Origin of the sequence: Flavobacterium resistens (assembly GCF_900182645.1) — a bacterium.
Taxonomy (GTDB): domain Bacteria; phylum Bacteroidota; class Bacteroidia; order Flavobacteriales; family Flavobacteriaceae; genus Flavobacterium; species Flavobacterium resistens.
Genome location: NZ_FXTA01000003.1, coordinates 1 through 115,343 on the forward strand (window position 1 = coordinate 1; position 115,343 = coordinate 115,343).

Genomic DNA, 115,343 nt, shown 5'->3' on the forward strand with positions numbered 1-115,343 from the left:
GGAGCGCCAGGCGTACCTGCTGGCCCAGGAGCTCCTACTCCAGAACCTACTCCTACTTCTCCGTCTTTTCCATCTACTCCATCTCTTCCGTCTCTTCCGTTAATTGGAGTCCAACTTCCATCAGGGTTCTGAACATATACAATTTTTGTTTCAGTATCCGTATAAATCTTGATGTCTTTTCCGGGAGCGCCAGGCGTACCTGCTGGCCCAGGAGCTCCTACTCCAGAACCTACTCCTACTTCTCCGTCTTTTCCATCTACTCCATCTCTTCCGTCTCTTCCGTTAATTGGAGTCCAACTTCCATCAGGGTTCTGAACATATACAATTCCTGTTTCCGTATCCGTATAAATCTTAATGTCTTTTCCAGGAGCGCCAGGCGTACCTGCTGGCCCAGGAGCTCCTACTCCAGAACCAACTCCTACTTCTCCGTCTCTTCCATCTACTCCGTCTCTTCCGTCTCTTCCGTCTCTTCCGTTAATTGGAGTCCAACTTCCGTCAGGATTCTGAACATATACAATTTTCGTTTCAGTATCCGTATAAATGTTGATGTCTTTTCCAGGAGCGCCAGGCGTACCTGCTTGCCCAGGAGCTCCTGCTCCAGAACCTATCCCTACTTTTCCGTCTTTTCCATCTACTCCATCTCTTCCGTTTCTTCCATTAATTGGAGTCCAACTTCCGTCAGGATTCTGAACATATACAATTCCTGTTTCCGTATCCGTATAAATGTTGATGTCTTTTCCAGGAGCGCCAGGCGTACCTGCTTGCCCAGGAGCTCCTGCTCCAGAACCTATCCCTACTTTTCCGTCTTTTCCATCTGCTCCAGTTAAACCTTGAATACCTTGATCTCCCTGGTCACCTTTTAAACCTTTAATATCCAAAACCGTCAAAGCGCCTCTTTCATCAATATAAGTAATAGTACCAGCCACTTTATCCTGTGAGATGGATGTCAAAGTCTCTTCAAACGGATCTTCATTTTTCCTTCCCAAATCTTCTCCTGTTGCGAGACGAACCCATCTATCCACATACCAGTAGTAGTAACCAGGATGCACTCCATCTGTACCTTCAGTAGTAGCAGTATTAAAAACAAATAAGCTGTTTACGTTTCCAGCAGTTATCGTTGTTTTATCAACGATACTTTTTAATGCAACTCTGGGAAATAAGACCCCTCTATCAGTTGCTGTAATCTCCAATTGAGTTGAAGGATTAGGTGTTTTATTCCCTATTCCTACTTGCGCATTTGCGGTAAGACCTAAGCCCGCAGAAAAAAGAAAATAAAGTAATTTTTGATTCCTGTTTTTCATGTTTTAAATTTTGATTATACTATATATCTGAAGCATAAAAACTCAACATACACCATTCTTCAACTATATCTAATCGATTTACAATTAATGGATTATGAATTAAATTTTCAATTTCACTTCAAGAACTACTTTTGATTTAACGAGGCAAAATTAGGTCAATCGTACCTGTCGGCTATTTCCAACTAAGACCAAAAAACATACAAAAAAGCCTTTTCTCTCATTCGTCATTTTTTCCTCAAAATCGATTACATTATCTTAAACCAACAAATTGAATATTAATTCAATAGGAGATACTTAACTATTACTATTACCTATAATAATTACACCTATATATGTGATTCATATAATAAGTAAAGGGAGAAAGAACTTCAACTGCATAGATTAACTAATGCAGACAAACCAACTACACTAATTATAACAAGAGTCTATAAATACAATTTGACTTATCACTATGTTTTTTCGTCTCATTTTGAACAATTTGTGTTTTTAATAGCATTTATCTTTGCGATCGAATTAAAGTCAAAACAAATAATACATCTCTAAAAATTAAGCACTTAAAAAAACATTGCTTAGAAAAGATTATGAAAAAAGTCATTCAACAAAATAGCGCCGACCTAGAATGGATTTATTCTCTAGCTTCGCAACTTGGTGGAAAAGTTGAAGGGAATTATATAGTTGTTCCCGAAGAAATTCGCACAGGAAATAACTATTTTCTGAATTGTGGAGAAGGAATCGTGTCATTATATTCAGATGTAACCTACAATAAAGATTTTTGCATAACCCAAAAAAATCTTAAAAATGACTTTGTAGGACTTTATTTTAACCTATCACAATCTGAAACAAAACTATCATTTGGAGCAAATTCAAATATGATGGGATCTTGGTTCTATAATTTATCTCTGATTGACAGCTCATTAGAATTTCAATATAATATACAGAAAGGAAGCAAGGTTTTTATTTTTTGCATATTCATAAAAAAAGAAATAATAAAATCATTCTTAAAGAAGAATATTTTATTTAGAAAAAAATTGGATTTGTTGATGGATCCTACGCAAAATACTTTCATTCATATGGATAGAATGAGTGATGAAAGTTTTCATATTCTTATGAATCTTCAAAAACAAAAAGTAGATGATCCTCTTTTTAATCTTCATATGATTGGAACCACTAATCTATTGATGTCGAAATATTTAAAAAAAATAGCAAAAAATATTATTATCAGTCAAGTCAATGAAGTTGACCTATTAAATATTATTGAATCTCAACGTTATTTAATCGAAAATCTTGAAAAAAGCTTTCCAGGTATAAAATTTCTTGCCTACAAAGCACACATGTCTGATTCTAAATACAAACTATTATTCAAAAAGATTACGGGTTCGCCTCCAAATGTTTTTTATTTAAATAATAAACTATTTAAAGCAAAAGAACTAATTGACGAAAAACAGCTAACCATAGGAGAAATCTGCAAACAACTGAATTTTGGAAGCGCAACGTACTTCGCCGCAAAATTTAAATTGAAATTTGGAATTCTACCAAAAACGTATTCACAACAATTATAATATTATGCTAGAAATAAAACATCATTATTCCCATAAAACGGAATGGTTTTCAGACGCATCAAAACAAATTGGAGCTACTTTATTAAACAGTAAAATATCTGTATTTCCTCAAAATATAGCACAGGGATCATCGTATTACTTGCCAATTATAGATGGAATATCAGCTGTATTGTTTGACGCAAAATTTAAAAAAGATGTAGTTATCAATAGACATGAATCAGATGATGATTTGTACATCTTGCACTTTGATCTGAGCAACACAATCAATCCTTTGAATTTAATAAATTCAAAAAAAGAATCCATAAATTCAAAATTTAAATCTGGATTTTCTGTCCTACACACTTCATTAGGAAGCACTTTTAGGCCAAAAAAAAACCAACGTGTATATGTTCTTCGCATACTAATCGAACAAAAAAAACTGATAAATTATATATCTGAAAAGAATAATTCTTTGAAAAATATTGAGAAGAAAATTTTATTTTACAATACTCTTAATGCTAATAATAAAGTATTGATTAATTCTCTTAAAGAAAAATCTATGTTCGATGTTGGTTTTGATTTATATTTTAAAGGAATATCATTAAAAATATTAGCAAATTTCATAGACACTTATTCTCATCCCGTTAAGGATGAAATTCGCAAAATCGAGCAAGAAGCTATACAGCATGCAAATGATTACATGCTAAATAATTTATACGAAAATTTCCCTGGAATTTTATTTTTATCCAGGCTTGCCAAAATGTCTAAAACAAGATATAAAACTTGTTTCAATAAAACCTATAAAGATAGTCCGTATAATTTTTTTAACAAGCAAAAAATGATCCTTAGTAAGCAATTACTTAGTGGTGGAAATTTTTCTTCTACAAATGAAATTTCTAAAATATTGAACTTTTCAAAGCACAGTTATTTTATAAGTAAGTATAAAAATTACTTTGGAAGAGATCCTTTGATTGATTTAAAAAGAAAAAATATAATTAATAATCTATAAATAATCTTTCGATGTTAAGATGATTTTATTGCTACTAGATAGCAATACATAAAATTTGCTTATTAAATAAAATAAAAATTAAACATGAATTACAACAATAAATCCAGTCAATATTTTAGCAATGTTAGAGTTGAAATGCTAAAATATTTACCTAAAGATTCTTCTAGAATATTAGAAGTTGGATGTGGTAGAGGTTGCTTTGGAGCATCACTTAAAAAGGAGAATAATAGAGAAGTTTGGGGATTAGAATTAATGCCTGAAGAAGGTAAAGAAGCTAAAAAAGTATTAGATCGCGTATTAATTGGTAAATGTGAAGACCTCCTCAATGACCTTCCTGATAATTATTTTGACGCAATTTATTTCAACGACGTACTTGAGCATTTATTTGATCCATATTCTTTATTAAAAGAAATTAAAAGGAAACTTACTGATAAAGGTGTAGTAATTAGCTCAATTCCAAATATTCGATATCATAATGAATTTAGATCATTTTTATTTAAGAAAGATTGGAAATACGAACAGAAAGGGGTTTTAGACTTTACTCACATGAGGTTTTTTACTGGAAAAAGTATTCAGAAAATGTACAAAGATGCCGGATATGTAGTCAACACACATGAAGGCATAAATAAAACAAAATCATTAAAACCTTATTTCTTAAATATTTTATTTCTTTTTACTCAATTAGATATTTTTTATGTCCAATATGCCACTGTTGCTTCAAAAGCACAATTATAAAATTCGATTATTAAAACGGTTTTATTAGAGAAAGGAATTTTTGTTTCAAAAAAAAAACGCCAAACGGATCATAATAGTTTATCCTTCTTGGGGCAAACAGAAAATAAACAAGTGCAAAACACACAGAAATGGCAATTAAATTATTTTTATGGAAATTACCCCAACAATAGATCTTACTTACTTTACAAAACTGCTTTAATAATACAAAAAAAGCAAAAATGTCAGTCATCGGTTATACTAAAAATTTCTAATATACCTTTAGAAGACATTCTGCTGTTGAGTATTTAATAATCAAAGAATTTCAAAATAAACATCTTATTACGCGATAGATTCTATTGTCCTTTTTTTATTCAAATAAGATAATGAAATATAAAGTATGAAATTAATTCATTAAAGCAACAGTAACCAAACAGAATACTGATCAGTTAATACTATCCAAATATTTTACATTAGAAAGAATAATGCCTTATAAAAATTATGAAACTCTGTATGAAGAAAAGGCGCATTGGGAAGGCTTTTTTTTATAATTTGTGTTTTATTTCCTGGTTTGCTTTTAAGATGTGTTTTTAATTCTTTAACAATCTCAATTCTTGTTTTTGTGTCATCCATCAAGATTAAGCTATTTATTTCTTCCAAAAAAGACAAACTCCCATACAGCTGTCTATTAAACAAACAAACTAAAATACTACTGACTTTTATATCTAATTTTAAATACTCTATCATTTCAAATTTATCGTAAACAACAAATATAGAACGATCAAAATCTCTTGATTTGTTTTCGTCTTGAAGCAAAAAAGGACTTTCAAAAAAATCAAATTCATCCTTAAAACTTCTCTTAAACATCTTTAAAAAAGATCCTTTATTATCACGAACTAAAACACTTTCCTTTTTCATTTTTTCAAACTCTAAAATCGTTTCCTCACCTTTTTCTCTATCATTAAAATATTTTATTTAACTAAAAATAAATTTAATAAAATACAGTACAAAGATATTGAACATTAAAAGTGAAAAATACCGCGATAAGTCATAAAAAAAGCAAAATAAGACACATCTTTAACCACATAAATAACTAACAATTAACTATTTACAGACAACTCTTCTTTATAATCAGATCAATTGTTATAGCACTAGACAAAATAGCTATTTTTTCATTTTCATGTGAACAATTCGTCTTGATATTAACATTATATTTATCTGATGTTTTAAAGAGTCTTTTTATTGCTGTTGCCCATTTTTTATCAATTGTACCAATTTGACTCTTTGAAGAATCAATGACAATAAAACTCCTTTTTTTCCTGTCGCCAATTATCTCAGCAATCACTTCGTCAGTTGCATTTAAAATTTTAAAAGAGTACTTAAAAAAACTAATCTTCTTTTTAATTCTTCCTATTTTTTTTCCAGAAGAATCGCTGATTATAGTTTTTGATATTAAAGATATTCCCTTACGAGATATTGAAGCTTCTAGCTGTCCATTTGTACTCCTAATTTCGAGCATAAAAGGCAACATTGCTCTTCCCAATACAAATTTTAATATTTTTTTTCTAAACGTTTGTTTCAATTTAATCGAACCGACACCTTCTTTTTTGCTGTTAAATATTTGGTAGCGGTTATGATAACTTTTTTTTTCTTGAATAAAATAATTGCTTGCTTCAAAAAAATCTGAATTCATATCTATTTTTTTGTAACTGACTTAGTATATCTGTTGCAATAAAAAAGCTAATATTTTTTTCAAAGATATATTTGGAAATTTTTGATTTGATGAAGCGTTTAATTTCATTCTGAGATATAAGTTCACCGAAACTGCAAAATAACATCGACAAAAAATAATTTGGTACTATTTCAACAAATAAAATCTTCAAAATAAATCTTGGTTGCTAATACAAAAAGTCAAAATTTAAAATTCATCACACTTTAATAACTTTTGTTACATTACTTTCTACAAAAGCAATTAATTCCCTCATATCTCGATTTTGATTATACTTATTGGAGATTGAAATAATATAATTATTTTTTTCTTTAACATACAAAAAGAAAAAATCCTTTGTCAAAATCGCCTTATCAATGTGACTCCATTTATGAGTAAATTCCCCTAGAGGAGAATAAACATATATCAAAGAATTAGTAAAATTAAATTTGTATTTACTTATAAAATTGTCGAATTTTAAAAGTCTTTTAGTAAGATCAAAAAAGACTTTTCCAATTGTATCTACAAATGAATACTGAAACACAAGGAATAATATAATTAAAATCAAATTCCTTGTGATCAATATTATCAGATCTGTATTATTGTCTAAGTAAAAAAGATTTAAAAAAATAAAAAAAATAAAAAGCACAGTAAAAGAAAACCGTACCCTTTCTTGAAACAAACTTTTGAGATACATTTTATTCAACTTCCGGATCTCAACAATATTCAATTTAAATTCAACAGAAAAACTAGCTATATTCATAATTATTTATATCCTACTATTTATTAGCCAATCAGTTTTATCATAATTGATATAAACTAAATAAAAAAAAACTTTGCATTAAAAGAGAAAATTTCTTGTTATTACTTTACTTGCAAAGTCTGGAAACTAAATACGTAGATTTAAACATGCAAATTTCTTCTGAAAACAGATTTTTTTTCGCCAATAAAAGTTTTAAAATTGACAAATTAGGGCATAAATAAAAATTACAGAACACATCATCTAAATCACTACTGGAGTTGCCTTGAATTTTGCCACAAAAAGCTAAGACGATTTTTCAAAAATATTTATGCAAGATTTGAGTTAGATAATTAATTCCAATGAAGATTGGAATTAATTATCTAACTCAAAATATTTTTTAAAAAAGGGTGTACTATTTTGTTGCAACCAATTCCATTATCTTATCATAAATCGCCGTATTTTGATACACTCCCATGAACTTATTAGCTCCAGGTCCATAAGCAAAAACAAGAACAGGAATAGACGTATGATCATTTGTACTGAAGCTTCCATGTACATATCCTTTTTCGATACTTCCATCAATAAGAGATAATCCGCCAGTTTCGTGATCGGCAGTTACAATTAAAAGTGTTTCTGGATTTTTGTCTACAAATTCCATTGCCTGTCCAACCAACTTATCAAAATCCAGCATTTCGCGAACCACATATTCTACGTTATTCTGATGTCCACCGTAATCAATCTGCGCTCCTTCCGCCATGATGAAAAACGGATTTTTTGTTTTCGAAAAAGTGTTGGTTGCTTTCGCTAAAGACTTGGTCAAAAAGTCTCCTCTTCCATTTTTTATAGAAACCACTGCTGCATCTTCCAAAACAACAAATCTGTTATTTTTGATGGTATCTAAACTGGAGAATTTATCTGAAAATGTATATCCTTTTTCGATCAATACTTTAGACAAATCTTTACCATCTTTTCTAGAGATAAATTCTTTTTGTCCGCCTCCAATCAAAATATCCGAGGGGTTTGCCAGGAAATCATTTGCAATAGGTTCGCTTAAACTTCTTTCTGGCTGATGTGCATAAAATGCTGCTGGAGTTGCATCTGTAATATTTCCCGCAGAAATAATAGCGGTTTTATAATTTTTAGCAGCCAACTGTTTTGTGATCAATTCCAAAGGTTTTCCATTTTCATCTACGCTGATAAAACGATTTTTGGTTTTGTGTCCCGTTGCCATTGCCGTTGCTCCCGCTGCCGAATCCGTAATGTAACTGTCCGAAGCTTTTGTAATAGAAAATCCTTGAGTTGGAATATTAAAAAGACTCAACTGACCTTTATTAGCTGTATATCCAGAATAAATCTGCGTTAATCCCATTCCGTCTCCAATTAAGAGAATTACATTTTTTGGACGTTTATTTTTGAAGGCATTTTTTGGAACGTAAGCCTGATGAAATTCTGTATTCTGGAAAAATGTGGTTTTGATATTGTTGATAAATTGTGTCAACTCTGTTACTTTATCTGTTCCGATAAAATCGACTTTCAAGTTCATCAAAGTCATATACGTATTCACATTATCTTGCGTTGCCCAAAATCTTACTTTTTTATTTTGATCGTGAACTTTCTTAATAATCGCTTGAATTTTTTCAGCATCTGGCTGCGTCAGAACGCCTTTTCCATTCCAAACCGTGATTTCTTTTAAATCTTCACTGATCATTTCAACTTTTGCCAATTGATCTGCTGTATAATTTTCATTCAGCCTTCCATCAAAATAAATGAAATCTGGATATTCTTTCCAAAGAGACGGCAAAGGTCTGTTTCCAGAAATCACCACTTTTATGTTTTTGTTCGAAATAATATCTGGATAAGTTTTTAACTGCTGTGTGATTGTTTTTAAAGTTGAATCAGCATCCGACTTGATATCGATCATTAATATCAAAGGTTTATTACTCGGATATGCTTTTCCACCAAGACTTTTTAATTTAGAAGAAAGCGGTTCCAAATACATACTTTTTAATGTATTCTGAGAACTGATTTCTTTAGAAGTATGCGCGACAAACAATTCGTTATTTACTAAAAAAACATCGGCTTCGATAACGCCTGTTTCATTTGAATAAGCGCCATAAAAAGGCAATTTACTTTCGTAATCGTTGTGCGAATGAATGTTGGAAGAAGTGTATTCCTGTGCTTGCGCGAAAAGGAAAAACTGAAGGCAAAAAAGGGTGATTATTTTTTTCATCGAAAATAAATTAAATAGCAAAAAGCTGTAGGTAACTTCTTGATATGTTTTGAAACAAAAAAAGGTTTTAATATTTTTTTACAACTGCAGTCTCCTGACAAAGACTGCAGCGCAAAAAACTAAAAAAACACAATGAAATTATTGATTACCAACCTTGGTTTTGAGTCAAGGCACCTTTACTCACTGCAATTTCGTCTGGTGGTATTGGCCAAACATGGTGTATTGCAGGATTAAAATTACGAGCAGGATAAATTACACTTCCATCATAATGATGTAATGGTTTTGCATAAGTATCTTTTGCATCTCCCCAACGCACCAAATCGAAATGACGATCTGTCCATTCTCCTGCTAATTCGCATCTTCTTTCTCTTTTTAAATCAGTTAATGTTGCTCCAGAAAGATCCGTAAGACCTGCGCGACGACGGATCATATTGATTTCTGTATCTGCATTTTGACCTTTCATTAATTTCGCTTCCGCTAACATCAAAATCACATCTGCATAACGCAAAAGCGGAACGTTTAAAGCTGTTGAAGGTTTATCTCCATTTGCATTTACATAACGAATATCAACTCCGCCAGATGTAGTTTTAGGATAACTGAATGGCTCCATATATTTCTTAAACTGATAACCTGTTCTGTTACTTGAACTTACAACATATTTTCCTTCATTAAAAGTTACTGTTTCTCCAAAATAAACAAACTTGTCTCCTTTTTGTAAAATTGTAGCGCTTCTTCTCTTATCATTCGCAGCGTAAGTATCAAACAATTCTTTTGTAGGATAGAAATTTCCCCAGCCGTTGTAAACTCCCCAGCCTTTATCTTCCAAACAAACTCCAGGGAAAATAGATCCTAAAGAAGTATTTTGTGCACTTGAAGTTACTGACCAAATATATTCTGTAGACCAGTTATTGCTGATTTTAAACACATCTTCAAAATTGTCCAACAGTTTGTGTTTACCGCTTGCAACAATCATATTAGCATATTTTATAGCATTATCCCAATCTTTTGCATACAAATACGTACGAACCAAATATCCCCAAGCTGCAGTTTTATGAGCGCGCCCATAATTGTCTGGAGACAACTCATTGAAATAAGGCAGTAAATCGGCTGCTTTGATTAAATCAGCTGCGATGTAAGCATAATTTTCTGCCACATTTTTAGCACGAGGAACATAAACGTTTGTTGGGTTTGCTCTGTCCTGAATTGGAATTCCAGCACGATCATCCCCATAACGATAAGCCAATTCTAAATGCATTACCGCATGATTAAAATAAGCTTCTCCTAGCATTCCGCTTTTTGTTTTTTCATCCAAAGAAATATTCGGAATGTTACGAATTACATCATTACAACGTTTCATGATTTCGTAGTGAATTCTCCAAATATCTTTTGTATCCGATTCAGCTCCATCTACAATAAAATTCTTAATACGCTCTGCATTTTGTCTTGGTTTTGTTCCAATATCGTCGCTGGCATTATTTAACCAAAAGAAACCACGACCATACATATTATCATCAGAATACAAAGCGTATATTGCATTCACTCCTGCCTTTGCATCTGCTGGAGTTTTCCAAAAATTTCCGCTTGAAGGAGCTCCCTGCGGTACAACATCAAGTTCACTTTCACAAGCCGAAGTGCCAATTAAAAGTACAAAACTCAATAATAAAAGACTTATTTTTTTCATTTCAATTGTTTTTTATTTTTTAAAAAGTTGCATTAACACCTGTCATGTAAATACGTGAAAGCGGATATTTTCCTAAATCCATTCCGAAACTTCTAAGACCAACTTCAGGATCCATTCCAGAATATTTTGTGATTGTAAATAAGTTTTGTCCCGAAATAAAGAATCTCAATTTCGCTTTTCCGTTCAACCAGCTTTCATTTACTGTATAACCAATCGAAACATTTTTCAATCTTAAGAAAGAAGCATCTTCAATATACAAATCAGAAATACGTCCGAAATTATTATTATTGTCTGTTGACGAAAGAACTGGCACGTTTGTATTCGTATTAGTTGGTGACCATGCATCTTTAGATTCAGCAAGTAAATTATAACCTGGAAAAGAAGCATTTAAACCTGTATATTTCACTGCATTGAAAACACTATTTCCTGCCGCTCCCGTAAAGAAGATATTCATATCAAATCCTTTGTATCTGAAATTACCATTTAAGCTGTAAGTTGTTTTTGGAAACGGACTTCCTAATACTACTCTATCGCTGTTGTTAATAACGCCGTCTCCATTTTCATCTTTAAATTTAATATCTCCAGCAACTGCATTTGGCTGATACATAACACCATTTGAGTTTACATACGCTTTTGCTTCAGCATTACTCTGAAATAATCCGTCAGTTGCATATCCGTAGAAAGCACCAACTGGGCTTCCAACTTGATAAATATTTGCTAAAGGTAAACTACGAACTCGGCTTAAACCTAGCGGTTCCAATGAACTTAAATCGTCTTTAATAGAAACAATTCTATTACTTAAGAATCCTGCGTTTCCTGTAATATCAAATTTAAAATCTCCACGTGTTTTTTGGTACGTTAAACTCACCTCGATACCTTTATTTTCAACATCGCCAGAATTCACAATTCTTCCTTGTGGGGTTCCAGAAACACCTGGCAATTGGTCACGAACCAACATATCTTTGTTCTTTTTAACATAAGCATCAACAGATCCTACTAAACTATTGTTCAGCATTGTAAAATCTAAACCAATATTGGTCTGCTCAGAGCTTTCCCATTTTAAGTTAGGGTTTGATAATTCGCTTTCTGCATAGCCGTAATTGATTGATGGTGTAGCTCCAATTAAAGCTTGAGTTTGTGACAAAGGCACACTAAATTGATATGGTCCAAGGTTTCCTAAGTTTCCAATTTGCCCCCAGCTTGCACGTAATTTTAGACTGTTTACAATTGGCTCCAAACCTTTCATAAAACTTTCTTCAGAAATTAACCAACCTGCAGAAACAGAAGGATATACTTTCCAACGATTTTCTTCTAATAATTTTGAAGTTCCATCTCGACGAATGATTCCTGATAATAAATATTTTTGATTGAAATCGTAATTAATTCTTCCTACATAAGAAGAAATAATCTCATCTGATTTTCCTGCTCCTGTTTGCTGAATTAATTTTGCATTCAGCAAATAACGTTGTGACGGATCTTCGTTATCAAAACCAGTTCCTTCAACTGTATAAAAATCTCTTTTAGTTTCTTGGAAAGTATATCCAGCTAAAGCTTTCAAATTGTGTTTTCCAAATGATTTTTCGTAAGAAATAGTCTGCTCGCTCAATAAATCGGTAACTGTCATATTTTTCAATGTCAATCTATTGAAATCGAATATTTTTCCAGGTTCCGTAACTTTTACAGTAAAATCTGTTGCGTTATCCTGAATTCTGGTGTAACCCCAGTTAGATTTTACTTTTAATCCTTCAACAATTTCCCACTCTGCATACGGATTGATCAAAATGGTAGAAATTGGATTTTTATTATCTAATCTTTTCAAATATGCCACCGGATTGATTACGTCTCCGTAAGAACCAATATATTTCTCAGGAACACCACCAAATTGTCCAGAACCATCTTCTCTATAAATCGTTGCATTTGGTGGATACAAAATTGCTGCTTGAATTGCTCCTGTGTACGAACTTGAAGTATTAGCCGTTTGACCATTTGTTAAAGAGTATGATAAATTTTCTCCAATAGTAAAATTATCAGCCAGTTTAAAAGATGAATTTGCCCTAACAGTGTAACGTTCTCCGTAAGTATTCAATAAAATACCTTCATTTTTTCTATAACTTCCAGAAAGGAAGAAATTTGTTTTTTCTGTTTTTCCGTTTACAGAAAGAGATAAATCCTGAATTTCTCCTGTATGGAAAATTTCGTCCATCCAGTTTGTTTTTGTCGTTCTTGCTGTTGGTTCAAAAGCAGGGTCAAATGCCGGAATTCTTGGTAAACCTGCATTATCTCTTGCTAGATTCATAGCATCAGCATATTCTGCAGCATTTAGAACCTCTAGTTTTTTTGCTACATTTTGAAAACCACCTTGATAATTTACATTTACATTAATTTTATCAGAAATTCCCTTTTTAGATGTAATTAAAATTACACCTCCAGAAGCCCTCGCGCCATAAATTGCTGCAGAAGCCGCATCTTTCAAAACGCTGATCGAAGCAATATCATTTGGATTTAAAGTATTTAAAGATCCGCTATAAATAATTCCATCTAAAACAATTAAAGGTGTTTCAGCATTTAAAGATCCAATACCACGAATATTGATTGTTGGTGAAGAAGTTGGATCACCACCATCATTAATAACTGTAACTCCCGCAACAGTTCCTTGTAATAATTCGGCAGCATTGTTGTACGTTCTGCTCGCTGTTTCTTTCATCGAAACCGAACCTACAGCTCCTAAAACTTCATTTTTTTTCACACTTCCGTAACCCATTACGACTACTTCTTGAAGTTGTTTTACATCGGCTGCTAATTTTACAGTAATATTTTGTGAGCTAGTTACTTTTATTTCTTGATTTAAATATCCAACATAAGAAAAAACAAGCGTCGCTTCCGAAGCATTGATTTCCATTTTGAATGTTCCGTCAAAATCTGTTGCAGCTGTCGCATTAGAACCCTTATCTTTAATTCCAACACCTGGCAACGGCATATTATCGTCTCCGCCATAAACAGTTCCTGAAATAATAAGTTTGTTTTGGTCTGCTACTTTTTGATTTTTCTTAATTACGATATTATTGCTCAAAATTTCATATCGAAGTGTAGCGCCACAGATTTTATCTAACGCCTGTTCTAGCGTTACATTATTGAGTTTTAAACTTAATTTCTGATTTGCATTGACTTGGCTGCTTTCGTACATAAAATGTACATCAACCTGATTTTCAATTTTTTGAAATATATTTTTTATACTTTCATTTTCAACTTTCAAAGTTACTCTTTGATTAATGTCAACATTCTCGGCATTTACTGTCACCGCCGCAAAAAACAAAGCCATAAACAGGAATAATTTCATTCCTATTGTCCTTATGCTCTGGCACTTTACGGCAGACCGCATTTGTTTTTCATTCATAATTTTTAGATTTAGTTTAATTGTTTTGTTTATTGAGTTTCTACGTAGTTTATTTTTGAATTATTCTATTTTATAAATTCCTGAATCCATTTTATAATTGGCATTGATGATATTACAAACCAGTCCAATTACCTGATCGGCAGGCATTTCTTTAAAATATCCACTTATTTTTAAAGCATTTAAATTTTTGTTTTTGATTTCAATTGCAACATTATAATTGCGATTTATTGTGGCAACAACTTCTGTCAGCGGTGTTTCTTCAAAAACCATAATATTTTTTCGCCACAACGAGATTGTGTTTACCGGAATATCCTTAAAAGCCTGAAGTTTATTATCGTGTGATTTAAAAACCACTTTTTGTCCTGGCGTTACATATACATTTTCCTCAGTAACAGTCGATTTCACGTTTACTCTTCCCGTCATTACCGAAACTTCTTGCGTTCTTTGGTCTGGATAAGCCTGAACATTAAAACTGGTTCCGAGTACTTTTGTATCCATTTTATTGGTATGAATTATAAAAGGATGCTTTTTGTCTTTGGCTACATCAAAAAAAGCTTCTCCGCTTAAGTACACTTCTCTAGTGCCTCCTTTAAATGCTGTAGGATATTTTAGCACACTTCCTGCATTTAGCCAGATTTGTGTTCCGTCGCTTAATTTTATTTGAGCGTGTTCACCTAATTTTACTGCAAATTGTTTGCTTTCAACAGGATTTGATGTTTGATAAAAAAACACCGATAATCCGATTAAGAAAATTAAAGATGCGGCAACAGCCCAGTTTTTATATTGAAAAGAAATAACTTTACCCGTATTTTTGATTTGTCTTAATTCTTTTTTTAACTGCGAACGATCGGACTGAATCACTTCCATATTATCAAAAAAATCATCTGTACGATCATACCATTTATTCCACATTTCTTGTCCTTTCGGAGAATACTTTCCGTCTAAGAAATTTTTTATTTCGTTGTTTTCGTTATTTGAATTTTGAGGCATTATAATTTCTTTATGTCTTTAATAGTATGTCTTGGAAATTGAATTTTGAGGTAGGCGCAGAAGGTTACGCTTCTGTTAAGAAAAAAGTGGATTCTTAATCTGAATTTTACTTTTAGTTGAATTCGCCTAAATAGGTACGCATGAATTTTAGCGCATACGTAATATGGTATTTTACCGTTTCGATGGAAACATTCAGTTCCTCAGCAATTTCTTTATTGGTGTAATGTTTCACACGACTTAGAATAAAAACTTCTTTTGATTTTTTAGGAAGCAACATTGCCGCTTCATCAACAGCTTTTCGCAATTCATCATAATAAATAGCATCTTCTGTTGCGTTTTGACTTGTATAAGCCACTACGTTTTTATCTAAAACTTCCTGAATATACTGACCCGTAACTTCGTGAGATTTTATATAATCCAAAGTCATGTAACGAACTGAAGTATAGATATAAGCAGCAAAACTTTTCTGGATTACAATGATCTTGCGTCGTTCCCAAATAGAGGTAAAAACTTCCTGCACAATTTCTTCTGAGATTGCGATTGATTTCATTCTCAAATAAACAAATCGAACAAGTACATCGCGGTATCTAAAATAAAGTTCATCAAAAGCTTTATCCTTGCCCGATTTTAATAATTCGACAAGTTCTTCGTCTGTAAGCTTCTTATACATGATACATTATTTTGGTATGAATAATCAAAAGAAAAGCGCTGGCAGAAACACTTTTTCTGATTTGGTTCTGATAATGTTCGTGTTCTTTAAAAAATGACATATACAAAGTATTGAGTTCTTCTTATATGTCTCCAAAATTAAAACTTGGGGTAGGTCGATTAGGTTACGTTTACATTAATAAAACTATCGCAAAATGAAACATATTATTAACATTTGAAGTCAAAGGTTAGCTGTAAGTAAGTCTTTGGTTTACTTCTTTAACTGAAGGTATTTAATAGATAATCCGCAGCACCAACAACCACTACAAAAAGAAAACAAACAACTGTAAATCAAATAAATACATTTTAAAACAAGTATAAATACTTGCTTCAATATTTAACTTTTGTTTTATTTTTACATCAATAAAATCCTATTCAAAATAGGAAAACATTAAATCAAATTAAAAAGATTTAAAATCGGTAGTTTAATTTCATGGTCAAATCAGTACTTATCAAAAATTGTAACTTTTTAGAATTGGTTTGATATTACACATCTCAAAAATTATTCAAGTTCTGAAGTATTATTAATATTAAAATGAAGTATTATGGCAAATCAACCAATTTCGGGCTATCAGGTAACCGGTACAAATGACATGGCTCTTTTTACGTTAAAAGTTCACCGTGGAGACGGTATGGCACTATTAGGAATGAATTGGAAAAATGGAAAGCCAACTCTTGATTTTGTTGGCTTCTCAATTGAATATATGGAACCAGGCGGTACTAAGTTTTATCCATTAAGAAATAGAATCAGTTTTCCAGATGCAGATAAATCAGATCCTAATGTAAGATATACATTGCACAGTCCGTTGCAAGTCTTTCGTTGGGTACATTTTCCACGTAATCCCGAAATTAAAGGTTTATTTACTTATATAGTTAAGCCCGTATTTATGAATAAAAACAAAGAATTAAGTTATGGTGAATCACAACAGTGTTCTATTGCACTTGCACGAGAAACTTATCCCGATGCACTAAATGTGACATTTACTCGAGGATTTATTTCTTCTCAAGCTTTTGTAGATCGCTATGAGGAAAAAGGAGATATTAAAACTTTACTTCCTGCCAAATCCACAGAGGGACTTGATTTTAAACCTACGCATCCCCTAACTAAAGAGGCTTTGAAATGGATGGGATTTGAAGCATACGATGCCATTTTAAAAGTTTTGGATGATGCTATAAAAGATAAAACTGCAAAAGTTTCGGTAATTGCTTATGACCTGAACCAACCAGAAATTGTGACACGCTTAAAAAAATTAAAAAAGCGTCTGAGAATAATTATTGATAATTCAAAAGATCATGGAGAAGAAGGTTCAGCTGAAAATGAAGCCGAAGAAATGCTAAAAATTACTGCCGGAGATGATCAGGTAATCCGACAGAAAATGGGAAGTTTGCAACATAACAAAACGATAGTTGTTGATGGTACTGAATTTAAAAAAGTAGTTTGCGGATCAACAAATTTATCATGGCGTGGTATTTTTGTTCAAAACAATAATGCCATTATCCTTTCAGGAGATAAACCTGTAGAACTATTTAATGAAGCATTTGAAAATTTCTGGTCTGTTGGTAAAAGCAATGACGTTTCAATGTTCAACCAAACAAAATCTCCTACTTGGCAGTCACTGGACCTGCCTAATATTGATGCTCAAGTAACCTTTTCGCCTCATAGTACTCAAAATGCAGTTCTTCAATCGATCGGTGAGGATGTTGCAACTACTAAATCAAGTCTTTTATATTCAATGGCTTTTCTAGCACAAACAGGAGGGGCTATCAAAGAGGCGCTAACAAAAATTACCGAAGACAAGGAAATATTTGTTTATGGAATTGCAGATAAGCCAGTTGGCGGAATCACTTTGAAAAGCACAGACGGAAATCCACAACCCGTCTCCCCGGCAGTAATAAGTGAAAATATTCCTGAACCTTTCAAAAAAGAACCCGTAGGCGGAAGCGGTATACGCATGCATCATAAATTTTTGGTACTGGATTTTAATACCGATGATGCAAGAGTTTATATGGGGTCTTATAATTTTTCTGGCGTTGCAGATTCAAAAAATGGAGAAAATTTATTATTGATTAAAGACAGAAAAGTAGCAACATCATATATGATTGAAGCACTTAGGATTTTTGATCACTATGAATTCAGGCTTGCAAGATCAAAAGCCGATGCCAAAAACGAAAAGTTAGAACTAAAATTTCCTCCAAAAGACAATAGACTCAAACCATGGTGGGATAAATTTTACTCAGATAAAAGACACTCTAAAGATCGTGAACTATTTTCATAAAACACTTTCTTCATATCAGCTAATTGTTCATTCACTTGCACAGTGAAGTTGTCTCCAATTTTGCCAGAAAAGCTACAAAATTATACGTTTAAATACATAAATAAAATCTGTTATAATTCAAATAGCTAAAAGTTGTTTCATTTTATAATCTGCAACCATTTTTTAAGGTTAAAAAAAGTAAAATTTTCTTTTATCCTCATAATTTTAAAATCGGAATAAAGAATCTCATGTGAAATAAACTCCCAGTATTATGAAAAATCTAACCGCTTTTTTAATCGTCATGCTTTTAGCAGTTACAGCCTGCAAAAAAGATCAGCCAAAAGACAATCAAAACATTGCTGACTCATCGGCATCTTCTGATTCTATAACCGCCATAGCAAAAGAGGCGTGGATCTACGGATATCCAATATTTTATAATTACAAAGCCATTTACGCCAGTGCATTAAACAAAGAAGACAGAGCATATGTTGGTTTTAATAAATTTAAAAGCTTTGCAACGAGTGCTACTCCTGCAGATACTTTGGTAATAACAATAAATAATGATACTCCGTATTCTATGGCTGCTCTTGATGTTTCTAATGAGCCTGTAGTTCTCGAGGTTCCAAAAATTGAAAACGACCGATATTACGTAATGCAGCTCGTAGATTTGTATACATTCAATTACGAATATATCGGAACACGCGTAACTGGAAATAATCCGGGAAAATATCTACTTGCAGGACCAGATTGGAAGGGCGAAACGCCAAAAGGAATTGACAAAGTATTACATTCAGAAACCAATTTAATATTTATAGTCGGTAGAACTCAGCTTCATGATCCGTCCGATGTTTCTAATCTGAAAAGAATTCAAGGACAATACCAACTAATTCCATTACACGAATACACGAAACAGCCCGCTCCGCAGCTTAAAAAATACAACCTGCCACTTCCCTCATGGAAAGAAAGCGATTACGGCTCCTTGGAATTTATCAATGTATTAAATTCATTATTACAATACGCAAGCGAAGACAGTAGCGAAAAAGAACTTAGGGCTCGTTTTACGAAAATCGGAATTGTACCGGGAACTTCTTTTGATAGTTCTAAATATTCGCCGGAAACTATTAAAGCAATAGAAAAAGGAATTGCGGAAGGAAAACAGGAACTAGAAATTACTTTAAATAATCTTAAAGAATTTGGAAACCTTTTTGGTACAAGAGCAGAACTAAAAAACAACTACTTAAATCGTGCCGTTGCAGCCGCAGCCGGAATTTACGGAAATACGAAAGAAGAAGCTGTTTATACCGGAGCAAGTAATGATAAAACCAATCAGCCACTTTCAGGGGACAAAAATTATATTTTAAAATTTAGCAAAAAAGAGCTTCCGGAAGCAAAATACTTTTGGAGTATAACCATGTATAATCTTCCGAAACGTTTTCTGGTTCCAAATCCGATTAAAAGATATTCGATTGGAAATAAAACTAAAGGTTTGAAATATGAATCTAACGGAGATCTGATTATTTACCTTCAAAGCACATCTCCTGGAAAGGATAAAGAAAGCAACTGGCTTCCAACTCCTAAAAATGAAAAATTTATGTTTGTTACGAGAATTTACGGTCCTCAACCTGACGTTATAAACAATGTTTGGAAAATGCCTTTACCTGAAATTGTGAAATAATTACTTAAAAATAAAAACACTTTCGCAAAAAAAAATCCTAATCGTTTGATTGGGATTTTTTTTATGATCGGTCAAACCGAAAAATATTTTTATATAACTTTCTGCTAAACATTAAATTAGAAACAAGTTAAAAACGATTTTTAAGCTTTAATCAATCCAAAATTTTACAACGATTCAAAAAAATCAAAAGCTCTTTTCTCGGCATAAGAATACATTGAATCACGAAGCGGAAAAGCGCAATGTCCTCCATATTTTGGAGTTTCCAGATAAACATATCGGCTGTTTTTTGCAATAGCTCTCGGGTAACATCTTTCTCCTAAAAACGGGTCATCAAGCGAATTAATTATCAAAACCGGAGTTGTAATATTTTCAAGGGAAAATTCAGGAGATACACGCTGATAATAATCATCCTTGCTCTTAAAACCATGCAAAGGTGCTGTAAAATACTGGTCAACTTCATCAAAAGAAGAAATTTTATCAATCTGATCGCTGTTTATAAAATCTGGAAACTGCGCTGCTTTGTATTTCAACTTTTTTTTGATATCAATTGTGAAATTCTTTAAGTAGACTCTGTTAAAACCTTGTTTAAGTACCTCAGCGCTTGTTGCAATGTGCGTTGGTACAGAAATCGAAACTGCGGCCTTTATACGTTGATCAATTTTTGTCCAGCCAAAATAATTCAGCAACTGAACACCTCCCATCGAATAACCAATCAGATAAACCTCTTCAAATCCTTTTTTCAAAACAAACTGCACTACCTCATCAAGATCGTCAACAGCGCCGTGATGATAAAGCCTCGGCAAACGATTCATTTCGCCTCCGCAAGTGCGATTATTCCACGCAAAAACTGAAAAACCTTTTTCTTCAAAATAAGATGCACAGCTATTATTATAAGTTCTTCTAGAATCCCCTTCTAGTCCATGACATAAAATAACAGCCTTTTTTGAATCATTTATAATAAAATCAATATTTATAAAATCGCCGTCATTTAATTCAAGTTTTTCTCTGGTATAGCCAGGAACTTCAAATTTTTTGAACAAAGCGGCATAAATAGTAGAAACATGCCTGTTGCGATGAATAATAGCAGGAGAATCATATTCTGATTGTTCAATTATTGGCATGATTAAAAAAGTTTTTAAGTTGGTTCTTACAAATTTAAGAAATCAATCAATATGTAAATTAATACTGTCTTTTTTATTTCACGAATTCAAAAAAATTATTGGAAAGTATTAAACTCAGATGAAGTTTATTTTTTTTCAAAATACAGATAATTAGTAGTATTGCTGACGTCGCGCAATCTTACCTGAGAATTATTAAACTCAAACAATTTCCAGTTATTGTTTAGTTTACTTAACAAATCCGAGCTAAAAGTTAGTTTTAATTCTCTAACATTATTTTGAACACTACTATCCCACTGACCCGTTTCTGAAGTTGAACCTTTTGTTGCAACTACCGATTTATCACTTTTGAAAACAAACGAATAACCGCTATAAGAAGACGTTTTCTCCGAATCACTGAAAAAATAAGGAATTCCCCATGAACCTTTTGTTATAGCGCCAACAAAATCAAGCGTTATAATATTATTTTCAGGGCAGTAATCAATTGCATATTTTATGGCATTTTCAAAATCTGCATTATTTGAAATTGTTTTAGTCTGATTGTTGTAATCCACTATAGAAATTGGATATTTTAACGAAATATACTGGCTGGCGTTCAAATTTTTGATGAAATTAAAAAAGGCCTGATCGCTTATAATCGTTGTCGAACTTGCAGCTTGATTCGCACTGTTATAAATATTGATTGTGATAGGATAATTAATATTTAATCCATTTATTTTTGATAAAAGGTCCGGATATTGATTCCAATAATCGATTAAGGAATTAAAATCGGCTTCGTTTGGAATATTTTTTTCGATGTAATTATAATACACCATCGTTACCGGAAAATTTATTTTTACAATGTCTGAATCAGAATTGCTTGCATTAATATTATCGATAACTTTTTGATAATCTGCAGCACTGTTTATAGCAATTTGTGCGTTATTCACTGTAACCGTGTAAGGAGGTTTTATAGTACAGTAAGTCGATCCGTCAATTACATTATCCTTAACGGTTTGCACCATTGCAACTCTTTGCAGATAGGAAGTCAGAGGCGAAGAATTTGTTATTGTTCCCTGTGTATTATTACCCTGTTCATCCATTTCACTTTGGCAAGACAATAAGAACAAAAAAACAACTAGAGATAAATATTTTTTTAGCGGAAACATACTTATATTTTTACAAAGGTAATAAAATTTAAAAAACTGTTTTTCAATAAATTCGCCATTAAAGCTTTTAATTTTTCTTTTAAAAAGTGTAATCATTACACGAAAATAACATTTTATGTCTCTATAAAACAATCAGCTTTACTTTTACCCTACTTAAACTAAAAACAAATACTTTTGTACGGTATCAAATCGAAAATTTAAATGCCAACTAAAAACGAATCAAATACTTGCGACGAAATTATTTTTTCGTCTTTTTTTAAAAGCCACATTAAAGCGCTTAGAAATTTTCTTTTTTACAAATTTGGCAATCTAAATCAGGCAGAAGATGTCGCACAGGAAGCGTTTGTAAAACTTTGGCAAAACTGTGCATCTGTACCGCTCGAAAAAGCAAAATCTTACATTTATACGATTGCAAATAATAGCAGTCTCAATGAAATTGCACATCAGAAAGTGGTTTTGAAATATGAAAAAAACTTTACTGGTTTAGATAAAACCAATGAAAACCCAGAATATATTTTAGAAGAAAAGCAATTTCAGTCAAAACTTCTGAAAGCAATTGAAAACTTAAACGAAAAACAACGTGTCGCTTTTTTGATGCATCGAATTGATGGAAAAAAATACAGTGAAATTGCGCTAGAATTAAACATTAGCGTAAAGGCTGTCGAAAAACGAATTCATCTGGCGTTATTAAGTTTGCGTAAAGAAATTGATTTATAAAAGTAGGGTAAATTTAGTTCCAATTGTTTTAATTATACAATACAAGAAAATGAAAAAAAATCGCTTATTAGCAAAATGGCTCAACAATGATTTGTCTCAGGACGAATTAGCTGCATTTGAAGCAAGTCCCGATTTTGAAAAATACCAGAAAATTAAACAGTATACAGATCATCTAGCAATGGATGATTTGGATGAAAACGCTATGTTGTCCAATATTCTGAAACAGAAAAAAGCGACTCCAAAAGTGGTTCCGTTGTACAAAAAGTGGGCTTTCCGAGCGGCGGCTATATTTGTTTTGGCGCTTGGTGTAACGTTGGCGTTTAATTTTTTGACACCTCAGACACAAACAGCAGGTTTTGGCGAGAAAACTACTTTTTCATTGCCTGATAATTCTACAGTAGTACTAAATTCAGGTTCTGAAATAAATTATAAAAAATTAAATTGGAGCAGTCACAGAACTCTTGATCTAAAAGGAGAAGCTTATTTTAGAGTCGCAAAAGGACGCCGATTTGAAGTACATACCAATTTAGGGAAAGTAACTGTTCTCGGAACTCAATTTAACGTTAAAGCCAGAAAAAACAGATTTGATGTCGTGTGTTATGAAGGTCGCGTAAAAGTAAATTATGCAAACACTCAAATTATTTTAACTCATGGTCAAAGTGTTAGTTTTGAAAATAAAAACCAAACGAACACAATTGTAAATGTATCGAAACCTGAATGGATGGATAATCAAATAAGTTTTTATAAAGAAGACATTCGAAGCCTTCTAGATGAAGTTGAAAGACAATATAACATTACAGTGGAATTAAATTCTAAAGATACAACCTCTTTATTTACAGGGAAATTACCTTCCAAAGATTTAAATGTAGCTTTGCATATTATTAGTACAACATATCATTTAGAGGCCAAAAAAGTCTCAGAAAATAAAATAATTTTTGACGAAAAATAAATGTTGCTCCCCAAACAATTTCATTTTTTGTTTTTCCTTTTTTTTCTGGCCCTCAATCTTTTTGCTCAGGGCCAAGGGCAAGTCATGCCTTTTAAAAAGATCATATCTGAAATTGAAAAGCAGCATCAGGTTAGTTTCAATTACACCGAAGATAATATTTCTGGACTTGAATTAATTCCGCCCAAAAAAACACTTTCGCTTGCACAAAAACTAGAATATCTTTCTAAAAAAACGAATTTATCTTTTGAAAATATTGGAAACCAATTCATTAATATTTATAAAAAAAGTGATGAACCTCAAATCATTTGTGGATATGTTTTTTCTAATGCCGATAAAAAACCAATAGAAAACGCCAATATTAATTTAGACGATAAAACGCAAACCAGAACGGATTCAAAAGGTTATTTTGAATTTAAAAAAGAAAATCAAAATACGTTTCTCATCACGCATATTGGATTTGTATCCAAAAAAAATACAATCGGAAATACCGATTCTGAAAATTGTCTTCAACTATTTTTGGAACCTGAAATCACGGAACTTCACGAAATTAAAACCAATGCTATTTTGGCTTCGGGAATTTCTAAAAATGTCGATGGATCGTTTGAGATTAAACCCAAAAAATTTGGAATTTTACCCGGACTTATTGAACCCGATGCTTTGCAAACCATGCAGCAAATTCCGGGTGTTAATAGTATCGACGAAAGCGTATCGAGCATCAACGTTCGCGGCGGTACGCATGATCAGAATTTGTTTTTATGGAACGGAATTCGGATGTACCAAACGGGACATTTTTTTGGTTTAATATCGGTTTTCAATCCCAATTTAGCGCATACGATTTCAATTTATAAAAACGGAAGTTCTGCTTTTTACGGAGAAAGTGTATCCAGTGTTGTAGCAATGTCTTCGACGCCGGAAACCGCTGAAAAAAATTCTTTCAGCGCAGGAATCAATATGATTAATGCCGATATTTATGCGAAATATAATCTTTCGAAAAAAAGTTATATTGAAATTTCAGCCCGAAAATCCATTACTGATTTTGTTGAAACGCCCACTTACAAAGAGTATTTTAATAAAGTATTTCAGAATACCACAATCACTGATTTCTCAAACAATCAAAACGTTGATTATCAAAGCGACAAGAAATTTGGCTTTTATGATGCGACGCTAAAATATGTTCAAAAAATAGGAAACAAAGATCAAATCGTACTTGATTTAATTACGATTAAAGATAATCTGGAAGTTTTTCAAAGTGCGACGGTATATGATATTTTCAGATCAGAAAACAACATATTGCGTCAACAGAATTATGGCGGGAATTTGGCCTGGAAAAGAAATTGGAACAGCTTTAATACCACTAAAATCAATGTTTATAATTCGGCTTATGAACTTTTAGCCAATCAGACTACAACTTTTGAAAATCAAATTGTGATTCAGGAGAATACGGTTAATAATAACGGAGTTAACTTAGAAAACAATCATATTCTGAACTCTAAATTTAGTTTAAATGATGGTTATCAGTTTAACGAAATAGGCATCACTAATTTGGAGGATGTAACCAATCCTGATTTCTATCGTAAAGTTAAAGATGTTTTGAGAACACATGCTTTAATTTTGGAAGGAAAATACAATGACACCATTTCGAGAGTTTATTTTAAAGCCGGAACGCGAGTTAATTATATCGAAAAATTTAAAAAATTCATTCCCGAGCCTAGAATTCAGTTTGGTTATGGAATCAATAAAAGTCTGAATTTAGAATTGCTGGGCGAAATGAAAAGTCAAAATTCCCAACAAATTATTGACTTGCAAAAAGATTATTTCGGAATTGAAAAAAGACGATGGATTATCTCAAACGACTCCACAATTCCTATTCAGAAAAGCAGACAACTATCATTAAACTTATCTTATGAAAAAAAAGGCTGGCTGCTTGATATTGAAAATTTTTATAAAAAAGTAACCGGAATTACAACCTCGAGCCAAGGTTTTCAGAATCAATTGGAATTTGTAAAAACAACCGGAGATTATGAAATCTGGGGAACAGAAATGCTTGTTCAGAAAAAAATGAATCATTTTTTGACCTGGTTGAGTTATACTTACAATCATAATAATTATCATTTTGTTAATTATGAATATCCCGTTTTTCCTAACAACTTTGAGGTAATGCATACAGCAACATGGGCGGGGATTTATGAGAAAAACAATTTCAAAATTGCTTTAGGAACAAAATGGACTTCGGGCCGGCCAAAAACTTCTCCAGACAATTCTCAAATTGATCTTTCTAATCCTACATTGGTATACAATAAACCTAATAACACCAATTTGCACACTTTTGCGCAAGTGAATTTTTCTTCGACTTATAAGTGGGAAGATGCTAATGGAATTCAGTATAAATTGGGCGTTTCCATCTTGAATATCCTTAACCGAAAAAATGAAATCAGCGAATATTATAGAATAAGTTCGCTAACAAATTCTATTGAAGAAGTGGAAACATTTTCACTGCAACGAACTCCTAATGTGAGTTTTAGAGTTTCATTTTAATCTTAATCCTACAAGGTTAAAAAAAAATCTTAGACTTTTTTTACTTTTTTTTTGCAAAATATCAATTCTTAAGGTAGGGTATTCTATCGCAAGACTGTTTTACTATTGAATTTATCAAAATAGTAAAAAATGAAACCCTTCAAAAACCTGAAATTATATCCTCTTGACAGTTCGTAATCCTAAAATTACGGAATAAAATGTCCTTTAAAATCAAGCAAAAAACCTTGATACAAAATCATTAAACCAAAATACTTTACTAATCTGTAAAGTCCTTTTTCAATTTAACATAACTTAAATCAAAATCAATATGAAATTAAGACAGATTAAATTCGCCGCAATCACTCTTGCAATCACATCAATTTTTATAAGCTGCAGCAGCGACAATGGTGGTGACACTACTCCCACTCCTCCTGAAGTTCCTGTTACAAAAACAGAAATAAACCTTTCTACAAGTGCTACTTTAGGCTCTTATCTTTCAGACAAAAACGGAAGATCTTTATATTTTTTCGCAACAGATGCAAACGGGCAATCTTCATGTACAGGCGGATGTGAAGCTTTTTGGCCAGTTTTTTTTGTTGATAATTTAACCACAGACAAATTAGGAACCGGATTAACATTAGCAGATTTCGCTTCGATTACTACTACTTCTGGCAAAAAACAATTGACTTATAAAGGTTGGCCTTTGTACTACTATGCACCAATGTCTGCCGGAGATGGATATGGTGGCGCAGGTGTCAACACGCCAGAAGCTGCAGGAAAAACTTCAGGAGACGGAGTTGATGGTACTTGGTTTATTGCAAAACCAGATTATTCTATCATGATTGTGAGAAGTCAACTTGTCGGACATGATGGGAAAAATTACAAATCAGATTATACCGTTGGAGTTGGTACAACTACCTATTTTACTGATGCTAAAGGATTGACATTGTATACATTCAAAAATGACAATTTCAAGAAAAACAATTTCACAAAAGAAGATTTTTCAAACAATGCGGTTTGGCCAATTTATGAAACAGATAAAATTGTTATTCCGTCTACACTTGATAAATCTAAATTCAGTTCGATAACCGTTTTTGGAAAAGTGCAATTGACTTATAATGGCTGGCCTTTGTATTACTTCGGGCAAGATGCCGGCGTAAGAGGCGCTAACAAAGGAATTAGTTTTCCAAGTCCTGGAATTTGGCCAGTTCCGGTAAAAGATATTCCGCTTACTATATAAACTGATAAAATAGAAGAAAACATTATTAAGGCTGAAATCAAAATAAGTCCTAATAATGTTTTCTAAATATCATCAAATTGAAAAGAGAAATGAATAAAAAAACCAAAATAATTATTTCCATACTATTCGCAATTGTCCTAATCATTTTTCTCTCTTATAACTATTTAATGCACAGCGGAGCTCGAAATTTAGCAACTGAAAAAACAGATTTCACAGTTAGTTCTACTGCCATCACAGCCGAATTTATTTCAGATTTAGAAGCTGCAAACAAAAAATATCTTGAAAATGCCGTTGCTATAAAAGGAAAAATAACAGCTCTGAATGGAAAAGAAGTAATTCTGGACGGTACTATTATCTGCAGTTTTAAAGATCAGGATTTATCTATTAAAAAAGATCAAATAGTGACTGTAAAAGGGAGAATTGTCGGATATGATGATTTGATGGGCGAAGTAAAACTAGATCAATGTTTTATAATCAAAAACTAATTAAATGAAGGTAAAATTATTTTTATCCGTAGCATTTTTTCTTTCAATCATTTGTCATGTATCGGCACAGGATGATTTGTTAAAGGAACTGGATACTATAAAATCAAAAGAAAAACAGACAGAAACTTTAGGTTTCAAAGGATTGCAGATTTGTAATATGCAATCAACAAAATTAACCGCCAAAGGTGAATGGTATGTATTGATTTCCCATCGATTTGGTGATTTGACTGAAGGGTTTGAGAATTTCTTTGGATTAGATGATGCATATACCAAATTGGGAGCAATTTACGGTGTAACCAACTGGCTTTCTGTTGGAGCTTCAAGACAAACTAATAATAAAATTTATGAATTGACATTAAAATACAGATTGAAAACGCAGGAAGTTGATGGCTTTCCGGTGACTATTGTGGGCTATAATACGATGGATATCAATACCAATTTAAGTACAGATCAATATCCGAATTTACAATTTAATAATCGATTGGCTTATACTACACAATTGTTGGTTTCAAGACAATTTTCAGATAAGATTTCACTTGAAATAAATCCAATTTATATTCATAAAAATCTATACGATGAAACTACGGAAAGAAAGGATCAATTTGCGGTTGGACTTGGCGGAAGATATAAATTCACAAAAAGATTAAGCATGAATCTTGAATATGCTCCCCGAATTAATGCTCCCGAAAGTGAGGTATATCACAACTTGCTTTCAGTAGGATTAGATATTGATACAGGTGGGCACATTTTTCAAATGGTATTCTCAAATTGCCAGACTATGAACGACGTTTATGCATTTTCTAATGCTACAGGAAAATGGAATGGCGGAGGTATTTACTTCGGATTTAATCTATACAGGGTTTTTTAAAAATTAATACGAAATTCTATGAAAAAAATAAAAATTTGCCTGACCCTATTATCCAGTATTTTCATTGTCTCTTGTGAGTCTAACACCTATAGCGAATTAGCTCCGCCTACCGGCAATCCAACTTATGTAGCAAACATAGAGCATATTATGGAACATAACTGTATCAGCTGTCATTCCGGAACATCGCAATATCCAAATCTGGAAACGTATGATGGAGTCAAAAATGCCTGTACCAATGCGAATTTAATCTGCAGAATTGAATCTGAATCTTGTGGAGCACGAATGCCATTAGGAGGAAGTTTACCTCAAACAGATATTGACATGATAAAACTTTGGGCAGCAAACGGATTTGTAAAAGAATAAATTAAAACGATGAAAAAAACAGCATTTTTAATTCTATTATTTTTTGTGGGAAACATCATTTTCTCCCAAAAAATGATAACCCGAACCGGACAAATAAAATTTGAAGCTTCTGCACCTTCTTTCGAGCCTGTTGCAGCTGTAAATAATTCGGTTTCAGCAATTTTTGATAAATCTACTGGTGAATTTGCTGTACTGGCTTTGGTAAAAGCTTTCAAATTTGAAATTCCGCTTATGGAAGAACATTTTAATGAAAATTATATGGAATCTTCCGTTTATCCAAAAGCCACATTTAAAGGAAAAATCATAGATTTTGATGCTTCTAAATTAAGCGCTTCAAAAAAATATGATGCAGAAGGTGATCTGACTATACATGGCGTTACAAAGAAGATTAAAACTAAAGTCAGTTTAGCCTTGAAAGATGGAAAATTATATCTCTCCAACAATTTTACAGTAAAAGCCCAAGATTATAATATCAAAATACCAAGTGTTGTAAAAAGCAAAGTTTCGGAAGATGTAAATATTGCCCTGAATTTTATTCTCGATGGAAAATAATCTTTTTTAAACTCTAAAATTATACAATTATGAAATCTCTATTTAATTTTTCGGCGCTCTTATTGTTGCTATTTATTGGAGTTTCTTGCTCTAGTAATGACGATAATTCTAGTCCGTCGCCTATTATTGTAACATTCAATGCAACTTTGAGTGGAGCAAGTGAAGTTCCTGCAAATGCTTCAACAGCAACAGGAACAGCAACTTTGAGTTATAATAAAACCACAAAAATCTTTACAGTTACTGTGACGTATTCTGGCTTAACGCCAACTATGGGACATATACATATGGGCGCCGCAGGTACTAATGGCCCTGTAATATTTCCGTTCTCTAGTTTGGCATCACCTATTAGTTATACTAGTACTGCTTTGACTGCAGCTCAAGAAACGGATCTTATGGCTAATAATTATTATGTCAATCTACATTCTGAAGCTTTTTCAGGAGGCGAAATAAGAGGACAGCTCGTTACTGCTAATCCAGCTGGAAGCCCTGCCGGTGGCGGAGGTGGTGGCGGTGGCTACTAACTTCTCCTTTCTTAATTTTTGTTAATTACCAGAGCCTTACTGTTGAATTAGTAAGGCTTTGGTATTTTTAAGAGTCTTTTTATTTCTTCTTTTTACACAAAAGATACTATTTCATCTCATACTCTTGAAAATCCTTATCCTCGGAAATTTCACTTAAAAAATAACTTAATTCTTTCAAATCAATTTGCTTTGGAAAGATATACTTATTGATAACAATTGTGGGAGTAAATATTATATTGTTTTCCGAATTCGAATTGAATTGAGCGTTTAAGATTTCGTTTATTTTTATCTCGTTTAATGGTGATATTGGAGTTGCACATAATTTCTTTTCATCTTTATTTTCAAACCAATTGTGCAATTCTTTCATAAAAAATTCTTGCCCGTTTTCAAGATAAAAAGCCACTAATTGCTGATGTATTATTTTTGATTTTTTATAACTATAATCATTATTGTTAAAATTAAAACGAATATCTAAACCTACTTTATCGAAATTTTTTTGCAGTATTTCCTCTAAAATAAAATAGCTTTCTTTACAAAAATTACTAAACGGATTAATGACCATTATTATTTTTAATGACGCATCTATATTTCCCAACTGTATAGTTGATGATTGAGGTAGATTATTTTCCAGAATATTAAAGCTTAATAAAGTTTCTTTAAAAGCCTGATAATTATGGGTATTTTTATTTTCCTTTGATTGTTTGTCCCTTATTTTGATCAGTATTTTTTTTAAAACATTTCCTGTTTCTAATTCTGGATTTTCAATTAAAATTACAACACCACTCCATTGAGATTCTAATTCTTTCTTTGAAATTTTAACTTTACTCTTGCCATTATAACAAATATAATTTTCATTTTTCACTTCAATAATACAATATCGTCTTTCATAGTTTTCATCTCGCAGTATAGCCATGAATCGATTTGGCAATGAATCTATTCTTGACGAATCAATATGAAAGGCTCCATTGTTGACATTAAAAAAACTTAAAGTATCTGTAATTGATAATAAAGATGGATATGCTGGATGTACTTGAATTTGCAGATCAAATTCGTTTAGATCAATATAAAATCCTTCTTTTTCTAAATATTCATATATATTATAGAATTCTTTATTCATATTATACTTAGAGTGTTAATTGTTTGTTCTTAGAAATAAATTCTTAAAAATGGCCCATTTTTCTTTTTTTTGCACTTCTTTCTCTGTAAAATAATTTTTTATAAATGTGTCATCAGGTTTATTTGTTATATATAAGCCATTTTCATCCCGATGTATTATTTCTTTTATTTTGGTAGTATATTCAAGTCGTTTTGCATATTGCCTTTTTTCAATATCTCCATGCCAAATATGATATAAATCACCTTCAACAAATCCAATTTTCCCCTCTGTTACTTCATGAAAATCAACACTCCATAAAGCTTGTTGGGAAACATCATCACTACTGCTTTCATTCGAATTGGGTATTAATCCAGCCGCGGCATGAGCAATTATGTAGTCTGCTCCGCCAATTAAAGCCTTATCAAATAATGGCACAGCATCTAGAATCTCCCTTCTTGCTCCCCAGGCGAACCCTACATGACCATGCTTATTAAAATTTGTATTTTTCCAAAGTTCCGTTGTTGCAAAATTTGCACTAAAACTTCTCCAAACATTTTTATTCATAGCATTTGGCGAGTAAGATTCCCTTATTTTATCCATAGAAAAAGAAGGTTTTATTTCGTCTTTTTCCAGAAAAACGGCGTATTCAAATGGCTGTATTACTGTATTGGTTTCCAATTGTTTTACTCCATCTACTATCCAATTTTCATTGGTAAAAACTACATCGGCATCAAGCCAAAAAATATATTTATATTTAGGAGGTAAATCGGCAATAATTTTATTTAATAATGACTCTTTATGCCAAAGCAAATTCTCCGTATATACTCTTTTTATATTGTCATTTTCTTCAAGCTGGGGTTTCGAATTACCAATTACACATTCGATAATCGAATGATCCAAATGTTTTATACTTTCATAGAATATACGGAAAGCTTTATTTCGATAAGGAGAATTCTGAGGATTGAAAAAACATGAAATAATAATTGCCTCAGGATGCATTTTGTACTTATTTTTAAAAACGGATTTTTTTTTAAGTGAATTGAACATACTTTAAATTTTAATTACACAATTATTTATTTCACATAGAAAAGCTATATGAAACCTTTACCTTGAATGGTAAATTTTTGTTTTACTTATATAATATTTATCTGGTATTCTTTTTGCAATTTTCATTGGGTTATTTTCTTTTTTAAACAAAATCAAATGGTACAATATACCTTCAAATTGATTTTTAAAATAAATTCTTCCATTATCAAAAGTTATTCGTCCTGTTAATCCTTCAATCAGAAGAAAATCAAAATGAGCCTTAATCTCTTTCATCTGATCAGCTTTTTGAATTAGATGTGTAAAACTTTCAACTTCTAGGTCAAGGTCAAATATTGATGCGCCTTCCGTTAATTCATGCCAGGCAAAACTGCATTCATCAAAACAATAGTGCTTTGAATCAGAAAATACCTTTTTATAATCTTTGCTTCGCATAAAAAAAGTATTCATCACATTGTTATTTCTGTATAAAGCAAAACATCCAGTTACATAATCATGTCGAAGACTTATAAAATCAAATTCCTCAAGCATTTCTTTTGTAATAAAATCACGCACGTTTCCATAAATGATATCCAAATCACTTTGTCCCCAAAAGTCATAATCTTTTATAATTTCTGGAAATAGAAATCCATATGCCGGTTTAAAATCACAAAGTTTATATGGGTAATCAATATTTACAGTGAAACCTAATTTTTCAGAGGCTGCATCTTTTATATCTTCAAGTTTTCTGTTTATAATAATTAGGTTTTTGGGTTTATATGGAATTTCATCAAGATTATCCGTAATGATATAAAAATCAATTGTTGGATTAAATGAACAAGAATGCACATAATATGGAAAATACCATGGATATTCACCATACCAACATGTAAGCACTGCAATAGATTTGAGTTTATTCATATTTCAATGTGTTATTATATATCATTGTGTCTGTTCCGAAGGCATCTTTTTCTCCATAAAAGCTGATCTGTTAAAAATATTCCGGAATTGATACAACAATCTTTCAGTCAATCGTAAATCTTCTGTTATAATTTCAGCGCTTCCTTCCATTTCTTGTGTGAAAGGAAGTTTTTTATGATAAGAGGTTTCTAAACCATTTGGTAATGCTACGTCTATTAAAATATTTCCATCTTTATCAGGAATTAGAGAAATATTTTTTACTTCTGCCTTAATTATGCCAAATTCATTATTAGGATAATTAACCAATCGTATATTGATTTTTTGTCCAACTTTTATTTTACCCGAATTCAAAGCCGGAGATTTTGCTTTTCCTATAATATCATTTTTTGCATCTGGAATAATTGAAAACACATTGTCGCCAACATTAATTGTTTGATTTTCATTCCAAACTTGTAAAAAAGTAATTACACCACTTATTGAAGATTTTAAGGTATATGCTAGTTCCCAATCTTTTATCACTTTTTTGAGCTGATAAAAAGACTGTGCCATACTTCGTCCTAAATTCACCTCTTCTTTAGTACTAGTGATTTCTGTAACCAAACCTAATTTTGTGTTATTAATATTGGCTGATTTTAATTGCGAAATGGTTGATAGAAGTCCTTTATAACTTTTTTGAGCTTGTAAATAACCCAGTTTTTTAGACTCCATTTCTTGCGCAGAAATAATACCCTTATTGAATAAGGTTTCAAAACGACTTATTTCATTTTTTTGGAGTTGAAGTTCGCTCTCATTAATTTCTTTTTGGTCCTGCAAAATTTCGAGTCTTTCCTTAATTTGCATTTTTTCAGAAATCTGTGCTTGGCTCTCGACTTCAAAAGGTTTCAAATTTTTATTTAATTTTTCCTCTTCATAATCTTTTTGAAAAAGTCCAAAAGCGCTTTCAATTTCTCCAAGCTGTAAATTCTTTAATAAAGCAAATGGAAATGCCTTACCTGAATCGTTGATGTTGTAATTGTCAACTATACTTTTTAGTAAAAAAACATCTTTGTAGTTAGCTGTATTTTCAATAACGGCAAGCGTGGTATTTTTTGAAATAATAGCTTTGTCTTTTACAAGAATAGCCTCAATTCTTCCCGTCGATCTCGAGACAATTTTTTCTGGTGGAAAATTAGTCGTAATTACGATTTTAGTATTTACTATGTCTGGATATTTTACAACCCAGGAAACTAGAAACAACATCATTATGATCACAAAAATGAAGACCGTTCCCCATCGTATCATCCAATGTGGCACTCGTCGCAGAATTTCCTGGACTTCTTCACTTCGAAGTTCAAAATCGGTTGACTTTATTTTTACATTTTTTGTCATTTTTTATTTTCTTAAAAGAAGGCTTAATTCCCTAATTGCAATTGATTGTGTACTAATTCAAAATAACTTCCTTTTCGCTTTACCAATTCAGTATGGTTTCCAATCTCAACAATTTTTCCTTTGCCCAAAACAACAATTTGATCTGCATTCATTACTGTACTTAAACGATGAGCGATGACAACAACCGTTTTATCTTTAAAAAAAACATCCAGTTTTCTCATGATTTCTTTCTCATTATTGGCATCCAAAGCAGAAGTAGCTTCGTCAAACAACAACATTTCAGGATTTTTATAAACCGCTCTGGCAATTAATAGTCGTTGTTTTTGACCGGTACTCATTCCAACACCTTCTGAGCCTATTTTAGTATTAAATCCTAAAGGCAGTCCTGAAATATATTCTTGAATATTTGCAACATCTGTCGCATATACTAAGCGCTCTTTATCAATTTTATCTACTCCTATTGCAACATTATTTGCAATGGTATCATTAAAAATAAATCCTTCCTGCATGACAGCACCAACATTATCTCGCCAGGATTTTTGATAAATATCTTTCAGTTGTGTATTGCCTACTTTTATTTCACCTGCAGAAGGTTCGTAAAATTTAAGCAAGAGTTTCATTAAAGTAGTTTTGCCGCTTCCGCTTACACCTACAATTGCTGTCACTTTGTGTGCCGGTATTGTTAAATTCAAATTATCAATCACTGAATCATCCGAGCCTGGATAGCGATACGAAAGACCCTTAATCTCAATTGCACAATCTTTTGGAATTTCATGTGTTTGAAAGGGTTCTTGTTGCGTTTCATCTTCTTTATTATAAATTTCCGATAATCGTGTCAATGATATTTTAGCATCCTGCAACTCGCGGACAAAATTAATAAGTTGAGAAATGGGTCCATTTAAGCTTCCTGCGATAGAATTTATTGCCATCATCATACCAAGAGTAATTTGGCCATCTATGACTAATTTTGCAGATATAAAAGAAATAAATATATTTTTTAATTGATCTATAACCGAAGAACCAATTGATTGAGTTTGTTCCAGAATCAATCCTTTTATGGAGACTTTAAACAACCGAGCTTGTATATATTCCCACCCCCATCTTTTTTGCTTTTCGGCATTATGCAATTTAATTTCCTGCATTCCATTAATCAACTCCATTACTTTGCTTTGTTCTTTGCTTACTTCAGAAAAACGTGTGTAATCTAAAACTTCACGCTGCTTTAAAAACATAGCAATCCAGCCAAAATACAATAGACTTCCGGCAAAAAACACAAAGAAAATTTGAAGATTATAATACGCCAAAACCCCGCCCATGATAAACATATTGATAAACGAAAAAAGCACATTCAGAGATGAAGTGGTTAAGATTCGTTCTATACGGCGATGATCATTAATTCGCTGCATAATATCTCCTGTCATTCGAACATCAAAAAATGCAATCGGAAGATTCATCAATTTAATGAAGAAATCAGAAATTAAAGAAATATTAATTCGAGTGGAAAGATGCAACATTATCCAGCTCCTAATTAATTCTAAACCTGTTTTCCCAATAAAAAGAAACAATTGAGCAAACAGAACGAGATAAACAAATTGAATATTTTGATTCTGAATCCCAATATCCACAATACTTTGTGTAAGAAAAGGAAAAATGAGTTGCAATAAACTCCCAGCTAGTAATCCGATACTTAATTGAAACAAAAATGATTTATATCGCAGTACATATTGTAATAATAAGCCAAATCCTAAGCCTTTCTTTTCTTCAATTTCAAATTCTGAGTTGAAAAAATTTGGAGTTGGCTCCATTAACAAAGCAATACCTTCATTCGTATTTACATCTGCATTATTTCCAATCCAAAATCTAATAAATTCTTTCTCACCGTAATCAATCAAGCCAAAAGCAGGGTCAGAGATATAATACCTGCCTTTTTTTATTTTGTATAATACTACATAATGCGCTTTATTCCAGAACAAAATACAAGGCAAAGAAAGTTCATCTATCCTTCCTAAATTAAGTTTTATTCCCAAAGTCCTAAAACCGATTTTCTCTGCAGCATCACTCAACAGCATCATATTACTTCCCTGACGAGTAGTTTCGCTAAAATCGCGCAATTGTTGGATATTAAAATTCTTACCGTAAAATTTGGATATGATTTTTATACAAGTGGGACCACAATCCTTAGAATCAGATTGTTTATAATTGGGAAATTTTTTCAACTTTTGAATTTGTAAATTAATGTTTACGTAACAATATGCGGTACTTTTTCCTTACTTCAGGTATTGCGTTTTTTATTTTTCAGAAGTTATACAGTTTCAATGATAGCCTTCTCTTCTATTTGATTTTCTACAAAAAAATCGTCTTCTAGAATTTCATTTATGAAAAATTCAAGGTCTTCTTTTTTATATGCTTTTGGATATTGGTATCCATTTATAAAAATGACAGGTGTAAAGTTTAAACTCTTATTATTATTGCACCATTGATTTTGTTGTTCGTATATCAGGTCAATCTTATCATCTTTAAAAGACTGTTCATATTTCTTTAACCAATCATTCAAATTTTTAGTTTCAAACCAATGATTTAATGCTTGAAGAAAAGCATCATTTCCATTTTCTAAATAAATAGACATTAGATATCTAAAAAAATCTTTACTTTTTTCTTCTAAAAGATGAAAATCCACATTGAAAATTATTTTTATTTTTAGATTCTCTTCGTTTTTAATTAAAATTTTATCCAAAATTTTATGAGCATTTTTACAATGCCCACAAAAAGGACTTGTAATAATGGTTATTTCCGTATTGCTAGCATGGTTTCCTAAAATTACTGGACTGTTTGGCAGATTCACTCTATTTTTTGACAACAATGAATTTTTAAAAATCTCATAATTACGTATAAATCGATTACCTGTTATCTGAAATTCTTTTAGTTCTTTTCGCTGGTTTAATAGATTTTTAAGCGTAGACCATCCTAAAGCGACAATTACAAATACAAAACCATAAACAATTAAAGGATATATCTGTAAATCAAATGAAGTTTGATATAAAAATAATATACAGGTCAATTCCAAAAGAATGATACTAATAATGACTAAACAAATAGGACACCATTTTTTCTCGACAAATTTTTGATAATAAATTGACGTAAATAATAAAGGTACAGCGCAAAGCAGTAGGCCTTTTTGAATACTGAAATAAGCATCTATTTTTGCCATAAAAAGAAACGTCAACATTCCTAAAAATTGCGAGGCAAAAAATACAATACTCAAATCACTAAAATTAATACTTTCAAAAATCTTCCATTTAGTAGATCCTACAACTGATTCACAACTTGCAGAAGATGTTATGTTGCAAAAACTATTGACTAATTCACTTTTAGCACCAAATAAATCTTTTAGTACAGCGATCGAAAACAAAACACCAAGAGTAGGAAATATAAAGAAGAATTTAGTTTGTAAAGTAAATTGAAATTGCGCAACTATAAGAAAAAACAATCCTATACTTAAAAAGGGTAGTATCCAATTTATTTTGCTTTTATTAGATTCAATCAGATTATCTGTTTTAGATTTTTCTACTAATAACACTGTGTTCTTCCATCTTGCCTCTAACTCTTGGTTAGAAATCGCAATCTTCCCTTTATTTAGTAAATATCCATCTCCTTTTTTTTCAACAAAGTGAAACTGTGGCCGGCTATTCTTTATATCTAACATTGCCCAAAAACAATCCGGTAATAATCCAATTTCAGATTTATCTACATTAAAGGCACCATTATCAATATTAAAAAAATCCAAAGTGTCTATGATTGACACTAAAGTTGGGTAATCAGGATGCGACTGGATTTGAAATTGAAATTCATCTTTATCAATATTAATCTGCTCTCTTTCTAAATACTGGAAGAGATTATTGAAATTTTCTTGCATTTTTTTAGGTTTTTATTTTAGGTAATCTTCTACTTGTTTAATTGGTTTATCATTTTTCATACTTACCTCATATCCTTCTATTTAAAAAGTTTGAGAGTTGAAGTTTATCACCCGGTATTTTATAATTTCACTTAAACATTCTTTTTAAAGAATATTTTCTCTCTGTAGTTTTCTGTTTTCTAAAACTTCTCTGTTCTCTTTTTTCAGTTTTTTTTTAGATGACTTTACTGCAACTGCGTTTCCAATAGTTTCTTTAAAATACTGAACTCATCATCATCGTTTGATTGTTCATTATGATAAACCAACTTTCCAGTATCATCAATTAAAAAATACTGTGGGACATAATTTATATCTAAAAGATCTTGAATTCGATTTCCTTTAATGTAATTGGGAGAATCTAAAGTTTGTAACCAGGGCATTTCATATTTTTTCACAGAATTTAACCAACCATCAATATTTTGATCTAATGAAATCGAAATTAGCTGCAGCCCTTTGGATTCATATTTTTCGTTCAGCAATTTGAACGTAGGGATTTTTTTTATACACGGAACACAACCGCTTCCCCAAAAACAAAGAAGTACATATTTTTTATTCTTGGAAAATGATGATAATTCAAAATGTTGTTCTTTGTCTGTTGAAAAAGAGAAATTGGGTAAAATATGATCTACTGTAAGTGACAATTTTTTATTAATGTATTCATTAACTGATTTCCCTAAATCAGTTTGTTTCACATCGTTATCCAATTTATCATAAATAGTTTTGAGATTTTCAACCTTAATTGAATGAAAACCATGTATGATTTCCTTATTAAACATATATAATGAAACATAAGAATTAGGAAACGCTTCAATAAATTTTATTTTTTGAGCTAATAATTTTTTCCGCAAATCTGAAACAATTGTCCATAAGGAATCTTGCATGGTTGTTTTCAGATGTTTTTGTTTTGCATCGTAATAAACATTAAAGGCAGCTTTCGCACTATCTTTGCTTGGCTTTGTTAAACGTTCATACTCTTTTTGCTCTTTAACAAAAGGAACATTGACAAAATGAAAATTATTTAAGCCATCGTTTTTATTTAATTTCACGATGTCAATTTTCATGTCCTGCGCACCAATAAATAAAAAAAAAGTTCCTAGATATTTATTATCTTTCTTCACACTTAAATTAACTGGTTCGTAACCATGCTTAATTTCTCCAGATAAATAAAACCTGCCTTTTTTTTCTTTTGTGCTTACAGGAGTAAAAGAAGAATTATCAGACGAAAGCATAATTTCTGCCTCTTTATATTGAAGAGGAATGGTTCCTGAAATCGAAAATTTATGCTGCGCAACTAATGGCAGATAAAAAAACATCATTAAAATAATTGTTTTTACTTTCATACTTATAAAATTAATAACCAAGGAGCAGGAAGGCTCCTTGGAGTTAAAATTTAGCCCTTTATACAAGCGTCATGACCTGCATCATGTCCACAACAACATGCATCTTCTCCCTCTCTAGTTAGATCTATAGAACATGTATAAGTGTTACTACCTTCTGTATAACATACTGTAGAAGGTCCCCAACAAGTTGTAGAACTACCATAAGTACCACTACCTGCCATAATAGAGCGCATTTCATTTCTCGAAAGTTTGCCTTGCAAAGCTGTTAGGCTAATTTTTTGTGTCTTCATAAATTAAATTTTAATGTTAATTAATGTTTGAAAATAGGTTCATTCTTTGCCTTTTGAATTACGTGCACTTAATTCAGAGACAAAAAAGTCTTAACAAATCTGATGGATATGTAGAAAATTTCCTATGTTGAACACAGCATAATTTATGCTAAAAATCACATTAACATGAAAAATCCCTAATATTTACTAACATCAAAAGCAAAAGCAAACTTCATTTGATGGGTTTTTGTAGTGTTTTTAAGATAGGAGTTTAAGGAAATTCCTTTTAATACTAGAATATTAGCCACAATTTCATTTTTAAACATACCAAATTAGTATGTATAAACTAAATGATCAAAGTCAAAAAAAGATGTTATTTAATCTATACCTAAAAAATTATTTGAAAAATGAATTTTTAATTATTATTCTGACATTAAATTATTGATCTGCATTTTTAGAGATTTATTCTCTTGTTCGAGCTTTTCAATATATTTTTTCATAATAAGAAGTGTAAATTCAAAATGCTCTAAATATTCATGATTCAAATGCTCTAAATTTTGTTTTGATTCATTTTTTACTATATATATTCCGTCATGGGGTTCGTATATGGCTTCAAGATTGGTATCTAAAATTTTTGCAAGTTCATTCCACTCATTTTTCGTGATTTTCGTGATTCCTGATTCTCTTCGGCTGTACTGCGATTGTGTAATTCCTAAAAGATAAGCTACTTCTTCCTGGGTTTTATTTTTTTCGATTCGTTTATTTATGAGTTTTTGTTTTATCATATAATAAATTGGCTACTTGGATAATTGATTAGACAAAAAAAACGAGTTAACTATATAAATTAACTCGTTTCTCATTTTAGCTTTATTTGGGGGCTTCAAGCTATTTTTTCATTTTATATCTCAAATTTTACTTTGAGAAAAAAATTAAATTTTACTTTCATCATCAACTGCATCCTGCCATTTATCCCATACTTTGACAGCTTCATTGTAGCCATCATAACCATAGTTTTGACTTAACTGTCCTTTGATATTAGGCTCAATAGCAATTTTATATGGAATTGGCCAGTAATTATTACGTTTGTCCATAGTATAAAACTTTACACCTGGTTTAAGCGAAATACCATTTGGGTATTTGTTATAAAGCGTGTAATGAACGATACGTTGGTACCAATAACTACCTCCCGTTTTATCTGTTCCTGATTGTTTATCCCAAGTTGCTTTATTATAGGTATTACCCCATTCGTCAGGTTTTCCACTAAGAGCTAAACAGTGCGAAATACGTTTTAACTCCACATTTCTCCATTCTTCCATATAAAGCTCTCTTCCTCTTTCTGCACAAATATCACCAATAGTTACAGTCGTATACATTTGTGTTGCTTTTGCTCTTGCTCTTACAACATTCACGTCCTGAGCAGCTCCAGTTGCATTACCTTGGTAAAAACGAGCTTCAGCACGCAATAAATAAGTTTCAGCTAAACGATAGATGTACAAATGCGCACTTGCTCCTGCAGTAGCTCCCTGAAAATCATTTGCTGCTGGATTAGCTTCCGCTACAACATCATGATAAAAGATTTTATAATGAGGGAAATCATACCAATCACGAATAGAATCTGTTGCTAACAATTTACCAGCTGCATCTTTCATTCTGAAATTTTGTCCAGCCCATACTGCACTTCCTCCTGCTCCAGGAGCATATTTAAGGTCTTCCATATTCACCCAGTTACCAACTGTACTGTTATGTCTAAGATCCACTTTATCCTCAACACCATTTACAACCCACATAGGATGTTGTGAATAGTAAGAACCACTGATAGTACCAATACCACGTCCTATTGCTCTTTGATAATCGTATTTTGCATTATAATTCGTTTTATCAGTTAAAGGAAAACGAGGCGCTGCTGTTTTACCATCAGGTGTGATTAAGTTAGCATCATTCCAGTTTGGTCCAAAAATTCTCATTGAAGCAAATGCTAAAAATGATTGTGCTCCTCCGTTTGGTGCAACTAATATCGCTTCAGTGTTAGCCGAAATTACTTTGTTCTCTGGTCTGTGTAAATCCCAAATTACATTTCTTGTAATTGGCCATGCAGTAGGATTTCCTCCTGGATCAAAAATTCCTAAATTGTTTTGTACCAAAGAGTAACCTGATTGATTAATTAAAATATTAGCTTGTGCTTCAGCATCAGCAAATCTTCCAGATGCCAAATAACACTTAATTAGCAATTGACGGCAAGCACCTTTACTAACCATACCTACATATCCTATTTTTGATTGCTCTGGTACCCATTGTACAGCTTTTTCCATATCAGCCGTAATCATTTCAATGATGGCTTCTTTTTTAGTAGAGTAATAACTCTGCTTTGGAACTGACAAGATTTTAGTAATCAATGGAATATCTCCAAATTCATACACTAAATTAAGATAACGGTAAGCTCTGTGAAAATAAGCCTGCCCGATATATTTATTTTTAACCTCTTCAGATAAACTTTTCACACCTCCAATATAGGACAAAACAGTATTAGCATTCTTGATACCTGTATAAGCTTCAGTCCAAAGAAATCCAAGATAAAGTGATTCACCACTTGGATCTCTTCTGAAATCTCCAGTAGGAACTATAGTCGCAGCATAATCAGCAATATTACTTCCTGTATCTGTTTTTCCATATTGTGCCATATCAGAGAAAAGATACTCCGAGCCAATAGGCACACTTACACCAGAAAAGCCATAGTGGATATAATTGTTACGCAACTGTTTATCACACTGTGCTAATGTAGCCTGCAAACCAGCTTCTGTAGTAAACGTAGTTTCTGGGTCATAAAACGAAAGCGGATCAGAATCGAGAAAATCTTTCGAACAAGAACTAGCCATTACTGCTAATAGAGCAAAAGGCACTAGTCTTGTTATTTTATTTTTAATATATTTTTTCATTGTTGAATAATTTTTAAAGTTGGAAATTAAAACCTAAATTAAACTGTCTTGTAGCCAATCCTCCTGTTTCTGGATCTCCAAAATATTTCCATTCTTTAGAAGCAGACCATGTTGCTACGTTTTGAACTGAAGCATAAATTTTAATATTTTTAATATGCACGCGATCCAAAAGATCTCTAGGAAGTGAATAAGCTAATGAAATGTTATCCAAACGAATAAAGCTTCTATCATACAATCTTCCTGGGGCAACCGGAGTTCCTGCAGGACCTTTAGCATCAAGACGAGCCCACTCATTTGTTGGATTGTCAAGTGTCCAATAAGGATTTACATATGGATTGAAGTTGAATTTATACAAACTACTATCATTGAAAGTGTTCATATAAATTGAACTAAGTGATTTCCCTCCGTTATATGAATACATGCTGATTCCTAAATCCCAGTTTTTGTAAATTTTAAAATCATTACGCAATGTCCATTGTACTGGAGGATTTGTATTCCCTAAAAACTGTTTGTCTTTTTCATTATAAACCGCTTTTTTGTAAGCAACACCATCTGCATCTACTGCATCTATGTCATCTGATGTATTGCTGTTTTCCACTTTTGGATCTCCAGGACGTTGTCCATATCTTTGAGCTTCTTTCCACTCATCTTTTTGCCAAATACCAGTTACTTTATAATCCCAAATTTGAGAAATTGGTCTGCCTATGAACCATCCATTATTTGAATCATCACCTTCTTTTTTCCCAATAACATTTCCACTGGCATCTTTAATGTCTACCATATTCCCATATAATGAGATAATTTTATTTTCGTTATAAGAGATTCCAAATGTAGTACGCCATTCAAAGTTTGGTGTTTTCATATTAAGTGTGTTGACACTTAATTCAAAACCTTTATTTTGAACCTCTCCAAGGTTAGTTGCAATTGAGGAGAATCCAGTGAAACCAGGCAACGATTGACTCATAATCATGTCATGAGTAGCCGTTTTGTAAAGGTCTAATGTAGCCGTAATGCGATCATGTAAGAAACCTAAATCAAGTCCAATATTTGTTGATGTAGTTTTTTCCCATTGCAAGTTTGGATTTGCCATACGATCAAGTGATAAATACTTCAACTCAAGCGCTTTTCCTGAAGCATCTAAATACCCCATTGTTCCATTGTTTACTAAGTTTGCCAAAGAAATGTACGGATCTGCAAGCGATCTGTTACCATTTTTACCCCAAGACAAACGTAATTTACCAGTGCTCATTGCATCCCATTTAAACCAATTTTCATTCTTGAAGGTCCATGCAACACCAAAAGAAGGGAAAACTGCATACGGATCTGAAGCTCCAAATGCTGAATATCCATCACGACGAACAGTCGCCGTAAACATATAACGATTATCAAACGAATAGAAAAGTCTTGCCATCAACGCATCTGCCGTTTCATGCGTGTCATTTGATCTAAGCGCGCTATTTGCCATTGTTGCTGTACTAACATTGTGAAAACCTAAAGCATCTGAAGGCTGAATATTATAAGCATCCATTCCTTCTGACCAAAAACGACGTTCCTCAGCTTCCTGAACGAAAGTTGCAATAATGTGGTGCTTTTCAGCAATCGTATAATCCCATGCTAATGTATTGTTCAGGTTATAATCAAACCTCATTTCATTATTTCTAACTGCCCCATTGGTAGCTGCAGGAAAATTTGGATTTTGTGCTGATCTGAAATCACGTCTGTGAAAAAACTGATAACGAGGAGCAATATTAAATGAATATGTAATCCCTAAAGGCAATGTAACTTTTGTATTGAAAACAGAATTCAATGTTACATATCCTCTCTCCTGATCAATAAATTGACGTTCGTAATAAAAGTTATAATTCTGACCTGAAACGTTTTTCCCCATTGGCTGTCTTTCATAATTGCCATTTGCATCAATAAAAGTTCCATAAGGACTTGTTCTCATCATATTATTATCACCAGAAGCTGTTCCTAAATTAGGTGTTATATCTCCATCTGTACGATCTTGAAAATTAACGTTTGCACTAAAATCAAGCCAATCTGTAATTTTAGCATCAACTTTCATATTAGAACGAGCTGATTTATAATCATTTCCTACAATCGCTCCTTCAGAAGTTAAATAACCAAAAGACATGTAATAGTTAACCTTATCACTTGCTCCAGAAACACTTAAGTTGTTATCATGATTTATCCCTGTTCTAAAAGAACTATCACTCCAATCGTGTGTTTTATCAGCTAAGAAATTTGCCATCAATGAAGGATCAAAATTCAATCCTAAACGTGTACCCCATACCTCTTTGCTGCTTTTTCCTGCTGTTTGAGTAGCTGGCTGATACGCTAACCATTGCGCTTCAGTAATACCCCATTTCGCTAAATCATTAGGGTTTGAAAAATAACCAGGTTTACCATTAGCAACTGTTCCAGCTATAAATGCTTCATATTGCTTAGTTATTGTGTTTACACCATAAGTTTGGGCAGTTTCCCAATCTTCACGATATTTTAAGTATCCTTCTGGAGAATACACACCACGATAGGCACTCTTGTTGCTAATTGTTGTGTTTGTAGTAAAACTAACAATAGGCTTACCCGTTTTCCCTTTTTTAGTTGAAATAAGAATAACCCCTGCTGCCGCTCTTGATCCATATACAGATGCCGCCGAAGCATCTTTTAAAATATCAAGCTGCTGAATATCATCAGGATTGATTTCTGAAAGTTCACCATAAAACTGCATTCCATCTAAAATAATAAGTGGCGAATTATGAGGACCTCCAACTTTGTCATTATTATTACTACCTGTATATACAGAAGTCTGCCCACGAATCTGGATACTTCCTCCTCCTTTTGCAGAAGGGTCGTAACCAACTCTTACACCCGGAGTACCTCTTAAGATATCCTGAACTGTTTGAGGATTTTGGTTTGCCAATTTATCAGGCGTTACCTGAACAATTGCTCCCGTTAAATCCTTTTTCTTCATTTTACCGTAACCGACTACAACAACCTCATCTAATGAAGTAGTTGCTTTTTTCATTTTTACAGTAATTAAAGCTTCGCCTTTTACACTAACTTCTGCAGTTACATAGCCTAAATAAGACACAAGGATTACTGCATTGTCGTTATCTACTTTTAAAGTAAATTTTCCATCAAAATCTGTTGAAGTACCATTTTTACTTCCTTTTTCTAAAACTGAAACTCCCGGCATCGGCATACCGCTTTCATCTACTACTAGTCCCTTAATGTTTTTTTGTGGAACAACATCGTGAGACTCCATTGTACTTTTAGAACTAATAGCGTAGCCATGAACTTGTGACAAAGAAAATAAGACGCAAAACATCATCATCTTCTTTTTCAAATTAAATCCTGATCCACCATTAGGACTTTTTTTAATCCTAGTAAAATTTGTCATTTTTGGTTTGTAATTTGTTGGTTAATTAATTAGTTAGTTTTCTAAAATCTTCTGAGCTTCGGTCAAAACCGATTAATGATTTTACTGGGACAAATTTGATTAATTAATGGTTTTCAGAGGGAGCAATAAAATCCGTTTTTGGGTATAATAATGTCTCACGTATACATTTTACCCATGTTTTGTAGCTAAAAAATGACGTTACTATAAAAAATGTCTGGAAAAATTACAGAACACATAAATAATTAAGAATCCATTATGAAATCCAAATCCAGAAAGCATTTAAATAAAAAGCAGCAATATGATATTGCTGCTTTCTTTTTTTAATCGATTCAAATTATTTATCCGCCGGATTCCTAATTTCATCAAAAGTGTTTAAACATTTTAAACAATAAATATTACGTTTTTATTCAATCCTTATTTGTTTAAAGTTTCTATTTTAGTTTTAAACAAAAAAAATCCAAATCCCAATTTAAATTGGAATTTGGATTTTTAAATATTTGGAATTCTATTTTTTTAGTCCAAAATAAAACTAACACTTACATTCGCTGTAATTTCAATTTCACCGATTGCTAAAGTTTCGTTAGAAGCTCCCATAGCATCTGCTGATTCTTTCATTCGCATAGCAGCGTACATTGGCTGTGGATGATAAACTTGAGAATTATCAGAAATAACAAAAGCTTTTCCAACTTTTTGACCTAAAACAGAAACATAATCGTCTGCTTTTGCTTTTGCATCTTTCATTGCAAGTTTTCTAGCTTCAGCTTGTAATTGAGCTTCTTTAGAAGATTCAAAAGTTACTCTGTCAATTCGGTTAATTCCTTGCTGAACCAAACCTTCCATCAATTCATCATATTTAGACAAATCTTTTACGATGATTTCTACAGTTTGTGTCGCATTATAACTCGTTTTTTTCTTTTCGTAATCATACTGCGGGTTCAAAGCGACTTGTTTTGTTTTGAAATCAGCTGTTGGGATATTCATCTTTTTAATGAATTTTAAAACAGCGTCCATTTTTTCGTCATTTTGTTTTTTGACGTCTTTAGCATTATTCCCTTTTGTTTCAACCGTAGCCGAAATACAAACCTGATCAGGTGCTACTTTTACTTTTCCTTCCCCGTTAACATTAATAAGAGGTATTTGTTTGGTTTCCTGGCCGTAAGACATAGTCATAAACATGATTGTTAAAAATAATACTAGTTTTTTCATTTTTGTTATATTTTAAATTATTGATAAGGACATTTCAAAAGTTATGCCAGCCTTACAATTTTCCTAATTTAGCCATCCCAAAAAGTATAATAATTGGAATTGCCAATAGAATTGTCATTAAAGTATGATCAACAATTAAAGAAGGATCTTTAATCAAAGTAATCAAATACCCGCCTATAGCACCTCCAAAGTGTGCTGTATGTCCAATATTGTCATTTTTGGCTTTCATTCCATAAATAGAATACAATAAATATAAAATTCCGAATAAATATGCCGGTATCGGAATTATGCCATAAATTCCTAATGTCATATCGGGCTGCAATAAAATAGCCGAATACAAAACTCCTGTCACAGCGCCGGAAGCACCAACTGCACGATAACTATAATCGTTTTTATGAAAAAGCATGGTAAGCAGATTTCCAAAAATCAAACTTCCAAAATAAATCAAAACAAAAGAAAAATCACTTAACAAGCTTGAAACAACAGGCGCAAAACACCAAAGTGTAAACATATTAAAAGCCAAGTGCATAAAATCAACATGCAAAAATCCCGAAGAAAGCATTCTTATCTGTTCTCCAGAACGAATACTTCCAACATGAAATTCATATTTTCTGAAAAAAGCATAATCGTTAAAACCTTTATAACTAAAAAGAACATTGGCAACTATAATTCCAATCAAAATAGCATTCATAAAACATATTTATTGTGAATGGTAAATATAGTCATTCTTGAACACAAGTCCGTCACTAACCAAAATATAGGCATCTATTCATTTTTACTTTATATTTGTAAAAAAAAATTACATGCAATTTCTTGTTTATATTTTAGCCTATCCTTTACTTTGGCTTATCTCTATACTCCCATTTCGGTTATTTTACTGGTTTTCAGATTTCGTTTATTTTCTGGTTTATCATGTTATTGGCTATCGCCGAAAAGTAGTTCGTGAAAATTTGGCTTTGGCTTTACCACATTTAAATGACGCTGAAAGAAAAGTTATTGAGAAAAAATTCTACAGTCATATGTGTGATATGTTTTTAGAAATGATCAAAACCATGAGTATTTCTCCGGAAGAAATGGAAAGAAGATTTAAAGTAACAAATCTTGACTTGGTATTGGATTATGCTAAAAAAGGAAAAAGCGTGATTCTGGTTGCTTCTCATTATGCAAGTTATGAATGGCTTATGACAATCAATCCAAAAATTGGTTTTCAGGGTGTTGCTGTTTATAAAAAACTAGCTAATCCCTATTTTGATAAATTAGTTCGAAAAATTCGCTCTAAATACAAAACCGAAATGATCGAAACCCGAAAAGCAATTCCGACAATGGCACAAAACCAGCGCGACGGAACTTTGAGCATGTACGGTTTAGCAAGTGATCAATCTCCTAAATTAGATCGAATTTTCCACTCGATGGAATTTATGGGAGTTGAAGTTCCTGTACATACAGGAGCCGAAATGCTAGCTAAAAAATATAATCTGAGCGTCATTTTTGCCAATGTTAAAAAAACAGGAAGAGGTTATTATGAAGCTACATTTATTCCTATTGCTGATAACCCAAAAGATTTTCCCGATTTTGAAATTACAGAAATGTATTTGAAAGAAGTCGAAAAACAAATTCTTGCAAAACCAGAATATTATTTATGGACACACAAACGATGGAAACATCGGGTTGATTCCTAATTTTATAAAAAACAGAGTCCAAAAAGAAGAAATACTTTTTGGACTTTTTTGTTTATGAAAGTCAGGCGGCAATAAAAACTATGTTTTAAAGCACTCAAACAGATTTTTGATGTGTTTTTGTAATGATTTTTGTTGAATTAAAACAGAGGCAAATTTAGACAAACGATATACATTTGAGGCTGACTAAAACTATCCAAAAACCATTGCAAAATTAATACCCATGATCAAAAAATTACTTTTTACGTTTTTAATAATTTGTTTTTCGAAACCCGTTTTTGCTCAAAGTCCAAAACGAGGTATAGCTTACGGACAAAACACTGCTGCTGATTTAATGGCTCTAAAACCCGGAGTCTCATGGTGGTACAACTGGGGAAGAATCCCTGAAAATGATACCAATACCAATTACGCTTCTATTGGCGTTGAGTATGTTCCTATGGCTTGGGGAAAATTAAATGATAACGAAGTACAGACTTTTATTGACAATATTAAACCCGGAGCAAAATATTTGTTGGCTTTTAATGAACCTAATTTTACTGATGGTGCACGTTTAACACCTCAGGAAGCGGTAAATGCATGGGCGAATGTCGAAAAAATTGCTGCTGCCAAAAACTTAGAAATCGTCAGCGCATCTCCTGCTTATAATGGACCAAACAATTATGGAGGATTCAGCGATCCGGTTGCATGGCACGACCAATTTTTTCTTTTATGTCCAACTTGCAAAGTCGATTATATTGCTTTTCATACTTATGATAATACAGCAGGTTCGGTTATTGGAGTTACAGGAAATCTTAAAAAATACAATCGCCCAGTTTGGGTAACTGAATTTGCAAACAGAGTTATTCAAAGTGAAGCCGATAAAATCAGTTTCATGAAAACTATTGTAAGCAGTTTTGAAAATGATCCAGATATTTACAGATATTCTTGGTTTACAGGTCGAGTTCCTGCCGATTGGACTGATATGCTAGAAGGACAATTGTTAAGCCCAACAAGTGGCGTTTTAAAGCCAATTGGAACAGCTTACGTCAACGAAAGTTATACTTCTAAAAAAATGAATGTTCCTGGAAAAATTACTGCAAACAAACATTATCGCAGAAAAGGAACTGGTTTACAAGCCACAACAGATTCTGATACAGGACAAAATGTATGTTTTATAAATGAAGGAGACTGGAATGAATTTTTATTAAATGTGGCTGATGCTGGAACTTACAATCTAAATTTTAGAGTAGCCGCGCCTGCTATAAACGGAAAATTTGATATTTTGGTAAACAATGTCACAGTAAAAACCGATGAAACATTTCCTGCAACGGGAGGATATCAAACTTATACAGATAAAATCGTAAGTGGTGTTACACTTCCTAAAGGAGAAGTTTATCTGAAAATTAAATTCAAATCAAACGATATGAATTTTAATTATATTGATGTTACTGCCGGAAATCTAGGAGTGAATGATCCAATTGCTGAAAAAGATTCTTTTACAATTTATCCAAATCCGGTTAGAAATCAATCTACGCTTCATATAAAATCATCTTCAACTGAACCTTTGACTTTGAAAATAGTTGATATGAGTGGGAAAGTTTGTTTCGAATCTAAAGATTATTTTACCAATGAAGATATTAAAATTGGCGAAAAACTTGCTACTGGAGTTTATATCGTAAATGCTTCTTATGGAAAAATCCAGAAATCAGTAAAAATTATCAAAAACTAAATATATCTAACCAAAAAGAAAAGCCTCTTTTGAAATTTCAAAAGAGGCTTTTTGTATTTAAAATGATAAAATTATAATCCTGCGATTACTTTAATTTCATCAATAATTCTAAGTGCTAATTTATCTGCTGATTCTTGCGTTCCTGATTCAGTATAAATACGAATAATTGGTTCTGTATTTGATTTTCTTAGGTGAACCCATTCTTCGGCAAAATCTATTTTTACACCATCAATTGTCGAAATATCTTCGTTTTTGTATTTGTCTGTCATTGCAGCTAAAATTGCGTCAACATCAATTTGTGGTGTCAATTCAATTTTATTTTTGCTCATATAATATTCAGGATAAGAAGCTCTCAATGCAGAAACTGATATTTTTTTGTTTGCTAAATGCGTTAAAAACAAAGCAACTCCAACCAAACTGTCTCTTCCGTAATGCAATTCAGGATAAATGATACCACCGTTTCCTTCTCCGCCAATAATTGCATTATTTTTTTTCATCAATTCCACAACATTCACCTCTCCTACTGCACTCGCTTCATAACCTCCATTATAAGATTTAGTAACATCTCTTAAAGCACGTGAAGATGACATATTCGAAACTGTATTTCCTGGAGTTTTGCTCAAAACATAATCTGCGCAAGCAACAAGCGTATATTCTTCACCAAACATTTCACCGTCTTCGCTGATGAAAGCCAAACGATCAACATCTGGATCAACTACAATTCCAAGATGCGCTTTTTCTTTAACTACCAATTCTGAAATATCAGTCAAATGTTCTTTTAATGGCTCAGGATTGTGTGGAAAATGCCCGTTTGGTTCGCAATATAATTTTACAACTTCAACACCCATTTGTTCCAAAAGTTTTGGAATAACGATTCCGCCTGATGAATTTACACCATCAACTACCACTTTAAATTTAGCCGCTTTTACGGCTTCAGCATCAACTAATGGAAGATTTAGAACTTCATCAATATGAATATCCATATAAGCGTCATTAACTGTAATTTCTCCCAAACTGTCAACGTCAGAAAAATCAAAAGCTTCAGCTTCGGCAATTTCAAGAATTTTTGCTCCATCAGCACCGCTTAAAAACTCCCCTTTTTCATTCAATAATTTTAAGGCATTCCATTGTTTTGGATTATGAGATGCTGTCAAAATAATTCCGCCATCTGCTTTTTCCAAAGGAACAGCAACCTCTACAGTTGGTGTTGTCGAAAGTCCGAGATCAATAACATCAATTCCTAAACCTATTAAAGTATTCACTACAAGATTGTGAATCATTGGCCCTGAAATTCTGGCATCACGACCAATTACAACTGTTAATTTTTCTTTTGAAGTATTATTTTTCAGAAATGTTCCGTATGCCGATGCAAATTTCACCGCATCAACAGGAGTCAGGTTATCACCAACTTTTCCTCCTATCGTTCCACGAATTCCGGATATCGATTTTATTAAAGTCATTTTTTTGAGTTAAGGTTATTTTATTACAAATATAAAAAAGTTACTAATGTTCTAAGATACTAAGCTGCTAAGATTTTAAAAAAAGATGCTACGGTTCTAAGATACTAAGTTGCTAAGTTGCCGTGATTTTAAATAATTATCAAATTTAAAAATTGCAAAAGACTTCAATAAATCGATATTAAAAACTTTTCATACATTTACTAAAATAACATAGTTCCTTAGTATCTTAGAGCCTTAGCATCTTAAAAACACATTTGCTAAAAAACTTAATTACTTAGTATCTTAGAACCTTAGTATCTTAAAAAAATGAATTTCCTAGCCCACATATATCTTTCAGGCGATAATGATTTGATCAAAATTGGTAATTTTATGGCCGATGGCATTCGCGGAAAACAATTTGAGCATTTCCCAAAAGATGTTCAAAAAGGAATTCTTTTGCATAGATTTATAGATACTTATACTGATTCTCATGATATTTTTAGACAAAGCACCAAGCGTTTACATGAAAAATACCATCATTACGCAGGCGTAATTGTGGATATTGTCTATGATCATTTTTTAGCCAAAAACTGGACAAAATATTCGGATGAAAATCTGGAAAGTTTTATAAACCGATTTTATAAATCCTTAGATGAAAATTATTCGATTTTAACCGAAAAAACACAAGGTTTGATGCCTTATATGATCGAAAGAAACTGGCTTTTAAGTTATAGAACAGTAGAAGGAATTCACCAAATCCTCACACAAATGGATCGAAGATCGAAAAACATGTCAAAAATGCAATATGCCAGCGAAGAACTAAAAGAGTTTTATACCGAATTTGAAGAGGAATTCACGCTGTTTTTTGAAGATCTTCGTTTGCATGCCAATCAAAAATTAATCTCCTTATAAATTCAAACCGATAGATTATAGTTTCAGTTATGAAAAAAATTTCGTTTTTATTCTTTTTTATATCGTTGTACAGTTTTGCACAGCAAGCTGTCCATCCAACAGGTTTAACCGCTTCAAAAGCAATGGTTGTTTCGGCTCGCGAAGAAGCTTCAAAAATTGGTGTTGAAATAATGAAAAAAGGCGGCAATGCGTTTGATGCAATGGCTGCTACAGAATTAGCATTGGCTGTTGCGTACCCATATGCAGGAAATCTTGGCGGAGGCGGATTTATGGTTTACAGAAAAGCAAACGGTGAAGTTGGAAGTCTTGATTATCGAGAAAAAGCACCGCTCGCTGCCTCAAAAAATATGTTTTTGGATAAAGACGGAAATGTCATAAAAGGAAAAAGTACCGAAACAGCTTTGGCAATTGGAGTTCCTGGAACAATCGCAGGAGTTTTTGCAGTTCACAAAAAATTAGGTTCGCTGCCAATGTCGGAAATTTTAAAACCTGTAATTGCCCTTGCCGAAAAAGGAGTTGTAGTAACATTAAAACAACAAAAACAACTTGAATCCTACCATGACGCCATTGTAAAAGCTAATGGTCCAAATACACTTATGGCTGGAAATTTCAAAGAAAAAGACACCATAAAGTATCCTGCACTTGCCAATACCTTAAAACGAATTCTGAAAAATGGAAAAGATGAATTTTATAAAGGCAAAACAGCACAAATTTTAGTTGATTATTTAAAGAAAAAAGGCGGAATTATTACGCTTAAAGATTTGGCACTTTATGAAGCAAAATGGAGAAAACCGCTTCAATTTGACTATAAAGATTTAAAAATAACTTCGATGGCACCGCCAAGCAGCGGCGGAATCTGTCTTGCACAAATCCTGAAAATGGTTTCACCGTTTTATCTTTCAAAAATGGGTCATAATTCTGAGAAGTCTATACAAGTTATTGTAGAAGCTGAAAGAAGAGCATATGCTGACAGAAGCCAGTTTTTAGGCGATCCTGATTTTGTAAAAATTCCAATAAACGGACTTTTATCAGACAGTTACCTAAAAGAACGAATGTCAAATTTCAATTCCGAAAAAGCCACTTTATCATCGGATATTAAAGAAGGAAAAATCACGTATAGCGAAAGCACAGAAACAACGCATTACTCGATTGTAGATCAATTTGGAAATGCTGTTGCAGCCACAACCACAATCAACGACGGATTTGGTTCAAAATATTATTGCGATGAACTGGGCTTTTTCCTAAACAATGAAATGGACGATTTTAGTGCAAAACCAGGATCTCCAAATATGTTTGGATTAGTTGGAAACGAAGCCAACAGCATTGCGCCACAAAAAAGAATGCTGAGCTCCATGACACCAACTATTGTAGAAAAAAATGGAAAACTTTATATGGTGGTAGGTTCTCCAGGCGGATCAACCATTATTACCTCTGTATTGCAAACTATTTTAAATGTTTACGAATATAATTTGAGCATGCAGGAAGCTGTAAATGCACCACGTTTTCATCATCAATGGTTGCCGGATTTAATTACTTTCGAACCTAAAACTTTCAGTGACAAAACATTAGAAAGTTTAAAAGCAAAAGGATATTTGATCAACGAAAAAACGACGCCCGTAATTGGTAAAGTGGATGCAATTTTAGTTTTGCCAGACAATACTCTTGAAGGAGGTGCCGATTTTCGCGGTGATGACAAAGCTGCAGGATTTTAAATCAAAAAGATTTACATCAAAAAATTATACAAAATTGAATGTTTAGAGCTAAATTTGTATCCCCTGGTAACTTTGTAATAAAATTATGATAAAACGACTTTTTCGAAAACTAGAAAGCATTATTGCATTAGCTCAATCCTTGTTGACGCCAAAGCAATTTATTTTTTTATCGAGTGTGTTAGTCGGTATTTCATGCGCTTTTGCTGTAATTGTTTTGAAAACTTTTGCGCATAGCGTTTTTTCATTTGCAACTTATATCAACGGGACTTTAAAATTAAGTTTCATCAACAGTATACTTCCAATAATTGGAATTTTATTGACTGTTCTTGTTATTAAAAAAGTTTTAAACGGAACAATCCAAAAAGGAACTTCGCAGATATTATATGCAGTTGCAAAAAAAGCAAGTATAATCCCGAAAAAACAAATGTATGCGCAGATTGTTACAAGCTCTTTGACTGTTGGTTTAGGAGGTTCTGCCGGATTAGAAAGCCCAATTGTAATTACAGGAGCCGCTTTTGGATCAAATTATGCCCAAAATTATAAATTAGCTTATAAAGACCGAACTTTATTAATTGGATGCGGTGTTGCTGCCGGAATTGCTGCTGCTTTTAATGCTCCAATTGCGGGAGTTCTTTTCGCAATTGAAGTTTTATTAGTCGATGTGAGTATTTCTGCCTTTACGCCAATTATGATTTCTGCGGCAACGGGTGCTTTGGTTTCTGCAATTGTTTTAGATGAAACTATTTTACTGTCGTTCAAAAAACAAGAAACTTTTAATTATCATAATATTCCTTTTTATGTGATATTAGGAATTTTGACCGGTTTAGCTGCCATATATTATTCAAGAAATTTTCAGCGTGTTGAGCATTATTTTGGCAAAATGCAGATTGATCCTTATAAAAAAGCTTTGATAGGTTCATCGCTTTTGGCTTTGCTGATTTTCGTTTTTCCAACATTATTTGGTGAAGGATACGAAAGCATTAAAACCTTATCTGAAAGTGATCCTGGGCAATTATTAGACAATACTTTATTTGCTAATTTTAGAAACAATCAATGGGTATTGCTTTTGTTTATAGGCTGTACCATGATGGTAAAAGTCTTTGCTTCCGGGCTTACAATTGGTAGCGGTGGTAACGGAGGAAATTTTGCTCCTTCTCTATTTCTTGGTTCTTATTTGGGTTATTTTTTCTCAAAATTGATAAGTTTAACCGGTTTATCGCATTTGCCAATCAGTAATTTTACTATGGTTGGAATGGCTGGAATTTTGAGCGGATTATTTCATGCGCCATTGACCGCAATTTTCCTTATTGCCGAAATCACCGGAGGTTACGGACTTATGATTCCGCTTATGATCGTTTCATCAATTAGTTTTGCGATTTCTAAACGTTTTGAGAAATATTCGCTTGACGTAAAAAATCTGGCAAAAAAAGGTCATGCCTTTACCAGCAACAAAGATTCTAATATTCTATCGACTTTAGATATTGATACTATTATTCAATGTGACTATCTTACCGTTCATCCTGATGAAAATTTAAGCAAGCTCGTTGATCTTATTTCGCATTCTAATCAAGTCGTATTTCCGGTTGTCAACAACGAAAAAGATTTGGTCGGAATTGTACATTTTAATGACATCCGAGAAATCATTTTTAATGCTTACCGGGTAAAATACACACAAATAAAAGATGTTATGAAAACTCCTGCTGCAACCATCTCATCTTATGACAGCATGGAAATCGTAATGACAAAGTTCGAAAATTCAAAATCGGCTTTTCTACCTGTGCTTCGAAATGAAAAGTATTATGGTATCATTTCAAAATCAATTGCACTTGAAGCTTACAGAATGAAACTGCGATCGATGACGATTGAATAAATGATCAAAATACTTTAATCGAGCTACTTATTTTGTTACTATTTGTAACATAAACTTTTGCTATCGAGCACAAAAAGAACAAATCAAAGTGGTAACTTTGCGTTTTGCTCAAAATTATGCTAGATAAAGACAATACTATTGAAGTTCTTGGTGCAAGAGTTCATAATCTTAAAAATATCGATATATCTATTCCGCGTGAAAAACTGGTTGTAATTACTGGTTTATCTGGTTCGGGAAAATCTTCTTTGGCATTTGATACGATTTATGCTGAAGGGCAACGCCGTTATGTTGAAACTTTTTCGGCATACGCCAGGCAATTCCTTGGAGGTTTAGAACGTCCGGATGTAGATAAAATCGACGGACTTTCTCCTGTAATTGCAATTGAACAAAAAACGACAAGTAAAAGTCCGCGTTCTACCGTTGGAACAATTACTGAAATTTACGATTTCCTTAGACTTTTATTTGCGCGTGGTGCTGATGCTTATAGCTACAATACCGGCGAAAAAATGGTTTCGTATTCTGATGAACAAATTAAAGATTTGATTATTCAGGATTATAACGGAAAACGAATTAACATTCTGGCGCCAGTTATTAAAGCCCGAAAAGGACATTATGCTGAATTATTCCAACAAATCACCAAACAAGGATTTCTAAAAGTTCGTGTAAACGGAGAAGTTCAGGATTTGATTTCAGGAATGAAATTAGACCGTTACAAAACGCATGATATCGAGATTGTTGTAGACAGAATGGTTATTGAAGACAATCCAGATACTCAAAAAAGATTATCGGAAAGCATCAATACAGCCATGCATCATGGTGAAAATGTTTTAATGATTTTAGATCAGGATTCAAATGAAGTACGTTATTTCAGTAGAAACTTGATGTGTCCTACAACGGGTATTTCATATCAAAATCCGGAACCGAATTTATTTTCTTTCAACTCACCAAAAGGTGCGTGTCCCCATTGTAACGGATTGGGAACTGTGCATGAAATCAACGTTAAAAAGATTATTCCGAATCCGAAATTATCCATAAAAAGTGGAGGTTTTGCTCCGCTTGGCGAATACAAATCTTCTTGGATTTTCAAACAATTAGAAACCATTGGAGAAAAATTCGGGTTTAAAATTACGGATCCGATTGAGAAAATTCCGGAAGAAGCCATGACCATGATTTTGTATGGTGGAAAAGACAAATTTGCTATCAATTCAAAAGATCTTGGAGTAACTAGAGAATATAAAATCGATTTTGAAGGAATTTCTAATTTCATCAAAAATCAATACGACGAAAGCGCCACAACCAGCATAAAACGTTGGGCAAAAGATTTCATGGACGAAATTGACTGTCCGGTTTGCGAAGGTTCTCGTTTGAAAAAAGAAGCTTTATTTTTTAGAGTAAATGAAAAAAATATCACCGAATTGTGTGATATGGATATTTCAGATTTAACAGCCTGGTTTTTGGATCTAAATAGTCATTTAACTGACAAACAGCTTTTAATTGCTTCTGAAGTTGTAAAAGAAATCAAAGACCGTTTGAACTTCCTGATGAATGTCGGTTTGAATTATTTGGCTTTAAGCCGAAGTTCAAAATCGCTTTCTGGTGGAGAGGCGCAGCGTATTCGTCTGGCAACACAAATTGGTTCTCAATTGGTTGGTGTTTTATATATTTTGGATGAGCCAAGTATTGGTTTGCACCAAAGAGATAACGAAAAATTGATCAAGTCTTTAGAACAATTACGCGATATAGGAAACTCTGTAATTGTTGTTGAACACGATAAAGACATGATCGAAACGGCCGATTATGTAATTGATATTGGTCCTAAAGCAGGAAAATATGGCGGAGAAATTATCAGTATTGGAACTCCAGCAGAAACTTTAAAATCAGATACTATTACTGCTCAATATTTGAATGGTAAAATGAAACTCGAAATTCCGAAAAAACGTCGCGAAGGAAACGGAAAGTTTTTAAAATTAACTGGAGCAACAGGAAATAATCTAAAAAATGTTTCGATCGAAATACCTTTGGGACAATTAACTTGTGTTACAGGAGTTTCGGGAAGCGGAAAATCAACTTTGATTAATGAAACGCTGTATCCGATTCTGAATGCTTATTATTTTAATGGCGTAAAAAAACCGCAACCTTATAAAAAAATTGAAGGCTTAGAACATATTGACAAAGTAATTGATATCGACCAAAGTCCGATTGGAAGAACACCACGTTCGAATCCGGCAACTTATACTGAAGTTTTCACTGAAATCAGAAACCTGTTTACAATGACTTCTGAAAGTATGATTCGTGGCTATAAAGCCGGGCGTTTTAGTTTCAACGTAAAAGGAGGACGCTGTGAAACCTGCGAAGGTTCTGGTGTACGAACGATCGAAATGAACTTTTTGCCAGATGTTTATGTAGAATGTGAAACTTGTCAGGGAAAACGTTTCAATAGAGAAACTTTGGAAATCAGATATAAAGGAAAATCTATTTCGGATGTTTTGGATATGACAGTGGATGAAGCAGTTCCTTTCTTTGAAAACATTCCTAAGATTTACAGAAAAGTAAAAACAATTCAGGATGTTGGATTAGGTTATATTACGCTTGGTCAACAAAGCACAACACTTTCTGGTGGTGAAGCACAACGTATTAAATTGGCAGGAGAATTATCCAAAAAAGATACTGGAAACACATTTTACATTCTTGACGAACCAACAACGGGATTGCATTTTGAGGACATTCGCGTTTTAATGGATGTTATCAATAAATTGGTTGATAAAGGAAATACAATTCTTGTTATCGAACATAATATGGATGTTATCAAACTTGCCGATTACATAATTGACATTGGCCCTGAAGGTGGAAAAGGCGGCGGGCAATTGATTGCAAAAGGAACTCCGGAAGAAGTGGCGAATAACAAAAAGAGTTATACGGCTAAGTTTTTAAAGAAAGAGTTAGAATAAATACATCTTTGTCAAAGTTTAAAACTTTGACAAAGATTCTTTCCATTGTTAAATTTTAATACTAATAATTTTATATTTTAGTATTAAAAATCAAACAATGAAGTCAGTTTTATTATTCGTTGCAATAGTAACATTCTCATTCAGCAATTACGCACAGACAAAGAAAGATAGCCTAAGTAAAGCTGTTCGTGAACGGGTTAAAAATGTTTTAGAATCACAATCTGACAATCCTTATTTTACTAGAGAAGAAAGTGATGCGGAATATCAAAACGAAAACGACACTTTTCAGACTTTAGCGAAACCAAGTGAAAATAGTGATCTAGCAAACTTTTTTAAAATATATCTTGAAAAGAAGCTTCTCAAAAAAATTGATTTCTCTGAAGTTAAATGGTCTTATTTGTATAAAAATATTTCGCGTAGCGAATACAATTACACTATTCGGCTGACTTTTGAAATAAGCAAAACTGGCAAAGCCTCAGGCTTTAAAATTTATACTGGAGATAAAGATTTAGACAGAAAAGTTGTTGAGATTTTCAAGAAATATCCGCTGGAAAAACTTGCTCTCACAGAAGCTGATAAACATGGAAGAATAAGCATTCAACTATTTGCAAAGGCAAAGGAAAACAAAAACACCATAATAAAAGCCAGCACATATGCCGTAGTCGATCAGCTTCCAACAGTAAAAGGTTGTGAAAATCTTCAAACAAACTGGCAAATAAACAACTGTCTTTATGAAAGATTATATGATTATATTTTGCAGAATATTTCTCTAAAGACAATCAACAAGCAAGAACTTCGCGGCGAGATTCTTTTTAGGCCACGTTTCACAATCGATTCAAAAGGAAAAATTGTTCATGTAAATTCGATCGCTCCAAACAGCGTTATTAAAAACGAAATTGATCGCTTGATTACATCATTTGACCAAGTTCTTGTTCCGGGAACCAGAAATAATATTCCAAAAAAAACGTATTGCGACGCTTATAGAACAATAACAATTGAGAATTTGAATTGAAAACAACAATTAGCAAATCCTCTTAACTTTTACTTTTAAGTGCTGTCACTTTTTAAATTAATGTATTTTTAATTATCTGATAATGAATCAAAAAATAAAAAATCCTTATTTTACAAGACGGCATTCAGATTTTAAACTTCTCTTTTTGTAACAATTCTAATAAAAAGTGTTAATTTAGCATCCGCCTTTTTTCAAAAATTTGAGCTTTAAATAAAAATGTTTCGATTAAACCAATTGTTCAATTGAAACCGATTGCCCTAGCCCTGATGGAAGCGGCATCCTTTTTCTGGCTTCTTTAGCCAGGAAAAGATATAGCGGACAGCAGGATCAGCTCCTTCTCCTTTAACTGCGCTTGGGATTACAGCTAAAAGAATCGGCATAAATAAAAATATAAATTATAAAATACCTAAAATGAGATTAGAAGATTTTGATAATGATGAAGATAAAGTAATCCAAGACAGTTTAAAACAAAAAACTTGGAATGAAATAAGAACCAATGACAGCTGGGCGATTTTTAAAATCATGTCCGAATTTGTGAATGGTTATGAAAGCATGGGACGAATTGGACCTTGCGTTTCGATTTTTGGATCGGCGAGAACAAAACCGGACGAAAAATACTATCAATTGGCTGAAAAAATTGCTTTTAAAATTAGTAAAGCTGGTTATGGCGTAATTACGGGAGGAGGCCCAGGAATTATGGAAGCCGGAAATAAAGGTGCGCATTTAGGAGGCGGAACTTCAGTTGGTTTAAACATCGAACTGCCTTTTGAACAACATTTCAATCCTTATATCGATCACGATAAAAACCTGAATTTCGATTATTTCTTTGTGAGAAAAGTTATGTTCGTTAAATATTCGCAAGGTTTTGTGGTTATGCCTGGAGGTTTTGGAACTTTGGATGAAATGTTTGAAGCGATTACTTTGATTCAGACAAAGAAAATTGGAAAATTCCCAATTATACTTGTTGGAGTTGAATTCTGGTCAGGATTAATTGATTGGGTAAAAACGGTTTTAGTAGAAAAAATGCATACCGTAAGCCCAGAAGATTTGAACTTATTTAAAATTGTTGATACTGAAGATGAAGTTGTTGATGTTTTAGATAAATTCTACAAGAAATACGATTTGAGTCCGAATTTCTAATTTTTCACGACATAAGTCATATAAGCTATTTGTCTGATACTTAGCAGTATCAACTTCATTTACTTATAATATGATTAAATTTTAAGAGCTGTTTTTTAAAACAGCTTTTTTTATGCTATTTTTACAAAAAACCGAAACATCTTTATGCTCGTTACTTAATATATATCAATAATTTTTTTGCGCCACTATTTGAAATCATTTTTTAAAATTATCATCCTGTTTTTTGTTTTATTGAGTTCGATAAAACAATATGCACAACATCAATCTAAGATGGAAGTGGCGGTTAACCTCGACCTTAAAACGCTTAATGTCAGACAGGATATTACGTATTACAATACTTCTAACGATTCATTGATTTCGATTGTTTTGAATGATTGGAACAATGCCTTTTCGGATAAAAATACACCGCTTGCGAGACGATTTTCAGATGAATTTTATAGAGGTTTTCATCTAGCAAAACCTGAAGAAAGAGGAAATACAACTATTTTGAATCTTACTGATTCTGATAATATGGCGCTCGAATGGGAAAGAACAGATAAAAACCCTGATTTTATTGTTATAAAACTAAACCGAAAACTGCGTCCGGGTGAAAAAATGGATTTGCATTTGACGTATATTGCAAAAATTCCGAGTGCAAAATTCACGCATTATGGTTTTGATCAAAATGGCGGAATGAATTTAAAAAACTGGTTTTTAACTCCTGCCCGATTTGAAAATCATCGTTTTGTAAAAAACAACAATTTCAATCTTGATGATATTGCCAATTCAGTTGTTGATTATCAGCTTGAAATAAAACTTCCTGCAAAATATTCTATTAGTACAGATTTAGATTCGGTTTCAAAAGACGAATCAAATCCTTCGTTTACAAGTTATCTTTTTTCAGGAACTAACAGAACCGATTTTAATGTTATTATTGAAAAACAAAATAATTTCAGAAGTTATACAACTGGTAATTTAGAAGTAGTTTCGGATTTAAAAACAAAAAAACTGAACGAAATTCAAAGAGCGATAGTCATTAACAGAGTGGCTTCTTTTGCAAATCAATTTATTGGAAAATACCCACATTCAAAAATCACTGTTTCACAGGCAGATTATGATCGAAATCCGTTTTATGGATTGAATCAGCTTCCTTCCTTTATTAGTCCGTTTTCAGATGAATTTATATTTGAAATTACGTTTCTGAAAACCTATCTGAACAATTATCTAAAAAACAGTCTCCGATTAGATCCAAGACAAGATAATTGGGTTTATGACGGAATTCAGATTTATGCGATGATGAAGTACATGGAAGAAAACCATTTAGATCAAAAAATGCTGGGAAGGCTTTCGGACATGAAACTCTTTAAAAGTTATAACATTACCAATCTGACTTTCAACGAGCAATACAGCTATTATTATATGCTGATGGCGCGAAAAAATTTAGATCAGCCACTTGGTGATCCAAAAAATACGCTTATTAAATTCAACGAGCAAATAGCAAGTAAATATCGCGCTGGTTTAAGTTTGAGTTATTTAGATGATTATTTAAACCATAATATTGTTCCAGAAAGTGTTCAGGAATTTTATACGCTGAATAAATCACAACAAACGAATCGATATGATTTAGAAACAATACTGAACAAAAAAAGCAATAAAAATATTGAGTGGTTTTTTAGAACTATTATTGAATCACGTGATATTATTGATTATAAATTCACTGATGTTTCAAGAACAAAAGACAGCGTTCAATTTTCAATAAAAAATGTTACAGGCGTTTATGCACCAATTCCAGTTTATGGAATGAAGAAAAACGAAATAGCTTTTAAGGAATGGATTGAACCCAAAAACAATGATTCTGTTTATCATTTTGAGCGAAAAAATGCCGACAAATTAGTACTGAATTACGACAACGAAGTTCCGGAATACAATCAGCGTAATAACTGGAAATCCTTAAAAAGCATTGCGATTACCAATCGTCCAATCAAATTTAATTTTGCTAAAGATTTAGAAGATCCTTATTACAATCAAATTTTATATATCCCGACCTTGACCTATAACTATTATGATGGATTTACGCCGGGAATTCGTTTTCATAATAAAACAATATTAGACAAACCCTTTAATTTTGACATAAATCCCGCTTATTCTATTAAAGCAGGGACAATATCAGGCTCTTCTGCATTTTCATGGAATCAATATTATAGAAACAGCACACTTTATAATGTTAGATATTCTATCAGTCAGAATTACTTTCATTATGCGCCCGATGCAGCTTATTTTAGACTAAACCCAATGGTGCAATTGCGCATTCGTGAAGAAAACTTTAGAGACAATCGAAAACAGCTGATTATGTTTCGTCAGGTAATTGTAAATCGTGAAGCAAGTCAATATATTACTGATAATTCAAAACCAAACTATTCTATTTTTAATGCGAGATATTCGAACATAAAAACAGAATTGGTCAATCATTTCAGTTATATGAATGATATTCAGTTTTCTGGAGATTTCGGCAAACTTTCAGGCGAAGTTGAATACCGAAGATTATTTGAAAACAATCATAAATTAAATTTACGATTATACGCAGGAATGTTCCTTTATAATACAACAAATTCAGATTATTTCAGTTTTGGTTTAGACAGACCGACTGATTATTTATTTGATTATAATCTTTTTGGACGATCAGAATCTACGGGATTTTTCAGTCAGCAATATGTAATTGCCGAAGGTGGATTTAAGTCACAATTAGAGCCATCATATGCAAATCAATGGATGACAACTATGAATGCCAGTTATGCCATCTGGAACTGGGTTGAAGTTTATGGAGATGTTGGTTTCCTGAAAAATAAACATCAAAAAGAGTTCTTTGCATACGACAGTGGTATTCGTTTAAATTTGGTTCCAGATTATTTTGAACTCTATTTTCCGGTTTATTCAAATAATGGATGGGAAATTGCACAAAGTAATTACAACGAAAAAATACGATTTGTAATCACTTTTTCTCCAAAAACATTACTCAATCTTTTCACTAGAAAATGGTTCTAATCGAATAAATTTTAAACAAAAAGTTGTATTATTATTATATAAATTGATTTTTCACTGAAAATTACATAAATAAAATACGTAGTTTTTTGATTTTAAATACAAATAATTAAATTATATTTATTTTAAAGAATTATGATTATTGATTGTTTTTAAGTAATTTCGCAGTCTAAACATGACCATTAAAGATTATGATAAAAGAAAAAAGCAATACTACTTTGACATTTGAAGATTTCAAAACTGAGGTATTGAACGACTACAGAATTGCCGTAACTAGCCGTGAATGTAGTCTTTTAGGTCGTAAAGAAGTATTAACAGGAAAAGCCAAATTTGGAATATTTGGAGACGGAAAAGAAGTACCGCAGCTTGCAATGGCAAAAGCTTTCAAAAACGGTGATTTTCGTTCAGGATATTACCGCGATCAGACTTTTATGATGGCGATTGGCGAATTGACTCCAAAACAATTTTTCGCTGGTTTATACGGTCACACCGATTTGGATTTTGATCCAATGTCTGCCGGAAGACAAATGGGCGGACACTTTGTAACGCACAGTTTAAACGAAGACGGTTCGTGGAAAGACTTAACTAAACAAAAAAATTCAAGTTCAGATATATCGCCTACAGCAGGACAAATGCCAAGATTATTGGGATTAGCACAGGCTTCAAAAATTTACAGAAATGTTGACGGAATTACCATCAAGGATAAATTTACTGTAAACGGAAATGAAGTTGCATGGGGAACTATTGGTAACGCAAGTACATCTGAAGGATTGTTTTTTGAAACCATAAATGCTGCCGGAGTTTTACAAGTTCCGATGGTAATGAGTGTTTGGGATGATGAATACGGAATTTCGGTTCATGCCAGACATCAAACTACAAAAGAAAATATCTCAGAAATCCTTAAAGGATATCAACGTGATGAAGATTCTAAGGGTTACGATATTTTTAGAGTTAAAGGCTGGGATTATGCTGAATTAGTTTCAACATATGAAAGAGCCGGACAAATTGCACGTGAAGAACATATTCCGGTTTTAATTCACGTAAATGAATTGACACAACCTCAAGGTCACTCTACATCTGGTTCGCACGAACGTTATAAAAACGGAGAAAGATTGGCTTGGGAAAGAGATTTTGACTGTATTCGTCAAATGCGTTTATGGATGATTGCGATTAATATTGCATCGCCAGAAGAACTTGAAGTGATTGATTTTCAATTGAAAAAAGAAGTTCTTGAAGCTAAAAAAGAAGCTTGGAATTCCTTCATTAATCCAATTATTGAAGAACAAAAGAATCTTTTGGCTTTGTTGGAACAAATTGCAGAAGCAAGTATCAACCACAAAGACAGAATCAGAAAATATATTTCGGAATTAAGTGCGATTAAAGCGCCACTTAAAAAAGAATTACTGGTTTATGCGAGAAAGATTCTTCGTTTTATTGAAATTCCAAATAGTAAAGTGATCTTAAGAGAATGGATTACTAGATTCTTGAATGAAACTCAGGAAAAATTCAGCAGTAACTTACATTCTGAATCAGATAAAAATGTTTTCTCAGTTCAAAAAGTACTTCCTGAATATGGAGAAAATGCGAAAGCTGATATTGACGGAAGAATGCTTTTACGCGACAACTTTGACGCTTTGTTTGCTAAATATCCAGAAACTTTAATTTTTGGTGAAGATGTTGGAAACATCGGAGACGTAAACCAAGGTTTAGAAGGAATGCAGGAAAAATACGGAGAACTTCGTGTTGCCGATGTTGGAATTCGTGAAGCAACGATTATCGGTCAGGGAATCGGAATGGCTTTGAGAGGTTTGCGCCCAATTGCTGAAATTCAATATCTAGATTATTTATTATATGCCATCCAAATCATGAGTGATGATTTGGCTACATTACAATACAGAACTGTCGGAAAACAAAAAGCACCATTAATCATCAGAACGCGCGGACACCGTTTAGAAGGTATCTGGCACTCTGGTTCTCCAATGGGAATGATTATCAATGCGATTCGCGGTATTCACGTTTTGGTTCCAAGAGACATGACACAAGCTGCAGGTTTTTACAACACACTCTTAGAATGTGATGAACCGGCTTTAGTAATTGAATGTCTAAACGGTTACCGTTTAAAAGAAAAAGCGCCATTGAATTTTGGTGAATTTAAAACGCCAATTGGAGTAATTGAAACTATGAAAGAAGGTTCAGATATTACTTTAGTTTCTTACGGATCAACTTTAAGATTAGTTCAGCAAGCAGCAGCAGAATTATTAGATTTAGGAATTGACTGTGAAGTTATCGATATTCAATCTTTACTTCCATTTGATATCAATAAGGATATTGTAAAAAGTATAGCAAAAACGAATCGTCTTTTAGTAATTGATGAAGATGTTCCTGGAGGAGCTTCAGCATTCATTTTACAGCAAATTTTAGAAGAACAAGACGCTTACAAATATCTTGACAGCAAACCACAAACTCTTGCTGCAAAAGCCCACAGACCAGCATACGGAACTGATGGCGATTATTTCTCAAAACCTTCTGCCGAAGATATTTTCGAGAAAGTGTACAACATGATGAATGAAGTTAATCCTTCTAAATTTCCTAGTTTATACTAAGGATTTAGAATATTTTAGATAAAAGAAAAGCTCCAATAATTTTGGAGCTTTTTTATTTTATAGACCAAGTAACCCTAACGTTTGTCATTCCGAGGAATGACAAGATTCTGGGTAATGTTATTCAAATTAATTAAATATCTTTAAGCATCATTCTCGCCTTCTCTAAATCCTCAGCCGTATCAATTCCAATTCCAACATGAGTAGTTTCGACCATTTTAATACGTTTTCCAAATTCTAAATAACGAAGTTGCTCTAACTTTTCAGAAGCTTCTAAAGATTTCATTGGAAGGCTGTAAAAATCCAATAAAGCCTGTTTTCTAAAAGCATAAATTCCGATGTGTTGAAAATATCTCACCCCAACATTTTTCTCTCTCGGATACGGAATTACAGAACGAGAAAAGTACAAAGCAAACTGTGATTGATCAACGACTACTTTTACATTATTAGGGTTATTGATTTCGTCTTCGTTTGTGATTTCACGCATTAATGAAGCAAGATCAACTTTTTTATCTGGATCATTTTTAAAAACAGATAAAACCTGCGCTAAAGGCTCTGCTTCTGTAAAAGGCTCGTCTCCCTGAACATTTACCACAATATCAACATCAAGATTAGCAATTGCTTCGGCGATTCTATCACTTCCTGATTCGTGTTCTTTGATGCTCATAATTGCTTTTCCACCGTTGGAAACTATTTCGTCAAAAATCAAATCCGAATCGGTTACAACAAAAACATCAGCAAATAATTTTGTAGAAACTGCTGCTTCGTAGGTTCTTAGAATTACTGTTTTTCCACCTAAATCCTGCATTAGTTTTGCAGGAAAACGTGTTGAAGCATATCTGGCTGGAATTACCGCTATTATTTTCATTCTTATATTTTACTGAGTTTAAAAAACTCAAAATTTAGTAATTTAATTTTCACTGGTTTTAAGTGTTTGCAAATATGCAAAAATTACTTTTAAATTTTCTGTTTTTCTATTTCTTAAAAGGATGAAAATCATGTTCAAGAATATTAAACCAAAACTGTAACATGAAGATAAGTTGCGGGAATTAATGTAGAATTTTCGTCATTACTTTGGTTTTGGCTATTAACTAATCCTTCAAGTTTAGCATACAAATCCGAAGTTTTCCCATTTTGTTCAGCAGCTTCAAAAGCATTCATAGTTGGACCATAATAATTCTTCAATCGATCTAGCCACTCCGAAGGTGGGAATGCTGCTTTAAATGTAAAGGTCTCTCTCTCAAAAGAAATATTTTCTTTAGGAACACCCGCATTTGTAAATCTTTCGATTACGTTATCCTCAATACCCCAAAGCATCGGGCTTACAAAACCTTCAGGAGGCGGTGGTGTAAATTCAGAGCTAATCTTCAAGATTTGTGCAACCAACGTTGGATCTCCCGGTATCCAATTACCCATAATAATTTTACCTCCAGGTCGTGTAACACGAACCATTTCTTTAGCAACATCAAAAGGTTTTGGAGCAAACATTGCCCCAAAAATACTCATCGTAACATCGTAAGATTGATTTTTCAATTCATTCAAATCGGTTGCGTCACCTTCTTTAAATTCAATATTAACCAATCCTTCCTTTTTTGCTCGAAGATTGCCAGCTTCAACTAAATTTCTTGCTATGTCAACACCTAAAACATTGGCTCCTAATTTTGCCGAAGGTATTGCGGTAGTACCATCTCCACAGCCGAGATCTAAAACGTTAGTATTTTCTTTAATTCCAATTTTAGCAACCAATTCCGCACCACTTTCTCTCATAGATTCTGCAACGCGCGTAAAATCGCCTTTTTCCCATAATGCTTTGTTTGGATTCATCTTAATTTCATCAGTGATTATAGTGCTGATTCCGCACTTTTACTTAATTTGTAAACATCTTCTATCCTTTTTTTAATTATCACCAGTTAATCACAAAAGGCATTTAAAAAACTACTCAAAAAGAAGACACAAATCAAACAACCAACTGATAAACAATTACTTATGTAAAAATAAACAAATTTAGACAAAACATTTTACTATCTCATCAAATTTATTTTTTAAACAAATTGTGTAGATTATAACTTTAGACCATTATTGCATAAATGTAAAACGATTAGAAAACTTTGAGGTGTTCTTCTGCTATTTCCATGTAAAAACAACTATACTATACACAAAGAGCTTTCTAAAATATTTTTATAACATTTTCATTAAAGCATTGCTATTTAATTTCTTAGAATCTTTTTATTTTTATGTAAAAAACATGAAAAGAACCTTTACTTCTATCCTGCTCTATTTCTTTTTAATTTTTACTACCAATACTTTTTCCCAGAATAAATCCATCAATGCATTTACAAATCGAATTTTTGATGAAAAAGGTTATCGCCCATTGGGTGATTTAAAATGGAAATTTAAAACAGATGGCAAAATCTTTTCCTCGCCAATTGTTAAAAACGGAGCAATTTATATAGGAAGTGAAGACGGTTTTTTATACTGCATCAATGAAAAATCAGGAAAAATAAACTGGAAATTTAAAACCAATGGCGCAGTTCATAGTTCGGCTAGCATCGATAATAATATTGTTTATTTTGGAAGTTTCGACGGGTATTATTATGCCGTAAATGCAACAACCGGCAAAGCAATCTGGAAGTTTAAAACCAAAGGCGAACATTGGTACCAAGAAATTGGAATGTGGGGAATGAAGCCAAGCGAGATGCTAATGGACGATTTATGGGATTTTTATTTGTCATCGCCCGTTATTTATAAAGACAAAAATACTGCTTTAGTCATTTTTGGAAGTAGTGATGGAAATATGTACGCTGTCGACTCAAAAAACGGTACTTTAAAATGGAATTTCAAAACCAATGAACCAATTCACAGTACACCAGTTATTGCAAAAGACAAATTATATTTTGGAGGTTGGGACGGAATTTTCTACGCTTTAGACTGCAAAACCGGAAAAGAGAAATGGCATTTTTCAACTGAAGTTAAAACTGGATTTAAAGGTATCCAAGCTTCTGCTGTTGTTGCAGATGGATTAGTTTATTTTGGCGCCAGAGACCCTTTTTTGTTTGCGCTTGATACAGAAACCGGAAAATTAGTATGGAAATACAATGCAGAGAATTCCTGGATTTTGAGCTCGGCTATTGTTCAGGATAATACACTTTACGTTGGAACTTCTGACACTTATGCTTTATTAGCCCTTGATTCAAAAACAGGTCAGGAAAAATACAGATTTAAAGGAAACGGCTATATTTATTCTTCACCAGCAATATCAGGAAACACGGCTTATTTTGGAGATTTTAGCGGTAATTTTTTCGCTTTAAACTTGCTTTCAAACGGAAAAGAATCAGCTTTTGTAAGTACTGAAAATAGAAAAAAATATGCTCCTGAAATTCTAAATAATAATCATCTTGATTTTACATACGTTTCCAAACAAGCCGATTTATCTGTTTATGCCGAAAACCAAAAAGTAATGGATGAATTTTACAAATTAGGACCAATTGTTTCGTCGCCATTTATAAGCAACAATACGATTTATTTTGGAAGCACTGATGGTTATTTATATGCCTATAATTTAAAAAAAGAATAAAACTTTACATTATTTTTACTGAGGTCATACTCAAAGAACCTGCTAATAATTTATCGTTAAAAAGTTCCAATTCATCAGTTTTATCTTTTAGACCTAAAGTATACAAAAGCGGTAAATAATGATCCGGAGTTGGAATTGCAACTTGAACTGCTTTATTCATTTTTTCAAAATCAATCAGCGGCTGAAAATTCCCATCTAATAAATAATTATTTACAGTTTCTCTGGCTTCAATTGCCCAGTCGTAACCGTAATTGTCTTTGTCAAAATTCCTGAAATCGACCAAACGAAGATTATGGACAATATTCCCGCTTCCGATTATCAAAACGCCTTTGTAACGCAAGGCTTGTAATTTCTGCGCCAATTCAAAATGGTATTGCCCTGATTTTGTATAATCAATACTCAACTGAATCACCGGAACATCGGCATTTGGATATAAATGTTTAATAACACTCCACGCGCCATGATCCAAGCCCCAATGTTCGTCTAATTCGACCTGAACTGGATCTAATATTTTTTTAGTTTCAACTGCTAATTCCGGGCTTCCTTTTGCCGGATATTGCACGTCAAAAAGCGCTTGCGGAAAACCCCCAAAATCATGAATGGTTCTTGGCATTTCCATAGAAGTAACTTTTGTTCCTTTGGTAAACCAATGCGCCGAAACACATAAAATTGCATTTGGCTGCGGTAAAGTTTTGGCCAAATTTCGAAAACCAGCTACAAATTGATTTTCTTCAATGGCATTCATTGGACTTCCATGTCCTAAAAAAAGAACCGGCATTTTATCTGTATTCGAAAACATTGATGAAATCGAATGTAAATCGTTTAGTGTTGTCATTGTTTAGATTTTTTCCGCCACGACCCGAGCAAAAGCAAACAGGCGAAGCAATTCACGAATTTTATTTTAAGCATTCCGATTAATTTAATTCGTGAATTCGTGGCTAATAAAACTATTCCTCAAAACTCTCGTCTTTAAATCCTATCAAATATAACTTATTTTTGGCACGTGTCATAGCGGTATAAAGCCATCTGATATAATCACGATCAATTCCGTCCGGTAAGTATGGCTGTTCAATAAAAACCGTATTCCATTGTCCTCCCTGCGATTTGTGACACGTGATTGCGTAGGAGAATTTCACCTGAAGACCATTGAAATATTCGTTTTCTTTTACTTTTTGAAATCTCTTGTATTTTGTTGGTTCGTCTTCGTAATCTTTCATTACTTCTTCGTACAAACGATTTGATTCTTCATACGTTAACGACGGAGATTCGCTTTTTATGGTATCTAAAATCAAAACCGTTTCAAAAGGTTTCTGATCCGGATAATCGACCATTCTGATTTTTACTTTCGCAAAAGTAAATCCGTATAATTCTTTGATTCCGAACATCTCCAGAACTTCAATAATATCGCCATTGGCAATAAATCCGGCTTCATCTGTTTCTTTCAGCCAGAAATAATTGTTTTTGACAACCATCAAAAAATCGCCAACCGAAAGTTCACTTTCCTTAAATAAAATTCGGCTTCTGATTTGCTCGTTATACTGGTTTGCTCTTTTATTCGAACGAACAATAAAAGCCGTGTCTTCAATACTATAATTGCTGTAAGCCGAATTTATAGCATCCTGAATGTCGTATCCATCTGTCAATCGAACAATATCTTTGAACTTTTTTACATTGAATTTAAATTCTGTAATAAAACTTTCTTTCAGCAACTCACGCAGTTCTGTCGCATTAAATAAAATTCCAGAATTTTCTTCCTGACGCATAACTTCATCTAACTCGATATGCTCAATTTCTTTATCGTAATGAACACCTAATGTCTGAATATCAAGTGCCGGAGAAATATCTAAATTCACGGGAGGAAGCTGAGCCGTATCTCCTAAAAGAATCATTTTGCAATTGCTTCCCGAATATACATAATTGATTAAATCATCCAGAAGTGATCCGCTGTCAAGCGTGCTGTCTGAAATCATCGAAGCTTCATCGACTATAAAAATGGTATTTTTATGTTTATTGACTTGTTTTGTAAAAGCCACTCCTCCGCCCGATGATTTTTTAGGAAAATATATTTTTTTATGAATCGTAAATGCTGCTGTATTGGAGTAATTCGAAATCACTTTTGCTGCACGTCCTGTTGGCGCAAGCAAAACAAATTTTTTATTAATCTCTCCAAGATTATTTACAATCGTTGAAATCACCGTTGTTTTTCCGGTTCCGGCATATCCTTTCAGTACAAAAATCGTATCGTTTTTAGGTTCAGTTAAAAAAATTGCGATTTTCTGAAAAAAAATATCTTGTTTGTATGTGGGTGCAAAAGGAAATCTTTTTTGTAAAACGCTGTAAAACAATGTTGAATTCATAGGGTAAAATTGGAATACAAAGTTCGTCTTTTTTAATGGCAATTACAATCTAAATAGCGAATCGAAAAATTCAATATCAATATCAAAATTTAAAAACAAGGTCTGAAATTTAAAATCCACCGACATCACTTAAACACCTCATAATAAACACAATAATAATACTTTGCTAACTTTATTGTAACATTAATTTTTGAAATTGCATTTTTATTTTGTCATTTTCATTAAAATTGAAATTGACATTGTTATTTATTTTATTTGTAAGTTTGTGGTCGCTTAAATTCTTTCTTGATTCAAAAACAGGTAACGATTTGTAAATCAGATATGTCATTACAAAATATTAACATTACTTCCAAAAATTACAAAAAACTTTCTATTCAGGTTTCTCTGACTGGATTTTCATTTTGTTGTTTTGACACTTTAAATAATATCATTACAACCTATAAAGAAATAAAGTTTGATACGTCAGGCAAAACCAGTAAAATTGAAGATCTGTTTAGCGAGGCTTTCAAAAATAATTCTGAATTAAAGGACATTTACGACGAAGTAATGGTGATTCATACCAATAACCTTTCGACTTTTGTTCCTGAAGCTTTGTTTGATGAGGAATATCTTGGAAGTTATCTACAATACAATACAAAAGTTTTTGAAACAGACTTTTTTACGTTTGATCAAATTTCAAATTATCAAATGAATTCAGTTTATATTCCGTATGTGAATATCAATAATTTTTTGATTGATAATGTTGGATCATTTGATTACAAACATGCCAATAGTATTTTGGTCGAAAAAATTCTGGACAATTCAAGAAACAATGACGAAAAGAAAATGGTGGTCAATTTTAATCCTGGTCATTTTGAAGTTATTGTGGTTCAAAACCAGAAACTTCTTTTTTTCAATTCATTTGAATATCAAACCCCTGAAGATTTTCTATATTACCTACTATTTACTGCCGAACAATCGAATTTAAATCCGGAAATTTTTCCTCTCGAATTATTAGGCACGATAGACCAAAACGATCCGTTTTATGCCATCGCGTATAAATACATTCGTAATATATCCTTTCTGGATGTAAGCACGTTACAGCAAAAAAACAGCTTCTCTTTAAAAGAAAATCAAAAACATTATATTTTATTCCAATCATGAGAATTATTTCAGGAAAACACAAAGGGCGTCGAATTTCTCCACCAAAAAACCTTCCTGTAAGACCAACAACTGATATGAGCAAAGAAGCATTATTCAATGTTTTGAACAATCATTTTAGTTTTGACAGCTTAAAGGTTTTAGATCTATTTTCAGGAACTGGAAATATCAGTTATGAATTCGCGTCACGCGGAAGTGCACCAATTACCTCTGTCGATGGTGATTTTGGATGTGTAAAATTCATCAAACAGGTTTCGTCAGAATATGACTTTGATATTGCTGCAACAAAAAGTGATGTTTTTAAATTTTTGGAAAGCTGCAAAACTTCTTATGATATTGTTTTTGCCGATCCTCCTTACGGACTCGATCAGGCAACTTTTGAAAAAATTGTACTAACTGTTTTTGAAAGAGATTTGCTTCATGAAGACGGAATGATGATCATTGAGCATTCAAAATATACGAAGCTTGATCATTTGAGTAATTTTTCTTTTCAGAAAAGTTATGGCGGTTCTTTTTTCAGTTTCTTCGAATTAAACTCAACCGACGATGATGAAGAACTTCCGGGTGATTCTCCAATAAAAATTACTGAAGAAGACGAAGGATAATTTTCGTTTTTAGCATAAAAAAATCCCTTGAAATTTCAAGGGATTTTTGTTTTATTTCAGCTTTTAAACTTTCTTCTTTTTCAAATTAATATAATAGTTAATACCTAAACCGATCGTCCATTTTGTATCTACCCGATTGGCATTCGGACTTAATTTATTTAATGGTTTTCCGAGATCGACATTCTGAAGATCTAAAATAAGACTCATTGAATCTGAATATTCATCAGAAAAACTAAAAGTATAGCCAATTCCAATACCAAAAGACTGACTCCATTCTTTTGCAATTTCCATTTTGCTGGAAGTAAAATTGCCGTTCGTATAATTATATGAATTTTTATGTGCTTCAATAGTCGAAATGGAATATTTAGGAAGAATTTCAAAATAAGAAACCAATTCATTTCCCAAAATAATTTTTGGACAAAAACTAAAATTAACCGCAGATACCGACCTTCTAATTTCAGCAATCATGACATTATTTGCATCAAGCTTACTGCTAGATTCCAGACTTCCTAACAAACCGCTAATTTCGATTTCAGGTTTTATGTATTTACTCACATTAAATTCAGCTCCAGATCTCAAACTTAAAAAGCCTGAATTTTCAAAATCAGAATGCAGATAAATTCCAGCACCAACAAAAGGCTTAACAATCTGAGCGTTAGCAAAAACAAAACTCAATAAAAACAAAACAGTCAATATTCTTTTTTTCATATTCTTTATTAGATTTCTATTCTTTTAATTACGATCTAAAGAACGTTACTTTTTTTTAAAATAGGTAAGAATAAGCTTAAAAATATTTTTAGTTTTTATCGGACTCTATTTTCGTTTTCATCAATATTTTTTTCTTTGAACTGGCTTTCTTTTATTTTTCCGAAAGAATATTTAATTGCAATCGAAACTTCATGAGCATCAACCACATATCTTGCTTTTGAACTAATATTGTTGATCGTAAATTCTTCTTTTTCAATTACATTTTTAAAGACATTATTCCAGCTCAAAGTACAATTCCATTTTTTAAAAAACTTCTTTGACAGCGCCATATCAAAAACAAATCTAGGATTTCGTTCAAAAACACCTTTATATTGCGTTGTAGCACCCCACCAACCAATCATTATATTATAATCTTTTGGAAGCTTGAATTCATTATTAGAATAGAAATACAAATAAGGTTTTGAAGATAAAAATACCGCCGATGCATCTTCAATTTTTTCCAGAATAAAAATCACGGAGTTATTCATTGTCCAAAATTTATAAGTAAAAGGCACTTCAAAATCAAGGTTTAATCCCCATTCTTTATCAAAGTTCACATCTTTAAAAGTCATGATATTTTGTTCATTGTCGAAAAAGAAACTATTGTAAACCGGATTTTTATTTTGATAATAACTCAGTTTTACCGATTTATCATGATATTGAAAAGAAGTCGAAATTTCATTAATAATAGTTGGGTCAAGAAAAACATTTCTCGAATACAAAAAATACGGATTAATGTATGTTGCACCTTGACTTAATGAAGAATAATTAGGTCTCGAAATGCTTTTTGCGTAATTAATACTAAGACTTTTTGTACTATCAATTGCATAAGTAAGCTGTGCTTTTGGGAAAAAGTTGGTGTAATTTTTATCAATTAAAGGCAATAAATCGGTTTTAAATTTTCCATTTACGTTTGTGTTTTCAACTCTGAATCCAACTGAGAAATTGACTTTTTTAACCTTTCCAGTAAACTGGCTATAAGCTGCCAAATTCTGTTCTTTAAAATCGTAATGACTTATTTCGTTTTCGTTTGTTTTGTAGTCATAAATATCAATATCTGATTTTGACTTTGCCGATGAGTAGAGTCCGCCAACTTCCAATTTCATTTCGTTTTTGAACTTTTTCTCCAAATCAATTCTTCCTGAAAAGACATTTACTTTAAATTTCTGATTTCTGTTTTGCGCCAATTCAAATTCTGTTTCATTAAAGTTATTTTGCACCTGACTCCATGATGTCTGATTAAAATCAGAATATTGAAATCCGCTAAAAAACTGTGTATCAATAGCTTTTATTTTCTCAGAATAATTCAAAAATGAGTTTACAAAATTCTTTTGCCCATCATTATCACTATACGTTACAACATTATTTACTTCATCTTTATTTTTATTATTCGTGATTGTATTAATCGGAAAAGAATCACTTTGCAGTTTGCTGCTTACATTAAACGAAAAATAATCTTCATCGTTTATTTTAAAAAAGAAACCGCCTCCAAAAACAAATTGCTTTCTTTTTGTATTGGCCGAAACATCATATACAGAAGCAATATTTGCATTTGGAATTTGATAATCAATACTATGATTCTCCCACGGATTCAAGCGGTTGTAATTAAAATTAGCTTTCCACTCAATCTTATTTTTTTTGAAACTGGAGTTAAATCCTAAGTAGTTATTGAAGTTCTTTTTAAAAGAAGCCGTTTCAGAAATTTCAGTTCTAAAACTGTCTTTTTTGCTAAATTTTCTGGTAATTAAAATCACGGCGCGGCCTTCAGCTTCATATTTTGAAGATGGATTTTGAATGATTTCTATGGTTTTAATATCGGCGACAGCCAAAACATTCAGATCATTCATAGTTACTTTTTGATTGTCGATGTAAATCAGCGGACTTCCTTTACCAACAACCGTTATTTTTTCCCGATCTGAACTCACTTGCACCGCTGGCAATTTTGCGAGCAAATCAACCGGATTCGGAATTGCATTGTAAATTGAATTCGCAACATCAACTTTTATATTTCCGTTTGAGTTGGTAAACGTTTTTTTATTTCTACTGATGACGACTTCTTTCAAATGATTTGAAATTGAGTCTTTTGAATTTTCATTTTGAGCATTCGCAAATAATGTAAGAAGAAAAAGAAAAATAATCAAAAAGATTTTTACAGGCACATAAATAAAATTCATCTTAAAAAATATTGGTTTGTAATCCTGCAAAAATGATTTGAAAAAATAATTCCGAAAGTTAATTGAAGGTTAATGCGCGGTTAATCTCTTTTTTGTTGCTCAAAAGCATTATTTTTGGAACAGATTTAAGATTGGTATGAAACAAAGAATCAATTTATTAATAGCTTTTTCTGTCGTCGCATTTATTGTTTTGACGACTGTCCAATGTTATTTGGTAAAAACTACTTACGATTATAAAGTGGCGCAGTTTCATACTCAGATTAAGAATGAAATTGCTCAAATCACTAATAATTACAGTGATATTGATTCGGTATTGGTTTCTAAAAAAGAAGCACTTTACAAAAGTTTATCTGAAAATTATATTGTTGGAAAAAACAGCAAATCAGTTGTTAAAACCGGAATTTTAGAAAATGAATATAAAGATGCTTTAACGCAAAAAATTCAACGAAAATTTGAACGGGATTTGCCTAATTTCAAAATTGATTTTGCGATTGTTCTCAACAAATTTATTCTCTACAAAAACGCCAAAAAAGCCGATACAATTTTCTCTGAAAAACCTTTTATTGAAAATAAATTATACGGAAATCTGGCTTCTCTGAATCATGCTTTTTTGGTTCGAAGTTATGTTGGAACTACAAACGGAAGCTTTGAAAATCAGAATTATCAATTATTGACAGAAGATTCAATGTACGTTTCGGTAATTGATTGGGAAATGATTATTTTAAGACGAATGACCTTTATTTTGATTTTGTCTTTGTTTTCGATTGCTACGATTATCAGTCTTTTTGTGATTGCGATTAAAGCTTTGATTAAGCAGAAAAAAGTCAGCGATGTCAAAACGGATTTTATCAATAATATTACACACGAACTTAAAACGCCATTGGCAACTTTAGGAATCTCTACAAAGATTTTAGAACAAAAAAGCATTCGTGACAACGACGAAAATTTCAATTCAATTGTAAATACAATTTCGCGTCAAAACAATCGACTTCAAAATTTGATTGATCAGGTTATGGCAAATTCATTGGCAGAAAATGAAATTGAACTGAAAAAAGAAAAAATTGAAACCGAAGACTTTCTGCTTTCGATTGTAAACGATTTTAAAATTACATTTCCGAAAATCAATCTTAAAACAGATTTTCAAACACAGAAAACTGTTTTAATTTTAGATAAATTTCATTTAACAACTGCGTTTCTAAATGTCTTGGAAAATGCTGTAAAATATGGTTCCAAAACCATTACCGTTAAAACGAGAATAGTCGAAAAACAATTATCAATTATTTTTGAAGATGATGGAATTGGCATTGCCAAAAACAAACAATCACTGCTTTTTGAGAAATTTTATCGCGTAGAACAAGGAAACCTTCACAATACAAAAGGTTTAGGTTTAGGACTTTATTATGTTGATCAAATCGTAAAAGCGCATCAGGGAACTGTTAGTGTGATTAGTGATTTAGGGAAAGGAGCTCAGTTTACTATTTTATTAAAAGTTTAATTACCTTATTTTGAAAAAATTACTTTTGGCCGAAGACGATTTTGATTTTGCTGCGATTTTAAAACAATATTTAGAATTGCATCAGTTTGAAGTAATCTGGGCAGAAAATGGCGAAATAGCTTTAGATTATTTTAAAAACCAAACTTTTGATATTTGCGTTCTTGATGTGATGATGCCCAAACTGGACGGATTTTCATTGGCAGAAAAAATAGTCGCCATCAATCCCGAAATTCCATTTATTTTTCTAACTGCGAGAAAATTAAAAGAAGACAAAATCATTGGATTAAAACTTGGAGCAGATGATTATATCGCAAAACCTTTTGAAGTCGACGAACTAGTTCTCCGTCTGCAAAATATATTAAAGAGAATTGAGCAAAAAAGAAGTCTGGAAGGAAATAATATTATTGAAATCGGTTCTTATATTTTTGATAACGAACGTTTAACACTCAATAATAAAAATCACGTTCAACAACTCACAGAGAAAGAAGCTTCTCTTATAGAATACCTGTATCTAAATCATAATCAGTTATTAAAAAGAGACCAAATTTTAATGTCAGTCTGGAAAAAAGATGATTATTTCTCGGGGCGAAGCATGGATGTTTTCATCAGCCGATTAAGAAAATATTTTAATTCTGATCCAAAAATCAAAATTGAAAGTGTTCGAAATATTGGATTGGAATTTAAAATAGAAAAACCTTGACGAATCAAGGTTTTTCTATTTTATGATTAAAATTATTTTCCGATTACCCAGCCTAAACTAAAGTTTGCAATTGGTGTAAATTCAGTATCATATTGGTCGATATTTACTCCAGCTCCAATATGTAAATCAATATTTAATTTTCCTTTATAAGTACGCTGGATTCCCCAAACTGGGCCAATTGTAAAAGAAGGAACTTCTTCATCAAACCATTTATTTGTCGAAATTGATTGAAAATCATAATGAGCATTCAAAGCAATAAAATTTCCCGAATTATATGCGGTTCTTTTTCCTTTGGTTACTCTTTTTTCTAAATTATAATAATGACGTAATTGTTCCGTAATTCTTGGCGTAAAATACCAAGTAGATTCATCGTACCAGCCATTATGACGATAACCCGTTACTAAACTTGCCTCAGAATATAAAGTGTTTTTTGCAGAAAAACCATGCTCATATACAAAACCTGGCAATAGTATTACATTGATTTTAAATTGATTTTTTGCAACTGAAACTGGTACATCATCTTGTGCATGAACATTAGATGCGGCAAAAAGCAACATAAAAAAGTAAATTTTTTTCATATTATGGTTTATCGATTAGTGGGCGTAAAAATAGTATTTAATCAATACGAAGCCATCAAAAACAAAAAGTATTTCTTACAAAAACAACCCTTGAAATCATATAATTTCCATAAGTAATTGTATAACAACATTTAACAAATACAAGAATAAATTTGTTATATAACTTTAAAACTAATAATCATGAACCTAAAAAGATTATTCGGCGGATTATTGACAATCCTCGGAATTATAGGACTTATCTATACAGCAATGATTTTTGCAGATACAACTGGAGGAACCAGAGATATAAAATCTCTAATTATTTATGGCATATTGGGAATAGTGTTTTTCACGTCCGGCATAAGTTTGGTGCGAACTACTAAAGATGAAGCTTAAATTTTAAGGGCAAAGGGACAAAGTTACAAAGGGGCAAAGTTTTAAATTCTTTGCGACTTTGTAACTTTATCAAAAAAATTATTGTTCAGAAACAGGATTCAAATTCAATTCTGTAAAATCTCTTTCGGTTTTTGAAATGATGATTGTTGCAACTGTATTTCCAATTAAGTTTGTAATAGCTCTGGCTTCGCTCATAAATTTATCTACGCCTAATAAAAAAGCCAAACCTTCAACCGGAATTTTATGAAGTGCTGTTAATGTCGACGCTAAAACTATAAAACCGCTTCCGGTTACGCCCGCAGCTCCTTTTGACGTAATCATCAAAATTCCTATTACGGTCAGGATTTCGAAAAAACTCAAATGCACATCATACAGCTGCGCCAAAAATATCACCGACATCGAAAGATAAATTGAAGTTCCATCAAGATTAAAAGAATAACCTGTCGGAATCACCAATCCCACGACCGATTTACTACAGCCCATTTTTTCCAGTTTTACCATAATACTTGGCAAAGCTGCTTCAGAAGATGAAGTTCCAAGAACTAGTAGAAGTTCTTCTTTTATATATTTTAAAATGGAAAGAATACTAATTTTATAATATCTCAGAATACTTCCTAAAACCAAAAAAACAAACAGCGCCATTGTCAGATAAACGCAAAGCATCAATTTTCCAAGCGGAATCAAAGTTGCTAAACCAAACTTGCCAATCGTATATGCCATTCCGCCAAAAGCGCCAATTGGAGCCAGATACATAACATATTTTAAACCTGTAAAAACAACATTCGAAATTCGTTCTAAAACTAAAATCGTTTGTTCTCTTTTTTGATAAAAATTTAAAGCGATTCCGCAGACAATTGCAGCGACTAAAACCTGCAAAGTGAAATTAGAAAAGAAGAACTGTAACCACGAAAAATGCTCTGCTGAACTATTTGTATATTGGCTTGCATCGCCAATTTGCAATCCCGATTTGTCGATTTTCCCCGGCTTAAACAAATACGCCACTGTAACGCCAATTGCTAAAGCAACAGTCGAAACGACTTCAAAATAACCTAAAGCTTTTACGCCAATTCGGCCGACTTTCTTTAAATTTCCCATTCCGGAAATTCCTAAAACAATCGTCAGGAAAATAATTGGTCCAATAAAAAGTTTGATAAGATCAATAAATCCTTTTCCAACTTTTTCCATTTTAATTCCATTTTCAGGCGAAAAATGTCCGAGCAAAATTCCGGCAATAATCGCAATCAAAACCCAGAAAGTAAGGTTGGTAATTATAGTCTTAAAAAGACTTTTTTTATTTTTTGAAGAAGTATTTGGGGTAGAAATATTCATGAAAATTAGTTAGAAAGTTTCACAAATATATAAAAAAAGCAGACCTATAAGCCGGATTCTGTTTTTGTCTCGTTTTGCAACAAGACAATACCTTATCATTTATCTAGATCCCGAATTGCTTCGGGACTCAAGCTACCTACCCTTCAACAACGGACGAGAAGCCCTTAAATGCTGATATACTTGGTATTTCACCGCATAGAGTTTACCTGGTTTCACTACAGCATTACCTGTACATACTTTCTGTTGCACTTGTCCTTGCCTCATTTCTAAGACCGACGGGTGTTACCCGCTATGCTTCTCTGTGGTGTCCGGACTTTCCTCCCCTCCGATAAAATCGGAGCGACGATAAGGCGGTCTGCGGTGCAAAAGTAACACTTTATGAGTGAAGAATAATGTTTTTAAATTTTCCATTTTATGAATTATATCATAACTTTTTAATTTTAAAATAGTTATCTTTAAAATTCCATAATTTTTAAATTCAGTTATCATGAAAAGAATGTATCATTACGCAACTGTTTCAAAGGCTTTAGATCAATTGAATGAGAAAGGATTTACGTGCGATTTTAATCGAAATGCTGACATGATTAAAAAGAATCCTGAGAAATTTGAAATTGTTCATGTGTATCGATACGAGGGTGAATCAGACCCGGGCGATGAGGCAGTTGTATACGGAATTAAATCGACTACAGGCAAAAAAGGAGTGTATGTTGCTGGCTTTTCAGCCGATTCAGATCAGGAAACAGCACAGTTTTTATTCAATTTAAGTATTAGGGGAAGGTAGTTTTTAATTTAGTTTTCAGTCTCAGTTTTTTAATCTGAGACTGAAAACTAAAAAACATTAATCCAAATAATCCGGCGGAAACATTTCTTGTCCGTATTTTACAAAAATGGAGTTTATTTTTTCTTTCTTTTCAATTTCAGAATCTGAAGAATTAGTTTCCATATAACTTGCAATTTCTTCAAACAAATCATCTAAACCAGCGGGAGTAACTGTACATAATAATTTTGCAGATTCGTTGCTCAGGTTTTTAAAACCATGTACAATTCCACTTTTTGGAATATTGACAAAAGCATTTTTCTTCGCAACATAAATCCCTAATTCCGATTTAAAAGTAACCTCGCCTTCCAACACAAAAAAAGTTTCTGTAAAATCAGCATGTGCGTGCGGATTTGGTCCAGCACCAGGAGGAACCGACATTTCGATTACAGCATATTCACCATTCGTTTCTTTTCCTGAAATGACAATACGGTAACTTCCTCCGGCAATTTTTAGTTTATGTCCTTGTGTTTCGTCTACGGTTATTATTGGATTTTTCATTTCGTTTTTTATTAATTTTCTCTTTTTACTTTATTTCTATAAAAGATAAAAATTATCTATTCGTGCTGTGTCACGTCATTATATTGCCAAAGCACGTTTATAATTTTCCATTCGCCATTTTCCTTCACAATGTGCATATAATCAATCCATGCATCAGCAAATAATTTAACCGATGCTGTTTTAGCAGAAACATCTAATAACTTAATTTCTTTTCTTGGATTCTTTGGAAACTTATCGCCTTTCACATTATAAGTTTCTGCCAGAATAACCATGTTTTCAGCAAAAAACTCTGAGATATAATCCTTTTGAGCGACTTTATTTCTAAAAACGGATCTTTTCACCATTCTAGGATGTAAAGCACTTTCCATCAATTTAGGATTCGGATTATGTTGCGCTTCGATATATGCCAAAGCTACACGCTTAATATCTAATGAATCCTGCGCAGTTTGAGCCTGGATTTTAAAAGAATAAAATATAATTGCAATTAGTATTAAAAGTCTCTTCATATAAAAATGCGTTTAGAATTTATTTACAAAACCTCTAGCTTCCAAGTTTTCCATAACGCTGTTGCTCAGAAAAATACAGGATTATTTTCTTTCCATTTTTTTCATAAGGATAGAATAATTCATAAGAACCATTATGAGAACTATAACGTAATTCATTACTTCCTTTCTCGAAAACAGATTTCAGATACTCTCTTTCTTCTTTAGTAGTTTGATAAATATATCGTTGTTTTTGTGGGTGAATTGTATCTTTCAAATTCCCTTCATAATAATCAGTAAAGCCTAAATAAACTTGAGAACCTTTAAGCGAATCTTTTACAATTACTGTAACATTTGGGAAATTTTTATCTGTTTTAGACAAAATATCCAGAATCTCAGCTGTCTCTTTTATATAACTTTCAGAAAAACTATAATTTACTAATTTATCACTATTCCTTTTATTAATCGCAATAATTGATTCCGCCGATTTAATCAATCGCTCTTCTTTCCTTGCCGTTGTTAAATAATCACCGCCAAATAAAATTATAGCGATCAAAGGAAAAATTAAAATCAAAGCTAAAAATCTCAATCTATTTGATTTATTATTTACTGTATCAAGATTATGTCTTTCAGCGATTCTGGTTAAATTAAACATTAAATTGATAATTAAAGAACCAGCCATCAAAGCAAGAATTCCTAAAATACTCAGATAAAACGTTTCGGTCATATTCTCTTTAAATACTTTTAAACCAAAAACCTGTATTGTTATAAAAGTAAATACCCAATACACTAATAAGAGTATGGATGTGATTCCAATAATATTGCTTAATCTAACTATTTGTTTTGCGTTCATAAATTATCAAATTAATTGTTTTGTTAGTTCGTTATTTTTGTTTCGGATTAATTCGGAGAATAATCAAGTTTAGTCAAAACCCGATCTTCAATATTTCCCACAACGTCACCGTATTTTTTAATAAATTCTTTTTTAATTTCAATCCATTCTTTATCAGCTTTAAAACCTTCCCAAGCTTGTTTCATTGTTTTTTCGTCTGGCCATTCCAGAAAATAAACAAACTCGGTCTTCTTGTCTGATTTTGATTCGTAAATAGAAGTAATTTTAAAATTGTATTTTTTCATGATTCGCATCGCATGATCGCGAAAACGCTCATGAAAATGATTCTTGTTGTTTTCAAAAATTTCATAAATACGCAACTGATAAACAGGGTTTACTTGTGCTACATTCTGTGCTTTTGAAATAAATGTTGTAACGAATAATAAAGTCAATAAAAATAGTTTCATTTTAGGTCTTATTAAGGTTAAACTTGTAGTAAAAATATGAAAATCCTATTTATAAAATTAAATTAAAACATCTTACTTTCTCAAATTCAAACCACTCACAAACGACTCAAAGATTTATTAATTTCAGATTTGTGATTTGGTAATTTTCAGACTATATTTGCTATCGAATAAAAAAGAATATGGAACAATTTGTAGTATCGGCACGTAAATATCGCCCGCAAACCTTTAAGGATGTTGTGGGGCAAAAAGCCATTACAAACACGTTGTTGAACGCTATTGACAGCAATCACCTTGCTTCTGCTCTTTTGTTCACCGGACCACGTGGAGTTGGAAAAACTACTTGTGCGCGTATCTTGGCCAGAAAAATAAATCAGCCTGGATATGATGATCCAAATGAAGATTTTGCATTTAACGTTTTTGAGTTAGATGCCGCTTCAAACAACTCGGTTGATGACATTCGTAATTTGATTGATCAGGTTCGAATCCCGCCACAAACCGGACAATACAAAGTATATATTATTGATGAGGTTCATATGTTGTCTTCGGCTGCTTTTAATGCTTTCCTGAAAACATTGGAAGAACCGCCAAAACATGCTATTTTTATTTTAGCAACAACAGAAAAACACAAAATCATTCCGACGATTTTATCTCGTTGCCAGATATTTGATTTCAAAAGAATTACAGTAAAAGATGCTAAAGAACATTTGGCTGATGTTGCTGCGAGTCAGGGAATCAATTTTGAAGATGATGCACTGCACATTATTGCTCAAAAAGCTGATGGTGCAATGCGTGATGCTTTGTCTATTTTTGATCGTGTAGTTTCGTATTGCGGAACTAACTTAACGCGTCAGGCTGTAACTGAAAACCTAAACGTTTTAGATTACGAAACCTATATTTCAATCACAGACTTGATTCTGGAAAACAAAATTCCAGACTTATTGATTGCCTACAACGACATACTTTCAAAAGGTTTTGATGGACATCATTTTATTGCTGGTTTAGCCTCTCATTTTAGAGATTTGTTAGTGAGCAAAACTCCTGCAACTATTGCTTTATTAGAAGTTGGAGAACAGGCACAACAAATGTATGGCGTTCAAGCGCAGAAATGCTCTCAGGACTTTTTATTAAAAGGAATCGACATTGCAAATGACTGCGATTTAAAATATAAATTGAGTCAGAATCAGCGACTTTTAGTTGAATTATGCTTAATGCAATTAGCCTCTATCAATTTTGATGGAGAAAAAAAAAAGCTGAGCAATTCATAATTCCGCCTACTTATTATAAAAATGGAAGCTTTTCGATTGTTGAAGTTCAAACCTCAAAATCGAAAGTTGAAAGTCAGACTGTTTCCGAAAATATAAAATCAGAAAATGTAACTGCTCCGACTGAAGTTGAAAGTCCAAAAGACACAACTATTTCTGAAACTCCGAAAGTTCAGACTTCACAAACTCCAGAAACAGAATCTAGCAATACTCCAAAAGTTTCTGCATTTTCTCTTGCCAGTATCCGCAAGAAAAAAGAATTGGAACAAAGCAGCAAATCTTACGTTAAACCTTCTTCTGTATTACCTACTGAGGAATTTAATGAAACGGATATGCTTTTGCATTGGAATAAATATGCGGAGCGTTTAGGCCAGAAAGGTCTAAAAATCATGGAATCTATATTATTGATCAGCGATCCTGTTTTAAACGGAACAAGAATCACTTATGAGTTACCAAATGAAGGTTCTAAACTGGAATTTGAAAGTCAGATGAATGGGTTACTTGGACATTTAAAAGGACATTTACACAATCACGACATTACGATCGAGGTAATTGTAAATGAACAAGCTGAAACCAAAAGAACTTATAATAATCAGGATCGTTATAATCGTCTTTTAGAAATCAATCCAAATCTTGAACTTTTGCGCTCAACATTTGGACTGGATTTAAAAGATTAATTTTTTTTGATTTCAGAAATTTATTTATTCTGAAATCCGAAATTATATACTTTTTCAAGCCATTTTTTTCTTTGAATTTCATCGGCAGTTTTTATAATTCCGATGTAACTCACTTTTACTGGTTTTATTCCGCAAAATTCCAAAGTTGATTTTTTTAATTGGTTCACACTTGGTCTTCCAAAAAATAATCGATAATACCAGCCTGGCTGATCTAAAGTGGTAATAATATGTGCTGTTTTTCCTTTAAGCAATTTATCCCACCAAACCGAATTTTCTCTATATTGAAAAGCCATTCCTGGTAGAAATAAACGATCAATAAAACCTTTTGTAATTGCTGGAAGTCCGCCCCACCAAACAGGATGAATCCAAACTAAATGATCTGCTCTTTTGATTTTCTCCCAAGATTCAATTAAATCCGGTTCTAATTCAGTTCGTTTTTGATAACCAAACTGCAAATTCGGATTAAATTTTAAATCGGCAATTGTAATTGTTTCAACTTGAGTTCCAGAAGCAATTGCACCGTTTTTATAAGATTCAGCAATTCCGAAGTTGAAACTTGCTGAATTAGGATGTCCGTTTATAATTAGTATTTTTTTCATATCAAAGTTTTTTCAAAAATACCATTACGACACATTATTTTACTGGACAAATGTCTCTAAAAATCTTTTTCTGATTCGGCTTAAATGTCTTGGAGTAATTCCTAAATAAGAAGCTAAATATTGCAATGGAATTAGCTGCAAATATTTTTGATGATTCTGATATAGTTCTTCATAACGCTGTGCTCCAGATAATTTTTGAAAAGAGACCATTCTTTTATGAAGATTGACAAATTCAATTTCGGTTAACTTTCTTCCCGTTTCCTGCCAGTTAAAACCTGATATATACAGTTTTTCTAAAGCTTTCCTATCTAAAATCTGTAATTCGGTTTCGGCAAGAGCCTGAATGTTTTCTTCGGCTTTTTCTTCTGTGATGAAACTGGCAAAAGAAGCCATAAATTCATTTTCAAAAGCAAAACAATTTGTGATTTCGTCACCTTTATGATTTACAAAAAAAGATCTCAGAATGCCTTTTTTGATAAAAACAATCTCATTGCAAACCTGATTTTCAGTCAGCAAAAGTTCACCTTTCTTCAAAGTACGAAAAGTAATTAAATCATCTAGAAGATTTAATTCTTCCGGAGAAAAGTTTTGAATGGACTGAAAAACGGATTTCATGGATTAATCGTTAGAATCAAAAACTCTTTCGATTCTTTTGTCCGGAATAAGCCATGACATAGCTACTATAAAGTAAGCAGCGCCAGAAATCCATACGTTGTAAAACGAAGAAATAATTCCGATGATATATAAAACTGCTGAAACTTTCCCTTTTAAATCTTTACCAAGTGCTTTTCGCAAAGGAGAATCTTCGCCTTCATTACACATAATTACATATTGCAAAATGACATAAGCAATTGCACATAGCAATAAAATAATACCGTACAAAGCCATTGACGCTTTTGCAAAATTATGCTCACCCATCCAGCCCGTTGAAACCGGAATCAATGAAAGCCAAAACAATAAATGCAGATTACTCCAAAGTACTTTTCCATTTACTTTAGATAAGCCATGAAGCAAATAATGATGATTGTTCCAATAAATTCCAACATAAATAAAACTCAAAACATAGCTTAAAAACTTAGGAATAAGCGGTTTTAAATCAGCAAATTCATGCCCCGCAGGAACTTTTATTTCTAAAATCATAATAGTTATGATAATAGCTAAAACGCCGTCACTAAAGGCTTCAAGTCTGGTTTTGTTCATTTATTGAAAATATAAAATTAAATTTTTCCGTAATACATTGCTTTTACGATACCATCAGAAAGTCCAATTTTTGGAACATAAATCTGACGTGCTCCGCTCCATTTCATTGCGTTCAAATAAATACGCGTTGCATGTATGATAACGTCGGCACGGTCGGAATTCAAACCTAATTCAGCAATTCTTTGTTCATAAGTTAATGAATTCAAGAAAGCATATTGCGAATTAATATAAATGTATGAAAGCGGTTTTTCCTGCTGTTTTCCAGACATTTTAAACAATTTATTGATGTTTCCTCCAGATCCGATTAGAGTAACTTCTTCATAATCGGCAGTATTGGTTCTAATCCATTTTTCAATTTCATCCCAAACTACATCGCAAACCATATTATTTAATAAACGTACTGTTCCGGCTTTAAATGATCTTGAATTGATCATTTTTCCGTCAGAAAATAATGTAAATTCCGTACTTCCACCACCAACATCTACAAATAAATAGGTTTCATCTGTTTTTAATAAATGATGTAAATCTGTTGAAGCAATTATGGCCGCTTCTTTTTTACCGTCAATAATTTCTATTTTAATATCGGCTTTCTTTTTAATCAAGGCCACAACTTCTTTGGCATTGTAGGCTTCACGCATTGCCGAAGTAGCAAACGCCATATAGCGCTCTACTTTATGAACTTTCATCAAAAGATTGAATGCTTTCATGGCATCCACCATTCGATCTGTATTTTCTTGTGATATTTCTCCAACAGTAAAGGCATCTTGTCCCAAACGAATTGGCACACGAACAAGCGAACTTTTATTAAATTGTGGTTCTTTGCCTTCTTGTTCTACAACATTCGATATCAGAAGCCTCATGGCATTTGAACCGATATCTATTGCTGCAAATTTTCTAATATTAATCATGCTCACTTATGATTTGAAAAATTGGTTTTAATTAATCTATTTTTTGAGGAATTGCTTCAGCTATCTCAATTTTGTTTTGGTAATATTTATAGGTTTCAAATTGCGCTCTAAATGGGGCATGATGATTTCGAGGCTTGTATTTGTTATCTAATTTATAAGAATGATATCTCACTTTAACATTTCCTTTCCAAGCAATATTAAAATTATCAATCAATTCTTTTTTAATTTCAAGATCATAAATTGGACAGGTCACTTCTACTCTTCCATCAAGATTTCTAGTCATAAAATCGGCAGATGAAATATAAACTTCGGTTAAACCTGCATTTCCAAAAATATAAACTCGTGAATGTTCCAAATAATTATCTACGATACTTATGGCTTCTATATTTTCGCTCATTCCTGGAATTCCCGGAATAAGAGAACAAATTCCTCTTACCTGAAGCTGAATTTTTACGCCGGCATTACTTGCTTCGTAAAGTTTGTCAATCATTTTAAAATCAGACAAACTGTTCATTTTTAATTTTATATGTGTTTTTCTACCGGCAAGAGCGTGCAAAATTTCACGATCGATTAATTTAATGAACTTACTTCTTGTATAATGAGGTGATACAATTAAATGTTTGTATCTGTGTACTCTATAATTGATATCGAAGAATTCAAATATTTTTGATGTGTCTTTTAAAATTCCCTGATGACAGGTAAAAAGCGTAACATCAGTATAAATTTTTGCTGTCGATTCATTAAAGTTTCCAGTTGAAATAAATCCGTAACGACGTGTTTTTCCTTCTTCAAGTCTTTCAATTACACATATTTTACTGTGTACTTTTAATCCTTTGATTCCAAAAATAAGATCAATTCCTTCCGTTTGCATTTGCTCTGCGTACGAAATATTACTTGCTTCGTCAAAACGAGCCTGAAGCTCAATTTGTACCGTTACTTTTTTACCATTTTTCGCTGCATTAATTAAAGAACTGATGATTTGCGAATTCTTTGCTAAACGATATAACGTAATTTTAATACTTGCAACCTTTGGATCTAAAGCTGCTTCACGTAAAAATTTAGTCAAATATGAAAAAGACTGATAAGGAGCATGTACCAAATAATCTTTTTTGGTGATTTTTTCCAGAATACTTCCATCGAGACTTAAACCTGGAACCGGCAAAGGTTCATTTGGTTTATACAACAAATCGTAACGTCCTAGATTTGGAAATCCCATATAATCACGACGGTTATGATATCTTCCACCGGGAATTATACTATCTGTTTCTACAATTTTCATTTTTTCTAAAAAGAACTGAAGCGTATCTTCTTCAATTAAATTATCATAAATAAAACGAACAGGCTCACCAATTCGGCGGTCTTTTACAGAAGTTGATATTTTTTCCAACATACTTTTACTTAAGTCGCTGTCTATATCTAACTGTGCATCGCGCGTAATTTTGATCATATGTGCCGAAACACTTTTATAATCAAAAATATTGAAGATGCTTTTCAGTTTATAACGAATTACATCATCAATTAAAATTACATATTGTTTATCGTCTTCTGAAGGAAGTACAACGAATCGGTTTATGTTTTTTGGAATTTCAATTAGAGCGTATCGAACTTCATCATTTGCCAATTCTAATCGAACTGCCAAGTATCCCAAAGTATCTTTTAAAACTGGAAAAACTGCCAGATCATTCAAAATAATAGTTACCAACTCCGGACTTAATTTTTGTGTAAAAAAGTCTTTTAAGAAACATTCCTGTTTTTGGGTAATCTGAGTTTCGTTGATAATAAAGATATTTTCTGCTTCCAGCTCTGCTTCAATATTTCCAAGAATACGCAAACTTTCAGACTGTTGCTGAATTACGATTTCGGTAATATCCTTAATTAATTGATGGGCAGAAATTCCGCCTAAATATTTTTCGCCAGAAATACCTGAAAGGCTCAATCTCCGAATTGCAGCATATCGAACTCTGAAAAATTCATCTAAATTGTTTGAAAAAATTCCAACAAAACGCAGTCTGTCTAAAAGTGGAACTGTATTATCTGCAGCTTCCTGAAGCACTCTTGCATTAAACGCTAACCAACTTTTTTCTCGATCGATATATTTCTGTTCGTACACTTTATTTATTTTAAATCTTTGGGGAAAATTGTTTTATGTGTCTTGCCTTTATTGAGAGCATCCCAGCTATCAGAATCGAATTGCAGGGATACAAAACCTGAAGTCGGAACGTTTTCTATAAAAACATCCCCAAATTTATTAACAAAATTTGTAATAGCCTCGTTATGTCCAAAAAGAATAACGCTTTCTAAACTATTATCACATGATTTGATAACTTTTTCGAGCTGCTTATCATCAAAAGTATAAAGATCGTCTTTAAAAACAATACTTTCTATAGGGTAAGAAATATTTTGAGCAAAAATAAGAGCTGTTTCTGAAGCACGTGCAGCCGTACTACTCCATATTATATAAGTTTTCGGGAGATATTTTGAAATATTTGAAGATACTTCGTGAGCATCTAAAATCCCTCTTTTCATTAAAGGTCTGTCAAAATCTTTTAAGGGTGCTTCCCAACTTGATTTTGCATGTCGTATTAAAATTAAGTTTTTCATAAAAAGAGTATTTAATAATAAATGCATTAATTCAGAAAACTACTTTCTAAGTTCTAATTTACAAAAGAATTTTTAATCCTCCTCTATTTTTTATTTCTGTTAACATTCTAAGAAAATTTTAACAAGAATGCGAAATCTTCAAAACTTTAACAATCCAAAAAACCGATGGATCTGTTTTAACAAAAAAGTGTACTTCATCTATTAAAACAATCACTTCATCGATATTTTGCAAATTTGTAAAATTTTAACTAAATAATTGATTATTAAGTATTTACAAAGATTTAAAAGTTGCTTTTTTGATCAAAAAAGGAAGAAAAACGGAAATTCAAATTTGTTAAAATCGGTCAAAAAATGATTTTTTTTGATCGATTTTTAGTTAAAAAAAGGTAGTTAAACGAGTTTTTAGGTTAGTTACAGAGAAAAAAATTTAAATACAAAAACTCTAATATAATTTTGATTCTGTTAAAATTTCATAAATACCACAAAACTAAATCTTAAGTTATGAAAAGTAAATCTACTCTTGAAAAAGCAGTGAAATTTGTAGCAAATTGTAAGTCTATTTTTTCGTTCAGAAAAAACATCTTCGATAAAAGTATTTTTTCATTACTGCTTTGTTTGATTACAACCGTTTCATTTGCGCAATCTGGTTCGTGTAGAGCAACTCTGGGAGTTGAAAAAGACAGAATCTACAGCAATGCAGGCAAGGACGGTGCTTATTTTACACTGGTTTTATCCAATACAGGAAATTCAGATGATGTTTATAACTTAAGCGTTTTAAACATAAACTCCAGCTGCTCGAACAATGATGGTAGTAGTTCGTCTCAAAACGTGAATTTAACCGGCAGTTTTTTGGATAATAGCAATGTTCCAATCACTTCTATCTCGCTTTCGGCCAATCAAACAGCTACTTTTTCAGTTCATTTAACAGTACCGCAGGGTACGGCCTACAACAAATGGAACTGCATGCAAATTAATGCTACATCAACAAACTGCGCTAATTACACAGTGAACACTGTTGTACATACGATCGTAAATAATCCTTCTGAAAATTAAATATTCACAGCAAAATATTTAGTTGTTTTTCAATTTAAATTCCTATAAAATGAAAAAAACATTACACTTTATCCATTTAATATTAAGAGCTGGCATAACGTTTTGTATGTTGCTTTTCTTATTTTCATCAACCAAAGGTTTTGCCCAAACAATAACACCAACGAAAACTGTTACTGTTGCGCCTGGGGTTTGTGGAGCGCTGGATGTAGAATTAAAAATTCAGGGTTCTAATCCGGTCGCAAGACCTTTAGAAGTTGTATTAGTTATTGACGTATCAGGAAGTATGGGTGATGGAAACAATCCTAAACCGTTATCCCGTGCACAAGATGCTGCTACAGATTTTATCAATAAAATGTTTCTTCCTGCTAATAATCCAACAGGAAAAAACAAAGTGGCAATTGTGACCTATAGTACAACTGCAACAATTAGAAGAAATCTAACTGATAGCACTGGCCAGTCCGATTTAATATCGGTCATAAATGGACTTACTGCAAATGGAAATACTAATATTCAGGACGGACTTGTAAAAGCAAATACGGTTTTAAATAGTGCAACCTACGACTGCGCAACAGCTAGAAGTATTGTATTATTAACAGATGGTGTTGCGAATGTAACTGGAACAAACGGCGACAGCTGTTCATCAGGACAACAAGGTTCTTGTATACAAAGTGCCATCACTGCAGCCAATAATGCAAAAAGTAGAACTGTATCGGGTACTGTTTACAACAATCAGATTTTTTCCGTTGGATTATTTGGCGCCATTTCAGGCGGAACTCAAACAGATGCTGAATATACTTTAAATCAAATTCAGTCTGGAGGTTCATTTTTCACAGAAACTGCTGCAGACTTAACAGGTATCTACAACCAAATTTTCACTCAATTATCATGGGTTGCCAAACAGATTACAGGGACGCCTTTTGAAAAAGAAACTGTAGGTGCTAATTTTACAATTGGGTCAGTTACGGTAACTAAAGGAACTACCACAATTACCGGACAAGAAATTGCCTGGAATATTGATTTCTTAAATGTTGAGACAATAACTTTAAAATATCGATTGACTCCAAAACCAAATACATGTGGAAGTCAACAAGTGAGTTCATCGAAACTTTTCTTTCAAAACGCCCTTTGTACTAATGCAACGCAAGACATAGTTTCACCTATGACGAATGTTCCGTGTCCAATTATAACAATTGCTTCACAAACAAATGTAACATGTTATGGAGGAAACAATGGAGCTATCACTCTTAATACTCCAACAGGAGGACAAGGTCCATACACTTACAAATGGACAAAAAACGATGTTGATTTTGCTACAACAAAAGATATTTCTGGTTTAAGTGCTGGAATATACAAAGTTAGTGCAACAGATAGTAATAATTGTGCAACAGGTATTTTAACTATTGAAATAACGCAACCTGCTGGAGCTTTAGCAATTGCCGCATCGTCTAAAACAGATGTTCTTTGTTATGGAGCAAGTACAGGAAGCGTTACAGCTGGAACTGTAACAAACTCCGTGGGAACTGTTACTTATTCTTGGAAAAATGCCTCTAACAATGTAGTTGGAACAACTCCATCAGTATCTAATTTACCAGCCGGAACTTATACCGTGACTGTAACAGATTCCTGTTCGAGCAAAACTGATACTGTAACAATTGGACAGCCAAACGCTGCTTTAGTTGCTGCTGTAAATACCAAAGTAGATGTAAAATGTAAAGGAGATTCTACCGGTTCGGCTACTGCATCTGCAACCGGAGGAACAGGAACTTATTCCTATTCTTGGAATACTGTCCCTGTTCAAACTGGAGCAACTGCAAGCGGACTTAAAGCTGGAACATACATTGTAACAGTAACAGACCAAAATGGATGTACCGATACTGAAACAGTTACAATCGGCGAGCCATCAAATACTTTGGTTGCCGCAATAAATTCTAAAACAGATGTAAGCTGCAAAGGTGATTCTACTGGTTCTGCAACCGCTTCTGCTACTGGTGGAACAGCGGGGTATTCTTATTCTTGGAATACGGTTCCTGTGCAAACTGGAGCTACTGCAAACGGACTTAAAGTTGGAACATACATTGTAACAGTAACAGACCAAAATGGATGTACCGATACCGAAACAGTTACAATCGGCGAGCCATCAAATACTTTGGTTGCCGCAATAGACTCTAAAACAGATGTAAACTGTAAAGGTGACTCTACTGGTTCTGCAACCGCTTCGGCTACAGGTGGAACAGCAAGCTACTCTTACTCTTGGAATACCGTTCCTGTGCAAACTGGAGCTACTGCAACAAATCTTGCTGCAGGAACTTATATCGTGACAGTGACCGATTCAAAAGGATGTACCGATACTGAAACAGTGACAATCAGCGAACCTTCTAATGCTTTACTTGCCGCAATAGATTCTAAAACTAATGTAAACTGCAAAGGCGATGCTACTGGTTCTGCAACAGCTTCCGCTACTGGAGGAACAGCGGGCTACTCTTACTCTTGGAATACGGTTCCTGTACAGACTGGAGCAACTGCAACAAATCTTGTTGCCGGAACTTATATCGTGACTGTGACTGATTCTAAAGGATGTACCGATACTGAAACAGTGACAATCGGAGAACCTTCTGATGCTTTGACTGCTGCAATAGATTCTAAAACTGATGTAAACTGCAAAGGCGATGCTACTGGTTCTGCAACAGCTTCAGCTACTGGAGGAACAGCGGGCTACTCTTACTCTTGGAATACGGTTCCTGTACAGACTGGAGCAACTGCAACAAATCTTGTTGCCGGAACTTATATCTTGACTGTGACTGATTCTAAAGGTTGCACCGATACTGAGACAGTGACAATCGGAGAGCCTTCAAATGCTTTGGTTGCCGCAATAGACTCTAAAACAGATGTGAACTGTAAAGGAGATGCGACTGGTTCTGCAATGGCTTCAGCTACTGGCGGAACAGCGGGCTACTCCTATTCTTGGAATACCGTTCCTGTTCAGACTGGAGCTACTGCATCAAATCTTGTTGCAGGAACTTATATCGTGACTGTGACCGATTCTAAAGGATGTACTGATACTGAGACAGTGACAATCGGAGAACCTTCTAATGCTTTGATTGCTGCAATAGATACTAAAACTGATGTAAGCTGTAAAGGTGATGCTACTGGTTCTGCAACAGCTTCGGCTACTGGCGGAACAGCAGGCTACTCTTACTCTTGGAATACTGTTCCAGTTCAGACTGGAGCTACTGCATCAAATCTTGTTGCAGGAACTTATATCGTTACAGTGACTGATTCTAAAGGATGTACCGATACTGAAACAGTGACAATCGGAGAGCCTTCAAATGCTTTACTTGCCGCAATAGATTCTAAAACTGATGTAAGCTGTAAAGGCGACGCAACTGGTTCTGCAACAGCTTCGGCTACTGGAGGAACAGCGGGCTACTCATATTCTTGGAATACTGTTCCGGTTCAGACTGGAGCTACTGCATCAAATCTTGTTGCCGGAACTTACATCGTGACAGTGACCGACTCTAAAGGATGTACCGATACTGAGACAGTGACAATCGGAGAGCCTTCTAACACTTTAGTTGCTACAATCGACTCTAAAACTGATGTAAGCTGTAAAGGCGACGCGACTGGTTCTGCAACAGCTTCGGCTACTGGAGGAACAGCAGGCTACTCCTATTCTTGGAATACTGTTCCTGTTCAGACTGGAGCTACTGCATCAAATCTTGTTGCTGGAACTTATATTGTGACAGTGACCGATTCAAAAGGATGTACCGATACTGAAACAGTGACAATCGGAGAGCCTACAAATGCTTTACTTGCCGCAATAGATTCTAAAACTGATGTAAGCTGTAAAGGCGACGCAACTGGTTCTGCAACAGCTTCGGCTACTGGCGGAACAGCAGGATACTCTTATTCTTGGAATACTGTTCCTGTTCAAACTGGAGCTACTGCATCAAATCTTGTTGCAGGAACTTACATCGTGACAGTGACAGACTCTAAAGGATGTACCGATACTGAAACAGTGACAATCGGAGAGCCAACAAATGCTTTACTTGCTGCAATAGATTCTAAAACTGATGTAAGCTGCAAAGGCGATGCAACTGGTTCTGCAACAGCTTCGGCTACTGGCGGAACAGCGGGCTACTCTTATTCTTGGAATACTGTTCCGGTACAGACTGGAGCTACTGTAACAAATCTTGTTGCTGGAACTTATATCGTGACAGTGACTGATTCTAAAGGATGTACCGATACCGAGACAGTGACAATCGGAGAGCCAAGTGCAGTTTTAAGCTGCTCAATTGTACAAAACAAAGCTGTTAGTTCTAACGGATTAAGTGACGGAGAGGCAACAGTTACTCCGCTTGGAGGAAACGGAGGCTACACTTACTTGTGGGACAACAACGAAACTACTCAAAAAGCACTTGCACTTAGTGCAGGTCTTCATTCAGTAACCGTAACGGATTCTAAAGGTTGCAAAACAACTTGTACTGTGACCATCACTGAACCAAATGTTCTTTCTTGCAGCATTACTCAGGACGATCCTGCCAAATGCTACGGAGACAACAACGGTAAAGCGACTGTAGTGGCAATAGGTGGAAATGGCGAGTACACTTATTTATGGGACAACGGCGAAACAACTGCTCAGGCTATCGGATTGACAGCCGGCACTCACGAAGTAACCGTTACTGACAAATTAGGCTACAAAACAAAATGTTCAGTTGTAATCAGCCAACCACAAGCACCTTTAGCCGCTGCAATAGATTCTAAAACTGATGTAAACTGCAAAGGTGATGCTACTGGTTCTGCAACAGCTTCTGCTACAGGAGGAAACGGAACTTACTCTTATACTTGGAACACTGTTCCAGTCCAAAATACAGCTACTGCAACAAATCTTGTTGCAGGAACTTATATCGTGACAGTGACTGATTCAAAAGGATGTATCGATACTGAAACAGTGACAATCGGTGAGCCTTCTAACACTTTAGTTGCTGCAATCGACTCTAAAACTGATGTAAGCTGTAAAGGCGACGCAACTGGTTCTGCAACAGCTTCGGCTACTGGCGGAACAGCAGGATACTCTTATTCTTGGAATACCGTTCCTGTACAGACTGGAGCAACTGCAACAAATCTTGTTGCCGGAACTTATATTGTGACAGTGACCGATTCAAAAGGATGTACTGATACTGAAACAGTGACAATCGGAGAGCCTACAAATGCTTTACTTGCTGCAATAGATTCTAAAACTGATGTAAGCTGCAAAGGCGATGCAACTGGTTCTGCAACAGCTTCGGCTACTGGCGGAACAGCAGGATACTCTTATTCTTGGAATACTGTTCCGGTTCAGACTGGAGCTACTGCATCAAATCTTGTTGCGGGAACTTATATCGTGACTGTGACTGATTCAAAAGGATGTACCGATACTGAAACAGTGACAATCGGAGAGCCAAGTGCAGTTTTAAGCTGCTCAGTTGTACAAAACAAAGCTGTTAGTTCTAACGGATTAAGTGACGGAGAAGCGACTGTTACTCCACTTGGAGGAAACGGAGGCTACACTTACTTGTGGGACAACAACGAAACTACTCAAAAAGCAATTGCACTTAGTGCAGGTCTTCATTCAGTAACCGTAACGGATTCTAAAGGTTGCAAAACAACTTGTACTGTAACCATCACTGAACCAAATGTTCTTTCTTGCAGCATTACTCAGGACGATCCTGCCAAATGCTACGGAGACAACAACGGTAAAGCGACTGTAGTGGCAATAGGTGGAAATGGCGAGTACACTTACTTATGGGACAACGGCGAAACAACAGCTCAGGCAACTGGCTTAACGGCAGGTTTACATAACGTAACAGTTACTGATAAATTAGGTTATACTACTACTTGTACTGTGACTATCGGCCAGCCACAATCGGCTTTGACAGCTTCAATCACTTCTAAAACTGATGTGAACTGTAAAGGAGATGCAACTGGTTCTGCAACAGCTTCTGCAACTGGTGGAAATGGAACTTACTCTTATTCCTGGAATACTGTTCCAGTACAAAATACTGCAACAGCAACTGGCCTTATCGCAGGAACTTACATAGTAACGGTGACAGATGCAAAAGGATGTACGGATACCGAACAAGTAATCATATCTGAACCAGCCAATCCATTGACTGCTTCTATCTCTTCTAAAACTGATGTAAACTGTAAAGGAGACGCAACTGGGTCTGCAACAGCTTCTGCAACTGGTGGAACTGGAACTTACTCTTATTCTTGGAATACTGTTCCGGTACAGACTTCAGCTACAGCAACTGGTCTTATTGCAGGAACTTACATTGTGACTGTAACAGATGAAAAAGGTTGTACAGATACTGAACAAGTAATCATTTCTGAACCAGCCAATCCATTGACTGCTTCAATCACTTCTAAAACTGATGTGAACTGTAAAGGAGATGCAACTGGTTCTGCAACAGCTTCTGCAACTGGCGGAACTGGAACTTACTCTTATTCTTGGAATACTGTTCCAGTACAGACTTCAGCTACAGCAACTGGTCTTATTGCAGGAACTTACATTGTGACTGTAACAGACGAAAAAGGTTGTACAGATACCGAACAGGTAATTATATCTGAGCCTCAAGCGCCATTGACAGCGACTAAATCACAAATAAATCCTGGTTGTGGCGGTGCTGCTACTGGATCTGCTACTGTTGTTGCTTCTGGCGGAACTGCTCCATATATTTACTCTTGGAATACAAATCCTGTACAGACTACAGCTACAGCAAGTAATCTTGCTTCAGGAAGTTATACAGTAATAATCACTGATGCTAAAGGATGTACACATAGCGAATCATTCGAAATTATCGACGGAGATTCTATCTTGCCAGTAATTGATCCGCTTCCAGCAACTTCAACAATTAACTGTCCGGCAGAACCTGTATTTGCTCAGGCAACTGCAACAGATTTAAATGGTACAATTTCTTCTTTAACTTATGAAGATACTGTTACTCCAGGCGATTGCGCTGGATCATACACTAAAACAAGAACTTGGACAGCTAAAGATGCTTGTGGAAATGTTTCACTTCCGGTTAGTCAGACAATAATTGTTCAGGATATTACAGCTCCAACTTGGAAAACTGAAATTGCTTCTTTAAACAGAACTGTGGAATGCAGTGATCAGCAAGCTTTGGCATCGGCGCAAGCCTTATTCCCAACAGCAACTGATGCATGCGATACTGATGTTTCAAATATTGTAAAAGTAAGCGGTCAGTTTATGGCTTCTGAAGGATGCTCAAATGCTGGGACTTACACTAATACCTGGACTGTAAAAGATGCTTGCGGAAACACTTCTGAAACATTCACTCAAGTAATTACAATTCAAGATACTACAGCACCAACTTGGACAACACAAACTGCTTCTTTAAACAAAACTATCGAATGCAGTAATCAGGAAGCTTTGGCATCGGCGCAAGCTTTATTCCCAACAGCAACTGATACATGTGATACTGATGTTTCTAACGTTGTAAAAGTAAGTGGCCAATTTATAGCTTCTGAAGGATGTGCTAATTCTGGAACTTATACTAATACTTGGACTGTGAAAGACGATTGTGGAAATACATCAGCTACTTTCACTCAAGTAATTACAATTCAAGATACTACAGCACCAACTTGGACAACACAAACTGCTTCTTTAAACAAAACTATCGAATGCAGTGATCAGGAAGCTTTGGCATCGGCGCAAGCCTTATTCCCAACAGCAACTGACGCATGTGATACTGACGTATCTAACGTTGTAAAAGTAAGTGGCCAATTTGTAGCTTCTGAAGGATGTTCAAATGCTGGAACTTATACCAATACTTGGACTGTAAAAGATGATTGTGGAAATACTTCTGGAACTTTCACTCAAATAATTACCATCCAAGACACTACAAATCCAGTCTTTAATGGTGAACTTCCAACTGATATTACAGTTTCATGTGATGCAGTTCCGGAACCAGCTAATGTTCAGGCTTCTGATAATTGCGGTGGTGATTTACCAATTGTATTGTCTGAGACTAAAAGCGATATTAAAAATGAATGTGGAACAGAATATACGCTGACACGCAAATGGACAACAAGTGATTGTTCTGGAAACACAGCTTCATTTACTCAAATCATAACAGTTAGAGACACAACACCTCCAACAGGAACTGCTCCAGCAAATGTTGCGGGCTTACAAAGCACAGCTGAAATTCCAACTGGTAGCCCAGATGATATTACAGATGAAGCTGATAATTGTGGAGGAAAAGTAACCGTTACTGTAAGCGATTCTAACAATGGAGCTAATGGTTGCGATGGAAATGCTTATGTACTGACTAGAACTTATACTTTAACAGATTGTGCAGGAAACAAAACAGAATTAGTTCAGACATTTACTGTTGACAATAAAGTATCAGTTTCTGGAGTTCCAACAAATGTTAGCTGTCTTGACGGAACTGATGGTTCTATCGCTGTAACCAGCAGCCCTGGTGCAACGGTTGTAATTACAAATGCAAATAACGAAGTGGTTGGTAATACTAACTTGCCTGCTGGAACTTATACACTTACTGCAACTGCACCTGTTAATGGTGAAGGCCAAGTTTGTACCGCAACAGCAACTGTTACCATTACCCAACCAAATTATAAAGTGAAAGTATCTGGACAGGTAATTAATGTTGACACTAACACTCCTATTGCGAATGTGCCTGTAACATTGATCCCTCAAGGTACTACACCTGGTCCGATTTTAATTCGCATTACTAATGCCAATGGAGAATATTCATTCTCTGGCATGGTTGCAGGAAGTTATTTAGTTCAGGTTCAAGATGCTAATTTGAATAGTGCTTATCAATTATATCCTGTAAATTCAAGCTTGTTCTTTACAACTCTTGAAGAATGTAAATTCCAAGTACATGACTTCTTATATGGAAAATCAAAACTTCCAGTTTTAGGAGATTATGTTTGGTACGACACCAACAGCAACGGAATTCAGGATGAATGGTATGATGCCAACAATGATGGCGTGGTAACTAAAAATATTCCAGATGCCGATGGTGCTATTGACTATAGCCTTTGGGAATGGCTTGACTTGAATGGAGACGGAAGCTATACTGGCCCACAGAATGCTGGTGAGTTAAATGCCGGTGGATTCGGAAACGCTAAGAGTGCTAATGTTATTGTCGATGGTCCAAACGGATATCATGATGAGGTAATTGTCGGAATTCAAGGTTTCTGGAGAAACAGACCAGAAGGTGAAAATCCTTATGGAGAATACAAAGTTAAACTTGTAAGAGATGCCAACTTAGATGCTGTTGCAGCTGCTTTAGGAGCAACTGGATTAGTAAAAGTATTGCCATCAACAAATACAGATAAAAAAGCTGTCGCCAAAACTGGCAAAACTCAAATGCACACCGTTTGTACAACAACCAGTGCTGATGGCTACGTTGTAAATGTAACTCCGGAAGATTTAGTTCATTTAGATATTGACTTTGGAGTTAACTGTAAAGAGTACCAAGATATTGTTGCAAATGACGACAATGGCGGACCTTTCCCAGGAGTTAATCATACAACACCAAATGTGTTGAATGTACTAACAAATGATACACTTGAAGGTCAACCGATAACTGCTTCAGATGTGATTATCACAACGGTAACTCCAAACGAATTTTTACAATTGAATCCTGATGGTTCTGTAGATATTCTGCCAAATGCGCCAGTTGGAACATTAACAATGGTATATCAAATTTGTGAAGCAGACCAAACTTCAAATTGTGATACAGCAACTGTAACCATTACAATTGAAGCTCCGGTTATGACAGTTACTGCGACATCTATTTGTGTAAACGATGTTCCGTATCTTGACTATTCAGCAACGCCAGTAAACTTTACACCTGTAAACGGCGTAACTATTACATGGGCTGACAGTAATAATAATGTAGTCACTACGATGACCAACTTACCGCTTAGCGGAAGAGTATTATGGCCAGGTGCCGTAGTAGATCAGAATGGTAATGGTATTGACTGGCCAGGATGGGTATTCCAGGATAATAAATGGATTCAGGCTCCAGACGGATTTGAAAATCTTCGTCCAACAGCTACAGTTACTATCTCAGTTAACCCGAGTGAAACGATCGTTGTAAATTATCCGCCAGCTGATCCTTACTGTATCGCAAGACCAACATTTGCAATTGTTGCCAATGATGATACTGCAGGACCAATAAACGGAACAACAGGAGGAACAAATGTAATCAACGTTTATACAAATGATACATTAAATGGTTCACCAGTAAATCCAAGTGATGTTACTTTGACAACAGTAACGCCAGACCCTAAAGGAGTACTGACATTAAATCCTGACGGATCAATTACTGTAGCGCCAAACACGCCTGCGGGAACATACACTCTGACTTATCAGATTTGTGAAAATGCTGATTTTGGAAACTGCGATACCGCAATTGTAACCGTGACAGTTTCTTCTTCTCCAATAGTTGCTAATGATGATAGTTATACTAATATTGGCTGTAACCGATTTGGAGTAGTTGGAAATTTACTAAGTAATGATTTACTAAATGGTCTTCCGGTGACCTTGCAATTGGTAAACTTCAGTTTAGTACCACAGAACACAGATGTAAAATCTGATCCAAATATAACTGTAGATACTGCAGGTAATTTGACTGTAGGAAGTGCAACAGCTTCTGGTACTTACACTTATACTTATCAGATTTGTGAAAAACTAAACCCAAATAATTGTGATACTGGTACCATTACTATAACAGTTATTCCAAATGGTGTAACAACGGTAAGCAGTTCAGCTTGTAATGATGACTCAACTTTAATCGACTTGCTTGCTCTTCTTCCGGCAGACACCCCTAGAAATGGAACTTGGGTTGACACAAATAACACTAATGCATTGAGAGATGGTATCTTAAATGCACTTGGATTAGCAATTGGCAACTACGCATTTGAGTACAAAATTGCTGATCAAAACTGCCCTCGAAGCATTGTACTTAATATGGAAATCAATGATGACTGTAAAGTATTACCATGTGAAAACATAGTTGTACACAATGCTTTCTCTCCAAATGGAGATGGTATAAATGATGTATTTGTAATTGATGGAATTGGCGACTTAACCTGCTACCCAGGAAATACAGTCGAGATCTATAATCGTTGGGGAATATTAGTCTTTGAAACAACTGACTATAATAATACAACGAATGCGTTTGATGGAACATCACGAGGAAGAACAACTGTTAAACAATCCGAAGGATTGCCAACAGGAACTTACTTCTACATTGTGACTTACAAATCTTTAGACGGTAATAATGTAATTCAGTATAACAAAAAAGACGGATACCTCTATCTTTCAAAATAAACCCAGGCTGCAAAGGCTGATATAAATAACTATATCAGCCTGATACAGCAGAGAACAAAAAATCCGGGAATTGAAAGTATAATATCGTGGATTTTTTAGAGGATTTCATTAATAATTCAATAGTAAAATTGAAATAATAAATATCTACTATGAGAACAAAATTATTTTACTTCGTCATTCTGTTTGTAACTATTGCAGGTCACGCGCAGCAAGATGCTCAATATACGCAATACATGTACAACACAATAAACATAAATCCTGCCTATGCAGGTTCTCGTGGAGCCTTAAGCATTTTCGGTTTGTACCGTACACAATGGGTTGGTTTGGATGGTGCTCCTGAAACAAGCAGTTTCTCCGTAAATACTCCTATAAATAATAGTAATCTGGGAATTGGAGGTTCGCTCGTTAACGATAAAATTGGTCCAACAAATGAAAACAATATTTCTGTTGACGTTTCATATACAATACAAACCTCAGCAAATTTCAAACTTTCATTTGGTATCAAAGGAACTGCCAATATATTCAATTTGGATGTAAGCAAACTGAATCCTGATATTTCAGGAGATCCACAGTTTCAGGATTTGGATAATAAATTTACGCCTAACGTAGGAGCCGGAGTTTACTGGCATTCAGATAAAGCTTATGTTGGTTTTTCTATCCCAAATTTCATCGAAACAAATCGCTACGATGATAATGATATTGCCATTTTCAAAGACAAAATCAATTATTATTTAATGGCAGGTTATGTATTTGATCTTGATAAATATCAGTATATCAGATTCAAACCAGCTGTACTTACTAAAATGGTTGAAGGTGCGCCACTTCAAGTAGATCTTTCAGCGAACTTTATGTTCTTTGACAAGTTTGTTGCCGGTGTCGCTTATAGATGGAGTGCTTCATTAAGTGCTATGGTTGGGTTCCAAATCACTGACGGTCTTTATTTAGGTTACGGTTACGACCATGAAACCACAAACCTGAATAATTATAATTCAGGATCACACGAGATATTCCTGCGTTATGAATTCTTTACTAAAAATGGTAAAATAACAACTCCTCGTTTCTTCTAAAAATAAGTACTATGAAAAATTATATTTTCCTTTGCCTAACATTTGTAAGCGTTTTTTCATTGGACAGTTATTCACAGCAGTCAAAAGTAAATTCTGGCGATAAAAAATACAATAATTACGCTTACGTTGATGCAATAAAGACGTATGAAAAAGTAGCAAATAAAGGATATAAATCTGAAGAAATGTTCAAGAAACTTGGAAATTCTTATTACTTCAATTCAGATTTTGAAGGTGCCGCTAAATGGTATAGTGAGTTGTTTGCAATGAGTTCGAACATAGAACCTGAATATTATTACAGATATGCTCAGTCGTTAAAATCAATAGGAGATACAGCAAAAGCAAATAAAATTTTGGATGAATTTGATACCAAAAACTCAAACGACAACAGAGCAAAATTGTATAAAGAAGATGTAAATTATCTAGAACAGATTAAAGCAAATTCGGGACGATATAATATTGAAAACGCCGGAATAAATAGCAAATATTCAGATTATGGTTCCTTTGTTTACAACAACAAATTATACTTTGCTTCTGCTAGAGATACAGGAAATTTTTCACAACGAAAACACAAATGGACCGGCGAATATTTCACCAATATTTATGATGCTGATGTTGATCCAGCTACTTATACTGCAAGTAAAGTAAACAAATTCAAAAATGCTTTAAATAGTAAATTCAACGAAGCGACTCCAGTATTTTCAAAAGATGGAAAAACAGCATACTTCACAAGAAACAATTTTGTTGACGGAAAAAAAGGTAAAGATGCTAATAAAATTACTTTAGTAAAATTATACAAAGCCACACTTGACAGCAAAGGACAATGGACCAATATAGCGCCACTTTCTTTTACAAGTGACAATTACAGCACCGCGCATCCGGCACTTAGTCCGGACGGAAAAACACTTTATTTTGCTTCTGATATGCCAGGCACTGTCGGACAATCGGATATATATAAAGTGAGTATCAACGCAGATGGAAGTTATGGAACTCCGGAAAATCTGGGAAAAACTATAAATACAGAAGGAAAAGAAACATTTCCGTATGTAACAGATGACAACGAAATTTACTTTGCTTCAGATGGCCATCCCGGACTGGGCGGATTAGATGTTTTTGTGGGCGATATTGACAGCGATGGAACAATCAGCAATATTCAGAATTTAGGTGCCGATATCAATTCTCCAAAAGATGATTTTGCCTATTTTATTGATCCTGTTAGCAGATTGGGTTATTTCAGTTCTAATAAAGACGGCGGATTAGGTTCTGATGATATTTACAAATTTTTGGAAACCCGAAGGCTGAAATGTATTCAGGAATTGAGCGGTATTATAACTGATATTGCCACAAATGAAATTTTGCCAGGCGCAAAAGTTACTTTATATGAAAATCAAGTAATCAAAGCTACTACAACTGCAGACGATACAGGATTGTATAAACTTCCAGTCGATTGTAAAAAAACATACAATGTACGTGCTGAAAAACAAGATTATGAAACTAAAGAAGTTAGTGTAACAATTGATAAAGTAAGTGGAAAAACCGATTTGCCAATTGCTTTAACCAAACGCATGTGCCGTGTAACTGTTGGTGACGATTTAGGAAAATGTTTTGGTATCAAAATGATTTATTTCGATTTGGACAAATCAAACATTCGACCTGAAGCTGCATTGGATTTAGAAAAAATTCTGGCCGTGTTAAACGACTATCCTGCAATGAAATTGGATATTCGTTCACATACCGATAGTCGTGCATCACATCAATACAATGAAGGTTTATCTGACCGAAGAGCAAAATCCACTATTCAATGGTTGATCAAAAACGGCATAAAAGCCGATCGTTTAACCGGAAAAGGATATGGTGAAACTCAGCTTGTAAACAAATGCTCTGATGGCGTTCCTTGTACAGAAGAAGAACATCAAATGAACAGACGAAGCGAATTTATAATTACAGCACTTTAGTTATTAGATTATCATACTTGGAAAGAAAAAAGCTGCCGAAAATGGGCAGCTTTTTTTCAAAAAAAAAAAAAAAAAAAAAAATTAAAACTTAAAAAAAAAAAAAAAAAAAATTTTTTTAAAAAAAAAAAAAAAAAAAAAAATCGTTACAGCTTAAAAAAAACCTGCAACGATCACTAAAAACCAACCAGTTTTCAATCAAGCTTATAATCTAACAAAAATGTTAGTATAATATTTTTTACCAGTTTTAGCATCGACAGTTATTGCTATACCAAAATGAGTAAAATTACCTTCAATATTTTCCTTATGTCCTGGACTTTCTAACCAAGCTTTTACAACAGCTTCAGAAGTCTTGTAATTGTAAGCTACATTCTCACCCACTTTTTTTGCACCAAGAACTTTTTCAAGATTTTCAGAACGAGCCACAAAATCATTATGATCAACAACATTTTTTTCGATCATATATTTATTGTGTTCTTCGCATTTAGCAGAAATATGATTGATTGGTTCTAAAGCATTTAGACCAATACTCACACGGTAATCGTTAATCAATTTCAAGGTTTCTAATTCTGAATCATTATACGTGTAGTTCGTAATCAGAATTTCAGTTGAAGTACTGTTTTCGGTTCCCTCGGCAGTGTCGGCAGAACATGCGTTCATTGCAAAAAGTATTGCAATGAACGTCATGATGCGCATTATCTTCTTCATAATCATACAGTAGTTTAATGCTTAAAGTAAATGTTGGGGCAAATCCTTTAAATTTTTATATTTGAATAAATTGTTTCACTTTTCTTACGTCAAACGTATTCAAATTGTCGGTAAACTACAAAAATAATCGATGAAATACATTAAAATTTTAATTTAACATATAATTTTCTTACAATTAAGACGATAATCGCTCAATCTTCCATGAAAAATCAGATTGGCTTGTATAACGAATTCTGTCGTGAAGTCTATTAGGTCTTCCTTGCCAAAATTCTACTTGTAAGGGAGTTACTAAATAACCACCCCAATTTTCAGGTCTCGGAATTTCTTTTCCTTCAAATTCTGCTTCCAGTTTTTTCAGATTTTCTTCCAAAAAAGTTCTCGACGGAATAACTTCACTTTGATTTGAAACAATAGCACCAAGTTTGCTTCCATTCGGACGCGAATCAAAATAACCATCTGAAATATTTTCAGAAGTCTTTTGGGCAATTCCTTTAATAATAACCTGGCGCTCCATTTCCTGCCAAAAGAAAGACAGGCAAACATTTGGATTATTGGCAATCGCTTTTCCTTTTTCCGAATTATAATTGGTATAAAATATAAATCCTTCTTCAGAAAATTTCTTCAATAAAACAACACGCGATTTCGGGAAACCATCCAGTCCAATTGTCGAAACCGTCATCGCATTCACTTCTCCACTTCCACCAAAATCTTCCACTTCATAAAACCAGCGATTAAAAAGATTAATTGGATCTTCCGGAATATTGGTTTCCAATAATTCGCTCTTTTCGTATGATCTTCTATAGTTGCTTAAATCATTCATATTTTTCTTTGTTAAAAGTTAACTGTAAAACGTAAAATGACTAGATTTCACATTTTACATTTCACATTTTACATTTTACATCACTAAAATTCAAAACTCAGGCCGTCATCTGCCAAAAGCACATTTGGGAAAACTTCCTCCGCTTCTACTTTAAAACGTTCCAAACCATCATATCTAGTCGAATAATGACCTAAAACCAATTGCTTTACATTTGCTTTTAAAGCAATTCTTGCTGCCTCTTTTGCAGTTGAATGCAATGTTTTTTGTGCCAAAGCCGCTTCTGATTCCAAAAAGGTAGATTCATGATACAAAACATCTACATTTTCAATAATCGGGATGATGGCTTCGTGATAAACAGTATCCGAACAAAAAGCATAACTTTTCGGTGGTGCTGGGTCAAAAGTCAGTTTTTCATTTTCAATTACAGTTCCGTTATCCAATGTAATATCTCCTCCGTTTTTTATCTTCTGATAATAAGCAACGTGAATATCATAGTTCTGAACAGCTTCAACATTCAGTTTTCTTTCATCCGGTTTTTCCTGAAAAAGATAACCATTCGTATAAACACGATGTTTCAACGGAATTGTTTTTACTATAACTTTTTTATCTTCAAAAATAATTTCGCTTTCTTTCGATTCTAATTCGTGGAAAAACAAATTGTAAGTTGTCCAGGATTCCGTCAGTTTCAATTGAAGTAGAATAAGCTCTTTAATTCCTTTTGGTCCGTAAATATGTAAATCCGTTGTTCTTCCTAAAAGAGAAAAAGTCGAAATGGTTCCGATCAATCCAAATAAATGATCGCCATGAAGATGGGAAATAAAAATGTGATTAATTTTTGAGAATTTAATCTTGTTTTTCCTGAGTTGTACCTGAGTTCCTTCTCCACAGTCAATCAAAAACAAACGATTTTTTATTTCTAAAACCTGCGCAGTCGGGTTGGTTATTGTTCTCGGAGTAGCTGCATAACAGCCAAGTATCGTTAGTTTCAATTTGTTTATTTGTTTAATTGGTAAATCGTTTAATCGGCTAAAATCAAATCAAAACGATTAAACAGTTAAACGAATAAACAATTAAACCTTATTTTTAAAATCCCAAGTCTCTTTCGATTTCTTCCATTTCGATAATATCGTGTGCTTCCAAAAGTGACGGAACCACAAGCAGCTTATCTGAAATAGCGTTAAAATCAAGATCAGTAGCCACAATTACAAATGATTTTTTGGCTTTTTTCTGTTGTTTTGAAAGTGGTAAAAAAAGCTTTAAATCATTTTCAGTCAGAGCAGCATCAGATGATAGGTCGATTATAATATTATGTTTTTCAAAAGTCTTAATTTGTTGCGTTACTTTTTCCAAGAAAGAATTTACATCTCCTTGAGTATCTTTAATCGTAACGGTATGTCCTTTTTGATCTACTTTCATTTTATAATTAGTGGGGCTTATATAAAAATTGATTTTTCAGAGAGCTAAGATACGAAGTTTTTTTATTTTTTTGTTTCACGTTTCAGGTTTCAAGTTCCATATTTGTCAGGCTGAGCGATCCCGAGGCATCGGGAGAAGTCCACGTTTGTAAAACACGTTTTTACATAAAAAACACTTCGACTTCGCTCAGTGTGACAACCAAATATTAACGTTCCAAAACTTGAAACCTGAAACCCGAAACAAAATTAAAATTATTGCTGAATCTTAGAAGCTAATAAATAAATAACGGCCATTCTAATCGCAACACCATTCTCCACTTGATTCAAAATCACTGAATGATCCGAATCGGCAACTTCAGAAGTAATCTCTACTCCTCTGTTGATTGGTCCCGGGTGCATGATTACGATTTCTTTTCCAAGAGAATCCAAAAGCGGTTTATCGACTCCATATTGTTGCGCATACTCACGAGTTGATGGGAAGAAATTCACATCCATACGTTCGTTTTGTACACGAAGCATATTCGCAACGTCGCACCATTCTAATGCTTTTCTCAAATTTGGTTCAACCGTAACACCAAGCGATTCAATATATCTCGGAATCAATGTTTTTGGTCCGCAAACTTTAACTTCAGCGCCTTGCATTTTCAAAGCATATATATTTGATAAGGCAACTCTTGAATGCAGAATATCACCTACAATAACTACTTTTTTTCCGGCAACGCCTCCCAATTTTTCTCTGATGGAATAACTATCCAATAAAGCCTGAGTTGGATGTTCGTGTGCTCCGTCTCCGGCGTTTACGATACTGGCTTTGACATTTTTAGATAAAAAATAAGCCGCTCCGGGATTGGAGTGGCGCATTACAACCATATCTACTTTCATCGAAAGGATATTATTTACAGTATCAATCAAGGTTTCTCCTTTTTTAACCGACGACTGAGCTGCAGAAAAACTGATCACATCAGCAGATAAACGTTTCTGCGCTAATTCAAAAGAGAGTTTGGTTCTGGTACTGTTTTCGAAGAAAATATTGGCAATAGTAATATCTCGTAATGAAGGAACTTTTTTAATCGGTCGGTTAATGACTTCTTTAAAATGATCTGCCGTCTCAAAAATCAGGTTAATATCATTCTCGTTGATATATTTAATTCCTAATAAATGATTTACGCTTAATTCTTTCATTGTGTGTGTTTATATGTTTTATTTGTTTAATCTCTTATTTGTTAAATCATTTAATCGTTGGCTTTTCCGATTAAACAATTAACCGGTTAACCGATTAAACTAATTTGTCACTAGGTGAACAACATCTTCACCATCATTTTCTTTCCAGCTTACAATTACTTTTTCACCATTAATAGCATCTACCTGACGGCCTCTGTAATCGGGTTGAATTGGCAAATGACGGCTGAAACGTCTATCTATTAAAACCAATAACTCAATTTCTGAAGGTCTTCCGAAAGATTGAATGGCAGTTAAGGCAGAACGAATGCTTCTTCCTGTAAACAAAACGTCATCAATAAAAATGACTTTTTTGTCTTCGACTATAAAATTGATTTGGGTTTTATTGGCTTCAAGCGGTTTATCAGTACGACGGAAATCATCTCTAAAAAAAGTGATGTCCAGATATCCTAAAGAAATTTCAGGAACCTTGTATTCGTTTTCTAATATTTGTTTTAAACGTTCAGCTAAAAAAACGCCTCTTGGCTGAATTCCAACTAGAATAGTTTCAGAGAAATCAAGATGTTTTTCGATTAACTGACAAGCCAAACGATGGAGTATGATAGTAACTTCTTTAGAATTAAGTAATACTTTTTGACTCATAAGTAATTGTAATGTTTGGTTGGGCAAATATACGAAATCAGAATTTATTTGTTGGGGTGTTGAGGTTGGAAATATTTTTATTGATATTTAGAAAACCATTTTGTAAATAAAACTTTAGCTTTTATAAATGACTTTAATTTTAAAAATATATTTTAGCAGAATTAACTTATTTTCATCTTTATAATATATATCAACCTAAAAACATGATTTTGCATGATGTTATCAAACATATAAACTAAATCATGCACACTTTTACACTAAACATTTTCAATCGTAAAAAAATGAATGATTTATTAAAAATATATCGTGATTCAAATCAACTAGACTTTGAAAAAATATGGAAAGAAGGAACTTTTGTCTTTGACGCAAATGTACTACTTGATCTTTATAGGTTACCAGAATCAGCCAAAAATGACTTATTAGGAGTACTTCAAAATGACAATTTTAAAGATCGAATTTGGATTGGATTTCAAGTATTTCTAGAGTATTTGAGTAATCGATTATCTGTGATCGGGGATCAAAAAAATATGTTTGCTAAAGTTAAAACAGCAACCTTAAGTACGATCGAAAAAATCAATACTATTAATGCTGAATATAAAAGCGAAATCGACAATCATAAATTATCTCAAAGACATGCTTTAATAAATCCTGAACATTTTTTGAATGACAGTAGTTTTAAAAAAAGCACTAAAATTTTCAGAAAGTTTGTAAAGCATTTAGAAAAATTAGAAAAACAACAAGCCGATGTAAATGACAGCGATAAATTAAGAGATTTAATTACTACTATATTTGAAAATAAAATTGGTTCTACACTTACAAAGGAGGAATTGGAAGATATTTACAAAGAAGGAGTAAAAAGATACGCTAATAAAATTCCACCAGGTTACATGGACAATAAAAAAGATGGATCTTATTATTTCAAAGAAAATGAATACATAAGAAAATATGGTGATCTTACATTTTGGAAGGAAATCATTAAGCACGCTAAAAAACAAAAATTAAAATACTTAGTACTTGTAACTGGAGATGTAAAAGAAGATTGGTGGGAAGAAAAAAGAGGTAGAAAAATTAGTGCAAGAAAAGAACTTTTAAATGAGATTTATACAGAATGCCCTGACTTAGAAGTTTTTTATTTATACAATACATCTTCTTTTTTACAGTTCGCAAAGAAAGAAATTGATAATAACATTAAAGATTCTTCTATAGATGAAACATTTAAATTGATAAGCAATTATTACAATGAGCGTGCTATAAAAATTGGAGATATTTCTCCTAATAAAAAAGAATATTTAAAACAACTTTATTCACTTAATCAATCAATTTCGACAAATCATCTTAAACTTCAAGATGTAAATTCGCAACTTTCAAAACTTAATTTATATCGGGATAATTTATACGAAAAAAGCAATCCCTTAGATGACATAAGAGAACTTGCTCATAATTTAGCTTATACAGAGGAAGAATATACAGAGGAAATTAATGAAATTCAAAATAGATTGAATCTTGATATGGAAATACAAAAAAGATTAATAGAAAAACTTAAGCTAGAAGAATAAAAAAACTGTATACAACAACTGATACAAAGGATTTGAACAATTAGCGTAATTGAAAATTGGTTTTGCATTTAGAATGATTTAGCAGAACAGCTCTCCGAAATCTCCTGACTTCGTAGCAACAACAATAGAACACAACTAAAATCTAATGGATAAATACCAAGAAACTTTTGAAACGTGGAATAAAATTGCCAATCTCTATGAAG

Annotated in this window: 87 protein-coding genes, 1 other RNA gene and 1 pseudogene (1 of these 89 running past the window's edge); 39 read left to right on the plus strand and 50 right to left on the minus strand. The window is 33.2% G+C overall.

Annotated features, from left to right (window positions below):
• Positions 1-1,301 (minus strand): annotated as a pseudogene (locus FN795_RS11480) (hypothetical protein); the annotation flags it as partial.
• Between the two features lie 581 nt (positions 1,302-1,882).
• Between FN795_RS11480 and FN795_RS11485 the strand changes: the two are divergent.
• The 3 genes from FN795_RS11485 to FN795_RS11495 all read left to right on the plus strand — a co-directional run bounded on the left by FN795_RS11485 (position 1,883) and on the right by FN795_RS11495 (position 4,583).
• Positions 1,883-2,860 carry a helix-turn-helix domain-containing protein gene (locus FN795_RS11485; protein WP_142450734.1) on the plus strand — a complete coding sequence of 326 codons (978 nt, stop codon included), beginning with the start codon at positions 1,883-1,885 and terminating at the stop codon, positions 2,858-2,860.
• A 4-nt stretch (positions 2,861-2,864) separates the two neighbouring features.
• Positions 2,865-3,848: a helix-turn-helix transcriptional regulator gene (locus tag FN795_RS11490; RefSeq protein WP_142450735.1), complete on the plus strand. Its 984-nt coding sequence runs from the start codon at positions 2,865-2,867 to the stop codon at positions 3,846-3,848.
• 84 nt (positions 3,849-3,932) lie between these two features.
• Positions 3,933-4,583 carry a class I SAM-dependent methyltransferase gene (locus FN795_RS11495; RefSeq protein ID WP_142450736.1) on the plus strand — a complete coding sequence of 217 codons (651 nt, stop codon included), beginning with the start codon at positions 3,933-3,935 and terminating at the stop codon, positions 4,581-4,583.
• 444 nt (positions 4,584-5,027) lie between these two features.
• On the opposite strand, the gene FN795_RS11500 is transcribed toward FN795_RS11495, so the two are convergent.
• The 8 genes from FN795_RS11500 to FN795_RS11535 all read right to left on the minus strand — a co-directional run bounded on the left by FN795_RS11500 (position 5,028) and on the right by FN795_RS11535 (position 15,974).
• Positions 5,028-5,477 (minus strand): hypothetical protein, encoded by a 450-nt coding sequence (locus FN795_RS11500; protein WP_142450737.1) that lies wholly within the window; start codon positions 5,475-5,477, stop codon positions 5,028-5,030.
• A 190-nt stretch (positions 5,478-5,667) separates the two neighbouring features.
• Positions 5,668-6,252 carry a phospholipid scramblase-related protein gene (locus FN795_RS11505; protein WP_142450738.1) on the minus strand — a complete coding sequence of 195 codons (585 nt, stop codon included), beginning with the start codon at positions 6,250-6,252 and terminating at the stop codon, positions 5,668-5,670.
• Between the two features lie 235 nt (positions 6,253-6,487).
• Positions 6,488-7,030 (minus strand): YcxB family protein, encoded by a 543-nt coding sequence (locus FN795_RS21650; protein WP_142450739.1) that lies wholly within the window; start codon positions 7,028-7,030, stop codon positions 6,488-6,490.
• Between the two features lie 391 nt (positions 7,031-7,421).
• Entirely contained in the window at positions 7,422-9,239 is a 1,818-nt protein-coding gene (locus FN795_RS11515; RefSeq protein ID WP_142450740.1) for an alkaline phosphatase, read from the minus strand.
• A gap of 145 nt (positions 9,240-9,384) precedes the next feature.
• Positions 9,385-10,920 carry a RagB/SusD family nutrient uptake outer membrane protein gene (locus tag FN795_RS11520; protein ID WP_142450741.1) on the minus strand — a complete coding sequence of 512 codons (1,536 nt, stop codon included), beginning with the start codon at positions 10,918-10,920 and terminating at the stop codon, positions 9,385-9,387.
• Positions 10,921-10,939: 19 nt separating this feature from the next.
• A complete protein-coding gene (locus FN795_RS11525) occupies positions 10,940-14,257 on the minus strand; it encodes a TonB-dependent receptor (protein ID WP_244289970.1) in 3,318 nt (1,105 codons plus the stop codon).
• Positions 14,258-14,374: 117 nt separating this feature from the next.
• The gene (locus FN795_RS11530; RefSeq protein WP_142450743.1) at positions 14,375-15,304 is read right to left on the minus strand and encodes a FecR family protein; all 930 of its coding nucleotides are present in this window, start codon (positions 15,302-15,304) and stop codon (positions 14,375-14,377) included.
• Positions 15,305-15,416: 112 nt separating this feature from the next.
• Positions 15,417-15,974: an RNA polymerase sigma-70 factor gene (locus FN795_RS11535; protein WP_142450744.1), complete on the minus strand. Its 558-nt coding sequence runs from the start codon at positions 15,972-15,974 to the stop codon at positions 15,417-15,419.
• A 583-nt stretch (positions 15,975-16,557) separates the two neighbouring features.
• On the opposite strand from FN795_RS11535, the gene FN795_RS11540 reads away from it, so the two are divergent.
• Entirely contained in the window at positions 16,558-18,288 is a 1,731-nt protein-coding gene (locus FN795_RS11540; RefSeq protein WP_142450745.1) for a phospholipase D-like domain-containing protein, read from the plus strand.
• A gap of 250 nt (positions 18,289-18,538) precedes the next feature.
• Positions 18,539-19,942 carry a DUF1254 domain-containing protein gene (locus FN795_RS11545; RefSeq protein ID WP_142450746.1) on the plus strand — a complete coding sequence of 468 codons (1,404 nt, stop codon included), beginning with the start codon at positions 18,539-18,541 and terminating at the stop codon, positions 19,940-19,942.
• 164 nt (positions 19,943-20,106) lie between these two features.
• On the opposite strand, the gene FN795_RS11550 is transcribed toward FN795_RS11545, so the two are convergent.
• Together FN795_RS11550 and FN795_RS11555 are read right to left on the minus strand one after the other, a co-directional pair.
• Positions 20,107-21,063 (minus strand): YheT family hydrolase, encoded by a 957-nt coding sequence (locus FN795_RS11550; protein ID WP_142450747.1) that lies wholly within the window; start codon positions 21,061-21,063, stop codon positions 20,107-20,109.
• 125 nt (positions 21,064-21,188) lie between these two features.
• Entirely contained in the window at positions 21,189-22,208 is a 1,020-nt protein-coding gene (locus FN795_RS11555) for a hypothetical protein (protein WP_142450748.1), read from the minus strand.
• A gap of 201 nt (positions 22,209-22,409) precedes the next feature.
• On the opposite strand from FN795_RS11555, the gene FN795_RS11560 reads away from it, so the two are divergent.
• From FN795_RS11560 to FN795_RS11600, 9 genes are all read left to right on the plus strand, one after another.
• A complete protein-coding gene (locus FN795_RS11560) occupies positions 22,410-22,925 on the plus strand; it encodes an RNA polymerase sigma factor (RefSeq protein WP_142450749.1) in 516 nt (171 codons plus the stop codon).
• A 49-nt stretch (positions 22,926-22,974) separates the two neighbouring features.
• A complete protein-coding gene (locus tag FN795_RS11565; RefSeq protein WP_142450750.1) occupies positions 22,975-23,874 on the plus strand; it encodes a FecR family protein in 900 nt (299 codons plus the stop codon).
• A gap of 84 nt (positions 23,875-23,958) precedes the next feature.
• The gene (locus FN795_RS11570; protein WP_244289971.1) at positions 23,959-26,409 is read left to right on the plus strand and encodes a TonB-dependent receptor; all 2,451 of its coding nucleotides are present in this window, start codon (positions 23,959-23,961) and stop codon (positions 26,407-26,409) included.
• Positions 26,410-26,716: 307 nt separating this feature from the next.
• On the plus strand, positions 26,717-27,628 hold the full coding sequence (locus FN795_RS11575) for a COG4315 family predicted lipoprotein (protein WP_142450752.1): 912 nt from the start codon (positions 26,717-26,719) through the stop codon (positions 27,626-27,628).
• Positions 27,629-27,717: 89 nt separating this feature from the next.
• The gene (locus tag FN795_RS11580; RefSeq protein ID WP_142450753.1) at positions 27,718-28,113 is read left to right on the plus strand and encodes an OB-fold protein; all 396 of its coding nucleotides are present in this window, start codon (positions 27,718-27,720) and stop codon (positions 28,111-28,113) included.
• A 4-nt stretch (positions 28,114-28,117) separates the two neighbouring features.
• On the plus strand, positions 28,118-28,981 hold the full coding sequence (locus tag FN795_RS11585) for a DUF5777 family beta-barrel protein (protein ID WP_142450754.1): 864 nt from the start codon (positions 28,118-28,120) through the stop codon (positions 28,979-28,981).
• Between the two features lie 18 nt (positions 28,982-28,999).
• Positions 29,000-29,344: a c-type cytochrome gene (locus FN795_RS11590; RefSeq protein ID WP_142450755.1), complete on the plus strand. Its 345-nt coding sequence runs from the start codon at positions 29,000-29,002 to the stop codon at positions 29,342-29,344.
• A 9-nt stretch (positions 29,345-29,353) separates the two neighbouring features.
• Positions 29,354-29,896 (plus strand): YceI family protein, encoded by a 543-nt coding sequence (locus FN795_RS11595; RefSeq protein ID WP_142450756.1) that lies wholly within the window; start codon positions 29,354-29,356, stop codon positions 29,894-29,896.
• 29 nt (positions 29,897-29,925) lie between these two features.
• Positions 29,926-30,417, plus strand: a complete 492-nt coding sequence (locus tag FN795_RS11600) for a CHRD domain-containing protein (protein WP_142450757.1) — start codon at positions 29,926-29,928, stop codon at positions 30,415-30,417.
• Between the two features lie 106 nt (positions 30,418-30,523).
• Here the strand turns inward: FN795_RS11600 and FN795_RS11605 are convergent, their stop codons facing one another.
• The 13 genes from FN795_RS11605 to FN795_RS11665 form a co-directional block, all read right to left on the minus strand.
• The gene (locus FN795_RS11605) at positions 30,524-31,534 is read right to left on the minus strand and encodes a thioredoxin domain-containing protein (RefSeq protein ID WP_142450758.1); all 1,011 of its coding nucleotides are present in this window, start codon (positions 31,532-31,534) and stop codon (positions 30,524-30,526) included.
• Positions 31,535-31,549: 15 nt separating this feature from the next.
• Positions 31,550-32,560, minus strand: coding sequence for a hypothetical protein (locus tag FN795_RS11610; protein WP_142450759.1), 1,011 nt, complete (start codon positions 32,558-32,560; stop codon positions 31,550-31,552).
• Between the two features lie 57 nt (positions 32,561-32,617).
• Positions 32,618-33,457, minus strand: a complete 840-nt coding sequence (locus FN795_RS11615; protein WP_142450760.1) for a DUF6625 family protein — start codon at positions 33,455-33,457, stop codon at positions 32,618-32,620.
• 21 nt (positions 33,458-33,478) lie between these two features.
• The gene (locus tag FN795_RS11620; protein WP_142450761.1) at positions 33,479-34,825 is read right to left on the minus strand and encodes an HlyD family secretion protein; all 1,347 of its coding nucleotides are present in this window, start codon (positions 34,823-34,825) and stop codon (positions 33,479-33,481) included.
• A 23-nt stretch (positions 34,826-34,848) separates the two neighbouring features.
• On the minus strand, positions 34,849-37,041 hold the full coding sequence (locus FN795_RS11625; RefSeq protein ID WP_142450762.1) for a peptidase domain-containing ABC transporter: 2,193 nt from the start codon (positions 37,039-37,041) through the stop codon (positions 34,849-34,851).
• An 86-nt stretch (positions 37,042-37,127) separates the two neighbouring features.
• Positions 37,128-38,738: a thioredoxin domain-containing protein gene (locus FN795_RS11630; RefSeq protein WP_142450763.1), complete on the minus strand. Its 1,611-nt coding sequence runs from the start codon at positions 38,736-38,738 to the stop codon at positions 37,128-37,130.
• Between the two features lie 224 nt (positions 38,739-38,962).
• The gene (locus tag FN795_RS11635) at positions 38,963-40,117 is read right to left on the minus strand and encodes a TlpA family protein disulfide reductase (protein ID WP_142450764.1); all 1,155 of its coding nucleotides are present in this window, start codon (positions 40,115-40,117) and stop codon (positions 38,963-38,965) included.
• Between the two features lie 50 nt (positions 40,118-40,167).
• Positions 40,168-40,407 carry a hypothetical protein gene (locus FN795_RS11640; protein WP_142450765.1) on the minus strand — a complete coding sequence of 80 codons (240 nt, stop codon included), beginning with the start codon at positions 40,405-40,407 and terminating at the stop codon, positions 40,168-40,170.
• A 401-nt stretch (positions 40,408-40,808) separates the two neighbouring features.
• The gene (locus FN795_RS11645) at positions 40,809-41,171 is read right to left on the minus strand and encodes a helix-turn-helix transcriptional regulator (RefSeq protein WP_142450766.1); all 363 of its coding nucleotides are present in this window, start codon (positions 41,169-41,171) and stop codon (positions 40,809-40,811) included.
• 144 nt (positions 41,172-41,315) lie between these two features.
• Positions 41,316-43,319 carry a RagB/SusD family nutrient uptake outer membrane protein gene (locus tag FN795_RS11650; RefSeq protein ID WP_142450767.1) on the minus strand — a complete coding sequence of 668 codons (2,004 nt, stop codon included), beginning with the start codon at positions 43,317-43,319 and terminating at the stop codon, positions 41,316-41,318.
• 13 nt (positions 43,320-43,332) lie between these two features.
• A complete protein-coding gene (locus FN795_RS11655; protein ID WP_142450768.1) occupies positions 43,333-46,725 on the minus strand; it encodes a SusC/RagA family TonB-linked outer membrane protein in 3,393 nt (1,130 codons plus the stop codon).
• A gap of 513 nt (positions 46,726-47,238) precedes the next feature.
• Positions 47,239-47,931 (minus strand): SIMPL domain-containing protein, encoded by a 693-nt coding sequence (locus tag FN795_RS11660; protein ID WP_142450769.1) that lies wholly within the window; start codon positions 47,929-47,931, stop codon positions 47,239-47,241.
• Positions 47,932-47,983: 52 nt separating this feature from the next.
• Entirely contained in the window at positions 47,984-48,622 is a 639-nt protein-coding gene (locus FN795_RS11665; protein WP_142450770.1) for a rhomboid family intramembrane serine protease, read from the minus strand.
• A gap of 112 nt (positions 48,623-48,734) precedes the next feature.
• Here FN795_RS11665 and FN795_RS11670 point away from each other — a divergent pair, with 112 nt between their 5' ends.
• Positions 48,735-49,610, plus strand: a complete 876-nt coding sequence (locus FN795_RS11670; RefSeq protein ID WP_142450771.1) for a lysophospholipid acyltransferase family protein — start codon at positions 48,735-48,737, stop codon at positions 49,608-49,610.
• 220 nt (positions 49,611-49,830) lie between these two features.
• Positions 49,831-51,315: a glycosyl hydrolase gene (locus FN795_RS11675; RefSeq protein WP_142450772.1), complete on the plus strand. Its 1,485-nt coding sequence runs from the start codon at positions 49,831-49,833 to the stop codon at positions 51,313-51,315.
• A 71-nt stretch (positions 51,316-51,386) separates the two neighbouring features.
• Here FN795_RS11675 and glmM read toward each other — a convergent pair whose 3' ends face one another.
• Complete coding sequence (glmM, locus tag FN795_RS11680; RefSeq protein WP_142450773.1) at positions 51,387-52,775, minus strand: phosphoglucosamine mutase; 1,389 nt, start codon at positions 52,773-52,775, stop codon at positions 51,387-51,389.
• Positions 52,776-53,081: 306 nt separating this feature from the next.
• Here glmM and FN795_RS11685 point away from each other — a divergent pair, with 306 nt between their 5' ends.
• The 8 genes from FN795_RS11685 (at position 53,082) to FN795_RS11720 (ending at position 67,969) form a co-directional block, all read left to right on the plus strand.
• Positions 53,082-53,666 (plus strand): acyl carrier protein phosphodiesterase, encoded by a 585-nt coding sequence (locus FN795_RS11685; protein WP_142450774.1) that lies wholly within the window; start codon positions 53,082-53,084, stop codon positions 53,664-53,666.
• Positions 53,667-53,695: 29 nt separating this feature from the next.
• Positions 53,696-55,378 (plus strand): gamma-glutamyltransferase, encoded by a 1,683-nt coding sequence (gene ggt / locus FN795_RS11690; RefSeq protein ID WP_142450775.1) that lies wholly within the window; start codon positions 53,696-53,698, stop codon positions 55,376-55,378.
• An 85-nt stretch (positions 55,379-55,463) separates the two neighbouring features.
• Positions 55,464-57,248, plus strand: a complete 1,785-nt coding sequence (locus FN795_RS11695) for a chloride channel protein (RefSeq protein ID WP_142450776.1) — start codon at positions 55,464-55,466, stop codon at positions 57,246-57,248.
• Between the two features lie 116 nt (positions 57,249-57,364).
• Positions 57,365-60,196: an excinuclease ABC subunit UvrA gene (uvrA, locus tag FN795_RS11700; RefSeq protein ID WP_142450777.1), complete on the plus strand. Its 2,832-nt coding sequence runs from the start codon at positions 57,365-57,367 to the stop codon at positions 60,194-60,196.
• 97 nt (positions 60,197-60,293) lie between these two features.
• Positions 60,294-61,208, plus strand: a complete 915-nt coding sequence (locus FN795_RS11705; protein ID WP_142450778.1) for a hypothetical protein — start codon at positions 60,294-60,296, stop codon at positions 61,206-61,208.
• 411 nt (positions 61,209-61,619) lie between these two features.
• Complete coding sequence (locus FN795_RS11710; protein ID WP_035650835.1) at positions 61,620-62,348, plus strand: LOG family protein; 729 nt, start codon at positions 61,620-61,622, stop codon at positions 62,346-62,348.
• Positions 62,349-62,618: 270 nt separating this feature from the next.
• Complete coding sequence (locus FN795_RS11715; protein WP_142451294.1) at positions 62,619-65,369, plus strand: gluzincin family metallopeptidase; 2,751 nt, start codon at positions 62,619-62,621, stop codon at positions 65,367-65,369.
• Between the two features lie 188 nt (positions 65,370-65,557).
• A complete protein-coding gene (locus FN795_RS11720; RefSeq protein ID WP_142450779.1) occupies positions 65,558-67,969 on the plus strand; it encodes an alpha-ketoacid dehydrogenase subunit alpha/beta in 2,412 nt (803 codons plus the stop codon).
• 130 nt (positions 67,970-68,099) lie between these two features.
• Here FN795_RS11720 and kdsB read toward each other — a convergent pair whose 3' ends face one another.
• Together kdsB and FN795_RS11730 are read right to left on the minus strand one after the other, a co-directional pair.
• A complete protein-coding gene (gene kdsB, locus FN795_RS11725) occupies positions 68,100-68,834 on the minus strand; it encodes a 3-deoxy-manno-octulosonate cytidylyltransferase (RefSeq protein WP_142450780.1) in 735 nt (244 codons plus the stop codon).
• Positions 68,835-68,977: 143 nt separating this feature from the next.
• Positions 68,978-69,790: a class I SAM-dependent methyltransferase gene (locus FN795_RS11730; protein ID WP_142450781.1), complete on the minus strand. Its 813-nt coding sequence runs from the start codon at positions 69,788-69,790 to the stop codon at positions 68,978-68,980.
• Positions 69,791-70,211: 421 nt separating this feature from the next.
• Between FN795_RS11730 and FN795_RS11735 the strand changes: the two genes are divergently transcribed.
• On the plus strand, positions 70,212-71,540 hold the full coding sequence (locus tag FN795_RS11735; protein WP_142450782.1) for an outer membrane protein assembly factor BamB family protein: 1,329 nt from the start codon (positions 70,212-70,214) through the stop codon (positions 71,538-71,540).
• Between the two features lie 4 nt (positions 71,541-71,544).
• Here the strand turns inward: FN795_RS11735 and ygiD are convergent, their stop codons facing one another.
• Both ygiD and FN795_RS11745 read right to left on the minus strand, forming a co-directional pair.
• On the minus strand, positions 71,545-72,375 hold the full coding sequence (gene ygiD / locus FN795_RS11740) for a 4,5-DOPA-extradiol-dioxygenase (RefSeq protein ID WP_142450783.1): 831 nt from the start codon (positions 72,373-72,375) through the stop codon (positions 71,545-71,547).
• A 112-nt stretch (positions 72,376-72,487) separates the two neighbouring features.
• A complete protein-coding gene (locus FN795_RS11745) occupies positions 72,488-73,897 on the minus strand; it encodes an ATP-dependent DNA helicase (protein ID WP_142450784.1) in 1,410 nt (469 codons plus the stop codon).
• A gap of 321 nt (positions 73,898-74,218) precedes the next feature.
• Between FN795_RS11745 and FN795_RS11750 the strand changes: the two genes are divergently transcribed.
• Both FN795_RS11750 and FN795_RS11755 read left to right on the plus strand, forming a co-directional pair.
• On the plus strand, positions 74,219-75,040 hold the full coding sequence (locus FN795_RS11750; RefSeq protein WP_142450785.1) for a DUF3822 family protein: 822 nt from the start codon (positions 74,219-74,221) through the stop codon (positions 75,038-75,040).
• Positions 75,037-75,642, plus strand: coding sequence for an RsmD family RNA methyltransferase (locus FN795_RS11755; RefSeq protein ID WP_035650813.1), 606 nt, complete (start codon positions 75,037-75,039; stop codon positions 75,640-75,642). The genes FN795_RS11750 and FN795_RS11755 overlap by 4 nt, the downstream gene beginning before the upstream one ends.
• A gap of 63 nt (positions 75,643-75,705) precedes the next feature.
• Here the strand turns inward: FN795_RS11755 and FN795_RS11760 are convergent, their stop codons facing one another.
• Complete coding sequence (locus FN795_RS11760; protein ID WP_142450786.1) at positions 75,706-76,350, minus strand: hypothetical protein; 645 nt, start codon at positions 76,348-76,350, stop codon at positions 75,706-75,708.
• Between the two features lie 95 nt (positions 76,351-76,445).
• Complete coding sequence (locus FN795_RS11765) at positions 76,446-78,563, minus strand: outer membrane beta-barrel family protein (protein ID WP_142450787.1); 2,118 nt, start codon at positions 78,561-78,563, stop codon at positions 76,446-76,448.
• A gap of 136 nt (positions 78,564-78,699) precedes the next feature.
• Between FN795_RS11765 and FN795_RS11770 the strand changes: the two genes are divergently transcribed.
• Positions 78,700-80,058, plus strand: a complete 1,359-nt coding sequence (locus tag FN795_RS11770) for a sensor histidine kinase (protein ID WP_142450788.1) — start codon at positions 78,700-78,702, stop codon at positions 80,056-80,058.
• 10 nt (positions 80,059-80,068) lie between these two features.
• Positions 80,069-80,758 (plus strand): response regulator transcription factor, encoded by a 690-nt coding sequence (locus FN795_RS11775; protein WP_142450789.1) that lies wholly within the window; start codon positions 80,069-80,071, stop codon positions 80,756-80,758.
• A gap of 32 nt (positions 80,759-80,790) precedes the next feature.
• On the opposite strand, the gene FN795_RS11780 is transcribed toward FN795_RS11775, so the two are convergent.
• Positions 80,791-81,336, minus strand: coding sequence for a hypothetical protein (locus tag FN795_RS11780; protein WP_142450790.1), 546 nt, complete (start codon positions 81,334-81,336; stop codon positions 80,791-80,793).
• Positions 81,337-81,516: 180 nt separating this feature from the next.
• Here FN795_RS11780 and FN795_RS11785 point away from each other — a divergent pair, with 180 nt between their 5' ends.
• Positions 81,517-81,711 carry a hypothetical protein gene (locus tag FN795_RS11785; RefSeq protein WP_142450791.1) on the plus strand — a complete coding sequence of 65 codons (195 nt, stop codon included), beginning with the start codon at positions 81,517-81,519 and terminating at the stop codon, positions 81,709-81,711.
• A gap of 78 nt (positions 81,712-81,789) precedes the next feature.
• On the opposite strand, the gene FN795_RS11790 is transcribed toward FN795_RS11785, so the two are convergent.
• Positions 81,790-83,040 (minus strand): cation:dicarboxylate symporter family transporter, encoded by a 1,251-nt coding sequence (locus FN795_RS11790; protein ID WP_142450792.1) that lies wholly within the window; start codon positions 83,038-83,040, stop codon positions 81,790-81,792.
• A gap of 31 nt (positions 83,041-83,071) precedes the next feature.
• An RNA gene (rnpB, locus tag FN795_RS11795) (RNase P RNA component class A) lies at positions 83,072-83,402 on the minus strand.
• A 125-nt stretch (positions 83,403-83,527) separates the two neighbouring features.
• Here rnpB and FN795_RS11800 point away from each other — a divergent pair.
• Positions 83,528-83,821, plus strand: coding sequence for an SH3 domain-containing protein (locus tag FN795_RS11800; protein WP_142450793.1), 294 nt, complete (start codon positions 83,528-83,530; stop codon positions 83,819-83,821).
• 57 nt (positions 83,822-83,878) lie between these two features.
• Here the strand turns inward: FN795_RS11800 and FN795_RS11805 are convergent, their stop codons facing one another.
• Genes FN795_RS11805 through FN795_RS11820 form a run of 4 tightly spaced genes read right to left on the minus strand, consistent with a single transcriptional unit; the run spans position 83,879 to position 86,139 of the window.
• Positions 83,879-84,358, minus strand: coding sequence for a cupin domain-containing protein (locus FN795_RS11805; RefSeq protein WP_142450794.1), 480 nt, complete (start codon positions 84,356-84,358; stop codon positions 83,879-83,881).
• 56 nt (positions 84,359-84,414) lie between these two features.
• On the minus strand, positions 84,415-84,864 hold the full coding sequence (locus FN795_RS11810; RefSeq protein WP_142450795.1) for a nuclear transport factor 2 family protein: 450 nt from the start codon (positions 84,862-84,864) through the stop codon (positions 84,415-84,417).
• Between the two features lie 34 nt (positions 84,865-84,898).
• Positions 84,899-85,693 carry a peptidase gene (locus tag FN795_RS11815; protein ID WP_142450796.1) on the minus strand — a complete coding sequence of 265 codons (795 nt, stop codon included), beginning with the start codon at positions 85,691-85,693 and terminating at the stop codon, positions 84,899-84,901.
• Between the two features lie 47 nt (positions 85,694-85,740).
• A complete protein-coding gene (locus tag FN795_RS11820; RefSeq protein WP_142450797.1) occupies positions 85,741-86,139 on the minus strand; it encodes an NIPSNAP family protein in 399 nt (132 codons plus the stop codon).
• Between the two features lie 179 nt (positions 86,140-86,318).
• On the opposite strand from FN795_RS11820, the gene dnaX reads away from it, so the two are divergent.
• Positions 86,319-87,404 carry a DNA polymerase III subunit gamma/tau gene (gene dnaX, locus FN795_RS11825; RefSeq protein ID WP_035650775.1) on the plus strand — a complete coding sequence of 362 codons (1,086 nt, stop codon included), beginning with the start codon at positions 86,319-86,321 and terminating at the stop codon, positions 87,402-87,404.
• A gap of 257 nt (positions 87,405-87,661) precedes the next feature.
• Positions 87,662-88,078 carry a hypothetical protein gene (locus FN795_RS11830; RefSeq protein WP_035650772.1) on the plus strand — a complete coding sequence of 139 codons (417 nt, stop codon included), beginning with the start codon at positions 87,662-87,664 and terminating at the stop codon, positions 88,076-88,078.
• Positions 88,079-88,098: 20 nt separating this feature from the next.
• Here FN795_RS11830 and FN795_RS11835 read toward each other — a convergent pair whose 3' ends face one another.
• Genes FN795_RS11835 through FN795_RS11860 form a run of 6 tightly spaced genes read right to left on the minus strand, consistent with a single transcriptional unit; the run spans position 88,099 to position 93,386 of the window.
• Entirely contained in the window at positions 88,099-88,677 is a 579-nt protein-coding gene (locus tag FN795_RS11835) for an NAD(P)H-dependent oxidoreductase (RefSeq protein ID WP_142450798.1), read from the minus strand.
• A 39-nt stretch (positions 88,678-88,716) separates the two neighbouring features.
• On the minus strand, positions 88,717-89,292 hold the full coding sequence (locus FN795_RS11840; protein ID WP_142450799.1) for a Crp/Fnr family transcriptional regulator: 576 nt from the start codon (positions 89,290-89,292) through the stop codon (positions 88,717-88,719).
• A 3-nt stretch (positions 89,293-89,295) separates the two neighbouring features.
• The gene (locus FN795_RS11845; protein WP_142450800.1) at positions 89,296-89,877 is read right to left on the minus strand and encodes a TMEM175 family protein; all 582 of its coding nucleotides are present in this window, start codon (positions 89,875-89,877) and stop codon (positions 89,296-89,298) included.
• A 17-nt stretch (positions 89,878-89,894) separates the two neighbouring features.
• Entirely contained in the window at positions 89,895-90,785 is an 891-nt protein-coding gene (locus tag FN795_RS11850) for a Ppx/GppA phosphatase family protein (RefSeq protein WP_142450801.1), read from the minus strand.
• 31 nt (positions 90,786-90,816) lie between these two features.
• Positions 90,817-92,895 carry a polyphosphate kinase 1 gene (ppk1, locus tag FN795_RS11855; protein WP_142450802.1) on the minus strand — a complete coding sequence of 693 codons (2,079 nt, stop codon included), beginning with the start codon at positions 92,893-92,895 and terminating at the stop codon, positions 90,817-90,819.
• Between the two features lie 5 nt (positions 92,896-92,900).
• Positions 92,901-93,386: a SixA phosphatase family protein gene (locus FN795_RS11860; RefSeq protein ID WP_142450803.1), complete on the minus strand. Its 486-nt coding sequence runs from the start codon at positions 93,384-93,386 to the stop codon at positions 92,901-92,903.
• 501 nt (positions 93,387-93,887) lie between these two features.
• On the opposite strand from FN795_RS11860, the gene FN795_RS11865 reads away from it, so the two are divergent.
• From FN795_RS11865 to FN795_RS11880, 4 genes are all read left to right on the plus strand, one after another.
• The gene (locus FN795_RS11865) at positions 93,888-94,439 is read left to right on the plus strand and encodes an Fn3-like domain-containing protein (RefSeq protein ID WP_142450804.1); all 552 of its coding nucleotides are present in this window, start codon (positions 93,888-93,890) and stop codon (positions 94,437-94,439) included.
• A 49-nt stretch (positions 94,440-94,488) separates the two neighbouring features.
• Positions 94,489-105,804, plus strand: a complete 11,316-nt coding sequence (locus FN795_RS11870; protein WP_142450805.1) for a T9SS type B sorting domain-containing protein — start codon at positions 94,489-94,491, stop codon at positions 105,802-105,804.
• Between the two features lie 149 nt (positions 105,805-105,953).
• Complete coding sequence (locus tag FN795_RS11875; RefSeq protein ID WP_142450806.1) at positions 105,954-106,871, plus strand: PorP/SprF family type IX secretion system membrane protein; 918 nt, start codon at positions 105,954-105,956, stop codon at positions 106,869-106,871.
• 11 nt (positions 106,872-106,882) lie between these two features.
• Positions 106,883-108,823: an OmpA family protein gene (locus FN795_RS11880; RefSeq protein WP_142450807.1), complete on the plus strand. Its 1,941-nt coding sequence runs from the start codon at positions 106,883-106,885 to the stop codon at positions 108,821-108,823.
• A gap of 201 nt (positions 108,824-109,024) precedes the next feature.
• Here FN795_RS11880 and FN795_RS11885 read toward each other — a convergent pair whose 3' ends face one another.
• The 6 genes from FN795_RS11885 to pyrR all read right to left on the minus strand — a co-directional run bounded on the left by FN795_RS11885 (position 109,025) and on the right by pyrR (position 113,584).
• On the minus strand, positions 109,025-109,528 hold the full coding sequence (locus FN795_RS11885) for a CAP domain-containing protein (protein ID WP_167498075.1): 504 nt from the start codon (positions 109,526-109,528) through the stop codon (positions 109,025-109,027).
• A gap of 175 nt (positions 109,529-109,703) precedes the next feature.
• Positions 109,704-110,348 carry a pyridoxamine 5'-phosphate oxidase gene (gene pdxH, locus FN795_RS11890; protein ID WP_142450808.1) on the minus strand — a complete coding sequence of 215 codons (645 nt, stop codon included), beginning with the start codon at positions 110,346-110,348 and terminating at the stop codon, positions 109,704-109,706.
• 83 nt (positions 110,349-110,431) lie between these two features.
• On the minus strand, positions 110,432-111,337 hold the full coding sequence (locus FN795_RS11895) for a ribonuclease Z (protein ID WP_142450809.1): 906 nt from the start codon (positions 111,335-111,337) through the stop codon (positions 110,432-110,434).
• Positions 111,338-111,431: 94 nt separating this feature from the next.
• Positions 111,432-111,764: a ribonuclease Z gene (locus FN795_RS11900; RefSeq protein WP_142450810.1), complete on the minus strand. Its 333-nt coding sequence runs from the start codon at positions 111,762-111,764 to the stop codon at positions 111,432-111,434.
• Positions 111,765-112,015: 251 nt separating this feature from the next.
• Positions 112,016-112,945, minus strand: a complete 930-nt coding sequence (locus FN795_RS11905) for an aspartate carbamoyltransferase catalytic subunit (RefSeq protein ID WP_142450811.1) — start codon at positions 112,943-112,945, stop codon at positions 112,016-112,018.
• Positions 112,946-113,044: 99 nt separating this feature from the next.
• A complete protein-coding gene (gene pyrR, locus FN795_RS11910; RefSeq protein ID WP_008468864.1) occupies positions 113,045-113,584 on the minus strand; it encodes a bifunctional pyr operon transcriptional regulator/uracil phosphoribosyltransferase PyrR in 540 nt (179 codons plus the stop codon).
• 281 nt (positions 113,585-113,865) lie between these two features.
• On the opposite strand from pyrR, the gene FN795_RS11915 reads away from it, so the two are divergent.
• Positions 113,866-115,140, plus strand: coding sequence for a PIN-like domain-containing protein (locus FN795_RS11915; RefSeq protein ID WP_142450812.1), 1,275 nt, complete (start codon positions 113,866-113,868; stop codon positions 115,138-115,140).
• A 145-nt stretch (positions 115,141-115,285) separates the two neighbouring features.
• On the plus strand, positions 115,286-115,343 hold the 5' end (the start) of the coding sequence (locus tag FN795_RS11920) for a class I SAM-dependent DNA methyltransferase (protein WP_142450813.1). Its footprint extends 575 nt past the window's final position; 58 of the gene's 633 nt are visible here — the first part of the coding sequence; the start codon lies at positions 115,286-115,288; its stop codon lies off the right edge, out of view.

Bases quoted from the DNA above. Each gene is read 5' to 3' on its own strand.
- FN795_RS11485 (WP_142450734.1), top strand. From the start codon at position 1,883: ATGAAAAAAGTCATTCAACAAAATAGCGCCGACCTAGAATGGATTTAT.
- FN795_RS11490 (WP_142450735.1), top strand. From the start codon at position 2,865: ATGCTAGAAATAAAACATCATTATTCCCATAAAACGGAATGGTTTTCA.
- FN795_RS11495 (WP_142450736.1), top strand. From the start codon at position 3,933: ATGAATTACAACAATAAATCCAGTCAATATTTTAGCAATGTTAGAGTT.
- FN795_RS11500 (WP_142450737.1), bottom strand. From the start codon at position 5,477: ATGAAAAAGGAAAGTGTTTTAGTTCGTGATAATAAAGGATCTTTTTTA.
- FN795_RS11505 (WP_142450738.1), bottom strand. From the start codon at position 6,252: ATGAATTCAGATTTTTTTGAAGCAAGCAATTATTTTATTCAAGAAAAA.
- FN795_RS21650 (WP_142450739.1), bottom strand. From the start codon at position 7,030: ATGAATATAGCTAGTTTTTCTGTTGAATTTAAATTGAATATTGTTGAG.
- FN795_RS11515 (WP_142450740.1), bottom strand. From the start codon at position 9,239: ATGAAAAAAATAATCACCCTTTTTTGCCTTCAGTTTTTCCTTTTCGCG.
- FN795_RS11520 (WP_142450741.1), bottom strand. From the start codon at position 10,920: ATGAAAAAAATAAGTCTTTTATTATTGAGTTTTGTACTTTTAATTGGC.
- FN795_RS11525 (WP_244289970.1), bottom strand. From the start codon at position 14,257: ATGAAATTATTCCTGTTTATGGCTTTGTTTTTTGCGGCGGTGACAGTA.
- FN795_RS11530 (WP_142450743.1), bottom strand. From the start codon at position 15,304: ATGCCTCAAAATTCAAATAACGAAAACAACGAAATAAAAAATTTCTTA.
- FN795_RS11535 (WP_142450744.1), bottom strand. From the start codon at position 15,974: ATGTATAAGAAGCTTACAGACGAAGAACTTGTCGAATTATTAAAATCG.
- FN795_RS11540 (WP_142450745.1), top strand. From the start codon at position 16,558: ATGGCAAATCAACCAATTTCGGGCTATCAGGTAACCGGTACAAATGAC.
- FN795_RS11545 (WP_142450746.1), top strand. From the start codon at position 18,539: ATGAAAAATCTAACCGCTTTTTTAATCGTCATGCTTTTAGCAGTTACA.
- FN795_RS11550 (WP_142450747.1), bottom strand. From the start codon at position 21,063: ATGCCAATAATTGAACAATCAGAATATGATTCTCCTGCTATTATTCAT.
- FN795_RS11555 (WP_142450748.1), bottom strand. From the start codon at position 22,208: ATGTTTCCGCTAAAAAAATATTTATCTCTAGTTGTTTTTTTGTTCTTA.
- FN795_RS11560 (WP_142450749.1), top strand. From the start codon at position 22,410: ATGCCAACTAAAAACGAATCAAATACTTGCGACGAAATTATTTTTTCG.
- FN795_RS11565 (WP_142450750.1), top strand. From the start codon at position 22,975: ATGAAAAAAAATCGCTTATTAGCAAAATGGCTCAACAATGATTTGTCT.
- FN795_RS11570 (WP_244289971.1), top strand. From the start codon at position 23,959: ATGCCTTTTAAAAAGATCATATCTGAAATTGAAAAGCAGCATCAGGTT.
- FN795_RS11575 (WP_142450752.1), top strand. From the start codon at position 26,717: ATGAAATTAAGACAGATTAAATTCGCCGCAATCACTCTTGCAATCACA.
- FN795_RS11580 (WP_142450753.1), top strand. From the start codon at position 27,718: ATGAATAAAAAAACCAAAATAATTATTTCCATACTATTCGCAATTGTC.
- FN795_RS11585 (WP_142450754.1), top strand. From the start codon at position 28,118: ATGAAGGTAAAATTATTTTTATCCGTAGCATTTTTTCTTTCAATCATT.
- FN795_RS11590 (WP_142450755.1), top strand. From the start codon at position 29,000: ATGAAAAAAATAAAAATTTGCCTGACCCTATTATCCAGTATTTTCATT.
- FN795_RS11595 (WP_142450756.1), top strand. From the start codon at position 29,354: ATGAAAAAAACAGCATTTTTAATTCTATTATTTTTTGTGGGAAACATC.
- FN795_RS11600 (WP_142450757.1), top strand. From the start codon at position 29,926: ATGAAATCTCTATTTAATTTTTCGGCGCTCTTATTGTTGCTATTTATT.
- FN795_RS11605 (WP_142450758.1), bottom strand. From the start codon at position 31,534: ATGAATAAAGAATTCTATAATATATATGAATATTTAGAAAAAGAAGGA.
- FN795_RS11610 (WP_142450759.1), bottom strand. From the start codon at position 32,560: ATGTTCAATTCACTTAAAAAAAAATCCGTTTTTAAAAATAAGTACAAA.
- FN795_RS11615 (WP_142450760.1), bottom strand. From the start codon at position 33,457: ATGAATAAACTCAAATCTATTGCAGTGCTTACATGTTGGTATGGTGAA.
- FN795_RS11620 (WP_142450761.1), bottom strand. From the start codon at position 34,825: ATGACAAAAAATGTAAAAATAAAGTCAACCGATTTTGAACTTCGAAGT.
- FN795_RS11630 (WP_142450763.1), bottom strand. From the start codon at position 38,738: ATGCAAGAAAATTTCAATAATCTCTTCCAGTATTTAGAAAGAGAGCAG.
- FN795_RS11635 (WP_142450764.1), bottom strand. From the start codon at position 40,117: ATGAAAGTAAAAACAATTATTTTAATGATGTTTTTTTATCTGCCATTA.
- FN795_RS11640 (WP_142450765.1), bottom strand. From the start codon at position 40,407: ATGAAGACACAAAAAATTAGCCTAACAGCTTTGCAAGGCAAACTTTCG.
- FN795_RS11645 (WP_142450766.1), bottom strand. From the start codon at position 41,171: ATGATAAAACAAAAACTCATAAATAAACGAATCGAAAAAAATAAAACC.
- FN795_RS11650 (WP_142450767.1), bottom strand. From the start codon at position 43,319: ATGAAAAAATATATTAAAAATAAAATAACAAGACTAGTGCCTTTTGCT.
- FN795_RS11655 (WP_142450768.1), bottom strand. From the start codon at position 46,725: ATGACAAATTTTACTAGGATTAAAAAAAGTCCTAATGGTGGATCAGGA.
- FN795_RS11660 (WP_142450769.1), bottom strand. From the start codon at position 47,931: ATGAAAAAACTAGTATTATTTTTAACAATCATGTTTATGACTATGTCT.
- FN795_RS11665 (WP_142450770.1), bottom strand. From the start codon at position 48,622: ATGAATGCTATTTTGATTGGAATTATAGTTGCCAATGTTCTTTTTAGT.
- FN795_RS11670 (WP_142450771.1), top strand. From the start codon at position 48,735: ATGCAATTTCTTGTTTATATTTTAGCCTATCCTTTACTTTGGCTTATC.
- FN795_RS11675 (WP_142450772.1), top strand. From the start codon at position 49,831: ATGATCAAAAAATTACTTTTTACGTTTTTAATAATTTGTTTTTCGAAA.
- glmM (WP_142450773.1), bottom strand. From the start codon at position 52,775: ATGACTTTAATAAAATCGATATCCGGAATTCGTGGAACGATAGGAGGA.
- FN795_RS11685 (WP_142450774.1), top strand. From the start codon at position 53,082: ATGAATTTCCTAGCCCACATATATCTTTCAGGCGATAATGATTTGATC.
- ggt (WP_142450775.1), top strand. From the start codon at position 53,696: ATGAAAAAAATTTCGTTTTTATTCTTTTTTATATCGTTGTACAGTTTT.
- FN795_RS11695 (WP_142450776.1), top strand. From the start codon at position 55,464: ATGATAAAACGACTTTTTCGAAAACTAGAAAGCATTATTGCATTAGCT.
- uvrA (WP_142450777.1), top strand. From the start codon at position 57,365: ATGCTAGATAAAGACAATACTATTGAAGTTCTTGGTGCAAGAGTTCAT.
- FN795_RS11705 (WP_142450778.1), top strand. From the start codon at position 60,294: ATGAAGTCAGTTTTATTATTCGTTGCAATAGTAACATTCTCATTCAGC.
- FN795_RS11710 (WP_035650835.1), top strand. From the start codon at position 61,620: ATGAGATTAGAAGATTTTGATAATGATGAAGATAAAGTAATCCAAGAC.
- FN795_RS11715 (WP_142451294.1), top strand. From the start codon at position 62,619: ATGGAAGTGGCGGTTAACCTCGACCTTAAAACGCTTAATGTCAGACAG.
- FN795_RS11720 (WP_142450779.1), top strand. From the start codon at position 65,558: ATGATAAAAGAAAAAAGCAATACTACTTTGACATTTGAAGATTTCAAA.
- kdsB (WP_142450780.1), bottom strand. From the start codon at position 68,834: ATGAAAATAATAGCGGTAATTCCAGCCAGATATGCTTCAACACGTTTT.
- FN795_RS11730 (WP_142450781.1), bottom strand. From the start codon at position 69,790: ATGAATCCAAACAAAGCATTATGGGAAAAAGGCGATTTTACGCGCGTT.
- FN795_RS11735 (WP_142450782.1), top strand. From the start codon at position 70,212: ATGAAAAGAACCTTTACTTCTATCCTGCTCTATTTCTTTTTAATTTTT.
- ygiD (WP_142450783.1), bottom strand. From the start codon at position 72,375: ATGACAACACTAAACGATTTACATTCGATTTCATCAATGTTTTCGAAT.
- FN795_RS11745 (WP_142450784.1), bottom strand. From the start codon at position 73,897: ATGAATTCAACATTGTTTTACAGCGTTTTACAAAAAAGATTTCCTTTT.
- FN795_RS11750 (WP_142450785.1), top strand. From the start codon at position 74,219: ATGTCATTACAAAATATTAACATTACTTCCAAAAATTACAAAAAACTT.
- FN795_RS11755 (WP_035650813.1), top strand. From the start codon at position 75,037: ATGAGAATTATTTCAGGAAAACACAAAGGGCGTCGAATTTCTCCACCA.
- FN795_RS11760 (WP_142450786.1), bottom strand. From the start codon at position 76,350: ATGAAAAAAAGAATATTGACTGTTTTGTTTTTATTGAGTTTTGTTTTT.
- FN795_RS11765 (WP_142450787.1), bottom strand. From the start codon at position 78,563: ATGAATTTTATTTATGTGCCTGTAAAAATCTTTTTGATTATTTTTCTT.
- FN795_RS11770 (WP_142450788.1), top strand. From the start codon at position 78,700: ATGAAACAAAGAATCAATTTATTAATAGCTTTTTCTGTCGTCGCATTT.
- FN795_RS11780 (WP_142450790.1), bottom strand. From the start codon at position 81,336: ATGAAAAAAATTTACTTTTTTATGTTGCTTTTTGCCGCATCTAATGTT.
- FN795_RS11785 (WP_142450791.1), top strand. From the start codon at position 81,517: ATGAACCTAAAAAGATTATTCGGCGGATTATTGACAATCCTCGGAATT.
- FN795_RS11790 (WP_142450792.1), bottom strand. From the start codon at position 83,040: ATGAATATTTCTACCCCAAATACTTCTTCAAAAAATAAAAAAAGTCTT.
- FN795_RS11800 (WP_142450793.1), top strand. From the start codon at position 83,528: ATGAAAAGAATGTATCATTACGCAACTGTTTCAAAGGCTTTAGATCAA.
- FN795_RS11805 (WP_142450794.1), bottom strand. From the start codon at position 84,358: ATGAAAAATCCAATAATAACCGTAGACGAAACACAAGGACATAAACTA.
- FN795_RS11810 (WP_142450795.1), bottom strand. From the start codon at position 84,864: ATGAAGAGACTTTTAATACTAATTGCAATTATATTTTATTCTTTTAAA.
- FN795_RS11815 (WP_142450796.1), bottom strand. From the start codon at position 85,693: ATGAACGCAAAACAAATAGTTAGATTAAGCAATATTATTGGAATCACA.
- FN795_RS11820 (WP_142450797.1), bottom strand. From the start codon at position 86,139: ATGAAACTATTTTTATTGACTTTATTATTCGTTACAACATTTATTTCA.
- dnaX (WP_035650775.1), top strand. From the start codon at position 86,319: ATGGAACAATTTGTAGTATCGGCACGTAAATATCGCCCGCAAACCTTT.
- FN795_RS11835 (WP_142450798.1), bottom strand. From the start codon at position 88,677: ATGAAAAAAATACTAATTATAAACGGACATCCTAATTCAGCAAGTTTC.
- FN795_RS11840 (WP_142450799.1), bottom strand. From the start codon at position 89,292: ATGAAATCCGTTTTTCAGTCCATTCAAAACTTTTCTCCGGAAGAATTA.
- FN795_RS11845 (WP_142450800.1), bottom strand. From the start codon at position 89,877: ATGAACAAAACCAGACTTGAAGCCTTTAGTGACGGCGTTTTAGCTATT.
- FN795_RS11850 (WP_142450801.1), bottom strand. From the start codon at position 90,785: ATGATTAATATTAGAAAATTTGCAGCAATAGATATCGGTTCAAATGCC.
- FN795_RS11860 (WP_142450803.1), bottom strand. From the start codon at position 93,386: ATGAAAAACTTAATTTTAATACGACATGCAAAATCAAGTTGGGAAGCA.
- FN795_RS11865 (WP_142450804.1), top strand. From the start codon at position 93,888: ATGAAAAGTAAATCTACTCTTGAAAAAGCAGTGAAATTTGTAGCAAAT.
- FN795_RS11870 (WP_142450805.1), top strand. From the start codon at position 94,489: ATGAAAAAAACATTACACTTTATCCATTTAATATTAAGAGCTGGCATA.
- FN795_RS11875 (WP_142450806.1), top strand. From the start codon at position 105,954: ATGAGAACAAAATTATTTTACTTCGTCATTCTGTTTGTAACTATTGCA.
- FN795_RS11880 (WP_142450807.1), top strand. From the start codon at position 106,883: ATGAAAAATTATATTTTCCTTTGCCTAACATTTGTAAGCGTTTTTTCA.
- FN795_RS11885 (WP_167498075.1), bottom strand. From the start codon at position 109,528: ATGAAGAAGATAATGCGCATCATGACGTTCATTGCAATACTTTTTGCA.
- pdxH (WP_142450808.1), bottom strand. From the start codon at position 110,348: ATGAATGATTTAAGCAACTATAGAAGATCATACGAAAAGAGCGAATTA.
- FN795_RS11900 (WP_142450810.1), bottom strand. From the start codon at position 111,764: ATGAAAGTAGATCAAAAAGGACATACCGTTACGATTAAAGATACTCAA.
- FN795_RS11905 (WP_142450811.1), bottom strand. From the start codon at position 112,945: ATGAAAGAATTAAGCGTAAATCATTTATTAGGAATTAAATATATCAAC.
- pyrR (WP_008468864.1), bottom strand. From the start codon at position 113,584: ATGAGTCAAAAAGTATTACTTAATTCTAAAGAAGTTACTATCATACTC.
- FN795_RS11915 (WP_142450812.1), top strand. From the start codon at position 113,866: ATGAATGATTTATTAAAAATATATCGTGATTCAAATCAACTAGACTTT.